We start from the raw sequence: 84,681 nt of genomic DNA on the forward strand, positions 1-84,681 counted from the left end.
TGAAAGTCGACTACCCGAGAGTTGTTGTGCACAGCCAAAGAAGGTGGTCCTGGACAGACTGATCAGCGCCGCTCGCTTGTGTGGGAAGTCAAACTCCTTGAGCTTCTCGAAACCGAGCATTTCGCTGCAACGCAACAAACGTTCATTGTCTGCGCGGGGCTCAGCCATAACGCGCTGGGTGCGAACGTCATCAAGAAACATGTAGTGGAGCAAAGACGGGTACCAGGCCTCCAACCATTGGCGCCCCCTGAAGGCCTCTTCGCCCACCAGCAGGTGGAAGCCACGGTCAAAGTCCGTCGCCTGGCAAAACGGCGCGAGCCTGTCCTCCTTGGCCCAATACACCTCAAAATAGCCAAATGCCTGCGCATCAAAAAAGCCGATGAGAGGAATAACCCGCGAGTCGGCAAGTTGCGTTTCAAGGAACGCCCGGTGATAGTCCAGGTCCCCCTCTTCCTCCCAGAAAAATGAAACCCGGGGGTCATTCATCCAGCGATTGAACTGGACCAGGTCCCTGTCAATATCAGCCACTTTGAAACTCAGGGTTTTACCGAGCCAGGGAATATACCTGGCATAAACGTCACCGGTAGGCTGCTGAGGGCGAACGGGAATGTTGGGCTCTCCCGACTCGGCATAACAAAGTGGGTAACTGTTGATCATGCCCTTGGAGCACCAAGGCAATGACAACTGCCAAAACATCTCAGCCGTTACCAAACACTTTTCATTCTGAAAGAGGGCGATGCCCAATTCGCACAGTTGGGCACTCAATGGATCAGGCAACAGCACCTCAACCCTGTCAAACAGAGGGTTATCAGCAAACCAAGCTTCGAGTGCCGCGAGCACGTGACTTAGAGAGGTTGAATTCTCAATGGCCATGTTGCTGGATGAGCAAGAGGGGTCAATAATTTTAAAATCGCCGTGCGCGCTCTGTAATTCGAAACAGACAGTCCCGGACTCAAGATGCACGGCTATGTCTGAGCGACCCACGATGACATAGGCTGCCGACCCGCTAATCTGGCCAACCCTCGTGATTCGATTGGTATGTTCGTTCGTAAGCATCACAGTCTCTCTCTTATCCCGGCCCCATAAGATCAAGACGTGGTGCGTGCACATAAATTTAAGTGGGCACCGGCCTCATGGAGCGAGCGCGGACAAGCGCTGTTGGCGGTTCATGGCTTCCTGGGCTTTGCCCTGGCCGTCGCTTCGGCCACCAGTGGATCTTCGGGCCAATAGTGTTTTGGGTACCTGCCTTTAAGGTCTTTCTTCACTTCGGCATAGGTACTGCGCCAGAAATTGGCGAGATCCTGGGTCACCTGCACCGGCCTGCGAGCCGGTGACAGCAAGTGCAAGGTCAGTGGCTGTTTTCCCTGGGCAATTGTCGGTGTTTCTGACAGCCCAAAAAGCTCCTGCAGCCGCACTGCAAGAACTGGAGGCTGTTGCGAATAGTCGATGCGAATGCTTGAGCCCGAGGGCACCTGGATGGACTGGGGCGCTTGAGCGTCCAACGCCTGCTTGAGCGGCCAAGGCAGCAGATTCCTGATGATCGAAGACAGGTCCAACTGACTGAAGTGACTGAGCCGGGTAATCTTGCCCAAATAGGGCGTGAGCCACTCTTCGAGCGTATCCAGCAGATTGGCATCGCTGAGGTCGGGCCATTGACTGGTGCCCTGGCCATTCTGGATATCGAACTGACGCAGCAACTCGACCCGCGCCTGCCACTGACGCAACTCAGGGTTCCAGGGCAAGAGTTCAATGCCCTTGCGCCTCACGAGGTTGACCAGCGCGAGCGAACGGGCATGCTCGTCGAGGTTGGGCAGAGCCGTTGTGGAAAGCACCAGCTGCCCCACCTTTCGTTGTCGCTCAGCCTTGAGCACCCCTTCCCTGTCATCCCAATCGATCTCATCGACTGACCTTACCAGCTCGCTTAGCTGATCCTCGAACAGTGCCGAATCCAGGTCGCTCGCCAGGTAAATCCGTTCCTCACGTTGGCCCTGCCGACTGCCCAGGTCCGCCACCACCAGCCACTCATGCTTGGTGAGCGCATCGGGTTCGGCGAAGACGGCAGCGCGCCCGCTGGAAAGACGATACTCCGCTGCGCTTGCACGCCGTTGCAGGCCAATTCGATCAGGGTAGGCGAACGCCAGCAGGCAACCGACCCAGCGTGGATGATCAGGCGCGCTGACCGGGCTGGAGGCACAGCCTCGCAGCAGGGATCGATACTGCCGGGCAGACTGTTTAACGCGCTGGAAGGCGCCGCTGCCACGGCGCGCATTCTGCTCGCCTGACAATGCAATGAGCCGGGTATGAAGATCAGCACCTGCGCCACGCAGAATGTCCTTCTCCCCCAGCAGGGCTGCGATGTTGCAGGCCAGGTCATCCAGGCCCATGGCGTGCCCCTTGATGAGCAAATGAGCGATGCGCGGATGCGCCGGCAGTTCGCTCATGGCCGTCCCGTGTGGCGTCAGCTGCCCCTTATCATCCAGCGCGCCCAGGCGCTTGAGCAGGTCTCTGGCTTGGGCAAAAGGCGCCGCGGGGGGTTGGTCGAGCCAGGTCATTTCATCTGGCTGCATCCCCCACCGGGCCAATTGCAGCGCAAGGCCAGCCAGATCGGCTTGCAGGATTTCGGGGGTGCTGTAACCCGCCATTTGCTCGTGTTGCGACTCTGACCAGAGTCGGTAGCAGACACCCGGTTCCAGGCGCCCGGCTCGCCCCATCCGCTGGGTCGCACTGGCCTTGGAGATACGCTGGGTATCGAGCCGGGTCATGCCACTACGCGGATCAAACTTCGGCACGCGTTCAAGACCGCTGTCCACCACCACCCTGACCCCTTGGATGGTCAAGCTGGTCTCGGCAATGTTGGTTGCCAGCACGATCTTGCGCGAGCCTTGGGGTGCAGGGTCAATGGCAGCACGTTGTGCGTTCAGATCAAGGTCACCGTACAGCGGACAGAGCATGACGTCTGGACGATTGCCCAGTTGCTCCTTAAGGGACTGGGCCACGCGGCGGATCTCGGCCTGACCGGGAAGAAATACCAGGATGCTCCCAGGCTGCTCATGGAGGGCGGCCAGGCAGGTATCAGTGACCCGTGTGTCGAGAGGCTGGCCTGGCTGATAGGGGGTTCCCCAGAGGATGGAGACCGGATACATCCGCCCTTCACTGGTGATCACCGGCGCGTCATTCAAAACCTTAGAGAGCCGAGCGCCTTCCAATGTTGCAGACATCAGCAGCAGCTTGAGTGGCGGCTCATCACGCAGCAGTTCACGCGCACTCACGCACAGGGCCAGCGCAAGATCAGAGTCCAGGTTACGCAGGTGATACTCATCGAAGATGACCAGTCCCACACCGTCCAACGCCGGATCGGCCTGAAGCCGGCGCGCCAGGATCCCTTCGGTGACCACTTCGATCCGGGTGCGAGGGCCCACTCTACTCTCGAGGCGGATGCGGTAGCCGACGGTTTCACCGACTTTTTCACCCAGTTCGCTGGCCAGTCGCTCGGCGGCGGCCCGCGCGGCCAGGCGCCGGGGTTCGAGCATCAGGATGGTCTGCCCGGCGAGCCAGGGCTCGTTCAACACGGCCAAGGGCACACGGGTGGTTTTACCGGCGCCGGGTGGCGCTTCCAGCACAACCTCATGGCGATGCGCCAAGGCGTCACGCAGGGCGGGTAAAACATCATCGATCGGCAACGAATTCATACTGGCTCCAAAGCAGAGCGGCGAGTATAACGGCGAACTGCCGAAAGCCGGCTGTGGTCTCAACAACACCTGCCCCCTCCCACATTCGATCATCGGTGCCTGGCAGATCTGGCTTATAGTCACCCATAAACGTGTTCAGGAGACTTTTCATGCGTATCGCTTCCCGTGTCATCGGCGCTGCATTAGCCGTCACCCTGCTGAGCCAACTCACCGCCTGCGGGTCGATTTTCTATCCCGACCGCCGTGGCCAGATCGACGGCAAGATCGACCCGGCCATTGCCGTACTCGATGCCGTCGGCCTGCTGTTCTACGTCATCCCCGGCTTGATCGCGTTTGGGGTCGATTTCGCCACGGGTGCGATCTACTACGAACCCGGCAAGACCGCCCAGGTCGCACCCGAGAAACTGCACCAAGCCATCGGCGCCGACGGCCAGGTCGACAACGCCAAGCTGCAGAGCATCATCCAGAAGGAAACCGGCCGTACCTTGCCGCTGGACGACCCACGGCTGATCCAGTTCAAGGGCAGCGTGCAGCAACTTGCGTCCCTGGGCCTGCAACCCGCCGCGTAAGGACAGCCCATGACCAGCAGCCCCGAACACGCCAGGCTCCTGCGCCTGGCCACTCGCGCCTCGGTAGGCGTGGCCTGTGTGCTGATCATCACCAAGGCCATCGCCTGGTGGCTCAGCGGTTCGGTGAGCATGCTCGCCGGGCTGACCGATTCGCTGCTCGATGGTGTGACCTCTCTGTTGAACCTGCTGGCGGTGCATTACGCCCTGCGCCCGGCCGATGACGATCACCGGTATGGGCACGGCAAAGCGGAGTCGCTGGCGGGTATGGCCCAAGCGTTGTTTATCGCTGGCAGCGCGGTACTGATCGCGCTCCAGGCGTTTGAACGGCTCAAGCATCCCGAGCCCGTGGGCGCGCCATGGCTGAGCATTGGCGTGATTGTCTTGTCCCTGGCGCTGACCGTGGCCCTGCTGATGCTGCAACACCGCGTGGTGCGCGAGACCGGTTCGAACGCGGTGCGCGCCGACTCGCTGCACTACCGCTCGGACTTGCTGCTCAATGGCAGCATCCTCATCGCACTGGTGTTGGCGGGCTTCGGCTTTCATCAGGTCGATGCGTGGTTTGGCCTGGGCATCGCCGCCTACATCCTGTGGAGTGCGATCCAGATCGCCCGCGAAAGCTTCGCGGTGTTGATGGATGAAGAGTTACCACCGGACGTCAGCCAGCACATGCTGGAACTGGCCCGTGGCGTGCCCGGGGTACTGGGCGCCCACGACTTGCGCACGCGCATCTCCGGCAGCCACTGGTTTGTGCAGTTGCACCTGGAACTGCCGGGGGAACTGACCTTATCGGTGGCCCATGGCATCAGCGACCAAGCCGCCGACGCCATTCACCAGGCCTACCCGCGTGCCGAAGTGCTGGTGCACGCCGACCCACTGGAAGTGGTCACCGGCAACAAGACCTAGTACTGCACCTGATACCCGCGACTGCCCAGGCAGTTGCCCTGGGCCTGGCGGTAGGTTTGCACCACGGCCGGGTCAGGCGCGTAGGTAACGGTGCGCGGGTCGAAGCCACTTTGTTGCACGGCCCAGCGATAACAGTCGTAGCCGTCCTGCTGCACCTGGGCCGGGGACTGGCCGTTGGCGGGATAGGCAACGACGTCATAGCCATTGCCTTGCGGCGCCGGCTGGGGTGATGGCACTTGCGCCGGCGGTTGCACCACCACGTATTGCTGGGTGCTTTGCTCATAGGCGTAGTAGGCACCAGCGGCAAGGAACAATAGTGAGCCACCTACCCACACTTCACGCGCATAGTCCGGCAGGTACTGCACACGAATGCCATAGGGCGGCGTCACCACCACGTAGCGCGGACCTTGGGGGCGATACCAGTAGCCGCCGGAGTAGAAGTAGTCCTGGCCACGGTAAGGCACGCGGTAATTACGCTCAGGGAAGCGGTCCACTACGTAACCGGGACGGTGCTGCGGGCCGGGGCCCCAGCCATTGCCGTGCCCGTCGGGGCGGCCTGGCCAGCGGTTATCACCGGGACGATCGTACCCCGGACGCGAGCCTGGGCCGCCAGCCTCCCAATGCCGGTTGTCATCGTTGCGCCGAGGAATATCGCGGTAATACCCCTGGCGCGGCTCCTGGGTCTGACGCACGGTATCGGGCCGGCCCTGGATCGGCAGGTTATTGGAGGGTTGCGGCTGCGGTGCCGGTCGCCCTGGCTCATTACCTTGAGGGCGACCTTGCCATTGACCCTCATGCTGGCCGCCGCGATCAAAATGCGGGTTTTGTGGGCGTGGCTGATTGTTTTCAGGCCGTTGCCCCGGGCCCGGTGAGTTATCGCGCTCGTCGGCCATTACCTGCGTGCCGACGCTGACCACCAGCAAACCAACACCTGCCATACGCCAGATGCGCTTCATGCTATTCCTCACTGCGGATTAGGGCCTTACAGATGAGACTGGAAAAGCCCCACCCGGTTCGCAGGCAGGTTATCAGTCGCGGGCAGTATTTTCCCAAGGCAAAAGAAAAGGGGTGACCCGTCGGCCACCCCTTGAGAACTTCGTCCATGCTCAACGCTTTTGACGTTGGCTCACCTCACGCCGTCTTGTGGACAGTGTGCAGCCTGGAGGCCGGCTCAACCCTGCTGGGGCGGCGGCCGCAACGGGCCTGATTGGGCTCGCTGCTGTGGACTGTTGTCCAGGCGGTGATTCTGTTGATAAAGATACCCGCCAACGCCCGACGGATGATTGCGAAGATTGCGTCAATAAACAGTGCTTGCGCAATTTTTAACCCTTCATGGATAATTCACCGCAATAGTTACGACAAAGGCCAACCCAATGAGCAAGCTTGACCGATACGACCTGAGTATTTTGGCGGAATTGCAGCGCGACGCGAGGATCTCCAACCAGGAGCTGGCCGAGCGTATCGGCCTGTCGCCGTCGCCCTGCTCACGCCGGGTCAAGCAGCTGGAGGACGACGGCTATATAGCGCGCCAGGTGGCCCTGCTGGATCGCAAGATGCTCGGCCTGAGCCTCACGGCCTACGTATTGATCGGTATGGACCGGCACACGCCGGAGCGTTTCGAGAACTTCGAGGCGGCAATCCGCACCTTGCCCCAGGTGCTGGAATGCAGCTTGGTGACCGGCATGGATGCGGACTATCAGCTAAAGGTCGTGGTGCCGGACATGGATCACTATCAGAAACTGCTGCTGGGCCATCTGACCCGCATCGAAGGCGTGACCAGCGTACGCTCCAGCTTCGTGCTCAACCAGGTATTGAACAGCACCGAACTGCCCCTGACCCACCTGCGCACTTAAGGTCGGTGACGGTCAAAATGTGGGAGGGGGCTTGCCCCCTCCCACATTTGGATTGTGCTTGGACTCAAGTCAATGTTGCGTCTGTGACGCTGCCGTATACTGCTCGCTTGTCTTGCTGGAAGAGCCCCATGAACAACATCGACCCCGCCCTGTTTGAAGAATGGATGATGACCGGCCTGGTCACTATCCTCATTATTTTCATGGGCTTCATCGTCTGGGACCTGGCAAAGAAATCCAAGGCCGGGCGCTTTGGTTCGTTCATCCTGTTCTTCGTGCTGGGCCTGGGCGTGGCCGCGTTCATCATCAAGAGCGTGGTGATCGGCCTGATCGAGTCCGGTGCTCTATAAACGCGCCGGTACCGCCTTCCATTGGCCTTGATCCAGGCCGTCGATAGACCAGTCACCAATGCGCACGCGCACCAGCCGTAACGTCGGCAGGCCCACCGCCGCGGTCATGCGCCGGACCTGGCGGTTACGCCCTTCGCGGATGACCAGCTCCAGCCAGTGAGTCGGCACACTTTTGCGAAAGCGTACCGGCGGATTGCGCGGCCATAACACTGGCTCATCCAGTTGACGGGCCTCGGCGGGCAAGGTCATGCCGTCATTGAGTTCCACGCCATCGCGCAGGCGTTGCAGCTGTTCTTCTGTCGGCTCGCCTTCCACCTGCACCCAATAAGTTTTCGCCAGCTTGTGCTTGGGGTCGGCAATACGTGCCTGCAACTGACCGTCATTGGTCAGTAACAGCAGGCCTTCGCTGTCACGGTCCAGACGCCCCGCCGGGTAGATGCCGGGGATGTCGATAAAGTCCTTGAGGGTCGCACGCCCGCCTTCGTCGCTGAACTGGGTCAGCACGTCGAACGGTTTATTGAACAGGATCAGCTTCGGCTCGGCCGGTGGCGCCTTGGCGACACGACGGGCAGCTGCATGCAAAGGTTTCACGCCAGGACGGCGCGAGTCGGGACGGGTAGGACGGGACATGGCAAAAGGAACATCCAGCGGTCAGGACCGACAATGCTAGTGGCCTGACCGCCAAATGACCATCCCAACCGCTTAACGGAACGGCGGCTCGTCGAAGCTGCGCAGTTTGCGCGAGTGCAACGAATTGAGTTCGGTGCGCAACAGATCGACCGCCTCGATGCCGATTTTCAGGTGCTGGCTGACCGCACGCTCATAAAACGCGTTGGCCGACCCCGGCAGCTTGATCTCGCTGTGCAAGGGTTTGTCCGATACGCATAACAAGGTGCCATAAGGCACACGCAGACGGTAACCCTGGGCGGCGATGGTGCCGCTTTCCATGTCCACGGCCACGGCGCGGGACAGGTTGATCAACGGACGTTCCTGGGCCCAGCGCAGTTCCCAGTTACGGTCGTCGTAGGTCAATACGGTGCCGGTGCGCAGGCGTTTTTTCAGTTCTTCACCTTTTTCGCCAGTGACATTCGCCGCGGCTTGCTGAAGGGCCAACTGCACCTCGGCCAGGGCCGGGATCGGGATGTTCGGCGGCACCACGCGATCGAGAATGCCGTCACGGCGCATATAAGCGTGGGCCAGGACGTAGTCGCCGATGGTCTGGGATTGGCGCAGGCCGCCGCAGTGGCCGATCATCAGCCAGCAATGCGGGCGCAGCACCGCCAGGTGGTCGGTGATGTTCTTGGCATTGGACGGGCCGACGCCGATATTCACCAGGGTCACGCCGTGACCATCGCTGGCTTGCAGGTGGTAGGCCGGCATCTGGTAGCGGTGCCAGACCACGCCTGCGGCAATCGCCGAGGCTTCGCCGTGGTCCATGCTTTTGTCGATCACCACGTTGCCCGGCAACACCATGCGGATAAACCTTGGGTCGCTGCGCAGTTGTTCCAGGCCGTGCAGGATGAATTGGTCAACGTAGCGGTGGTAGTTGGTCAGCAGGATCCACGGCTGTACATGCCGCCAGTCGCTGCCGGTGTAGTGCACCAGGCGGCGCAGGGAAAAATCCACGCGGGCCGCATCGAACAGCGCCAGGGGCAACGGGTCGGTGTTTTCCCAGTCGTAGAGGCCGTCGGCGATGCCATCGGTGGCGGCGGACAGGTCAGTGCTGGGGAAGACCCGCGCCAGGGTCGCGGCGGTCACGCCGGAGCCGGCCAGTTCATCGCCCTGCTCCACCACGTAGGGGTAAGGGATGTTCTGCTGGCTGACGCCCACTTCCACCGTCACGGTGAAATCGTGCATCAGCGGCACCAATTGTTCGAGCAAATATTTACGGAACGCAGCCGGGTGGGTCACGGTGACGCTGTAGGTACCTGGTAACTGGACCTTGGCATACGCCCGGGTGGTCTGTGGGACTTCGCCATGGCAGTGGTAGGTCAGGCGCAGTTCCGGGTAGCGAAACAGCGCGCGCTGTGCGGCGTCGGGCTCGATGCGGTCCTTGAGGTATTGCTTGAGGGCTTGATTGAGCGCACCGGTAGCACGCTCATGCAGGGCCGCCAGCCGGTCCACGGCCTCTTCGGCGGTTTTAACGACAACAAAAGCTTCGGTCACGGTAAGCATCCTGTGTTCTGGACTTGCAGGCCTTTATCTTGCCTGTATCCCGGCCTCACCGAAACACCAGAAGTGGAATGCATTGATAGGTGGGAGCTGGCTTGCCTGCGATAGCGGTCTATCAGCTACATAATTGCTGGCTGGAACATCGCTATCGCAGGCAAGCCAGCTCCCACATTTGGACTGTGTTTATTCAGAGGGATTGCGGGGTTGAGCGGGCGACAATCGCTTGCACATCCAGCCCACGCGGCAAGGTGCCATATACCCGCCCCGACGACTCACCCAACCGGCTGGCGATAAACCCGTCGCTCACCGCCGCATTGCCCGCCTCCAGCAACAACTTGGCCTGCAACGCCAGGGCAATGTCCTCGGTCAGTTGCCGTGCCCGGTACTGGATATCCTGGGTGTCCATGAACGCCGACTTCAACTGCTCGATATGCCGCGCCAACTGCTTGTCGCCGTGGCCATCGCCCAGCTCCACAAACAGCGATTCCAGTACGCCAGGCTCTTTGGACAACGCACGCAGCACGTCCAGGCACTGCACATTGCCGGAACCTTCCCACGTCGAGTTCACCGGCGCCTCACGGTACAGGCGCGGCAGGATGCTGTCCTCCACATAGCCGGCACCGCCCATGCATTCGGCGGCTTCGTTGATCATCGCGGGCGCACGCTTGCAGATCCAATACTTGCCCACCGCCGTGACCAATCGGGCGAACTTGGCTTGCTGCTCATTATCAAGATGATCCAGCGCGCGGCCCATGCGCAGGCTCAAGGCCAGGGCCGCTTCGCTTTCCAGTGCCAGGTCGGCCAAGACGTTTTGCATCAGTGGCTGTTCGCTGAGTACGCGGCCGCCGACCAAACGATGGGCACAGTGATGGCTGGCCTGGGTCAGCGCCTGGCGCATCAAGGCGCTGGAGCCGACCATGCAATCGAAACGGGTCATGGCGACCATTTCGATAATGGTCGGTACGCCACGGCCTTCTTCGCCGACCATCCAGGCCAGGGCGCCGCGAAACTCCACTTCGCTGGAGGCATTGGAGCAGTTGCCGAGTTTGTTCTTCAACCGCTGGATATAGAACTCGTTGCGCGTGTCATCCGGGCGGTGCCGGGGCAGCAGGAAACAGGTCAGGCCCTTGTCGGTCTGGGCCAGAGTCAGGAAGGCATCGCACATAGGCGCCGAGCAGAACCACTTGTGGCCCACCAGTTCGTAGGCCTGGCCGGGACCGCCTGCGCCAACAGGATAGGCGCGGGTGGTGTTGGCGCGCACGTCGGTGCCGCCCTGCTTCTCGGTCATGGCCATGCCGATGGTTGCGCCGGCCTTGTGGGCGATACCGACGTTGCGTGGGTCGTATTGGGTGTTGAGGATCTTCGGCAACCAGAGGTCTGCCAGGTCCGGTTGCAGGCGCAGGGCCGGGACGCAGGCAAAGGTCATTGTCAACGGGCAACCGGTGCCGGCTTCGGCCTGGCTGTGCAGGTAGGTCATCGCCGCACGCGCCACATGGGCGCCGGATTGCGGATGAGCCCAGGGCAGCGACGGCAGGCCATGCTCGACGGCGGTGCGCATCAGCTCGTGATAGGCCGGGTGAAACTCCACCAGGTCGATGCGGTGGCCGTAACGGTCATGACTGCTGAACACTGGTTTGTTTTGGTTCGCCAGGAACCCGGCCGCCATCAACGGCCCGCCGGCCAGCGCACCGTAGGCATCGATACGCGATTGCGCCCAGCCGGCGCCAAAGCGGCGCGACCATTCTTGCAGGGGCAGATCGATGCGGTACAGGTTGGTGCCGTCCAAGGACGGTGGCTGGTTGGTGACGTCGTGGGTTTCAGCAAACTGATGCAGGTTCATGACGGGCCTCCTGAAAAAAGGCCACGTCGATTTCAGGCTGTCTATAGGTGCGAGCAAGCTCGCTCCTAAAAAAGGCACTGCTCGATTGAGGCCGGTTATTTCAGTTAAGCACCGTCCTCACGCTTAAAAAAGTGGCATACCTGCCGAATGCTCGGCACTTTCGCCCTCTGTTACGCACAGCACACGGCGCTCCAGCACTGCCTGTAGAGCGTCGAAACGCACGGGGCTGGCCAGGCGATCGGTCATACCGACGCCGTGGCAACGTTCACGTTCTGGTCCATCGGGCGAGGCAGTCAGGCCGATCACCGGCAACTCACCGCAGCCAGGCAAAGCACGAATCTGACAGCACAACGAGAAACCACCTTCAGGTACGTCCAGCAGTACTGCATCAAAACGCTCACCTTGCAGTGCTGCCAGTGCGGCCGGGCCGTTATCCACGGTTTTGACCCGATAGCCCAGTTTGAGCAGCATGCCACGCACCGCCAACTGGCCTACGCTGTTGTCGTCCACCAGCAGCACCTTGCATTCATGGGGCGAACGTTGGGCGTGGTGCACCGGCGCGCTCTGCTTGGGTTGGGCAGGCGCAAGGCCGACGTCCACTTCCAACTGAAAGCGGCTGCCTTTACGCGGCTCCGAATGATGGGTCAAGCGCCCGCCCAGCAGTTCAATCAACTGCCGGCAAATCGCCAAGCCAATGCCCAGGCCACCGTATTCGCGGGTCGTCGAGCCGTCGAGTTGGAAGAAGCGCTGATACAGCGTGGCCTCGTCTAGAAAGGCAAAACCGATACCGGTGTCGGTCACGATAAAGCTCAGGTGCAATCCGCCATCCGCTTGGGGCACACCGACCACACGCAAGCGCACAACACCTATGTGGGTAAATTTGAACGCATTGTCCAACAGGCAATCCAGGCATTGGAGCAGCTTGCCCGCATCGCCGATAACGCGGTCCGGCAGTTCGTCCGCGACGTCGATGGAAAACTCCAGGCCCTTGGCTTGGGCACTGGCGGTGAACTGCTGGCGCACAGTATCAAGCTCCCCCCGCAGGCTGAACACTTGGGGCTGCGCCACCAGGCGACCGGCCTGCAGTTCGGTCAGGGTGAGGATGCCGTTGACCATGCGCATCATGTCCCGTGCCGAGCCGGCGGCGGTTTGTTGGTACTGCGCCAGATCATCGGGCAGGGGGACGGTCTGCATCAGCTCCAGAGAACCGATCACACCGTTCATCGGCGTACGCAATTCGTGGGTCAGGGTGGCGAGGAATTCATCTTTGAGGCGATTACTGCGGGCCAGTTGCTGGTTGAGCGCCTCAAGCTTCTGGCTGGCGTCGAAGAGGATTTGCGCCTGCTGCTCACGCATGCCGTTGATGCGGTCGGCCAAGGCCAGGGACAGCAGCGCCACTTCAATGGCCGAGCCGATCTGGCTGGCATACATGGTCAGGAACACGTTAGGCAGGTAACCCAGTACCATCAGGGTGTTGACCACACCGCCAAGCAGGAATGCCGACCAGGCGATGATGAAGTAGCGCGCCATACGCTGCCCGCAGTACCAGGCCTTGATGGCGGCGACAAAGATGGTCACGGTAAATACCAGCGCCAGGCCCGTGGCCAGGCGCAGGGCCACGGCGTAGCTGGTCAGCAGCGCCAGCGCCATCACCAACCCACCACAGGCCGCCAGCGCCAGCAGCATCCGGTTGAGCCAGCGACTGTGCTGCGCGGTATGCAAGAAGCTGCGGGCGAACAGACTGCCGAACAACGCCGCCGAACCGATCAGGAACGGCACCGCCGCATTCGCCCACCACGGGTTGTTCGGCCAGAAATACTGCACCGCGACGCCGTTGACCGAGAGCTGGTACAAACCGAACGACGCAATATAGAGGATGTAATAAAGGTAGCTGGTGTCTCGCACGCTCAGGTAGATGAACAGGTTGTAGATCAACATGCCCAGTAACACACCGTAGATCGCCCCAAGCACATACAGGCGCAGCGGCTGCTCTTCCAGGTATGCCGTGCCCGCCCACAGCGTCAAAGGCGCCTGGATCGACCCCTGACTTTGCAAGCGTAAGTAGACGGTTTGCTGCTGGTCGGGCAGGAAGTTGAGCTTGAACAGGTAGTTGCTCTGGCTCACTTCACGGCTGGAAAACGGCAAAGAGCTGCCGGTCCGGGCGGTCAGACGGTAGTGACCGGTGCCGTCGCTCTGGTACAGGTCCAGGCGATTGAGCGGCGGGTAGGCCAGCTCCAGAAACCAGGCGCGTGGTGCACGAGGGTCCTTGGCGGTGTAATGCAGGTTGACCTTGAGCCAGAACACCGAGCGCGAATAACCGGCGTTGAGGGTGGCTTTGTCATGGGTCTTGAACTGTGCGGCGTAGCCGGGGGCGCTGACATCGGCGATGGTGAGGGTATCGGTAGGATCTTCGAGCACTTGCATGACCTGGCCAAGCGGCAGGCTTCGCGTGTCCGGGTTGAACTCGACGGCGCTGGCAAGCATCGGCAGCCCGCACAAGATAAAGATCAGCAAATAGCGCATAAAGCCCCAGCGTGGCCTGTCCGGCTGTGTCAAAAGCCCCCCATTCCTTTTGAGAAGACGTACACCGGCGATACAGTAAGTTGTTTGGATGCACTTTAGCATAGCCATTAAAGGCCATTGGACAGCATTGAAATATTTTTTTGAACGGCTCTAGATCAAGGCTTTCAGCACTTCAGCCGCAGGTTTGAACCGTAGAAAAACGTCGTAACTGCGGACAGACTTCAACCATCGCCAGACGGCCACGCAAAAAGCGTTTGGTGGTAAGCTCGCGCACCATGAATATCTACAGCTCTCGCCCCGTTGTCCTCTGTCTCTCCGGCCACGACCCCAGTGGTGGCGCCGGCCTGCAGGCAGATATCGAAGCCCTGCTCGCCCAGGGCTGCCACGCCGCTGCGGCCGTCACCGCCCTGACCGTGCAGAATACGGTCAATGTCAGTGACTTCCGCGTGCTTGACCGCGAGTGGGTCATGGCCCAGGCCAATGCCGTGCTCAGCGACTCCGAAGTGGCCGCAGTCAAGCTGGGCATGCTCGGCTCCACCGCGATGGTCGACACCGTGGTCGAACTGCTGCAGGCGCACCCGCATCTGCCGGTGGTCTGCGATCCGGTGCTGCGCGCCGGCGGCGGCGGTAGCCTGGGCAAGGATGAGGTCGGCTACGCAATGCGCGAACGACTGTTGCCGCTGTCGTTGATCGCCACGCCCAACCTGCCGGAGGCCCGCATCCTGGCCGAGTTGCCCGACGGCAGCGCGGACGAGTGCGCCGAGAAGCTGTTGCCGTACATCAAGCACCTGCTGATCACCGGTGGCCATGGCGACGAGCATGAAGTGCACAACCGCCTGTACAGCCGCGACGGCACGCGCCGCACCTTTACCTGCCAGCGCTTGCCAGGCAGCTATCACGGCTCGGGCTGCACCTTGGCCAGTGCATTGGCCGGTCGAATCGCCCAGGGCGAAGGCTTGGCCAGCGCTGTGCAATCGGCCCTCAACTACACCTGGCGCACCCTGCGTGACGCCGAACAACTCGGCCAGGGCCAGTACGTGCCGCGTCGGTTGCCGCTGGATTTCTGCTCGTAACCTATCGCCTGTCACAGCAAGGGGCTTGCCCGATGAAACTACGTGGCCTTTACGCCATTACCGACAGCCAGCTCTTGGCCGGCAAGTTCCTCGCCTACGTCGAGGCTGCGCTGGACGGTGGTGTGACCTTGTTGCAATACCGTGACAAAAGCAGCGATGAAGCGCGGCGCCTGCGTGAGGCAGAGAAACTGCACGAACTGTGTTCCCGCTATAAGACCCGACTGATCATCAACGACGACGCCGAGCTGGCGGCGCGCCTGGGCGTTGGCGTGCACTTGGGCCAGACCGACGGCCCACTGACCCCGGCCCGTGCGCTGCTGGGTTCCAAGGCGATCATCGGCGCCACTTGCCACGACCAGATCGAACTGGCCGAACAGGCCGCCAAGGAGGGCGCCAGCTATGTCGCCTTCGGGCGCTTCTTCAATTCCACGACCAAACCCGGCGCACCTGCCGCCACCATTGAAATGCTGGCCCAGGCCCGCACGCGCATGCAGCTGCCGATCTGCGTGATCGGCGGCGTCACCCTGGACAACGCCGAACCGCTGGTGGCCCACGGCGCCGACCTGCTGGCGGTGGTGCACGGCCTGTTCGGTGCCGACAGCACCCAGGACGTCACGCGCCGCGCCCGCGCCTTCAACGACCTTCTTAAATATTCAGCTTAGAGAGCCCGATCATGTCCCGTTCCGAAACCCTGTTTGCCAATGCCCAGAAACACATCCCCGGCGGTGTGAACTCCCCCGTGCGTGCGTTCAAGAGCGTGGGCGGCACGCCATTGTTTTTCAAGCATGCCGAAGGCGCCTACGTCACCGACGAAGATGACAAGCGCTATGTCGACTACGTCGGCTCCTGGGGCCCGATGATCCTCGGCCACAGCCACCCGGACGTATTGGATGCGGTGCGCCAGCAGCTGCAACACGGCCTCTCCTACGGCGCGCCGACCGCCATGGAAACCGAGATGGCCGACCTGGTCTGCGCGATCGTGCCGTCGATGGAAATGGTGCGCATGGTCAGCTCCGGCACCGAGGCCACCATGAGCGCCATCCGCCTGGCCCGGGGGTTCACCGGCCGCGACAACATCATCAAGTTCGAAGGCTGCTACCACGGCCATTCCGACAGCCTGCTGGTGAAAGCCGGCTCCGGCGCGCTGACCCAGGGCGTGCCGAACTCTGCCGGTGTGCCGGCAGCCTTCGCCAAGCACACCCTGACCCTGCCGTTCAACGACATCGCCGCCGTCGAGCAGATGCTCAGCGAAGTCGGCCAGGACGTGGCGTGCATCATCGTCGAACCGGTTGCCGGCAATATGAACTGCGTACCGCCGGCCCCAGGCTTCCTCGAGGGCCTGCGCGAGCAGTGCGACAAGCACGGCGTGGTGCTGATCTTCGACGAAGTGATGACCGGTTTCCGTGTCGCCCTCGGCGGCGCCCAGGCGCACTACGGCGTTACGCCGGACCTGAGCACCTTCGGCAAGATCATCGGTGGCGGCATGCCGGTAGGCTGCTTCGGTGGCAAGCGCGAGATAATGCAGCACATCGCCCCCCTGGGCCCGGTGTACCAGGCCGGCACTTTGTCGGGTAACCCGCTGGCAATGGCCGCCGGCCTGACCACCCTGCGCCTGATCAGCCGTCCGGGCTTCCACGCCGAGCTGACCGACTACACCACCCGCCTGCTCGACGGCCTGCAACAACGCGCCGATGCCGCCGGTATCCCGTTTGTCACCACCCAGGCTGGCGGCATGTTCGGCCTGTACTTCAGCGGTGCCGACGATATCGTCACCTTTGATGACGTGATGGGCAGCGATGCAGACCTGTTCAAGCGCTTCTTCCACCTGATGCTGGAAGGCGGCGTGTACCTGGCGCCGAGTGCCTTCGAAGCCGGCTTCACCTCGATTGCCCATGGCGAAGCCGAGCTGAAACTGACCCTCGATGCTGCCGAACGCGCCTTCGCGGCCCTGAAATAAGTGACCGCACGCTCTGACGTTGCCCCGGGCAGCGTCAGATTTGCTACTTTGCCTACAGATATTTCCTGCATTTTTCGAGAATTATCCTGCAAACCGGCAGATAACTTGCCCAAGCAGCAGAAAAACGAGTAAAGACTTTGTAAGCAGGGGCCTGCTTATTTCATAATGCGCGCTGATTGGACTCCCTCGAGGGTCCGCGTGCCCCGTCAGAGGTAAGTCGATTCCCATGAAACGCACCGGCCGCACCCTGGTTCTGGGCTGCCTGTTGCTCCTTCAGCCGCTGCTGGCACATGCCCAGGCAGGCGGCAACTCGTTGTTAATCCCAGCGATGGGTCGCTGCACCCTCAATACCCAGCCAGACAGCCAGGCCGAAGCGCTGAGCGCGTGCCAGAAACAGGCTGACGAAGGGGATGCACAAGCACAATACGAGTTGGGCGAGTTCTACCACGACAGCAAGAACCCGGCCGTCGACCTCAACAAAGCGTTGAGCTACTTCGAGAAAGCCTCATTGCAGGGTCATGCCCAGGCGCAATTCCAGCTCGGCAACATGTTTTTCAAAGGCGAAGGTGTGCCGGCCAATAACGTGCAGGCCTACATCGTGCTGAAAATGGCTGCGGTCAATGGTGCTGAAGACGCACTGGACACCGCCGATGAAGTCGCCGAGCACATGCAGCGCGATGAACTGGAAGTGGCCACCCAGGTGCTGGGGCAGATTTTCCGCAACTATCTGCAGGAATTGCAGAGTGCTGATGGGCGTTCGCCGTTCTCACCCCTTCCCTGATTTTTTGTAGACCTTACATCGCTATCGCAGGCAAGCCAGCTCCCACATTCGACCGCGTTTCAATGTTGGAATGCAGTCAACTGTGGGAGCTTGCCTGCGATAGGCACTCCTCGGTCTAAAGCCTTACTTCTCGGGCATCGGCATCGGAAACGGCATCACATTGCTGGTGCCCCGCGCTTCGCTGATCTTCGGCGTACCCAGGCGCTCGACTTCATCGATGCGCACAATCGAATGCATGGGCACAAAACTGCGCACCACGCCTTCGAACTGGGCCTTGAGCTTTTCTTCGCCCGGGTCGACGACCAACTGGGTGCGCTCGCCAAAGACGAATTCTTCCACTTCCAGGAAGCCCCACAGATCACTTTGATAGATCTGCTTGGCGTACATTTCGAACACCTGGCCCTGGTTGAGGAAAATCACCTTGTAGATTGGAGCTTCACGTTTGGTCATGGTGGGCGCGGAACACATGGGGATATAAAAGAGGGCGCGAACTATAGCATGGCACCCGATGCACAGCGCTAGGAACCGATGGGCATGCCCCCTATAATGCGCGGTTCTTTACCACCAGTTGACGATTCCCATGGCCAAGAAGCTTTATATCGAAACCCACGGTTGCCAGATGAACGAGTACGACAGCTCGCGCATGGTCGACCTGCTGGGCGAACACCAGGCCCTGGAAGTCACCGCCCGCGCCGAAGATGCCGACGTGATCCTGCTCAATACCTGCTCGATCCGCGAGCGAGCCCAGGACCGTGTGTACTCCCAGCTGGGCCGCTGGCGCGAATTGAAACTGGCCAACCCGGACATGGTGATCGCCGTCGGCGGTTGCGTGGCCAGCCAGGAAGGCGCTGCGATCCGCGATCGCGCGCCGTATGTCGACGTGGTGTTCGGCCCGCAGACCTTGCACCGCCTGCCGGAGATGATCGACGCAGCACGCATCACCAGGCTGCCGCAGGTGGACGTATCGTTCCCCGAAATCGAGAAATTCGACCATTTGCCCGAGCCGCGTATCGACGGCCCAAGCGCTTACGTGTCGGTGATGGAAGGTTGCAGCAAGTACTGCACTTTCTGTGTAGTGCCCTACACCCGCGGTGAAGAAGTCAGCCGGCCATTTGACGACGTACTGTCGGAAATTATCCACCTGGCCGAAAACGGCGTGCGCGAAGTGACCCTGCTGGGCCAGAACGTCAACGGCTACCGCGGCCTGACCCACGACGGGCGCCTGGCCGACCTGGCGGAGCTGATCCGCGTGGTCGCCGCCGTCGACGGCATCGAGCGCATCCGCTACACCACCTCGCACCCGCTGGAGTTTTCCGACAGCCTGATCCAGGCCCACGCCGAAGTGCCAGAGTTGGTCAAGCACCTGCACTTGCCGGTGCAATCGGGCTCGGACCGCATCCTGTCGGCGATGAAGCGCAACCACACCGCACTGGAATACAAATCCAAACTGCGCAAACTGCGCGCCGCCGTACCGGGCATCTGCATCAGTTCGGACTTTATCGTCGGCTTCCCGGGCGAAACCGAGAAAGACTTCCAGCAGACCATGAAGTTGATCGAGGACGTCGGTTTCGACTTCTCCTACTCGTTCGTCTACAGCCAGCGCCCGGGCACACCGGCGGCCGACCTGCTGGACGAAACCCCGGAGGCGTTGAAAAAGGAGCGGCTGAACGCGCTGCAACATCGCCTGAATCAACAGGGTTACGATATCAGCCGACAAATGGTCGGCTCGATTCAGCGCATCCTGGTCACGGATTACTCGAAAAAGGACCCGGGTGAATTGCAGGGCCGTACCGAGAACAACCGGATCGTCAACTTCCGTTGCGACGACCCAACCTTGATCGGCCAGTTTGCCGATGTGCACATTGATGCGGCGCAGCCACACTCGTTGCGTGGCTCGTTGATCAACTGATCTCGCTGACCGGATGAAGATCAAAATGTGGGAGCTGGCTTGCCTGCGATAGCGATGTATCAGTGCCCAATGGGCCAACTGACCCACCGCTATCGCAGGCAAGCCAGCTGCCACAGGGGTTCTTCAGGGTTAGCGAGAGTGGGGCCAAGCTATTTAAGTGCTTTCGCACACCGGCGCCTGGCGTTATTCTCTCTCTCACCTCATCAGCCAAAGGGCGGCTAAAAGCAACCTTGAACGCACCCATAGCAGAACCCCATCGTTTTCTCCTCGAACCTTTTGAGGCTCGCCGTTTCGCCAACCTGTGCGGACAGTTCGACGAGCACCTGCGCCTGATCGAACAACGCCTGAGCATCGAGATCCGCAACCGCGGCAACCAGTTCGAGCTCATTGGTGAACCCCAACACACCACGTCTGCAGAAAACCTGCTGCGTCGCCTCTACCGCGAGACCAAGGGCAGTGAGCTGTCGCCGGAAACGGTGCACCTGTACCTGCAGGAGTCCGCCGTGGAAGACCTGGCCAACAACCCGGTGGCCGAAGCCAGCGTGGCCCTGCGTACCAAAAAAGGCATGATTCGCCCACGCGGCTTGAATCAGCAGAAGTACGTCAAGGAAATCCTCGGCAACGACATCAACTTCGGCATCGGCCCAGCCGGTACCGGCAAGACCTACCTGGCCGTGGCCTGTGCGGTCGATGCCCTGGAGCGCGAGCAGGTGCGACGCATCCTGCTGGTGCGCCCGGCGGTCGAGGCCGGCGAAAAGCTTGGCTTCCTGCCCGGCGACCTGGCCCAGAAAATCGACCCTTACCTGCGCCCGCTCTACGACGCACTCTACGAGATGCTCGGCTTTGAATACGTCGCCAAGCTGATCGAGCGCCAGGTTATCGAGATCGCTCCGCTGGCCTACATGCGTGGCCGTACGCTGAACAACAGCTTCATCATCCTCGACGAAAGCCAGAACACCACGGTCGAGCAGATGAAGATGTTCCTCACCCGCATCGGTTTCGGTTCCACCGCCGTGATCACTGGTGACGTTACCCAGGTCGACCTGCCCAAGGGCACAAAATCCGGGCTGGCGCAGGTGATCGAGGTGCTCAAGGACGTGCCGGGCATCAGCTTTACGCACTTCATGCCCAAGGACGTGGTGCGCCATCCGCTGGTACAGCGCATTGTCGAGGCCTATGAGCGCTTCGACCACAAGGACGACGCTCCGGCCAAGGACGTTCACCGCGATGCTTGAGCTCGACCTGCAGCTGGCCACCGAAGCGCCCGCCCCCAGCGAAGCCCAGTTCCGCGAGTGGTGCGCCCTGGCCCTGCGCCAGCGCAGCGCCGACTCGGAACTGACCATCCGCCTGGTGGACGAGCCCGAAGGCCGCGAGCTGAACCATACCTGGCGCCAGAAAGACTACGCGACCAACGTGCTGTCCTTCCCTGCCGACGTGCCCGACGAGCTGCTGGATATCCCGTTGCTGGGCGACCTGGTGATCTGCGTCGAAGTGGTCGAGCGCGAGGCGAAGGAACAAGGCAAGGAACTTGAGGCCCATTGGGCCCATCTAGTCATCCACGGCTGCTTGCATCTCTTGGGCTACGACCATATAGACGATGACGAAGCCTGGGAAATGGAAGCACTGGAACGAACGTTGCTTGCCGAACTGGGTCATCGCGACCCGTACGCAGACGACGAAAGCTGATCAACACTCAACTGTCATATCAAAGGATTTAGAGTAATCGCTATGAGCGAAGACCGATCGAGCAATGGGCAGAAGTCATGGCTGGGTAAACTGACCCAGGCTTTTGCCCACGAGCCGAAGAACCGCCAGGAGCTGCTGGAGCTGCTGCGCGAGGCCCACCAGAACAAGTTGCTGGACAGCGAAGCGCTGGCCATCGTCGAAGGCGCCATCCAGGTGGCTGACCTGCAAGTACGGGACATCATGGTCCCGCGTTCGCAGATGATCAGCATCAAGGCGACCCAGACCCCACGGGAATTCCTCCCGGCCGTGATCGACTCGGCGCACTCGCGCTACCCGGTGATCGGTGAAAGCCATGACGACGTCATGGGTGTCCTGTTGGCCAAGGACCTGCTGCCGCTGATCCTCAAGGAAAACGGCGACAGCTTCAACATCAAGGACCTGCTGCGTCCAGCCACCTTCGTGCCTGAATCCAAGCGCCTGAATGTGCTGCTGCGCGAATTCCGTGCCAACCACAATCACATGGCCATTGTGATCGACGAATACGGCGGCGTGGCGGGCCTGGTGACCATCGAGGACGTACTGGAACAGATCGTCGGCGACATCGAAGACGAGCACGACGTCGAAGAAGACAGCTACATCAAGCCGCTGCCCAGCGGTGACTTCCTGGTCAAGGCGCTGACGCCGATCGAGAACTTCAACGAATTTTTCGACAGCGAATTCTCCGACGATGAGTTCGACACGGTCGGCGGCCTGGTGATGAGTGCGTTCGGGCATCTGCCCAAGCGTAACGAAACCACCGAGATTGGCGCCTATCGCTTCCGCATCCTGAATGCTGATAGCCGCCGTATCCACTTGATTCGCCTGACACCTATTACCCGCTAAGGAATGACATGCAGCGCCTGAACCGCCCCGGCTGGCCCGGTAACTTGCTGGCCGTGGTGGCCGGCGCCATCACTACCCTGGCGCTGGCGCCGTTCGATATCTGGCCGTTGGCGCTGGTAGCGGTCGGCCTGTTCTATATAGGCCTGCGGGAGCTGACACCCCGCCAGGCCCTGGGTCGTGGCTGGTGCTTCGGCTTCGGTCTGTTTGGCGCCGGTACCAGCTGGATCTACTACAGCATCCACCATTTCGGCGGCGCTTCGGTGCTGCTGGCGGGGTTCCTGATGCTGCTGTTCACCGCCGCCATTGCCTGGTTCTTCGCCCTGCCCGCCTGGTTATGGGCGCGCTGGCTGCGCCGCAATGAGGCGCCATTGGCGGATGCACTGACCTTCGCGGCACTGTGGGTCGGCCAGGAGGCGTTTCGAGGCTGGTTCCTCACTGGCTTCCCTTGGCTGTACTCCGGCTACAGTCAACTCGACGGCCCGTTGACCGGCCTCGCGCCGTTGGGCGGGATGTGGCTGATTTCCTTCGCCCTGGCACTGACTGCCGCGCTGCTGTGCAACCTGCCGCGCCTGTTGGCGAGCAAGCGCAATGCCTTCATCGGCGCAGGCCTGGTGTTGCTGGTAGCCCCCTGGGCCATCGGCCTGGCCCTCAAGCATCACGCCTGGACCTCGCCTTCCGGCGCCCCGTTGAGCGTGGCCGCGATCCAGGGCAATGTCGAACAAAGCATGAAGTGGGACCCCGAGCAGCTCAATGCCCAACTGGCGCTGTACCGCGACATGAGCCTGAGCTCCAAGCGGGTCGACCTGCTGGTATGGCCGGAAACCGCAGTACCTGTACTCAAGGAGTCCGTCGAGGGTTACCTGGGCATGATGGGCAAGTTTGCCGCCGACCGGAATACTGCGTTGATCACCGGCGTGCCGATTCGCCAGGAAGTGCACCACCAGAAGCGCTACTACAATGGCATCACCGTAGTCGGTGAAGGCGACGGCACGTACCTGAAGCAAAAACTGGTGCCGTTTGGCGAGTACGTACCGCTGCAGGACATGCTGCGCGGGCTGATTGCCTTCTTCGACCTGCCGATGTCCGATTTCGCCCGCGGCCCATCCGACCAGGCCATGCTCCAGGCCAAGGGTTATCAGATTGCGCCGTTCATTTGCTATGAAGTGGTGTACCCGGAATTCGCTGCCGGCCTATCGGCCCAGAGCGACCTGCTGCTGACCATCAGCAACGACACCTGGTTCGGGCGCTCCATCGGCCCGTTGCAGCATCTGCAAATGGCACAGATGCGTGCGCTGGAAGCGGGCCGCTGGATGATCCGCGCCACCAACAATGGCGTGACCGGGCTGATCAACCCGTTCGGGCAGATCACCGCACAGATCCCGCAATTCGAGCGTGGCATTCTCTATGGGGAGGTGGTGCCGATGCATAACCTCACGCCTTACCTGCAATGGCGCTCGTGGCCGTTGATTATTGTGTGTGTGCTGCTCTTTGGCTGGGCATTGCTGGCAGCTCGGATGGCCAAAACGGTCTGACCTGTGGGAGCTGGCTTGCCTGCGATAGCGGTGTATCAGTGCCCTAAGCGCTAACTGAGCCACCGCTATCGCAGGCAAGCCAGCTCCCACATTTGATCTCCTGTGTTGCACCTATCGGTAGAACAACCGATACCCCACCTGCCCCACCGCTTCATTGATCAACTGCCCGCTTTGCCACACCGCCTTGACCTCCGGCATCCAGCCACCCAGCGGTCGGCCATGGTCCACACCCAAAAAGCCCACCGGCCCTGGCACCACGGTGAAGCCGGCCTTCTCGAAACTCCACACCGAACGCGGCATGTGCCAGGCCTGGGTCACTACCACTACACGCTTGATGCCTTGAGGCAACAGCATCTCGGCGCTCATCTGGGCGTTTTCCCAGGTGGTGCGGCTGCGCTCTTCTTTCCAGCGCACGGTGACACCGAAGTCATCCTGCATCGACACGGCCATCAACTCGGCCTCACTGGGCGGCGTACCGTAATGCAAACCGCCACTGGTCAGCACTGGCAACCCGGACGCTTTCGCCAATCGTGCGGCATAACGCTCACGCTCCAGGCCAATACCGGTGGGCTGGTCGCTGCCCCAGGCAATGTCCCCACGCTCGCGCCCCGAGCCCAGCACCACAATCGCATCGGCCCGCTGGGCCAGACTGGCCCAGTCTTCCCGGACCAAAGGCGGCTCTGTCTCCAGGGCACGAGCGCCCCATTGCACCATCACCGGCAGGCTGATCAACCACATCCCGCCCAATCCCAGGGCAAAGCACACTCCAGCCAGGCGCGGGCGACTGCGACGAAACCACCAGGCAAGAGCCAGCAACAGCAGGAAAATACCGGGCGGCAACAACAATTGCTTAATGAAATAACGAAAAGGCATCGGGCATCTCCAAAGATGCCCGAAGCCTAGATGCAACAGGGTTGAGCGACAATCTTTACCAGCCTGTTTCGAGAAAATTAACGGATAGCACTGTGTTTCACTTACACCGTACGGACCGGGATTTTTCCGGGTCGCGACCGGCCGCCAGATCCTTCAGCCAGACAACCTTGGCCGAACGAGGAGGCTCTTGGGCTGGCGGGGAGGCCTGCCCATGAGAGGCGCGGTGGTGATTCAACTCCAGGTAGTTCTTGATCAGTTCAAGCTCCGCCTGGCTCAAGCCTCGCAACTCCAGCTCCAGAGGCCGCTCATCACGCAATCGGCCTGCGGTTCTTGCGGCATCCAATGCCCGACCCAAACGGTCGATCAGTCCCTCATACAACTGCGGTTTCGTTAAAGTTCGCTGCGATTCAACCATCCCCTCACCTCATTGAAGAAATACTTGCTCCCCACTAAACAGCGTAGCCCCCGTTGCTGCGCCTGCCCGCTGCCGCGACAGACGGCCCTTGCCGCGCAATCAGGGTTTCCCTCGATAGAGTGGGGTCATGTATGCTACGGCGCTTCCTGTAACTCCACTTCCCGCAGGGTTTGGGCACGGACGCGCCGCTTCTTGGTGTCGAACAACCCGGACAGTGCACCGAAGAGGATTAGGCCACCCCTATCCAGTTCAAAAGTAGCCATGCACGAACAATATCAGCCCCGTGAAATAGAAAATGCCGCCCAAACGTTCTGGGACGAGCAGAAGTCCTTTGAAGTCAGTGAACAGCCAGGCAAGGAGACTTACTACTGCCTGTCGATGTTCCCTTACCCCAGCGGCAAGCTACACATGGGGCACGTGCGTAACTACACCATCGGCGACGTGATTTCCCGCTACCAGCGCATGCTCGGCAAGAATGTCCTGCAACCCATGGGTTGGGACGCCTTCGGCATGCCGGCGGAAAACGCCGCGATGAAAAACAACGTGGCTCCCGCCAAGTGGACCTACGAAAACATCGCCTACATGAAGACCCAGCTGCGCAGCCTGGGCCTGGCGGTGGACTGGTCCCGCGAAGTGACCACCTGCAAGCCGGACTACTACCGCTGGGAACAATGGCTGTTCACTCGCCTGTTCGAAAAAGGCGTGATCTACAAAAAGAGCGGCACCGTGAACTGGGATCCGATCGACCAGACCGTACTGGCCAACGAGCAGGTCATCGACGGTCGCGGCTGGCGCTCCGGCGCGCTGATCGAAAAGCGCGAAATCCCGATGTACTACTTCAAGATCACCGCCTACGCCGATGAACTCTTGTCAAGCCTCGATGACTTGCCGGGCTGGCCTGAACAGGTCAAGACCATGCAACGCAACTGGATCGGCAAATCCAAGGGCATGGAAGTACAGTTCCCGTACAACGTCGATTCCATCGGCGAAGCCGGTGCACTCAAGGTGTTCACCACCCGTCCGGATACCCTGATGGGCGCGACCTACGTCGCCGTGGCCGCCGAACACCCGCTGGCCACCCAGGCTGCACAGAACAACCCCGAGCTGCAGGCGTTCATCGCCGAATGCAAAGGCGGCAGCGTGGCCGAAGCCGACGTCGCCACCCAGGAGAAGAAAGGCCTGCCGACCGGATTGTTCGTCGAGCACCCGCTGACGGGCGACAAACTGCCGGTATGGGTCGCCAACTACGTGCTGATGCACTACGGCGACGGCGCGGTAATGGCGGTGCCGGCCCATGACGAGCGCGACTTCGAATTTGCCACCAAGTACAACCTGCCGATCAAGTCCGTGGTGCGCACCAGCTCGGGCGACACCAACCCGGCCCCCTGGCAGGACGCCTACGGCGAGCACGGCACGCTGATCAATTCCGGCGAGTTCGACGGCCTGGACTTTCAGGGCGCCTTCGACGCTATCGAAGTTGCGCTGATCAAGAAGAACCTCGGCGCCTCGCGCACCCAGTTCCGCCTGCGCGACTGGGGCATCAGCCGCCAGCGCTACTGGGGCTGCCCGATCCCGATCATCCACTGTGAGACCTGCGGTGACGTGCCGGTGCCGGAAGACCAACTGCCGGTCGTGCTGCCTGAAGACGTGGTGCCGGATGGCGCTGGCTCGCCGCTGGCGCGCATGCCGCAGTTCTACGAGTGCAGCTGCCCGAAATGCGGCGCACCGGCCAAGCGTGAAACCGACACCATGGACACCTTCGTCGAGTCCTCGTGGTACTACGCCCGCTACGCCTCGCCGCACTATGAAGGCGGCCTGGTGGAGAAATCCGCAGCCGACCATTGGTTGCCGGTGGACCAGTACATCGGTGGCATCGAACACGCCATTCTCCACCTGCTGTACGCGCGTTTCTTCCACAAGCTGATGCGTGACGAAGGCCTGGTGAGCTCCGATGAGCCGTTCAAGAACCTGCTGACCCAGGGCATGGTGATCGCCGACACTTACTATCGCCGCGAAGCCAATGGCGCCTACACCTGGTTCAACCCGGCGGATGTCGAGCTTGAGCGTGACAGCAAGGCCAAGGTCATCAGCGCCAAGTTGAAAGCCGACGGCCTGCCGGTGGAGATCGGTGGCACCGAGAAGATGGCCAAGTCGAAGAACAACGGCGTTGACCCGCAGTCGATGATCGACCAGTTCGGCGCCGACACCTGCCGCCTGTTCATGATGTTCGCCTCGCCGCCTGACATGAGCGCCGAATGGTCCGACTCCGGGGTCGAAGGCTCGCACCGTTTCCTCAAGCGCGTCTGGCGCCTGGCCCATGCCCATGTCAGCCAGGGCTTGCCGGGCAAGCTGGACGTCGCAGCCTTGAACGACGAGCAAAAAGCCATTCGCCGCAGCACGCACCTGGCCATTCGCCAGGCCAGCCAGGACGTAGGGCAGAACCACAAGTTCAACACCGCCATCGCCCAGGTGATGACGCTGATGAACGTGCTGGAAAAAGCTCCTCAGGCTACAGAACTTGATCGCGCGCTGATCCAGGAAGGCCTGGAAACAGTTACTCTGTTGCTCGCGCCGATCACGCCGCACATCAGCCATGAACTGTGGAGCCGTCTGGGCCACAGCGGCGCCGTCATCGATGCCGCCTGGCCGGTGCAGGATGACAGCGCCCTGGTACAGGACACGCTGCAACTGGTCATCCAGGTCAACGGTAAACTGCGCGGCCAGATCGACATGCCGGCCAGCGCCAGTCGTGAGGACGTGGAAGCCGCCGCACGCATCAACGAAAACGTGCTGCGCTTTACCGAAGGCCTGACGATCCGCAAAGTGATCGTGGTGCCCGGCAAACTGGTCAACATCGTCGCCAGCTAAATCGGATCGGGCGCGGGGCTTGGGCCCTGCGCCGAACTAAACCTTTAGGGCCTCGATACGGCCCACATGGTTTCAAGGGGAGCAACAAAATGATCAAACGCAATCTGCTGGTTATGGGCCTTGCCGTGCTGTTGAGCGCTTGCGGCTTCCAGCTGCGTGGCACCGGTACCAATGAGTTGTCGCTCAAGGAACTCGACGTCAGCGCCCGCAACGCCTATGGCGAGACCGTGACCCAACTGCGCCAGACCCTGGAAAACAGCGGCGTGCGCGTATACAACGGCGCGACCTACAAACTGATCCTGACGGATGAGAAAGAAACCCAGCGCAATATCAGCTACGCCAGTGCCGGCCGTGCGTCCGATGTCGAGTTGAACACTGCGCTCTACTTCGAAGTGCAAGGCCGCGATAACTTACCGCTGATGGGTGACAAGATCCAGGTGCAGAAGGTTGTCAGCCACGACGGCAACAACCTGGTGGGTTCAGACTCCGAGACCCTCCAGGTGCGCAAGGAAATGCGTCGTGAGCTGATCCAGCGCATGATGACTCGCCTGCAAATGCTGACCCCGGAAAAACTCGCCGCCCTGCAGCAAACCGCCGACAACAAGGCCAAGGCTGACGCCGATGCCCTGAAAGCCGCGCAAGAGTATGAAGACAACACGCCGAAACAATCGCCTGTTGAAGTCCCTGTCGAGTAAGCCAGGCGGGGCGCCCCTGGCGCCCCGTTCGACCCGCCTATGAAACTTGCCCCCGCCCAACTCGCCAAGCACCTGCAAGGTGGCCTCGCGCCTGTTTATATTGTCAGCGGCGATGACCCGCTGCTGTGCCAGGAAGCGGCCGACGCGATCCGCACCGCCGCACGCCAGCAAGGCTTCGACGAACGCCAAGTCTTCAGCGCCGACGCCAGTTTCGACTGGGGTACATTGCTGCAGGCCGGCGCCAGCATGTCGTTGTTTGCCGAAAAGCGCCTGCTGGAACTGCGCCTGCCCTCGGGCAAGCCGGGCGACAAAGGTGCGGCGGCGTTGATGGAATACTGCTCGCGCCCTGCCGAAGACACGATCTTGCTGGTCAGCCTGCCCAAGCTTGACGGCAGCGCGCAGAAAACCAAGTGGGGCAAAGCGTTGGTAGAAGGCCCACAGACCCAGTTCATCCAGATCTGGCCAGTGGACAGCAACCAGTTGCCACAGTGGATTCGTCAGCGCTTGTCACAATCGGGGCTGGCAGCGACACAAGATGCCATAGAACTGATCGCCGCCCGGGTCGAGGGCAACCTGCTTGCCGCCGCCCAGGAGATCGAAAAGCTCAAGCTGATGGCCGAAGATGGGCAGATCACTGTCGAAACCGTACAAGGCGCAGTCGCTGACAGCGCTCGCTTTGATGTGTTCGGCCTGGTGGATGCGATCCTCAACGGCGAGCCCGCCCACGCCCTGCGCATGCTCGAAGGCCTGCGTGGCGAAGGGGTGGAACCGCCCGTGATTCTCTGGGCCCTGGCTCGGGAGTTGCGGGTACTGGCGAACATTGCCTTGCAATACGGCCAGGGCACACCGCTGGACAAATGTTTCAGCCAGGCCAGGCCTCCGGTGTGGGATAAGCGCAAACCGCTGATGAGCAAAGCCCTGCAACGGCACTCGGCGCAACGCTGGGCGCAACTGTTGCTCGAAGCCCAGCGCATCGACGCCCAGATCAAGGGCCAGGCCGCCGGCTCGCCGTGGATGAGCCTGAGCCGTCTGTCGCTGTTGATGGCCGGCCAGCGCCTGACGTTGCCTGCCGAATAACCACCTGTACCACACTACAAAACCCTGTGGGAGCTGGCTTGCCTGCGATAGCGGTGGGTCAACAGGCACATAGGGCACTGATGCACCGCCATCGCAGGCAAGCCAGCTCCCACATTGACTGTGCCCATTGTTTATTTGCGACATTTCCTACCTATCGACGGGCTTTACAGCCGGCCCACTTCGGCAGATGATTTGCACCGCTGCAGTCCACCCCCAAGCGAGAGAATCCATCATGAGCAAAAAGCCATCCAAGCATGGCCCCAACAAGGCCAAATCCATCATCGCCCAGCCCTTGTTCCGCAGCCGCCAGGAACGCGCCGGCAAGGGCAAAGGCAGCTACCGCCGCGAAGCCTTCCAGTCTAACAGCTGGGAGGCTTCTTACTTTCTGGCTGCCTGAAGGCAAGCGCCCCTCTGGCATGATAAGGTCTATACCTGATTTGTAACCCCCTGGACCTGTGCATGCCCTCTAGTCTTTCTCGTCGTTGGCACCTTCGCCAATTGATCGCTGCCTCCAGCCTCATTCTGCTCGTCGCCTGCGCGGAAAAACCTACCGCCGCGGATGCGCAACCCCTGCCCAAGCTCCAGACCGCACCGACCATCGCGCCAGCCGTCGTTGCCCCGCTGGCGGTGGACAATCTTGACATCCAACCGACCCAGACCTTCGCCGAATGGCAGGCGGGCTTTCGTGCGCAAGCCCTGCAGGCCGGGATCACAGCTGACGTCTTCGATAACGCCTTTGCCGGCGTCACGCCCGATATGGCGGTGATCCGCGCCGACCGTAGCCAGCCGGAGTTTTCCCGTCCGGTGTGGGAATACATCGATGGCGCCCTGTCGCCGCTGCGCGTGCGTAATGGCCAGGCGTTGCTGGTCAAGTACGCCGATATCCTGCAGCGCATCGAAGAGCGGTATGGCGTTGATCGCCAGGCACTGGTCTCGGTGTGGGGCATGGAAAGCAACTTTGGCCAGTTCCAAGGCAATAATTCGGTGATCCGCTCCTTGGCGACCCTCGCCTACGAAGGCCGTCGCCCGGCCTTTGCGCAGGCGCAGCTGCTGGCGGCATTGCAAATCATCCAGCATGGCGATATCCCGGCGGACCAGATGAAAGGCTCCTGGGCCGGCGCGATGGGCCAGACCCAGTTCATCCCGACTACCTACAACACCCATGCGGTGGATTTCGACGGTGATGGTCGCCGCGATATCTGGAACAGCCCGGGTGACGCCCTCGCTTCCACCGCGCACTACCTGCAAAGCTCCGGCTGGCAGAAAGGCCAGCCGTGGGGGGTTGAGGTGCAGCCACTGCCGTCGGGCTTCGACTACAGCCTGGCCGATGGGGGCGTACGCAAAACTGTTGCGCAATGGCTGCAACTGGGGATCCAACTGCCGCCCGGCGTGAGCCTGCCGGCCAATGTCGATCAGTTGTCCGCCGCGTTGCTGCTGCCGGCCGGCTACCGTGGCCCGGCGTTCCTGGTGCTGGATAACTTCCGTGCGATCCTCAAGTACAACAACTCGTCATCCTATGCGCTGGCGGTTGGCCTGCTGTCAGAGCGGTTTGCTGGCGGCGGGGTGATTCGGGGCAGTTGGCCAAAGGATGAACTGCCGCTGAGCCGTTCGCAGCGTATCGACCTGCAAACGGCGCTCAGCGCAAAGGGTTATGACGCCGGCAACCCGGACGGGATTATCGGCGCCAATACGCGCAAGGCGATTCGGGCGGCGCAGCAAGCGTTGGGCTGGCCGGCGGATGGATATCCGACGGTGAAGTTGCTCGAATCGCTGCAGGGTCAGTAAACCGCGACATCCGCCATCGCAGGCAAGCCAGCTCCCACACTTTGAATGCATTTCAAAATGTGGGAGGGGGCTTGCTCCCGATAGGCCCTGATAAACGACAACTAACTCAGGCCTTGAACACTACATCCTGCTCCAGCACCAGCTGCTGCTCCCCCGCATCCAGGCGCACCAAAGCGCCCATCGGCAACGTCAGGTTCGGATCGCAATGACCACTGCGCCAGCCTGCCAGCACTGGAATGCACAGCGGCTCGAAAGTCTGCTTCAGCAACCTCTCCAGCGCGACGTTATCCACACCCGCCACGTCACCTACCAGCACACCGGCAACCTGGGCCAGCTTGCCCGCCAGGCGCAGGTGAGTCAGCAGGCGGTCGATGCGATAAAGCGGCTCGTTGACGTCCTCGAAAAACAGGATGATGCCTTCGGCGTCTATTTCGTAAGGCGTGCCCATGACCGCCGCGATCATCGACAGGTTTCCGCCCAGCAAACGCCCACAGGCGATTCCAGGCTCGATGGTAGTCAATGGGTAGGCCGCAGGGTGCGCAAGCACGCTGCCGGCGCCCAGTTGGCCACGCAGCAGGCTGAACATTGAGGATTCGGTGGGTTGTTGCTTGCCGCCAAGCAGGTCGGCATTGAGCATAGGCCCGTGGAAGGTGACAAAACCGGCATAACGGTTGATCGCCAGGTGCAAGGCGGTAATGTCGCTGTAGCCCACAAATGGCTTGGGGTTGGCGCGCAGCAGGTCGAAGTCCAGCGCGTCGAGCAGCCGTGGAGTGCCGTAGCCGCCGCGCAGGCAGAGGATGGCATCGACTTCGGGGTTGGCGAAGGCGGCATGTACGTCGCGCAGGCGCACTGCATCGCTGCCGGCCAGGTAGCCGTCGCGTTCGTATACACCGGGATAAATGCGCAGGTCGTAGCCACGGGCACGCATCCATTGCCCGGCTTTTTCAACGTCCAGTGCAGCAGGGCCGGCGGGGGCGATCAGGGCGATGGTGCCTTCAGAACGAAGGGCTGGAACGGCTGGCGTCATCTATAACTCTCCCTAGTCAACGCGAAACTAAATGTGGGAGGGGGCTTGCCCCCGATGGCGGTGTGACAGTCAATTCATGAAGAACTGATACACAGCTATCGGGGGCAAGCCCCCTCCCACATTGGACTTGCGGTGTTGCAAAGGCCTCTATCAGGAAACCAGGCTCGCCTTGACCAGCTTGGCCTGTTCATCCGCGTGATACGAAGACCGCACCAACGGGCCGGACGCCACGTTCTTGAAGCCCATCTTGTAACCTTCCTCGGCGAACCAGGCGAAGGTGTCCGGGTGCACGAAACGCTGCACCGGCAAGTGGCTGCGGGACGGTTGCAGGTACTGGCCCAGGGTCAGCATGTCGATGTCGTGCTCGCGCATGCGCTTCATGACTTCGATCACTTCTTCATCGGTCTCGCCCAGGCCGAGCATCAAGCCGGACTTGGTCGGGATGTGCGGCATCATCTGCTTGAATTTCTGCAGCAGGGTCAGCGACCACTGGTAGTCCGAACCCGGACGCGCAGCCTTGTACAGACGCGGCACGGTTTCCAGGTTGTGGTTGAACACATCCGGTGGCTCGGCGGCGGTGATTTCCAGTGCGACGTCCATACGCCCACGGTAGTCCGGCACCAGGGTTTCGAGCATCACGTTCGGCGACAGCTTGCGGATCTCGCGGATGCAATCGGCAAAGTGCTGGGCACCGCCGTCACGCAGGTCGTCGCGGTCTACCGAGGTGATTACCACATACTTGAGTTTCAGGTCGGCGATGGCGATGGCCAGGCTTTGCGGCTCGTTGACGTCCAGAGGCTTCGGCCGGCCGTGGCCGACGTCGCAGAACGGGCAACGACGGGTGCAGATGTCACCCATGATCATGAAGGTGGCGGTGCCACCGGAGAAGCATTCGCCCAGGTTCGGGCAGGACGCTTCTTCGCACACGCTGTGCAGCTTGTGCTTGCGCAGCAGCGCCTTGATACGGTCGACTTCCGGCGACACCGGGATGCGCACGCGGATCCAGTCAGGTTTCTTCGGCAGTTCGGTGGTCGGGATGATCTTGACCGGGATGCGTGCAACCTTCTCGGCGCCGCGCAGCTTGACGCCGGCTTCCACCTTGGCACGCGGGGCCGGGGCCGGACGCTCGGTGATGTCCAGCGTCGGGATCATGGTTTGCACTGCATCAGTAGTCATAATCAGTCGATTCCGCCCGTGAGGGTCGTCTGCTCAGCATAGTCGAGGTGTCTGACGAGCTGCGCACGCAGCCGGGCACTAACCTCGGCAAATTTAATCGGTGTGGCGTGGTCACTCAGCTGTGTCATCGCCAACCCGGCGTAGCCGCACGGGTTGATGCGCTGGAACGGCGCCAGGTCCATGTCCACGTTCAGGGCCAGGCCATGAAAGGAACAACCATGGCGAATCCGCAAGCCCAGGGAGGCGATCTTCGCGCCATCCACATACACACCGGGGGCATCGGGCTTGGCTGCGGCGCTCACGCCATAACTGGCCAACAGCTCGATCAGGCAAGCCTCCATGCGGCTGACCAGGTCGCGCACGCCAAACCCCAGCTTGCGCACGTCCAGCAATAGATAAGCGACAAGCTGACCGGGCCCATGGTAAGTCACTTGACCCCCTCGGTCGACCTGCACCACCGGAATATCACCCGGAAGTAGCAGATGCTCTGCCTTGCCGGCCTGGCCCTGGGTGAATACCGGTGGGTGTTCCACCAGCCAGATTTCATCCGGGGCCGAGGTGCCGCGCTCGTTGGTAAAGCGTTGCATGGCGTGCCAGACCGGCTCGTAGGCCATCCGGCCGAGCTCGCGAAAGCCCAGGACTTCTGACATCACAGCACCATGTGCACGAAGCCGGTGGCCCGCAGTTCGCTGTTGATGTTGTAGAGCTGGTCCTGATCGGTGGCAACGATGTGCAACTGAATCGTGGTGTACTTGCCGGTGGAGCTCTGACGCTCGTCCACGCGGTTGTCGTTGATCGTCGCATGCTTCCTGACGATCTCGAGAATCCTGTCCTTGCGGCCCACGCCGGTATCGCTGATCACCTTGACGGGATAATCCGTCACCGGGAATTCAATCTTGGGCGCCTTTACTTCTACTTCTTTATCGGTCATGGCGTAACGGCCTCGTAAGCGGTAAGCCGTGGCGACGGGCAAAGCCCCGCGTCGGATCAATGCGGGGCTTTGCAGGTGCACACAATCAGTTGAACAAGCCGTAGAAGAATAGACGGATGCTATCCCATACGCGGCGCAAGATTCCACCTTCGTCGACCGCGTCCAGTGCGATCAGGTCGGCGCTGTGCACCACCTTGTCTTCCAGCTTGACTTCGACTTTACCGATCACGTCACCCTTGGCGATTGGCGCAACCAATTGCGGGTTCATGGTCATGCTGGCAGCAAGCTTTTTCAGCTGGCCCTTAGGCATGGTCAGGGTCAGGTCGTCGGCCAGGCCGGCCTTGACTTGGGAGGTCGCACCTTTCCAGACCGGCGCGGTCGCAAGCTCAGCACCCTTCTGGTAGAAGGTCTGGGTTTCGAAGAAGCGGAAGCCGTAGGTCAGCAGTTTCTGCGTCTCGGCCGCACGGGCCTGCTCGCTGTTGGTGCCGAATACCACGGCGATCAGGCGCTGGCCATCCCGTACGGCGGACGACACCATGCAGTAGCCGGCTTCGTCGGTATGGCCGGTTTTCAGGCCGTCGACGGTCTTGTCGCGCCACAGCAACAGGTTGCGGTTAGGCTGCTTGATGTTGTTCCAGAAGAATTCCTTCTGGGAGTAGATCGCGTAGTGCACCGGGTCAACGCGGATGATGGCGCGCGCCAGGATCGCCATGTCGTGAGCCGACGAATAGTGCTCTGGGTTCGGCAGGCCGGTCGGGTTCATGAAGTGGCTGTTGGTCATGCCCAGGTCGCCGGCTGTCTTGTTCATCATGTCGGCAAAGGCGTCTTCGCTGCCGGCGATGTGCTCGGCCAGGGCGACGCTGGCGTCGTTACCGGACTGGATGATGATGCCGTGCAGCAGGTCACTCACGGTGACTTGCGAACCCACCTTGATGAACATCCGCGAACCGCCGGTACGCCAGGCGTTTTCGCTGACGGTAACCGGGTCGTTTTCGCCGATCTGGCCGCGACGGATTTCAAGGGTCGCGATGTAGGCGGTCATCAGCTTGGTCAGGCTGGCAGGCGGCAGGCGCACGTCACCGCCGTTTTCGACCAGCACGTTGCCACTGGCGGCGTCCATGAGGACCCAGGACTTGGCGGCCAGTTGCGGGGAGGCCGGCACCATTTCAACCGCCCAGGCGGCCGGGGTGATGATCAGCGAGATAAGCAGGCACGTGCGTTTGGCTAAGGTGGTGATGTTCATCCGTCTCTCGAAATTGCTTATGGAAACTTGCCCTCGCGGGCAAAACTATTCAGACAGCCCGCTTCCAGGCTGTCACGTATTCGGTTGCCCGCTCACCCCTTGCCCCTGGGTTTTTATTGTTCACGAGCCAACAACCTGGGCTCGAGCGCGCATGCGCGCCTGAGCCATCAATCCATTACTGCTTATTCTGCGGTGACCACGCTGGGTTGCCCCAGGTTAGCCAGGCGGACGCTGTTCTGCACTTGGGCTACCTCGCTCGGCGAGCCGATCGGGCCCATGCGTACACGGTGCAAGGTTTGCTGGTTACGCACGATGGAGCTGATGAAGACTGGCGCGCTGACCATGCCGCTGAGCTTGGACCTTAACAGTTCTGCCGCATCCGGGTTGGCGAAAGCGCCGACCTGCAGGTACTGCCCGCCCACGGTAGAAGCGCCCGGCGCTGCATGGGGTACCACCACGGTATCCGGGGCATGCTGCGCTGGCGGCGGCGTCCACTGCTCGATCTTGCCGGTCGATGCCGTCACTTGCGGTTGCGGGGTCTGCGGTTCGTTGAGCATCAACGGCGCCGGTTTGCCGCGCTGGGCCCAGTATTGGGCCGGGTCGATACCTTCGACTTTAACCCGTGCGGTGCCGGTTTCGGCATAACCGAGTTTCTTGGCCGCAGCGTAGGACAAGTCGATGATCCGGTCCGAATAGAACGGCCCACGGTCATTGACGCGCAGGATCACCGTGCGGTTGTTGTCCAGGTTGGTCACGCGCACATAGCTGGGCAGCGGCAGGGTCTTGTGGGCCGCGCTCATGCCATACAGGTCATACACTTCGCCATTGGCGGTGTTCTGGCCATGGAACTTGGTGCCGTACCAGGACGCGGTGCCCGATTGCACGTAGGTCTTGGATTCCTGCAGCGGGAAGTAATTCTTGCCCAGCACGGTATAGGGGTTGGCCTTGTAGGGACCGGTGTGCAGGGTCGGCGTGGCATCCGGGATCTTCGACACGTCCACATCCCACCACGGCGCGCCGTCTTTGTGTGCGCGGTTGATGTCCAGGCCCGGCTGGGCGCGGACCACCGCACCGCCGGCCTTCTTGGCAGGCGCACGGTTAGGGCTGGTGGAGCAACTGGCGACCAGCAAGCACAACGCGGTGAACGCCACCAGCTTGAGCGGTTTTTTGAACGGCGATACCCGCATTACTTGTTGCCCCGTGCTTTGACCAGCTCGTCTGACAGCTGATGTACGGCCATGGCGTACATCACACTGCGGTTATAACGCGTGATTGCGTAGAAATTCTTCAGGCCCATCCAGTATTCCGGGCCGTTTGCGCCTTCCAGGCGGAATGCCGTCACCGGCATGTCATCGCGTGGCGCATTCTGACTCGACCAGCCCAGCGCTCGCAACTCCCCGACGGTCTTGACCGGCTCGATACCCTGGGTCAGGCCCTCATCGGCGCGCTCACCGCTGACATCGGCGCGAATCACCACCGGCTCACCGGCTACCCAGCCGTGGCGCTTGAAGTAGCTGGCTACGCTGCCAATGGCATCGTCGGGGTTGCTCCAGATGTTGATATGCCCGTCACCATCGAAATCCACCGCATAGGCGCGAAAGCTGCTCGGCATGAACTGCGGCAAGCCCATCGCACCAGCGTAGGAGCCCTTGAGGGTCAGCGGGTCGACCTGCTCTTCGCGGGCCAGCAACAGGAATTCACGCAGTTCTTTGCGGAAGAACTCGGCGCGGGGCGGGTAATCGAAGCCCAGGGTCGACAGGGCGTCGATCACCCGGTAACTGCCGGTATTGCGCCCGTAGAAGGTTTCAATGCCGATGATCGAGACGATGACCTGGGCCGGTACGCCGTATTCCTGCTCGGCGCGGGCCAGCACCGCCTCGTGCTGGCGCCAGAAGTCGACGCCACGGGCTACGCGGGCGTCGGTGAGGAACATCGGGCGATATTCCTTCCACTGCTTCACACGTTCGGCGGGACGGGAGATGGCGTCGAGAATCGCCTGTTTCTTCTGGGCTTCGCGGAACACGCCCATCAGTTGCTCACCGGCAAAACCGTAGTCGCGGGTCAACTCACCGACAAATTCGGCGACCTGGGGTGAACCATCGTAGTCACCGGCCTGCGCCTCTTGCGTTGCGCCCAGGAGCCCAATCAGGCCCACACAGGTCGCATGCCGAGTCGCCCAGCCGCGCATTACTTGCATTGACATCTTCACCTTATTCAAACCTGTGCGATCCATTTGCGATGCGTATGAATCGACATCAAAACCCCAAACGCTGACATCAATGTCACCAGCGAAGTTCCGCCGTAGCTAATGAATGGCAACGGCACCCCAACCACCGGCAGCAGGCCACTGACCATACCGATGTTGACGAAAACGTAAACAAAAAAAGTCATGGTCAGGCTACCGGCAAGCAATTTGCCGAACAGCGTCTGTGCCTGGGCAGTGATCACCAGGCCACGACCAATCAACAGCAGATAGATCAGCAACAATGCGCAAATGCCCACCAGGCCGAACTCTTCGCCCATCACCGCAATGATGAAGTCGGTGTGGCTCTCGGGCAAGAAGTCCAGGTGGGACTGGGTGCCCAGTAACCAGCCCTTACCAAATACTCCGCCGGAACCGATGGCCGCCTTGGACTGGATGATGTTCCAGCCGGTGCCCAACGGGTCGCTCTCCGGGTCAAGGAAAGTCAGGATCCGTTGTTTCTGGTAGTCGTGCATAAAGAAGAACCACATGGCCACGGCCACGGGGATGGCCGCAGCCAGCACGCTGAGAATCCAGCGCCAGCGCAAGCCGCCCATAAACAGCACGAATGCGCCGCCGGCGAGAATCAGCAACGAGGTGCCGAGGTCCGGCTGGCGCACGATAAGAATGAAAGGCACGCCGATCAGGATCAGGCTGATACCCACATGCTTGAGCTGTGGCGGCAAGGTGCGCTTGGACAGGTACCAGGCAATGGTGGCCGGCATCAGGATCTTCATGAATTCCGACGGCTGGAAGCGGATCACCCCCGGAATGTTGATCCAGCGCGTGGCGCCCATGGCGTTGTGGCCCATGACATCCACCACCACCAGCAGCAGCACGCCGGCGACATAACCCAGGGGCACCCAGCGTGCCATGAAGCGCGGCTCCAGCTGGGCGATCACCACCATCGACAACAGGCCCAGGCCGAACGAGGACGCTTGCTTGATCAGCAGGTCCCAGTTCTTGCCGCTGGCCGAATACAACACGAACAGGCTACCGGCCGCCAGGGTCAGCAGCAGGATCAGCAACGGCCCATCAATGTGCATGCGTTGCAGCAACGTCGCACGGCGACGCATCACGTCCTCGCTGGAGAGGATGCGGTCAAAATTACTCTTCACGGGCCGTAACCTCGGGGCTTGAAGGGGGGCCGCCATATTCGGGCTTGAGCTTGCCATCGTCAGCCAGCAGCCAGGCGTCCATAATCTGGCGCACCACAGGCGCGGCGACGCCGGAGCCGGACTCACCGTTCTCGACCATCACCGCCACCACGATCTTCGGGTCTTCGGCCGGGGCAAAGCCGACAAACAAGGCGTGGTCGCGGTGGCGCTCCTGAACCTTGGAGCGGTCATATTTCTCGCCCTGCTTGATCGCGACCACCTGGGCCGTACCACTTTTGCCGGCAATGCGGTATTGCGCGCCGGCCGCCGCCTTGCGTGCGGTGCCACGGGCGCCGTGCATCACTTGCTGCATGCCATGGTTAACCTTGGCCCAGTCGGACGGGTCGCGCAGCACAATGTCGGGAATCGGGTTTTCATCCACTGGCTTTTCGCCTTCGATGGTCTTGGCCAGGTGCGGACGGTTCCAGATGCCCTTGTTCGCCACCAGTGCCGTGGCCTGGGCCAGTTGCAGCGGCGTGGCCTGCATATAGCCCTGGCCGATCCCGAGGATCAGGGTTTCACCCGGGAACCATGCCTGGCGGCGGGTCGCACGCTTCCACTCACGCGACGGCATCAGGCCGGGAGATTCTTCGAACATGTCCAGGGAGACTTTCTGACCGAGGCCGAACTTGCCCATGTAGGCAGACAGGCGATCAATCCCCAGCTTATGGGCCAGGTCGTAGAAGTAGGTGTCGTTGGAGCGCATGATCGCGGTGTCCAGGTCGACATAGCCGTCACCGGAGCGGTTCCAGTTGCGGTATTTATGGTCGTAATTGGGCAGCATGTAGTAGCCGGGGTCATAGACGCGGCTGGAGGCCGTGACCACGCCGGAGTCCAGGCCGGCAATGGCTACCGCGGGCTTGATGGTCGAACCCGGCGGATACAGGCCGCGCAGCACCCGGTTGAACAGCGGCCGGTCGATGGAATCGCGCAGCTCGGCATAGGCCTTGAAACTGATCCCGGTGACGAACAGGTTAGGGTCGAAACTCGGCTGGCTGACCATCGCCAGCACTTCGCCGGTCTTCGGGTCCAGGGCCACGACCGCACCACGCCGGCCACCCAGGGCCATCTCGGCCGCTTCCTGCAGCTTGATGTCCAGGCTCAGCACGATGTCCTTGCCCGGGATCGGGTCGGTACGCTTGAGCACGCGCAATACACGGCCGCGGGCATTGGTCTCGACTTCTTCGTAACCCACCTGGCCGTGCAATTCTGGCTCGTAAAAACGCTCGATGCCGGTCTTGCCGATATGATGAGTGCCGCTGTAATTGACCGGATCGAGGGTTTTCAGCTCTTTCTCGTTGATCCGCCCCATGTAGCCGACCGAGTGGGCAAAGTGCGCCCCTTGCGGATAGTGGCGCACCAACTGCGCCACCACTTCCACACCTGGCAGGCGGAACTGGTTCACCGCAATGCGGGCGATCTGCTCTTCGGTCAGCTCGAACAGGATCGGCACCGGCTCGAACGGCCGGCGCCCCTGCTTCATGCGTTTCTCGAAGATCACCCGGTCTTCCGGCGTCAGTTGCAGTACCTCGACGATCACATCGAGCACCTGCTGCCAGTCGCCGGAACGCTCGCGGGTCATGCTCAGGCTGAAGCTGGGGCGGTTATCCGCGACCACCACGCCATTGCGGTCGAAGATCAGCCCCCGGGTCGGTGGAATCGGCTGCACATGCACCCGGTTGTTTTCCGACAGCGTGGAGTGATAGTCGTACTGGACCACTTGGAGGAAATACAGCCGCGCAATCAGCACGCCCATCAACGCCACCACGAGGATGGCACCGAACACGACCCGCGCGCGTACCAGACGTGCGTCTTTCTCGTGGTCCTTGATGCGGATCGGCTGGGTCATCGGGGGCGGCGCAGACTATTTGTGGTAAGGGTGCCCGGACAGGACTGTCCAGGCGCGATACAGCTGTTCACCGATCAGGATCCTTACCAACGGGTGCGGCAATGTCAGGGCCGACAGCGACCAACGCTGATCAGCGCGTGCGCAGACTTCCGGCGCCAGCCCTTCCGGGCCACCCACCATGAAATTGACCGTGCGCGAATCCAGGCGCCAGCGGTCCAATTCCACCGCCAACTGCTCGGTACTCCAAGGCTTGCCGTGCACCTCGAGGGTGACGATGCGCTCGTTGGGGCCAACCTTGGCCAGCATGGCTTCGCCTTCCTGACGGATAAAGCGCGCCACGTCGGCGTTCTTGCCCCGGGTATTGAGCGGTATTTCCACCAGCTCAAGCGACAGCTCGGCGGGCAGACGCTTGGCATACTCGTGCCAGCCTTCTTCCACCCACTTGGGCATGCGTGAACCGACAGCGATCAGACGCAGGCGCACAGCCGTTCCTTATTCCTGGTCTTTGTTGAGCTTGTCGAAGTGCGCGTGGCCCACTTCCGGGCTGTGGTGCTTGCCATCGGCGGCACGGCTCTGCTCAGCGCCTTTCCACAGACGTTCCAGATCGTAGAACTGGCGGGCGTTGGAGGTCATCATGTGAACGATCACGTCGTCCATGTCCAGCAGCACCCAGTCGCTGTCGCCCTTGCCTTCTTCACCCAGTGGCTTGACGCCCTGGGCTTTGACGGCTTCGCGAACCTTGTCCAGCATCGCGCCGATCTGGCGGTTGGACGTACCGGTGGCGATGATCATGAAGTCGGTGATGCTTTGCTTGTCGCGTACGTCGAGCACCTGGATGTCCTGGGCTTTAACGTCTTCCAGGGCGGCCACGGCGACTTTCACCAGCTCTTCGCCAGCCAGTTCCGGGCCAACATGGGCTTCAACCGGCAGCGGCGCGCTTTTGAAGGTGCCTTTGCGCTTAACTTTGCTTACGTCTTTGTTCGTCATATAAAACTCGTTTTGCTCGTATGTTCGGGCGCTTGCTGCACAACACGTGCGTTCAAGCGCGCCTTTTCAGTTCGACGCACGGTAAAGCCCGTGCGCATCGATGTAGGCCAGGACCGCGTCAGGCACCAGGAAACGTACCGACTTCCCGCTGGCCAGCAGTTGACGGATCTGGGTGGCGGACACCGCAAGCGGGGTCTGCCAGACGAATGCAATATTCCCGTTCGGCCCGGTCAGGGCCAAGGGGTCACTTACCGACCGCGCGGCCAGCAGGTTGCGCAAGGCATCCGGCGGTTCGCTGTCGGCATCCGGGCGTTGCAAAACCAGGATGTGGCAATGCTGGAGGAGTTCCTCCCAGCGGTGCCAAGAGGGCAGGCCGCAAAATGCGTCCCAGCCCAAAAGCAGAAATAACTGGTCATCCGCGGCCAACTCGGCGCGCATCAATTCCAGGGTGTCGACAGTGTAGGACGGTTTATCGCGCTTGAGTTCGCGATCGTCCACCACCAGCGGCGCTATGCCCTCTACCGCAAGGCGCACCATTTCCAGGCGCTGTTGCGCCGACACTTGCGGCGTATCACGATGCGGCGGCCGGAAATTGGGCAACAGCCGCACCTCGTCCAGCCCAAGGGCATCCGCGACTTCCAGGGCACTGCGCAGGTGGCCGATGTGCACGGGGTCGAAAGTACCACCGAGCAGCCCGATGCGTTTAGCCATCAAGTGCGCACGTGACCGTCACCGAACACCACGTACTTCTCGCTGGTCAAGCCTTCGAGGCCAACCGGGCCGCGCGCGTGGAGCTTGTCGGTGGAGATACCGATCTCCGCCCCCAGGCCGTACTCGAAACCGTCGGCAAACCGCGTCGAGGCGTTGACCATCACCGAAGCGGAATCCACTTCGTTGAGGAAACGCCGGGCATCGCTGAAATGCTCGGACACAATCGCATCGGTGTGCTTGGAGCCGTACTTGTTGATGTGTTCGATGGCCTGGTCCAGGTCATCGACGATACGGATCGACAGGATCGGCGCCGTGTACTCGGTGTACCAGTCCTGCTCGCTCGCCTCGATCACGTCCGCGCCGAGCAACGCCCGGGTACGCTCGCAACCGCGCAGCTCCACGCCCTTGTCGCGGTAAATGGCGGCCAGCGGCGGCAGCACGCGCTCGGCAATGCCGGTGTGCACCAGCAAGGTTTCCATGGTGTTGCACGGGGCGTAGCGGTGGGTCTTGGCGTTGTCGGCGATGCGGATCGCCTTGTCGAGGTCGGCGGCGATGTCGATATAGACGTGGCACACACCGTCCAGGTGCTTGATCACCGGCACCTTGGCATCGCGGCTGACGCGCTCGATCAGGCTCTTGCCACCCCGGGGAACGATCACGTCGACGAATTCCGGCATGGTGATCAGCGCGCCAACGGCGGCGCGGTCGGTGGTTTCCACCACTTGCACCACTTCGGCCGGCAATTCGGCCACGGCCAGGCCTTGCTGGATGCAGGCGGCGATGGCGCGGTTGGAATTGATCGCCTCGGAACCGCCACGCAGGATGGTAGCGTTGCCGGACTTGAGGCACAGGCTCGCGGCGTCGATGGTCACGTTCGGACGCGACTCATAGATGATGCCGATCACGCCCAGGGGCACGCGCATCTTGCCGACCTGGATACCGGATGGCAGGTAGCGCATGTCGCGGATTTCACCGATGGGGTCAGGCAGCTTGGCCACCTGACGCAGGCCTTCGATCATGTCGTCGATACGTGCCGGGGTCAGCGCCAGGCGATCCAGCAGGGCCGGTTCCAGGCCATTGGCACGGCCGCTGGCCAGGTCCAGCTCGTTGGCGGCGGTCAACTCGGAGCGCGAGGCATCCAGAGCATCGGCAGCCGCCAGCAGCGCACAGTTCTTCTGCGCAGTGCTCGCACGGGCGATCAACCGCGAAGCCTGACGGGCAGCGCGACCCAGGCGGGTCATGTAGTCAAGAACGGACTCAGTCATGGTCAGGGAGTCTTGGCAAAGAGGAAAGCGGCAGATTATAGCTGTGACGCAGCACGACTGACAGCGGTGAGGGGCGGATGGTCGAAATGAACTGTAAAAACCTGCGGTTCAGGCGTAATTAAGCTGGGAGTTGTTATTATTCGGTCACATTTAGCCGTAATAACCCTGAACCCCATGTCCGGTTTTACCCCTCTGCTCCCCGCCAGCGCCCTGCCCGACGGCTTCTTCGACCGCGATGCGCAACTGCTTGCGCGAGAATTACTCGGCAAAGTCATTCGCCATCGCGTCGGTGATATCTGGCTTTCGGCGCGAATTATTGAAACCGAAGCCTATTACGTGGCCGAAAAAGGCAGCCACGCCTCCCTTGGTTACACAGAAAAGCGTAAGGCTTTGTTTCTGGACGGTGGGCATATCTATATGTACTACGCCCGTGGCGGCGATTCATTGAACTTCAGCGCCCATGGTCCGGGCAATGCCGTATTGATCAAATCGGCCTACCCATGGGTCGATGAAATCTCCGGCCCGGCCAGCCTGGCCCAGATGCTGCTGAACAACCCGAACGCCGATGGCAGCCCTCGCCCGACGCAAAAACTTTGTGCCGGCCAGACCTTGCTGTGCAAGGCGCTGGGCCTGAAGGTGCCGATGTGGGACGCCAAGCGCTTCGATCAGGAGCTGCTGTATGTCGAGGACGTTGGCCAGGTGCCTGCGCAGATTATCCAGACCACGCGGCTGGGCATCCCCAGCGGGCGCGATGAACACCTGATGTACCGCTTCGTCGATGCTGGCTATGCGCCTTATTGCACGCGGAACCCGCTGCGCCGGGGCCAGGTCGAAGGCCGGGATTATTTTTTGATTTGATGATATCCGCAACACAGCGGCTCCAATGTGGGAGCGGGCTTGCTCGCGAATGCGGCGTGTCAGTGTAGGAATCTGTGTCTGGAACACCGCATTCGCGAGCAAGCCCGCTCCCACCATTGAAGCTTCAGTGTTTTTGAATATGTATGCATGGAGTGGATTGTATGGGCCAATGGCTCGATAGCATCACCGGCTGGCTGACCCTGAACCCGCAATGGCTGGCAGCGGCGGTGTTTATCGTCGCGTGCGTGGAGTGCCTGGCCATCGCCGGGCTGATCGTGCCGGGCACGGTATTGCTGTTCGCGATTGCCGCGCTGGCCGGCAGCGGTGCGCTGTCGTTAAGTGAAACGCTTTTGCTGGGCTTCCTCGGCGGCTTGTTGGGCGATGGGGTTTCCTACTACCTGGGACGACATTTCCACCAGAATATCCGGCGCCTGCCCGGCCTGCGTCATCACCCCGAATGGATGAACGGCGCAGAAACCTACTTCCACAAGTACGGAATCGCCAGCCTGCTGGTCGGACGCTTCATCGGCCCGCTGCGCCCCATGCTGCCAATGGTCGCGGGCATGTGCGATATGCCCTTCCCGCGCTTCGCTGCCGTGAGCATCATTGCCGCAGCGGGCTGGTCGGTGGCTTACCTGATGCCGGGCTGGGCCGCCGGCGCCGCGTTCCGCCTGCCGCTGCCGGAGGGTTTCTGGCCGGAGGCGGCAGTTATCACGGCCTGCCTGGCGGTCCTGCTGGGGCTGAGCTTGAACAGCAGCTGGCGCGGCCATCGTCGCGCCACCTTGTGGATCGGTTGCGCCAGCCTGGTCTTGTTGATTGCGCTGCTTATCGGCTACCCCCACCTCAACGACTTCGACCAGGGCCTGAGCGCACTGGTGCAGGAGCATCGCAGCCCTTGGCTGGACGAGGTCATGGTGCGGGTCACCCAACTGGGTGAGTTCAGGAAGATGTTTGTCGCCAGCGCAGTGTTCACCGGCTTGCTGCTACTGGCACGGCAATGGCGCCACGCTCTGTTTGTCGGCGCCACGCTCGCCGGCGCGGCCGTGATCAACACCGGCACCAAGCTGTTTTTCGCCCGTGGGCGCCCGGAAATCCTCACAGACCCGTTGACCAGCTTCAGCATGCCCAGCGGCCATGCCTCCGGTGCCTTTGCATTCTTCCTGGCGCTTGCGGTGCTGGCCGGCCGTGGCCAACCCACACGTCTACGCCTGACCTGGATGTTGCTGGGTTGTATTCCCGCGGCCTTCATTGCCCTGTCGCGGGTTTACCTGGGCGCCCATTGGCCCACGGATATCCTGGCCGGCACGTTGCTGGCGATGACCGTGTGCGCGTTCAGCCTCACCGTCAGCGAACACCGCAGCCCATTGCCTGCGATGTCGCAAAAAGCCTGGTGGCTGGTGTTGCCCGCCGTGGTGGCCGTGCTCGGCTTTATCGCTTTTACCGGCACGCCCCACGCACTGCTCAGGTACGCCTATTGACCCTTGGCCGGGCCGATCCAGTCCACCGAAGCGCTGCGGCGCTCAACACAACGTTCGCGCCGCTCCAGTAGCATCTCATCGGCAATTTCAGCGGCGCGCTCGGCGATGTACTCCGGGCCCCGCGTTGCATCCTGCTGGAGCAGTTGTGTGGTCACGCTGACAAAGTACGCGTCCCAGGCAACTTGCTCCGATGGTGTCAGACGAATCATGGTCATCCCCGATCAATTAGTGTGATCGGAAAATATTGCAGGCGGCGCAGCTGAGATGGCCGAGCAAACTCTGAAAGCTGCGTCAGATAAATCTGAATCAGGTGAACAGTTCGCCCTGCAGCTCATCCAGCAACATTTGGATCGCATCCAGGCGTTGCTGCGGGTCGTCGAGTTGCAGCAGGTCGACCTTGTCGGCCTCGGTGAACGGCAATAGATATGCCAGCTGATTGCCCAGAGCTTGCTGACCCTCGGCGTGGCCGCCCATGTCCAGGGAGGCGACCATCGGGTGCTCGGCCAGGGCCTGGAGCAACGCGAGCAAGTCGGCGTCCTCCTCTTCAAGCGGCCGGTCCGGCAGCTCTTCCATCCATTGCACATCGGCCACCAGCAGTTGGTCTTTCTGCACGCCGGCATCACGCACACGGAAACGCCGACCGCCTTCGACACGAATCCCCAGCAGGCCGTTTTCCTGTTGCTTGAAGTCGCGAATCAGCGCCTCACAGCCAATCAACGCGTAGCCCTCCGGCGCCATGCCGACTTCCTTGCCGTCGAGGATGCACACCACGCCGAAGCTTTCGCCCTTTTTCATGCAACGGCTGATCATGTCCAGGTAGCGCGCCTCGAACAGTTGCAAATCGAGGGTACAGCCAGGGAACAGCACAGTGTTGAGCGGGAACAGCGCCAGACTCATAAAGGTTTCCTTAAACCTGGGTTAAACAATTACCGATACCGCCAGCGGCAGGAACACTGCCGTGGCCACGCCCATCAGGCTCATCGCCAGCGCCGCGAAGGCGCCACACTCTTCGCTTTCCTGCAGGGCCACCGAGGTGCCGACAGCGTGGGCAGTCATGCCCAGCGCCATGCCGCGCGCTTCGGGGCTGTGTACACCCAGGCGCGTCAGGTACGCCGGGCCGATCATCGCGCCGACCACCCCGGTGATCAGCACAAACACCGCCGCCAAGGCCGCCACGCCACCAATCTGCTCGGCGACCAGCATGGCGATCGGCGACGTCACCGACTTGGGCGCCATGGTCATCAGCACCATATGTTCGGCCCCGAACCACCACCCCAGCCACACACACAAACCAGTGGCCAACACCCCACCTATCACCAGCGTAGTAAAAATCGGCCAGAACAATTGGCGAATCCGTCGCAGGTTGAGATAAAGCGGCACCGCCAGGGCCACTGTTGCAGGCCCGAGCAGGATGCCCATGATCTCGGTGCTCTTGCGGTATTCGGCATAGCTCAGACCACAGGTGAGCAGCACGCCGATCACCAGCAGCATGGACACCAGCACCGGCTGCAGGAAGACCCAGCGGGTTTTCTCGAACCCTGCCAGCACCAGTTGATAGGCGCCCAGGGTGATGCCGATGCCGAACAGCGGGTGGTGAATGACGGCCGTCCAGGCACCCTGCCAGTCAAAGATCACTGCCCTCGCTCCTTGCGCTTGACCATGTGCTGCATCAATACGCCGATAAAGCCCATGGCGATCACCAGCGACAATACCAGCGCACCGACGATGGCCCAGAAGTCGGCGGCGATGTCCTTGGCGTATACCATCACGCCCACGGCCGGGGGCACCAGCAGCAGCGGCAGATAACGCAACAGGCTGCTGGCCGCCAGGCTCAGGGGCTCGCCGACTTCACCGCGCCAGACTAGGAAACCCAGCATCAGCAACAGGCCCACAATCGGCCCCGGCAGCACCGGCAACAGTAAATGATTGATCGCCGTGCCGATCAATTGGAACAGCACCAGCCAGGTCAGGCCACGTAATAGCATTCGCTCTCTCCCCTTCAAAGCTCGCCCGCATTATAAGCATGCCCACTCTATGCCCCGGCATTCGCCAAAAGCATGGTGGGTTGACCGGGCGGGGTGCCCATGATGATCTACATTGGTTCTCTGTAACCCATAAAAACGCCCCCATTCCCGGGCGGATAAAAACGATGAACCCAGGAGAGACGCAATGCCCTATGTACCTGTAGCGCAGCTCAAAGATTATGTCGGCAAGGAACTGGGACGTTCCGAATGGCTCACCATCGACCAGGCGCGTATCAACCTGTTCGCAGAAGCCACCGGCGATCATCAGTTCATCCACGTCGACCCGGCCAAGGCCGCCCAGACCCCATTCGGCAGCACCATCGCCCATGGTTTCCTGTCGCTGTCGCTGATGCCCAAGCTGATGGAAGACATCCTGATCATGCCCGAAGGCTTGAAGATGGCAGTCAACTACGGCCTGGACAGCGTACGTTTTATCCAGCCTGTAAAGGTTGATTCCAAGGTGCGCCTGAACGTCACCCTCACCGATGTCACCGAGAAAAAACCGGGCCAATGGCTGTTCAAGGCCACCGCCACCCTGGAAATCGAAGGCCAGGAGAAGCCCGCCTACATTGCCGAGTCGTTGTCGCTCTGCTTCGTATAAGGCCCGGACTGTGGTGAGGCGATAAACCTTGCCACAGTGTATGTAAATTTATGTATGAATCCTGCGGCTGCGGCATACTCGGCGCTCAATTATCCGGATCCCGCTATGCGCCCACTCGTTCCCCTCGCCTTTGCCCTGTTGCTCACCGCTTGCGGAGACGGCGAATCGCTGTTGCCGCCCGATGCGCGCCTGCCCGATGGCGGCCGCTACCGGGGTGACGTGGTCAACGGCCTGCTGCAAGGCCAGGGCCGCGTGGATTACCCCAATGGCAGTTGGTACGCCGGCCAGTTTGACAAAGGGCAGTGGCACGGCAAGGGCGAATGGCATGGTAGTAATGGCGAAGTCTATAAAGGCGAATTCCAGCAGGGCCTGTTTGATGGCCAGGGCAGCCTGACCACCGCGGGCAGCAGTTACGTCGGAGGTTTCAAAAAGGGTCGACGCAACGGCGAAGGCACCCTCAAAGAGGGGCAAATGACCTATCGCGGCGAATTCAAGGACGACCAGTACGCAGGCCTCGGCCGCCTCGAGCTGGCCGATGGCAGCCAATACCAGGGCCAATTCGCCCACGGCAAGCCCAATGGCGAAGGCCAGCGCAATGACGACAGCGGCAATCAGTTCAGTGGCCGCTTCGTCGATGGCCAACTGGAAGGCAATGGCACCTTCAACAGCGCCGAGGGCGATATCTATGTCGGCCAATTCAAGCAGAACCAGCTCAACGGCAAAGGCCGCTACGAAAACGCCGACGGTGACGTGTGGATCGGCCAGTTCAAGGAAGGCGCCCTCAGCGGCCATGGTGAGTTGATCGGTGTGGATGGCAGCCACTACGTCGGCCAGTTCAGCGATTGGCGCTTTACCGGCGAAGGCCGCCTGAATCTCACCGATGGCAGTTTCTATATCGGCGGCTTCGACAGCGACAACTACCAGGGCCGCGGCACCCTCGTCCTCACCGACGGCACCGTACAGGCCGGCACCTGGGTCAATGGCCTGCGCGTACGCGATGCCGATGGCACGCTGCTGCCCGACCCACTGGAAACCGGTGTACTGGCCCAAGGCCGCTTGCTCGATGACGCCCTGGCCGCCGTGCCGCCGTCCACCCCTGCCGTCGAGCTGTACACCTTGGCGTTGGCGGGCGACGGCAAGCAAAGCGTGTTCCTGCGCGAAGCCGATTACGTCAGCAACATGCTCGCCACCCGCTTCGGCGCGCGCGGGCAGGTGCGCCTGGTCAACCACCGCGACCATATCGCCGACCGCCCGCTGGCCACCCGCGAAAGCCTGCGCCGCGCCGTGCAAACCCTGGCCGAACGTACCGGGCCGGAAGACCTGATATTCATCTACATGACCAGCCATGGCACACACGAACACGAGCTGGTGCTCGACCAACCGCGCATGGAACTGGCCGACCTGCCCGCCGATGAGCTGGCCGCGGTGCTCGCACCGCTGAAAAACCGCGACAAGATTATCGTGATCTCAGCATGCTATTCCGGAGGCTTCATACCGGCACTCAAAGATGAACGCACCCTGATCATGACCGCCTCCCGTGCGGACCGCGTGTCGTTCGGCTGCTCGGAAGAAGCGGACTTCACCTACTTCGGTGATGCCCTTTTCGCACAAGCTTTTAACCAGACAGATGATTTGCAACACGCCTTCAAACTGGCACAACTGCATGTGGCCGAACGCGAGCAGGCGGACAATTTCGAAGCCTCCGAACCGCAGATCTGGGCCCCCAAAGGCGTGATCGCCCGTTGGCAATTATTACGCAAACAGCAGGCACGAAAGGCGCTCGAAAGCGTCTCAATGAATAGCAAGGAAGCCAAAGGCAACTAAGCTGTAACGTGTAACAAGGGGGAAACACTATGTACCTGACACCTCAGCATATCTTGCTCGCTGGCGCCTCCGGCCTTACCGGCGAACACCTGCTCGACCGCCTGCTCAACGAACCCACCGTAACCCGCGTGCTGGCGCCCAGCCGCAAACCACTTGCCGAACATCCACGTCTGGAAAACCCGGTAGGCGACCCGGCAGTGTTCCTGCCCCAACTGAGCGGTCAGGTGGATATCGCCTTCTGCTGTTTGGGCACCACAATCAAGAAGGCCGGCTCCGAAGCGGCGTTTCGGGCGATCGACCTGGACTTGGTGGTGGCCTTCGCCAAGCGCGCGCGGGAGATGGGCGCGCGCCATCTGATCGTGATCAGTGCGATTGGCGCCGATCCGAAGTCCTCGGTGTTCTACAACCGGGTCAAGGGGGAAATGGAGCAGGCGCTCAGAGCTCAAGACTGGCCACAGCTGACCATCGTACGTCCTTCGCTCCTGCTGGGAGAACGACTTGAACCTCGGCTGGCCGAACAGTTGGCCGGGCCGCTGTCACGGCTTATTCCGGGCAAATATCACGGTATCGAAGTCTGCGAACTGGCCCGCGCCATGTGGCGCCTGGCGCTGGAAGAACAGGATGGCGTGCGGGTGGTGGAGTCGGACGAGTTGCGCAAGCTCGGCAAATAAATGTAACCACAAACCCAATGTGGGAGGGGGCTTGCCCCCGATTACGGTATGCCAGTCACCAAATAGTTGACTGGACTACCGCTATCGGGAGCAAGCCCCCTTCCACATTTTTAGTATTGCTGGCGGGATTTGCGTTACAGACCACCGGTGGCGTTGAAGCCGACGCCCAGCACCGTCAACACCGACAATGGCAACAACAGCGTGTCGAACAACGCACTGGCCGGCAGGTCGACATGGGGATAGCTCGGCGCCTCGGCACCAAAGCGGTCCTTGGCACAGCAGCCACCATTGATCGCATACAGATCCAGCCGCGTGCCGGCATACACCACGGGTGCGCCCGGTTGCGCGGCATCCAGCGTGCGCGCCGTGGCGCAGCCGGTGAGTTGCAACGCCATCAAGAGCAGCAGCGCTTTATTCATCGCCGCCCAAATGGTGCTCACCCCAACGCGGCAACATGTCCTGGGGAATGTTCAACAGGTTGAGAATGCGCGCCACCACAAAATCCACCAGATCATCGATGGTCTGCGGCTGGTGATAGAAGCCTGGCGACGCGGGCAGAATGGTCACGCCCATGTTCGACAACTTGAGCATATGCTCCAAGTGAATGCTCGAATATGGCGCTTCGCGCGGCACCAGGATCAATTGGCGGCGCTCCTTCAAGGTTACGTCCGCCGCCCGTTCGATCAGGTTGTTGCAGGCGCCCGTGGCAATCGCCGACAAGGTGCCGGTGGAACACGGCACCACCACCATCGCCGCAGGCGCACCGGAGCCTGAGGCCACCGGCGACATCCAGTCTTCTTTGCCGTAGACCTTGATCTGCCCTGCCGCCGCGCCGGTGTACTCGGTGAGGAACGCCTGCATCATCTGCACCTTGGAGGGCAGGGCGACATCGGTCTCGGTCGCCAGCACCAACTGCGCCGCCTTGGAGATCAGAAAATGCACCTCACGGTCTTCACGCACCAGGCAATCGAGCAAACGCAGGCCATACGGCGCACCGGATGCGCCGGTCATCGCCAGGGTAATGCGTTCCGGCCCGCTCATTTCAACGCCTCGGCCAACTTGCCGTGCAGGCCGCCGAAGCCGCCGTTGCTCATGATCACCACGTGAGTGCCGGGTTGGGCCAAGTGCTTCACATGCTCAATGATGCCTTCCAGCGAATCACAGACTGTCGAGGGCACGGTGCACAGTGCAGCAATCCCGGGCAAATCCCAGCCGAGGTTGGCCGGCGCATACCACACCACCTGGTCGGCATCGTTGACGCTTTCCGGCAGGCCATCGCGATGCGCGCCCAACTTCATGGAATTGGAGCGCGGCTCGACGATCGCAATGATCTGGGCATCACCAACGCGCTTGCGCAGGCCATCCAGGGTGGTGGCAATCGCTGTCGGGTGGTGGGCAAAGTCGTCGTAAATGGTAATCCCCTTCACGTCGGCGACTTTTTCCATACGCCGCTTCACACTCTTGAATGCGCTCAAGGCGGCGATGCCCATGGCCGGCACCACGCCGACATGCCGGGCGGCAGCCAAGGAGACCAAGGCGTTGGCCACGTTATGCTGGCCGGTCATGCCCCAATCGACAATACCTTGGGCTTGGCCTTCGAACAGCACTTCAAACCGCGAACCGTCTTCGCTGAGCAACCTGGCCTGCCACTGCCCACCCGCGCCAGTGGTTTGCACTGGGGTCCAGCAGCCCATGTCGATCACACGCTGCAACGCGGGCTCGGTGGTGGGATGAATGACCAGGCCTTCGCTGGGAATAGTGCGCACCAAGTGGTGGAACTGCCGCTCAATCGCTGGCAAGTCAGGGAAAATATCCGCGTGATCGAACTCAAGGTTATTCAGGATTGCCGTGCGCGGGCGGTAGTGGACGAACTTGGAACGCTTGTCGAAAAAGGCGCTGTCGTATTCATCGGCCTCGATCACAAAAAACGGCGTCTGGCCCAGGCGCGCCGACACCGAGAAGTTCTGCGGCACACCTCCAATCAAGAAGCCCGGGCTCATGCCCGCATGTTCCAGCACCCAGGCCAGCATGCTGCTGGTGGTGGTCTTGCCGTGAGTGCCCGCCACTGCCAGGACCCAACGGCCTTGCAGTACATGGTCGGCCAGCCACTGGGGGCCGGAGACATACGGCAAGCCTTTGTTCAGTACGTATTCGACCGCCGGGTTGCCGCGTGACATGGCGTTACCGATGACGACCAGGTCCGGCACCGGGTCAAATTGCGAAGGGTCGTAACCTTGGGTCAGTTCAATCCCTTGCGCCTGTAGCTGCGTGCTCATGGGGGGATAAACATTGGCATCGGAGCCTGTTACGTGATGACCTAACTCCTTGGCCAGAACCGCCATCGAACCCATGAACGTACCGCAGATACCCAGAATATGAATGTGCATAGTCGACCTCGTAAACATCGAGGCAGGTTAGCGTAGGGTGGGAAAGTTCGCACGCTTTAGCTGAGGGCGAAACGCCCGCCGGTAGGATGCGGCGGGCAAAAGGGTTGCCTTAAACCGTGGCCCCGGTTTTTTTGGCTTCAGTTTCTTTCACGGCAATGATTCGATCAGCTGCGTTTTCCAAAGCGCGGTAACGGCGCTCGATCACGCCCAAGCGGCCCCCCGTGCCTGGGGATGCTTGCGACTCGATGTGAGGTTTGAAAATAATGCCGTTCTCCTCCGCCACTTGCTTCATATGGGTTTCCGAAACGCTCAGTAACTGCTCAAGGTTATCCATGCGTGCTTCACGCGTCCTGGGCCAGGCGTCGCCCATGGCAAGCCGGTCTTCGGTGTTTCCGGACGCCAGCACAATGAGGACATTGGCGAACTCCAGCACCACTTTTTCTACCCGGTCCAGATGGCGCGTGGCCGAAGGCGTTGGCGCATCCGTTGTGGTTGGCACGGCCACTTCTGGTGCAGGCGCGGGATCGGGCTTGGCAACACCGGGCAGGTGCGGTGGCGGCAATGGCGACGGTACATATTGACTCTTGATCGCCTCTCCCGTGGCCACGGACCCGGCATACGCGCCCACGTTGATCGGCGCGCTGACGATGCCATTGACGCCAGCATTGATAAACGCATCCTTGATCGTCTTGCCGGTAGAGGGCGAGGTGGAAATAACGCCCGCCTTGACCAGTCTGTCGGCATCCAACAGTCGCTGGGTGACATCGGCCACACTGACCTTGGGCGGATCCACCGGTTTTATGGTGACAGCCCCACCACTGCCGGTCGCCTGAGGCCCCTTGGCCACCATGCCCTTGAGTTTATCCAAGGCCGACTGGCTTGAGCTGCCAGCGGTCGGGCTGGGGCCAGGGGTATCGGCAGATGTTGTGGGTCTCTTTCCACCCAGTGCGCTCTCCAACCTGGTGGCAGTGGGATTGACCGGAGCAGGCAGTACCCTGGTCGATGGCCCCGGGGACACCGGCGCAGGCGTCGGCACCCTGACCGATGGCGTGGGAGACACAGGTGCCGTGGGCCGGGTGCCTCCTCCAAGCGGGAATCGCCGTCCGAAGAAGGAGATTCCACGCTTGATGCGCACCTTCGGCGCTTGATCAGCCTCCTGCGCGGAAGGCTGCGAGCCATGGTCAGCCTGAGTGTGGTCCAGCGGTTCGCCCCAGCCCACTGTCAAAGGTTGCGGCGCGGGAGTGGGAGTAGCGTCAAGTTGAACAGGGAGTTGTGGCACAGGAGTCGTTATTGGACTTGTAATATTCATGTGTTGTCACTCTGAAAGTTTTAAACAACTGGGTCAAAGGGCACGTCACCCGCGGCCCTTATTACATCAGTGCTTAAAACCACGCGTCACGTTCCGGGGCTACGTGAGTGCGTGGAGCGATAAAAAACCTTAAATCAAGTGGGACACAAAACAAGCAGTGCGCAATAACTGAGTTATTCCGACAACTGCCACGCTCCTTAATGCACGAAGTCCCGTGAAATGCCATGTTTGCGTAACTTGCGGTACAGCGTATTGCGACTGACGCCCAACTGTTCAGCCACATGGCGCATATGCCAGCGCTGCTGCGCCAACGCGTCGAGTAATGCCTGACGCTCGGCGCTTTCCAGCGGCGAGGTGCATGGCGCATCCACCCTGCCCCCCTGCGTCTGCGTCTGGCGAATCAGCGCTGGCAAGTCCTCAAGCCCGACTCGTCCTCCCTCACAGAGCGCCACTACCGTGCGCAACACCGTACGCAACTGCCGTAGGTTGCCGGGCCAGTGGAAGGCCAACAGGGCCTGGCGCGCCGACTCGTCGAGCATCACCTGTTCGGTGCCGGCCTCCTGGGCCAGGAGGAAGTCCAACAGTTGCGACTTGTCAGTGCGTTCGCGTAACGGCGGCAGGGCCACTTCCAAGCCGTTCAAGCGGTAATACAGGTCTTCGCGAAAGCTGCCATCGGCTACACGCTCCAGCAAATTGCGGTGCGTGGCGCTGATGATGCGCACGTTCACAGCTTGGGGTTCGCCGCCGATAGGCACCACCAGGCGATCCTCCAATACCCTTAACAGGCGGGTTTGCAGTGCCAGTGGCATGTCGCCGATTTCGTCGAGAAACAGCGTGCCGCCGTCGGCCTGTTGCAGCTTGCCGCGCATGCCTTCTTTAAGGGCGCCGGTAAAACTGCCGGCGCGATAGCCAAACAACTCGCTCTCGATCAGGTTTTCCGGAATGGCCGCACAGTTCAGCGCGACAAAAGCCTGGTCGCCCCGTTGGCTGGCCTGATGCACGGCCTTGGCGAAGGCCTCTTTACCGCAGCCGGTTTCGCCGTTGATCAGCAAGGGCACGTCGCGCTCGAACACTCGCGAAGCCTTGCGCAGCTCATTTTGCAACGCCGGATCGCCCAGGCAGATACCCAATGGGCGTGGCGCCTGTAGCTTGACCATCGGGGCCGGAGCACTGCGCGGCTGACCTCGCAGCGCTGCAAATAGAGGGCGACCATCGCGGGTACGCAGCGGCCAACTGGCCGTGGCATTCGCGCTGGCCCGCCCCAGCAACTGATCCAGGGAACAGTCGAAAAACGCTTCCACCGACTGGCCCACCAAGCCGCCGCGAAGCTGCCCCAACAGGTTCAGGGCGCTCTGGTTGACCGCACAAATGCGTCCTTCACCATCGAACGCCAGCAAGCCTTCGCTGAATAACCCGACCGACTCGGCCTGCAGGTGGAAACGCAACAGCCAGTGGTGTTCGAAGTGACGCAGGAAGTAGCAACTTTCGATCATCTTGGCCGACAGGTTCACCAGCGCCATGGTGTGGAACTGGCTCTGGCGCGACACGGCTTCGCGGGCCGAGGACACATCCAGCACCGCCAGCAAATCACCATGAGGGTCGAACACCGGGCTCGCCGAACAGGTCAGCCCGGTATGGCGGCCGCGAAAATGTTCATCACGGTGGATCGTCAACGACTGCCGCTCCACCAGGCAGGTGCCGATGCCGTTGGTGCCCTCGCAGGCTTCGCTCCAGTCAGCGCCCAGCCATAGCCCGGCGCGCTCGAAGATCTTGCGTTCGGACGGCGCGGTAACGCAGTTGAGGATCACGCCCCGTGCGTCGGTGAGCAGCACCGCATGGCCGGCGCCGGAGAGCTGCTGATGCAGGCTGTTCATCTCGCTGCCGGCGATGTGCAGCACTTGGCGCAGGCGCTCGCGGCTTTCCAGCAGGCGGCCGTGTTCAAGCACCGTGGGGGCGATGGTCTGCGCAGGGTCGAGGTGATAATCCTCCACGCAACGCAGCCAGGAACGGGCGATGGACGGATCGCTGCCAGGCCCCTGGGACAGCTCCTGTCCGCGGGTGACGGTCAAGACTTGCTGGGCATGGCGACTGAAATGATCGTTATGCATGTTCTTATTATTCTCCCTGCGTGAGAGCGCTCAGCATCCCCCAGCCCTCTGCCCATTGCAATCCCGGGCCGACCCACCGGTCACAGGCTGTACCGTTTATGACACAAACTGTCACACCACCTGTACCGCAAGGGTGACAGCGACGCATGGCGCCAGCGCCCAACCCCTTGATTTGACTGGCCAGCAATGCAGTGGCCCAACCTTTGCTCTACGCTTTATCACGCGCTTGCCGCGCTGTACTCCAATAAACATAAAAGCAGGAGATGCCACCATGCGTTACGCACACCCCGGTACTGAAGGCGCGATCGTTTCGTTCAAGGCCAAGTACGGTAACTACATCGGCGGCGAATTCGTTGCGCCGGTCGATGGCAACTATTTCACCAACACCTCGCCGGTCAACGGCAAGCCTATCGCCGACTTCCCGCGCTCCACGGCCAAAGACATCGACAAAGCCCTGGACGCTGCCCATGCCGCTGCTGACGCCTGGGGCAAGACCTCGGCCCAGGACCGCTCGCTGGTGCTGCTGAAAATCGCCGACCGCATCGAACAGAACCTCGAGCTGCTGGCCATCACCGAAACCTGGGACAACGGCAAGGCCGTGCGCGAAACCCTCAACGCCGATATCCCCCTGGCCGCCGACCACTTCCGCTACTTCGCCGGCTGCATCCGCGCCCAGGAAGGCAGCAGCGCCGAAATCAACGAACACACCGCCGCCTATCACTTCCACGAGCCGCTGGGCGTGGTCGGCCAGATCATCCCGTGGAACTTCCCGCTGCTGATGGCCGCATGGAAACTCGCCCCGGCCCTGGCCGCCGGCAACTGCGTGGTGCTCAAGCCCGCCGAGCAAACGCCCCTGGGCATCAGCGTGCTGATGGAACTGATCGGCGACCTGCTGCCACCGGGCGTGCTCAACGTAGTGCACGGTTTTGGCAAGGAAGCCGGCGAAGCCCTGGCCACCAGCAAGCGCATCGCCAAGATCGCCTTCACCGGCTCAACGCCCGTGGGCTCGCACATCATGCATGCGGCGGCCGAGAACATTATTCCCTCCACGGTTGAGCTGGGCGGCAAGTCGCCGAACATCTTCTTCGCCGACATCATGAAAGCCGAACCTGCATTTATCGAAAAGGCTGCCGAAGGCCTGGTGCTGGCGTTCTTCAACCAGGGCGAAGTGTGCACCTGCCCTTCCCGCGCACTGGTGGAGGAGTCGATCTACGACGACTTCATGAAAGTGGTGATGAAGAAAGTCGAGTCGATCAAGCGTGGCGACCCGCTGGACACCGACACCATGGTCGGCGCCCAGGCGTCCGAGCAGCAGTTCGACAAGATCCTGTCCTACCTGGAAATCGCCAAGGGCGAAGGCGCGCAATTACTCACGGGCGGCAAGGTCGAGAAGCTCACCGGTGACCTGGCCACCGGTTATTACATCCAGCCGACCCTGCTCAAGGGCACCAACGACATGCGCGTGTTCCAGGAAGAAATCTTCGGCCCGGTGGTGAGCATCACCACCTTCAAGGACGAAGCCGAAGCCCTGGCGATTGCCAACGACACCGAGTTCGGCCTGGGCGCCGGCCTGTGGACCCGCGACATCAACCGCGCCTACCGCATGGGCCGGGCGATCAAGGCCGGTCGTGTGTGGACCAACTGCTACCACCTGTACCCGGCGCATGCCGCGTTTGGCGGTTACAAGAAATCTGGTGTGGGCCGTGAGACCCACAAGATGATGTTGGATCACTACCAGCAGACCAAGAACCTGCTGGTGAGCTACGACATTAATCCGTTGGGCTTTTTCTAACTTAGCCTTGTAGCAAGCAACCCGCTCCCAACTTGAAATGCAATCAAGTGTGGGAGCTGGCTTGCCTGCGATAGCGGTGTATCAGCCAAATAAGGGGTAGCTGACAGGTCGCTATCGCAGGCAAGCCAGCTCCCACATTTGATATCACAAGCAATTGCTACCTCATTCGGCACAAAGACGCCGAGTCAAAAACAATAAGAATGAAAGGTACTTCCCCATGCCTAGCGAACCCACTGGCTCTTCCGTCGACTTCGAAAAAGTCGGCACCGAATACTTCCAACAACGCGAATTGAAAAAAGGCGCCGCCGGCTGGGTACTGCTGGTGGGCCTTGGCGTGGCCTATGTGATCTCCGGCGATTACGCCGGCTGGAACTTCGGCCTGGCCCAGGGTGGCTGGGGCGGCATGTTCCTCGCCACCTTGCTGATGGCGACAATGTACCTGTGCATGTGCTTTTCCCTGGCCGAACTGTCGTCCATGATCCCCACCGCCGGCGGTGGCTACGGTTTTGCCCGCAGCGCCTTTGGCCCTTGGGGCGGGTTTCTCACGGGCACCGCGATCCTCATCGAATACGCCATCGCCCCTGCGGCCATCGCGGTGTTTATCGGCGCTTATTGCGAGTCGCTGTTTGGCATTGGCGGCTGGATGATTTACCTGACGTTCTACATCATCTTTATTGGCATCCACATCTTTGGTGTGGGCGAAGCCTTGAAGCTGATGTTCGTGATCACCGCCGTCGCCGCAATTGCCCTGGGCGTATTCCTGGTGTCGATGGTGCCGCACTTCAACGTCGCCAACCTGCTGGACATTCCGGTGACCGAAGCCAAGGGCGCCAGCAGCTTCCTGCCGTTCGGCTACGTCGGCGTGTGGGCGGCGATCCCGTATGCCATCTGGTTTTTCCTCGCGGTGGAAGGCGTTCCATTGGCCGCCGAAGAAACCAAGAACCCGAAACGCGACCTGCCCCGCGGCCTGATCGGCGCCATTGTGGTGCTGACCAGTTTTGCCCTGCTGATTTTGGTGATCGCGCCGGGCGGTGCGGGAACCTACGCGCTGATCAAATCCGGCAACCCGCTGGTTGAAGCACTGGCATTATCCTACGGCGGTTCGACCTGGATGGGCAGCTTCGTCAACCTGGTCGGTTTGGCCGGCCTGATCGCGAGCTTTTTCTCGATCATCTACGCCTATTCGCGGCAGATCTTTGCCTTGTCCCGCGCTGGCTACCTGCCGCGCAAACTGTCCGAGACCAACAAGAGCAAGGCGCCGGTGCTGGCGTTGGTGATTCCTGGAATTATCGGTTTTGGCCTGTCGCTGACCGGCCAGGGTGACTTGCTGATTTTGGTGGCAGTGTTCGGCGCGACGATTTCCTACGTGCTGATGATGGCCGCGCACATCACCCTGCGCATCCGTCGCCCCAAAATGGACCGGCCGTACCGCACGCCGGGCGGCATCTTCACGTCGGGCGTGGCGCTGGTGCTGGCCTGCGTGGCCGTGGTGGCGGGCTTCCTGGTGGATCCACGAGTGGTGATTGGCGCCGCGGTCATCTATGGAGTATTAATTGCTTACTTTGCTTTCTACAGCCGGCATCACTTGGTAGCAGGCACGCCGGAAGAGGAATTCGCGGCGATCCAGGCCGCAGAGGCCGCCTTGCACTAACTGCCGAAAACCTCGACGCGGGCGCGTCCTCTACGTTTGCCCGCGTCATCCAGGAGACACTGTATGGCAAGCTTTTCCCACGCGGTGGGTGCACTCACCTACCGCTTCGACGACCTCAAGGACGTGATGGCCAAGGCCAGCCCCGCCCGCTCCGGGGACTTCCTAGCCGGTGTCGCCGCACAGAACGACGGTGAACGGGTGGCGGCGCAGATGGCGCTGGCGAATATCCCGCTCAAGCACTTCCTGCAGGAGGTGCTGATTCCCTATGAAAGCGATGAAGTCACCCGGCTGATCATCGACACCCACGATAAACAGGCGTTTGCGCCGGTCAGCCACCTCACCGTCGGCGGCCTGCGCGACTGGCTGCTCAGTGATGCAGCCGATGAACACGCCCTGCGTGCATTGGCGCCAGGGCTGACCCCGGAAATGGCCGCTGCCGTGTCCAAGATCATGCGCGTGCAGGACCTGGTGCTGGTGGCGCAGAAGATCCGCGTGGTCACCCAGTTTCGCGGCACCCTGGGATTGCGCGGGCGCTTGTCCACACGTTTGCAGCCCAACCACCCCACCGATGAACCGGCAGGCATCGCCGCGAGCATTCTCGATGGCCTGCTCTACGGCAACGGCGACGCCATGATCGGCATCAACCCGGCCACCGACAGCATCGCCTCGATCTGCGCCATGCTGGAGATGCTCGACGCGATCATCCAGCGCTACGAAATCCCCACCCAAGCCTGCGTGCTGACCCACGTCACCACCTCCATCGAGGCGATCAACCGAGGCGTGCCCCTGGACCTGGTGTTCCAGTCGATTGCCGGCACCGAGGCGGCCAACGCCAGTTTCGGCATCAGCCTGAGCGTGCTGCAGGAAGGTTACGACGCCGGCCTGAGCCTCAAGCGCGGCACCCTGGGGCAGAATCTGATGTACTTCGAAACCGGCCAGGGCAGCGCCTTGTCGGCCAATGCGCATTTTGGCGTCGACCAGCAAACCTGTGAAACCCGCGCCTACGCCGTGGCGCGGCACTTCAAGCCATTTTTGGTGAACACCGTGGTCGGCTTTATCGGCCCGGAGTACCTGTACAACGGCAAGCAGATCATCCGTGCCGGCCTCGAAGACCACTTTTGCGGCAAGCTGCTCGGCGTGCCCATGGGTTGCGATATCTGCTACACCAACCACGCCGAAGCCGACCAGGACGACATGGACACCCTGCTGACCCTGCTGGGCGTGGCCGGTATCAACTTCATCATGGGCATTCCCGGTTCCGACGACATCATGCTCAACTACCAGACCACCTCGTTCCACGACGCCCTGTACGCCCGCCAGACCTTGGGTTTAAAGCCGGCGCCGGAATTTGAACAGTGGCTGGCAAAAATGGGCATCTTCACGCAAGAAGGCGGCAAGGTGCATTTTGGCAACAGCCTGCCACCGGCGTTTCGCCATGCCTTGGCGCAATTGGGATGAAGGAGCCGACCGTGCAACTAGAACTGCCTGACAACCCCTGGCTGGAACTGCGCCGTTTGACCCCGGCGCGCATCGCATTGGGCCGCACTGGCACCAGCATTCCTACCAGCGCCCAGCTGGACTTCCAGTTTGCCCACGCCCAGGCGCGGGATGCGGTGCACCTGCCCTTCGATCACCCCGGGCTCAGCAGCCAATGCGCCGAACGCGGCCGCGACAGTCTGCTGCTGCACAGCGCCGCCACCGACCGGCATATATACCTGCAACGCCCGGACCTTGGGCGGCGCCTGAGTGATGAGTCGGCCCAGGCTTTGCGCGACTACGCCCTGGCGCATCCCGGTGGAGTGGACTTGGCGATTGTGGTGGCCGATGGTCTGTCGGCGCTGGCGGTGCATAAACATACCGCGCCGTTTCTGACACGCCTGGAAGAACAGACCCACGCCGAAGGCTGGTCCTTGTCACCGGTAATTCTGGTGGAACAAGGCCGCGTAGCGGTGGCCGACGAGATCGGTCAACTGCTCGGGGCAAAAATGGTAGTGATCCTTATCGGCGAACGCCCGGGGCTCAGTTCGCCGGACAGCCTGGGCCTGTATTTCACCTACAACCCCAAGGTCGGCCTCACCGACGCCTATCGCAACTGCATCTCCAATGTGCGGCTGGAAGGCTTGAGTTATGGCATGGCGGCCCATCGTCTGCTGTACCTGATGCGCGAGGCGTGTCGCCGACAGTTGTCGGGGGTCAATCTCAAGGACGAGGCCCAGGTTCAGACCCTCGAATCCGACGATCCGGACCTGATGAAGGGCAATTTTCTGCTCAGCCCACCGGATGACCGATAGCGGCACGATTGCGCTTTTTGGCGGCATTAGGCAGCATCAAGCCACGGCCGCTCGCGTGGTCATACCCCATTAGGAAGTTGAGGCCTGGCATGCGGATTACTCAAGCGACCCTGGAACACCTGGACCTGCTGACCCCATTGTTCGTCAAATACCGCGAGTTCTATGGCGCCTTGCCGTTCCCGGACTCATCCCGGGCCTTCCTGGAAAAGCGCCTGCGACGCAAGGAGTCAGTCATCTACCTCGCCCTGGCTGATGATGATGACAAGCGGCTGCTGGGGTTCTGCCAGTTGTATCCGAGCTTTTCCTCGTTGTCGCTCAAACGGGTGTGGATCCTCAACGACATCTATGTAGCCGAGGATGCGCGTCGGCAACTGGTGGCCGACAACCTGATGCGCACCGCCAAGAAAATGGCCAAGGACACCCACGCGGTGCGGCTGCGGGTATCGACCAGCAGCGATAACGACGTGGCGCAGAAGACCTATGAGTCGATTGGTTTTCGCGAAGACACCGAATTCAAAAACTACGTGTTACCGATCAACGAAGACTGAAAACCAGTCAGCCAAACACCGCAATATCCTTGTGGGAGCTGGCTTGCCTGCGATGGCGGAGTGTCAGCGAGCATTTCTCATACTGACCCACCGCTATCGCAGACAAGCCAGCTCCCACTTAGATCCGGCGACTGGCTTGAAGCCCAACCGCTTCACACTTTCACGACACTCCCCGCTACAAAAGCCACACGCTTTTCACCATTCAATCCGTATAATGCCGACCTTTCAGGGCCGTAAGAACCGCGACAACTATTTGTAGCCTTATTGCCCGAGCTTCCGCACAGGCCTGCTGAGCCGGGCTATTCACACAGGTGCCATCCATGGATTTCAACCCGCTCGACCTTATCCTGCATCTCGACGTTTACCTCGACATGCTGGTAACCAATTACGGTCCGTGGATCTACGCCATTCTGTTCCTGGTTATTTTTTGCGAAACCGGCCTGGTGGTCATGCCCTTCCTGCCGGGTGATTCCCTGTTGTTCATCGCCGGCGCCGTAGCGGCCGGTGGCGGCATGGACCCGGTACTGCTGGCCGGCCTGCTGATGCTGGCGGCGATCCTCGGTGACAGCACCAACTACGTCATAGGCCGAACGGTCGGCGAACGCTTGTTCAGCAACCCGAACTCCAGGATCTTCCGTCGCGATTACCTGCAAAAAACCCACGATTTCTACGACAAGCACGGCGGCAAGACCGTAACACTGGCGCGCTTCCTGCCGATCCTGCGCACCTTCGCACCGTTCGTCGCCGGCATCGCCAAAATGCCCTATCCGCGCTTCTTCGGTTTCAGCGTGCTGGGCACCATCCTCTGGGTCGGCGGCCTGGTGACCTTGGGCTACTTCTTCGGCAACGTACCGTTTATCAAGAAAAACCTCTCGCTGCTGGTGGTGTTCATCATCCTGCTGTCCCTGGTGCCGATGATCATTGGCGTGGTGCGCAGCCGCTTTGGCCGTACCTCCTCCGAAGCCAACCCGCACTGACCGCCAATGTGGTCCCTCAGCGCCTGGCGTCGCCGGCGCCTGCTGGCCAAGCACCCGATTGCCGATGACACCTGGCAGCGGGTGCGCCAGCACCTGACCTTCCTCGACGGCATCAGCGTCGAGCAAGACCAGTGGCTGCGCGAAGCCAGCGTGATCTTCCTCGCCGAAAAACACCTCACCGCCTTGCCCGGCGTAGAACTGCACCAGGAACAACGCCTGCTGCTCGCCGCCCAGGCGCAATTGCCGCTGATGAACCTGGGCGACCTCGACTGGTACCAGGGCTTTCATGAAATCGTGCTGTACCCCGACGACTTCCTCAGCCCGCAACGCCATCGCGACGCGAGCGGCGTCGAGCACGAGTGGGACGGTGAACACAGTGGCGAAGCCTGGCAACAAGGCCCGGTGATCCTGGCCTGGCCCGGCGTACTCGCCAGCGGTCAATGGGAAGGCTACAACCTGGTCATCCACGAACTGGCGCACAAGCTGGACATGCTCAACGGCGACGCCAACGGCCTGCCGCCCCTGCACCACGACATGCGCGTGCAGGAATGGGCCAGCGTGATGCAAAGCGCCTTCGATGACCTCAACCGCCAACTCGACGCCAACCCGGACGCCGAGACAGAAATAGACCCCTACGCCGCAGAAAACCCGGCGGAATTCTTCGCCGTCACCAGCGAATATTTCTTCAGCGCCCCGGACTTGCTGGCCGACAGTTATCCACAGGTGTACGCCCAACTCAGCCGCTTTTACCGCCAGGATCCCCTGGCGCGCCTGACTCAACTGCAAGCCCACGACCCGCGCTACCAGCCACACGGCGAATGACCGTACGACGCTTGGCGCATGGCATCGGCGTCAGAATATGCCTATAATCGCCGCCACTTTTAGGCCAATCCGGCCATGTCATATGGCCAACTACGGGGGCAACGCCCAATGAGCTACAGCAAGATTCCGGCTGGCAAAGACCTGCCGAACGACATCTACGTCGCGATCGAAATTCCGGCCAACCACGCGCCGATCAAATACGAAATCGACAAAGACAGCGACTGCCTGTTCGTTGACCGTTTCATGGCCACCCCGATGTTCTACCCGGCCAACTACGGTTTCATCCCCAACACCCTGGCTGACGACGGCGACCCCCTCGACGTGCTGGTCGTGACCCCTTACCCGGTTACCCCAGGCTCGGTCATCCGCGCACGCCCAGTCGGCATCCTGAACATGACCGACGACGGCGGCGGCGATGCCAAAGTCATCGCAGTGCCACACGACAAGCTGTCCCAGCTGTACGTGGACGTGAAGGAATACACCGACCTGCCGCCACTGCTGCTGGAACAGATCAAGCACTTCTTCGAGAACTACAAAGACCTCGAAAAAGGCAAATGGGTGAAGATCGACGGTTGGGGCAACGCAGAAGCCGCCCGCGCCGAGATCATGAAGTCGGTTGCCGCCTACAAAGGCTGATACCCGCGCTTCATTGCCACGGCAAATAAAAAGCCCCGTTAATTCGGGGCTTTTTTATGGGCAAGATTAAACATCAAGTTCAATATTTATTTGATGGCGTTTAACTAAGCGCCACACCTGAAAAATCAAGCCACAACTAAGCCAAATCCTACATATGCAATTCAACGCATAGTTTATTTGATTAGTTTTTCCGGCCAGTAAACTCTGCGTTTATGAATACATCAGGTGATCGTTTAAAAGCGCTACTTCGGGAAGTCCATCTTTCCGCCTCCGACTTCGCCAAGAACCGCGGCGTCACGCCTCAACACGTGAACAACTGGTTCAAGCGCGGGGTCCCCATGGGCCGACTCAACGAGATTGCAGAACTGCTCTGCGTCTCCAGTCGCTGGCTGCACGACGGCCGAGGCCCCAAACATCCGCCTGCCAATTACCTGTTGGAAGGCCCCACTGCAAGGATTGCAACTACCCGCGAAGACACTGGCAAATACCTCACAGGCCCTGCCTGCCGCCCGGAAAAAACCGACGTGGAGATCGCCCTCCACCCCACATTCACCTCAACCGAACGCATCCGCATCTCGCTGCATACCCTCGAAACCCTCAACGTCAAACCCGACCGCGCGGTAGGCGCCTACATGGTCGACAACAGCATGATCGACATCATCCAACAGGGCGCCACCCTCGCCATCGACCGAGGCCGCACCCAAATCATCGACGGCGAAATCTACGCTGTCGAACACGACGGCATGCTCCGCATCAAATACCTCTACAACCGCCCCGGCGGCGGCCTGCGCATGCGCAGCCACAACGCCGCCGAACACCCGGACGAATATCTGAACCACGAAGAACGCTTCGAGCAAAGCTTCAAGATCGTCGGCTGGGTTTTCTGGTGGTCCACCCTCAACAACCGCCGCCCACCCGTGCCGCTGGATGAGCACCTGCTGGGCTGGGAAGGCTCTAAATCGGAACCGGAGGTGGGCAATTGAGGTGAATGTGGGTATCATGCGCCGCACATTTGGCAGGGGGATGGCTTAGCTATCTGCCCTGTCAGGCGATGCGGAGGAGTTCCCGCGGATGCCCCTACTATTCAGCCCGACGCAATGTGGGCTGAGCGATTTGAAGGCTGCTGAGGTTTGTCAAAAACAAGCTGAGGCAGTCCCCGAGAAGCCGGCCACAAGCCGGCTTTTTAATGCCTGTCAATAAATCCCCTGCTGGCCCATTCCCCTTCAAGCTCATTGGCCCTTTCCTTCCTACGCACCACTTCCAGCCTTAAGCGCAAAAAGCCCACCCCCCGCAAAGAAACCTCTTACAATCCCTCTCTCAATTTCCCAACATGCGTCAGATCCGTTAACCACCAATCGAGAGGCGAGCCTGTGATCGAGACAGACAGCACACCCGAACAACTGGTGAACGTCGAAAACCTGTCCATTCGCCTGCAACGCTTTGCTGATGATCGCGACTGGCACCAGTTCCATTCGCCCAAGAATCTACTTTTGGCCCTCACCGGCGAGGTTGGCGAGCTTTGCGAAGTCTTTCAATGGATGAGCGAGACCGACTCGATTGCCGCAGCGAAGCGCCCGGAAACTGCCCAAGCGGTGAAAGATGAGTTGGCTGACGTACTGATGTATCTGGTCCGTTTAGCCAGCGTTTTGGGCGTGGACCTCAACGAAGCTACCCGGGACAAGCTTGCCCTTAACGCTTCGAAGTACCCCGTCGATAAAGCCAGAAGCACCAGCAAAAAATACGACCAACTCTGATACCCCACGCGCTAAGGACTTCTCGTGATCGTTTATGCTGCGACCAAACAGCAATTCCTCAAAGACAACGATAACGACGATATCGAAGAGGTCATTCTCAGGCACTACAAGCAAGCCACGGGAAAAAGAGTCGGGGCATCGGAGATCAAATCCTGGCAGGGCTCGCTGACATACATGGCGAAGGTGCTCCGAGATGAAGGGCTGCCGAATGACGCCGGCTTGGCTATCGAGTTGCATATCCCACAGTCTTCGAAGCGTATTGATTTCTTGCTGACTGGGAAGGATGCGAATCAGGGTAAAAATGCTGTCCTGATCGAGTTGAAGCAATGGAGCAAATCAACTGCGACTTCCAAGGACGCGATAGTCAAAACTGCGCTAGGCGGCGGGCTAGTGGAAACTATTCATCCGTCCTACCAAGTCTGGTCATACGCGGCATTGCTCGAAGGTTTCAACGAAGCCGTCTATGACAAAAGCATCGAAGTTCGGCCCTGCGCTTATCTTCACAACTATGTCAGCGATGGGGTTATAAATTCTGCGCATTACCAGGCATATATCAGCAAAGCTCCACTGTTCCTCAAAGGGCCGGATGAGCTTGAAAAACTGCGTACGTTTCTCAAGACCCATATCCTTCACGGCGATAACAAGGAAATTCTCTACGAGCTTTCCAATGGAAAAATTCGCCCGTCGAAAGCGTTAGCCGATTCACTTAAAGGACTTCTGAAGGGCCAGCCGGAATTCATACTGATCGATGATCAAAAGGCGACGTTTGAATCCGCACTGGCGGCGGCGAGCGCTGCCTCGGAAGCGGCGCCGAAGGTGATTATCATCGAGGGCGGCCCTGGTACGGGTAAAACCGTGCTGGCAATCAACTTGCTCGTAAGGCTTACGAGCCAGGGATTATTGAGCAAGTACGTCTCAAAAAATGCCGCGCCGCGAAAGGTGTATGAGAGCAAACTGGTCGGAACGGTCAAGCGTAGCCACTTCTCCAATCTATTTTCTGGCTCGGGCGCTTTCATTGATACCGAACCCAACACTTTTGATGCGCTCATCGTAGACGAAGCTCACCGTCTTAACGAAAAAAGCGGACTTTACGGCAATTTGGGTGAGAACCAAATCAAGGAGCTGATCGAGTCGGCCAAGTGCTCAATCTTCTTTATCGATGAAGATCAGCGCGTCACGTTGAATGACATTGGCAGCAAGCAAGCCATACGTGCTTTTGCCAAAGCCAAAGGCGCACAGATAGAGGAATATACGCTGTCCTCGCAGTTCCGTTGCAGTGGCTCTGACGGTTATCTGGCTTGGCTCGATGACGTGCTGGAGATACGTGCAACTGCCAATCCGCAGCTCGACAATAGCGAATATGAGTTCAAAATCTTCGACAGCCCTCAAGCCATGCATATGGCTATCGAACAAAAAAACCAAGGGAACAAAGCCCGAGTTGTTGCCGGTTACTGTTGGCCGTGGCGCAGTAAGAAAGATGCTCGAGAATCCGACATCGTCATTGGCAGCGACTACGAACGCCAATGGAACCTTGATCAGGATGGCAGTTTGTGGATTATCGCGGAGAACTCAGTTAATCAGGTCGGGTGTATTCATACATGCCAAGGCCTGGAAGTCGATTATATAGGCGTCATCATCGGGCCCGACCTCATCGTGCGGAATGGGCGCGTTCTTACCTCTGCCCTTGAGCGAGATAAAAACGACAAGTCCATTCGCGGCTGGAAGAAAATGATGAAGGAGCAACCCGATCTGGCAAAGCAGGAAACGGACTTGATCATCAAGAACACCTATCGAACGCTGATGACCAGGGGAATGAAGGGTTGCTACCTCTACTGCACCGACCCAGAAACCGCGCAGTACTTTGCGAGCCGGCTTGACGATCACGCGAACGCTGAATGACCTGCTGGTGCTTGCCTCAATAAGGTTGAGGCAAGCACTCTCACATTACTTGGACTGCAAACAGTCCACAGCCCGGTCCGCCACCATCTTCGCCATCTCCACCAAATGCATCACCGCTCTTTGCGGAGCAGCCAGTGGCTCCCCTAGCACTTGCGACGTTGCCACCGCACATTGCAGCAACTCAGACACCCGCACCCAAGCATCCTCGAAGCTCAGCTCTTCATTAACAGTAAATGGGTTAGGCCCGCGCGAAGAAGGCATATCTGAAACAACGTTTTCCATGGCACAACTCCAATTAAAAAGTGTGTACCAATCGAATCCGGGCGACTAAACCCGATCACTGAATTTGCAGTGACGATCCGCAGCCTAGTCACGAAATTTCGCTGGCGCAAGCGGCTGGAATTCTCTAGGAAATGTCTCGCAAATGAAAGGGATCTAACCTGCTGGCACAACGAATCCGAGAGCACTGCAGGGCTGCTGACTCATATAATTTTCAGCCGTCCTCCATAAAATGGATAGCCATTGCGAGCCAAACTGATATCACAATAGAATCATCTACCTTGTCCTGCAAACTGATGAGCGAGCAGGAATGAAACAACTTCAGCTCATACGTAGGTCAAGGAGACCGACATGCCGGATATCAAGGAACAAAAACTTCTCTATCACCTCACTTCGCTGGAAAACCTGAGCAGTATTTTTCAAACCGGGCTAAAACCGCGAGCGCAGCTTAGGGCGTTCAAAGACGTGGCTGATGCCGAGATTCTAAAAAAACGACAAGGTCTCGCACTGGAGCAGTACGTACCTTTCCACTGGTTTGCCGCAAACCCGTTCGATGGAAGCGTTCAGCGCAGAAGGCCTGACGCCCAATTTGTTGTGATCACGGTTCATCGATACGTGGCAATTAGAAAGCAATGGAAGGTGATTCCCCGCCATCCATTGGCTAACGATGCCATTCAGTTGCTCGATTATGCTGAGGGCTTCGAGGCCATCGATTGGGAGGTCATGAATGCCAGGGACTACCATGACCCTCAATGCAAGAGCATCTGCATGGCTGAGTGCCTATCGCCCGGGGTAGTTTCCCCTAACGATTTCTTCAAGGTTTTTGTTTCTAATGCCGAAGTAGAAGCCCTCTGTGAGTCTAAAATGCGCGAGGCCGGTGTTAATGTACAAATCGGAGTGAATCGGGGAATGTTTCTTAGATGATTTATAACAACCTGAATCCTGAAAAGGCTCTGATCTGGCGGATCGTTCATCGCGACAATCTGTCCTGGATTCTGGACAACGGCCTGCACTGCGCCAGCTCCGAGGTGCAGGCTGCGCAGTATGTAAACATAGGCAATGTTGATTTAATCGAAAAACGCCGCACGCGCTGTGTCCCCATTGCTCCTGCAGGCTTTTTGTCAGACTACGTACCCTTCTATTTCACCCCCTTCTCTGTGATGATGAAAAATATTCACTCCGGGTGGAGCGTTCAGCAGCGTAGCAATGACGAGATCGTAATTCTCGTCTCCAGCTTGCACCGCGTCGCCGAGCTTGGCCTACCGTTCGTCTTCACAAACGCACATGCGTACCCGAATTGGACAGACTATTACAGTGATCTGGCGAATCTCCACGAGATCGATTGGTCTATCCTTCAACGACGCGACTTCAAACGTGACCCCGATGACCCTCGCAAAATGGAGCGTTATCAGGCTGAGGCGCTGATTCATCACCACCTACCGATTACAGGACTCCTTGGCATCATGTGTTACACCGATGCAACGAAAAAACGCATAGAACAGGACGTCGCCACCCGAGGCCTGACGTTGTCCGTTCATGCGCGTCCGGGATGGTATTTCCAATGATCAGATTCACCCAAGGCAACCTTCTGGAAGCCAATACCGAAGCCCTCGTCAACACGGTGAATACCGTAGGCGTGATGGGCAAAGGCATAGCGCTGATGTTCAAAGAGCGCTTTGCAGAGAACTATCGTTTGTACGCGGCAGCCTGTAAGGCTGGCGAGGTAGAAACAGGCAAGGTTCACGTAACCGCAGTCAACGAACTGGAAGGTCCTCGTTGGATCGTTAACTTTCCGACTAAGCGCCACTGGCGATCACCTTCGCAGATGACGTGGATTACCGAAGGTCTGCATGATCTACGCCGCTTTCTGATTGAAAACCATGTGACGTCCGTCGCTGTTCCGCCGTTAGGTGCGGGTAACGGGGGGTTGAAATGGCCTGAGGTCCGTGAGCAGATCGTTGAGGTGTTAAGTGATCTGGATGTCGATGTTCTGGTATTCGAACCGTCCAATCAGTACCTGAATGTCGCCAAACGCAGCGGCGTTGAGAAGCTCACACCTGCTCGCGCACTCATTGCTGAACTGGTGCGGCGGTACTGGGTGCTAGGTATGGAATGCAGCCTGCTGGAGATTCAGAAGCTGGCCTGGTTCCTGGAGCGTGCTATTGAAAAGCGGCCAGGCCTCAAGAACCCGCTGGATCTTAAGTTCGTTGCTCACAAGTACGGGCCGTATGCCAATCGGTTGGAACATCTGCTTAACAATCTGGATGGTAGTTATCTGCATTGCGATAAGCGCATCAGCGATGCGGAAATCAGCGATGTCATCTGGTTTGACCAAAACCGTAAAGCCTTTCTCCAAACCTACCTCAACACAGAGGCCAAAGAGTACTCACAAGCCTTGGAGTGCACCGCCGAATTGATCGACGGATTTGAGTCGCCGTTTGGTATGGAGTTGCTGGCGACAGTCGATTGGTTGCTGAGCCAGAAAAATGTTTCCCCTAGCGTCCCTGCTGTGCGCGAGGCATTGAAACAGTGGGAAGGCGGAGCCGGTGCTGGTGCTCGTAAGAACAAGCTGTTCGACGACCAAGCGCTTGAGATTGCACTTAAACGGCTTACGCACACCCCCTCCAATGCTCAGATGGCTATCTGTTGAGGGTCGGAATGCCCGCTGACGCGGGCATTTAAGCCAATCTGTTGAGGCGCGCCCGGCCAGTCCTGACTGAGAAGCCCAGCAGGCTTTTTCAATCCAGTATCAAATGCGGCAAAAACCGACTCGAATCCTTGGTAATCAAACTGTCGTCCTCCCGCACCCCAATCCCCGCCGCCTGGTCGCCAATCACCCAAGACCCGATCAACGTGTAGCTGTCACCAAACCGTGGCAACGGCGCAAACTCCTGAAGAATAAACGGCGCATCCGTGTAGGGTCCGTCCTCTTTCACGATCAGCCCATCAGCCGTTTGCAGCTCGATGTTCGCCCCCTCCCGCGAGAAGAACGGTTTGCGTACCCAGCCCTTCGGCACGGCTTTACCTGGGTCAGTATCCAGGTGTGACGCGAGCAAATTCGGGTGGCCTTTGTTGAACTCCCACAACAGCGGCAGGATGCCTTTGTTGGAGAGGATGGACTTCCACGCGGGCTCGAAAAACTGGGTGTCGCTCTCGGCAATCGCAGCGCCGAAAGGTTCGTGGAAGATGAACTCCCAGGCGTGCAGTTTGAACAGGTGGGGGATCCAGCGATCTTGTAGGTCGACGAAGCGGCCTTCGTTGGTCAGGCCGATGTCTTCGATGTCGATGTGGCGTGATTCGATGCCGACTTTTTCCGCGACGAGGCGCAGGTAGTCGGTGGTGCCTTTGTCTTCGATCGAGTCTTTCATCGAGGCGAAGTAGAACGGCTGGTTGACCTGCAGTTGGGCGAAGGCCTGGTGCAGTTTGGTGTCGATGCTGTTGAATTGGTCGGCGTGTTTGGGCAGCAGGCCGCGTTCGATGCATTGCTCGAGCCAGCCCCACTGGAATGCCGCGGCCTCGTAGAGGCTGGTGGGGGTGTCGTAGTTGAGTTCGAGCAGTTTGGCGGGGCCGGTGCCGTTGTAGGAGAAGTCCATGCGCCCGTACAAGTGCGGGTGGCCTTCGAGCCATGAGGTGCGGATCATGTCGTAGAAAGGCGCGGGGATGCTCAGGCGTTCGAGCAGTTCTTCGCTGTGGACCACGCGGGCCACGAGGTCCATGCACATGTCATGGATCTCGGTGGTCGGGTCTTCGAGGTCGCGCTCGATTTGCTGGAGCGTGAACTGGTAATACGCGCGCTCGTCCCAGTAGGGTTCGCCGTCGATGGTGTGGAACAGAAAACCGAGGCTGTCGGCGGTCTGTTTCCAGTCATGACGCTCTGCGCAGTGGATCTTCTTCATGCCTGCCTTCCTTAACTGCTCGACCCGCCGCCGCCCCAGCCGCTGCGAGCACTGGCCTTGCTGCCGAAGCCGCCACGGGAGGTGGCCGAGGACACGGAGCTCGATTGGTTGGTGGAGCGCAGCGTATTGGTGTAATTGCTGCTGCCGTACCGGGCCTGGTTGGAGCGGCCGAAGGTGGCCCCATTGGAGACGCGCTGGTTGAGCGTGGAGTTGCCGTAGTTGCCGCGATCATCGCGGTAGCGGTACACCGGCTCGGAGCGGTAGCTGTTGCGGTTGTTGCTCAGCATGTTGCCGATCAACAGGCCGGTCAGCAGGCTAGTGGTGGAGAAGCCTGAGCCACCACTTGCCTGAGCGTTGGCCGCTTGGGCATTGGCGGCGTCGACCTGGGATTGGGTCACCTGGCCTTCGGCGGTCAGTTCAAAGCCGCCGAGCCTTGGGATGAACTTGCCGGTGGAGTCTTGCTGGCACCAGTCGGCGACAAAGTCGGCATCGCAATCGGCCTGGCTGTCGTACACCGGCGCAATGCGGCGATGCTCGGCCATGGCGGTCATGTAGGCGTCCGAGCAGACGTCTACCGGGAGTTTTTCATCGGCACATTGCTGAACCGACTGGAAGTTGTACTTCTTCTGCAAATCGTAGGTTTTTTCCGTTGGCCCGCAGCCGGATATCGCCATGGCGACCGACGCTGCCAGCGACAGCTGGACGTACTTGCTTCGTTTCATCGGGAGCTCCGTGCGCAATCAGTTCGAGGTGGGCGTCATGCACGCGGCATTCAACATGCCGACGCTGATGGCCACGGCGGCCACGTAGATGCCGGCCGCGAGCTCGCCGTTCTTGATGCGCTCAGACGTGCCTTTGAGCACCAGGCTGGTCAGCAGAAATGCCAACAGTTGGACGACGGCTGCAATCACTGCCCAGACCACGAAGTCGACGAGACTGACGGAGTAGGCAATCACGTTGCTGGCCGGAATGGCGAAGCCGACGATGGCACCGCCCAGGGCTACCGCTGCGGATGTGTTGCCTGCCCGGATCAGCTCGAATTCCTTATGCGGGGTGATGCGGGTGTAGATGAATTGGAACAGCGCGAACAGTACCGCAGCCCCCAGGATGTAAAGGACAAAGCCGAACACGGCAGCTTTGTTCAGGGAAATGGAGAGAGCTTCTAGCATGGGATGCTTCCTTTTTTAGAGCGCAGTCAGGTCGGTTGTGTACAGTGAAATGCCCAGCGACGTGCTCAGGCTGATGGTGCCTTCGGCGTCTTCTTCGACGGAAAACAGCAAAAACTCGCGGCGATCGGTCAGGCCGGTGTCGCGTGCGTATAGCATCGAACGGTGCTCAATGCTGTAGGCCGCCTCCGGGCTGACGATTTGTTCGCTCATCGCCACCAATTCGGTCTGGCCGTCTTCGCTGCCCCACTCACGGAAAAACTCGACGCCATCGTGGGTGTAGGTTGGCAGCCCGATCAAGCTCTGTGGGCCCGCCAGCCGGCGCAGTTCCGCTTCACTGCTGACGGTGACGTTACTGAGGTAGTTGAACAGGATCACCGACTCGACCTGCCCGGCGATGTCACCCGTGGTGTGCACCTGCAGCCAATAGTCTTCATCGTTCATGTAATAGCGCGACAGCCAGGTCGACTGCCCGAGGTCAACGGTGCCGTTGGCCCAGATTTCCTGGGAGCCGGGGATCACCACCGAAGTTTTCTCATCGAGCAACAGTTTCAGGCTCGCGTCGAACATCAGGCCTTTGCCCGCTGCCAGGCCCAATGGCCCGTTGACCGGCAATGCTTGGTTGGCCGGCGCTTTCGAGTCAGTAGTGGCGTTTGGAGCTTCGAGCCCCATCAATTGTTTAAACCATCCCATGGGAGATTTCCTTGAGCCGGGTGGAGGCGATATAGAAGAGTTCACCGCCCTCGACGCGGGTGGCGCTCGGCGGGTTGATCGCGGGTTGCTGAGCACCTTTGGCGCGATAGCCGATAAGGGTGGCGTTGTGCTGTTCTTTCAGCCGGGTGTACAGGTCGCCGAACGTGGCCTCAAAGGCCTCGGGCAGTTTCATCAGGTATTGGGTGGCGCCCTGCCCCACACACAGCAGCTCATTGATGACGACTGATGAGCCGGGATCCTGGGAGGCACGCACCAACATTTCAATCGCCATGCTTGAGGTGCATTCCAGGCGAGGTGCGTAGGAGCTGGCAAGTGCGGCGATTTCACTTTCGTTGAAGTGGGCGACCACATGCCCGACGGGGTTCAATTGATTGACCGCCAGCACTGTGGCCAGCGTCAGGTCGTCAGATGGGGTTCGCACCAGCACACGTTCGGCACCGGGAACGCCGGCACGCAGCAGCAACGCGGTGGAGGACAGGCTTTCACCGCGGATGAACGCCGCTTTGCCCGGCATCGGGTTTTCTTCGAGGATGCAGTCGCAAATCACGATCAGATTGTCATTGGAGGTTTCATCTTGCAGCAACAACTCGATGACCCGTTCGCTGGATGCGCCTTCCCAGCCGATCAGCACGGTATGGCCGACCTTACCGGTGAAATCGCCTTTGCCTTTCATGCCTTTTCTCCATGCATCGATGACACTGCTGGTGGTTTTGCCGATGGCGGCCGTGAGCAGCGCAATACCGCCGAGCATGACCCAGGCTGCCACAAAAATGCGCCCCGCCGCGGTCTGCGGTGCGAGATCGCCATAGCCGACGGTCAGTGTGGTGGTCAGATAGAAGTAAACAAACGTCGCGGGGGCGGTGAGGTGTTGCTCGCCCAGGAATACCAGGCCCAGATAAGCCACGCCCAGGTGTACGCCCAAGGCAACGACCAGGCCTGCCCAACCGAAGCGGTGAAAGAGGGACGAAGCGTAGCGGCGCAATAAAAGAAAGATCGACATTTCATCCCTGGTTCCGTGGGTACTGGGTTCCTGACGAGGCGCTCGCCTTGGCATTTGGATGCTTAAGTGCGCTCACTCGGCATTAAACCTGCTGCGCGGTGCAGAGAGAAGTAGCTTGGCGGCAATAAACCCGGCGAGCGCACCGAAGAGATGACCTTCGACGGAAACACCCTGCCGGGGCAGGAAGCCAAGGATCAGGCCGCCATACAGTACCGCCACCACACCGGCGGTTATCAGGTTGCTCCAGCTTCTGTGAAACCAGGCGCGCGCGAGCAGGTAAGCCCATAGCCCGAATACCCAGCCGCTGGCACCGACGTGAATGCCTGAAAAACCGAACAGCCAGACCAACGCGCCACCCAGCACAATCACGATTGCGCTGACAGTAATGAAGCGGTGGAGCCCGTCGAGAATGACCAGGGTGCCCAGGAGCAGAAAGGCAATCAGGTTTGCGCTCAGGTGGGCAAAGGACGCGTGCAGAAACGGTGAGGTGAGGATGCCGACCAGGCCGTGCAGCGTTCGCGGGACCAACCCGAATGCCATCAGGCTGTAACCGGTCGCTACATTGAGCAGTTGCAGCGCGACCATCAAGAGGGCCAGGCCTGCGATTGTCTTGAAACCCTTCAAGGCGTCCATCCTCACCTCGGCATAAAAAAGAAGGGCAGAAATGCCCTCCTCCCTTCGGCGGCGTCGCTTATTCAGCCGACTTTTTCTTCAGACGCTCAAGAATCGCATTGGCACTGCCTTCGTTCGGCGTGATGCCGGCGTCGCGCAGCTTGCGTTCCAGGTCAGTACCCGTCGACGCCTCAGCCAGTTCGTCCTGGGCTTGCAATTCAGCGGCGCGCTGCTGCTGCTTGGCCTGCAAGCGATTCAGCGTACCGACGGCAGTTTCCAGCTTGCCGTTGGCCCCGCCGCTGGCAATGGATGCGCTGACCTGGGCCTTTTGCACGCTGTCGCGAGCCTTGGCCATGTCCACTTGCTGGCGCAGGCTTTTGATCCGGCTCTCGGCCTTGGTGATGTCCTTGCGCATGCTCTCGGCGTAGCCACCGAACTCGGCGGTCTGCTTTTGCTCGACGTCCCGCTCGTTGGTCAGGGTCGAAATGGCTTCGGCGACTTCCAGGGCCAGGTCTTCACGATTGGCCTGGATCGCGGCCATCGCCTTGGTCTCCAGGTCTTTGATCTTGGCGTCGTACTCGCCAACACGGTCAGCGGCCAGTTTGTGCTTGGCCATGATGCTGACCAGCTCACGCTTGGCATTGGCCAGCGCGCTGTCAGCATCGCGAATTTCCTGGTCAAGGATGCGCAGGGCCTGTTGGTCGACGATCGATTCGCCGACTTCATTGGCACCGCCACGCAGCGCGGTGAACAATTTGCTCCAGATGGACTGAGTCATTAGGTTTTCCCGAATAATTAGTTGAAGAAACGTTCGAAGGCTTCGCTGGCGCGCTGCACGTTGTCGACGAGGGTTTTCACCTCGGTCACGATGTTGGTCAGGCTGGAGTCGGAGCTGAGCGCACCGAACATGTTGTAGACCACCTGCCCGTTGGGCATGGACTCGATGCCGATGGAAGACAATGGGAACATCTCCCGGCTGCGCAGCACCGCATCATTGAACTTGGCGACATCATTGATGGACTCGACGTCGACCAGCACGGTGTCCACGATGATCTGTTCGCCCACCACTGCGATGTAAATCGGCAAGCCACCAAAGTCGTTCATTTCCAGCTTGATGCTGGACTCGGAGCCTTGGACGAGAGAAAGCGTAATATCTTTGGACGTCACTTCATCCAGGGCCTGCAGCGCGCTGAAGAGGCGATCGATGTTCCAGTTGGTACCTGCGCTCATGAAATTCTCCGACATGAATGAGCCAGCCAGGATCGGTTGGCGAAGCTGTTTCTCCATCTGCTTGAGCAAGCTTCGGTTTTCGGGAAGCACCCAAGCCTCGTGTTTCACATAACCGGCGGCCGCCAGGCCCGCGCGCATCTGCTTCATGTAAAAGCTCGATGGCTTTTTCGCAGACTGTTTCAAGCGCTCTCCCTGAAGGCTGGCTGAATCGGTATCGGGCCCTGCAGCAGGGCTCGATGGAGAGCTGCTTTTCATCGTACTGACCTCGCTGTGAAAAACTCACGCGTGAGAAAATCTACAGGCAATGTTCGCTGCACTCAATAGCTCACGCGTGAGATTTTTCCGAAGCTTTTCCCGCCCATGGCAAGACCCTATCTTGTGAGCGTTCAGGAATTGTCTCCTATGAGTTGACTGTATTACCTATTTCAGCCGATTTATCCCCCATAACCCACCTATTAATCTGTGCCCATGTTGAACGCAACGCCCAACCAACCTAAACAAAAAAGGATTCAACCATGAGCACTGCAACCTACAACCGTTTGAACAAAGACGACGCCATCGTACTGCTGGTCGACCACCAGACCGGCCTGATCTCCCTGGTGCAGGACTTTTCTCCCAACGAGTTCAAGAACAATGTGCTGGCCCTGGCGGACCTGGCCAAGTTCTTCAACTTGCCGACCATCCTCACCACCAGCTTCGAGCAAGGCCCCAATGGCCCGCTGGTGCCGGAGTTGAAGGAGATGTTCCCGGACGCGCCTTACATCGCCCGCCCCGGCCAGATCAACGCCTGGGACAACGAAGACTTCGTCAAGGCGATCAAGGCCACCGGGCGTAAGCAGATCATCATTGCCGGTGTGGTAACCGATGTGTGCGTGGCGTTCCCGACCTTGTCGGCGCTGGCGGAAGGCTTTGAAGTGTTTGTGGTGACGGATGCGTCTGGCACCTTCAATACCACGGTGCAGCAAGCGGCGTGGAGCCGGATGACCCAGGCCGGGGCGCAGTTGATGAACTGGTTCTCGGTGGCCTGTGAGCTGCATCGCGACTGGCGCAACGACATCGAAGGTCTGGGGAATCTGTTGTCCCAGCGCATTCCCAACTATCGCAACTTGATGAATGGCTATGCGGCGCTGACTGCACAGCAGAAGTAAGCCTGCCGAGTGTGACGCTAAGCCTGCCCTGAAAAGCAGGCTTGCGGTGTTTGAGCCGGACCTACCCCGCCAACTCTCGCTCAATTTGTTCAATGCTGGGCAAGCTGGATTGCAACTCTGCCGGCAAAGACTCCACCAGTTGATATTCCGCCACGCCGATAGGCCGGTTGTTATCGCGCAGTGCATATTCTGCCACCACCTCATTTTTACCCTTGCACAACAACAGGCCAATGGTCGGGCCATCCTGTGGGTGCTTCAGCTCGGCATCCACAGCGGCGAGATAGAAACTCAACTTGCCCAGATGCTCGGGCTTGAATTTGCCCGCCTTGAGTTCGATCACCACGTAGCAACGCAGCTTCAGGTGATAGAACAACAGGTCGACGAAGAACTCATCACCGCCGACCTTGAGCAACACTTGCCGGCCAACGAAGGCAAAGCCTGCGCCCAACTCCAATAAAAAGTCAGTGACATGCTTGATCAAGGCGTTTTCGATATCACGCTCTTGTGCATTCAGGCCCAGGCTGAGGAAGTCAAAGCGGTAGGGGTCCTTGAGGGATTCGCGAGCCAGGTCGGATTGAGCTTTGGGCAGATGACTTTCGAAGTTGCTGACTGCTTTGCCACTGCGCTCCAGCAGGCGATTTTCAATGTGCATCACCAGCGTGTTGCGCGACCAGCTGTGTTTGATCGTTTGGGTGATGTACCAACGACGGGTTTCAGGACCGGGAAGCTTATCGAGCAACACCACGTTGTGACCCCAGGGCAATTGTGCAGCAGCCTGTTGCACAAATTCAGAATCCGGCCACGCCTCGGCGAAAGCACGCATGTACTTGAGATTGCGCGGTGAAAAACCCTTGATGTCGGGAAAGGCCGCCCGCAGATCCTGTGCAAGACGGTCGATCACTTTGCTCCCCCAGCCTTGATCATTCTGACGGGTCAGAATATCGCGGCCGATCTGCCAATAGAGCAGCACCAGTTCACGATTGACCGCGATTGAGGCGCGCTGTTGTGCGTTATGGATACGGCCTTTGAGATCTGTCAGCCAATCGCTGTAGCCCTCGGGAGGCTCGGTCAGCCCGATAGCGGTTTCGCTCATGCCTTTTTACTCTTGTGTTTTCAGCAGGCTAGTCAGGCCATCGTGCCGTCACAAGGGCTCATGAATACTCCAGGAAGGGTCCTGCACACCTTACGGAACGGTCCTGCTGGCACTGGTTGCGGCCCTTGACTCTCCCCTATACGGCACCCCCTACCCTGAATGCTCATTTCAGGAGCCTTCAGCATGAGTCAACGCGTCCTGGTCATTCTCGGCCACCCGTCCACCGATAGTTTTTGTTCAGCCCTCGCACAGACTTATATCCACTCCGCGAAAACCGCAGGCCACGACGTACGCGTCCTACGCCTGGGGGACCTCAGGTTCGACCCCGTCCTTCACCACGGGTATACCCAGGTCCAAGCGCTTGAGCCCGACCTGCTCAGCGCCCAAGCCGACATTCTTTGGGCCGAGCACCTCACATGGGTTTTCCCTGTCTGGTGGGGCGGTATCCCGGCACTGATGAAAGGCTTCATCGACCGAGTTTTCCTACCCGGCTTCGCCTTCAAATACCGCGCAGGCAAGGCATTCCCTGACAAGCTGCTAAAGGGCCGAACCGCGCACTTGCTAGTGACCCTGGACACACCGGCGTGGTATTACCGCTGGGTCTACCGCATGCCGGCCATCCACCAGATGCGTCGCACCACGCTGGCGCTGTGTGGCATCACGCCGAGCAAGACCCTGTTGTTCGGGCCGGTGCTGGGCTCTACGCTGACGCGGCGGGCCAAGTGGCTGAAACAGGCCGGCACATTATTTGAAAAAGGGAGTTTTCATGTACATCGGCAAAGCCGCGCAGTTGTCCGGCACGACCATCAAGGCGATTCGTCACTATGAGGCGATTGGATTGATGCCCGAGCCTCAGCGTCTTGGCGGCTATCGCGTTTATACGGCGCAGAGCGTCGAGCGCCTGACCTTTATCAAGTGTGCCCAGCAGCTGGGATTCAAACTCAAGGAATTGCAGGAGATTTTGCTGGGATACGACGGTAACGCCCTTCCCTGGGAGCGAGCGGACCAAGCCATCGCTAACAAGAAGCACGCGCTGGCCGCGCAAATCGCCGTGTTGCAACGAATGCAGGCGGGCTTGATTGAGTTTGAAACCCAACTGAAAGACGCCCAAGGGCACTGCTCGTCAATCAGCAGCGTCGCCATTTGACGCAGTCTTTGCGCATGAGTTGACGCAGACTTTTGCGAGCCCCCTGTAAGGGCAATCTGATTTTCCAGACCGTTCATCCAGCCGCTTTTCGCTGCGGCAGACTCCGACGCCTTGCCTTCTGTCGAGACGTCATGGATGACCCACGCCACCCACATCGCCGCTATCGAACATGAACTGGATGGTTTCCATCAGAGCCTGGTGGAGTACCGCCAGCAGATGGGCGCCTGGTATTCGCGGGCACTGGATTCGGTCAGCCATGCAGCGGATATGCCGTCATTGCTGGGCATGGACCGGGTGCTGCGGGCTGGGGATTCCCAGCGTTCGGTAAGTCTTAGCGACGCGGACTTTTCCACCGTGGCCCGTTGCCCGGTGGGTGGCGAGCTGAAGATCGAGAGCAAATTCGAATCAGCGTATGACGTGCCGATTGGCGATATTCCGGTCGAGGTGATCGGGCTGGACGACGGCAGCTCCACGCGAGTCATGCTCGATGAGCACGGTAAGGGTTCGCACTACTGCGCCGCCGGTGGGCGCTATCAGGTGCGGGTTCAGGGTGGCGTTTCAGCGCAGCAAGTGGACGCCTTGTTTGCCTCCTATGCCGGGCTGACGGCGGACTTGGAACAGTGGCTTCGGTCGCAGTGGAAAGACTTCAAACCCCACTGGGAACGCTCTACTGCCAGTGCGATTGGCAGCGGCGTGCTGGCAGGCAGTTGGGCGGCGATCCGTGACGTGTGGGACAGCATCAAGCTGGTGCAGGCGATGCTTGAAGACCCGTTGAAGTACGTCGAGCAACTGGGCAGCGAGGCGGCCAAGTTGGCGCAGATCGCCACCGATGCGCCCAAGGTCATGGAGCAGGCGATGCTGCTGGCCAGTGATGAAGCGGCGCTGTACCTGTTACTGCGCACCGCCATGATCTGGCTGGACGCGTTACCGCCCGGTGAAGTCGCTCAGGCAGCCGCCAGTTTTATGGTGTCGCTACTGATTGATCTGGTGATTGGCTCAGTGTTGACCATCGCGCTGCCAGCGGCGGGCGTGGCGTATTTGAGCATGCGCCTGGTCAAGTACGGCAAGCGGATTCTTGCGGCGGCAGTGGGCTTCGTGGAGGGCGTGCTGGCGATTCTCACCAAGTTCATGCAGGCGGTGGACCGCTACAAAGCGGTGGCGGTTCGCGGGGTGGTCGGCGGGCTGAAGCAAGGCACGATGCAGATGCGCTGGAAGGCCCGGCAGAACGCGGTGCTGAAGCAGAAAGAGCGTGTGGATGATGTGCCTGTCGTGGCGTCGAATCCGAAGGGGGATGCGGCGGCACCTGCGGACAAGACGGTCACTCATGGCTGCCCGGTGTCGATGGTCACCGGGGAAGAGTTACTGACCCTTACCGATGGCACGCTGGACGGGATCTTGCCGTTTGAGTGGACGCGGCTGTATCGCACCAGTGCGGTGGAAGTGGATTGTGGGTTGGGGTTTGGCTGGAGTCATGCGCTGGCGCACAGGCTTGCTGTGTCGGGCGATTCGGTGGTGTGGACGGACCATGAGAATCGCCGTACGCAGTTTCCGTTGCCCACCGATTCTCGAGCCGCGATCACCAATAGCCTGGCCGAAGCGGCGATCTACCTGGGCTCGGCGCCTGATGAACTGGTGTTGGCCCAAGCGTCACGGTTCTATCACTTTCGCGACGGGGTGCTGGTCTCGATCAGTGATGCGTATGACAACCGCCTGCGCATTGTGCGTGATCGTTCAGGGCGGATTGAGCGGCTGGATAACGGTGTCGGCCGTTCGTTTTTATTGCGCTATGAGTGTGACCGGATCGTGGCGGTGGACTACCAGGTTCATCGCGCCAAAGACCGTGGACCCTACGTCTGGGAGACCGAGCAGAACCTTGTTTCCTACGCCTATGACGAAGACGGACGACTGGTTTGCGCGACCAATGCCGTCGGTGAAAGCGAGCGTTATCGGTACGACGAGCAGCACGTCATTGTCGAGCGGCAGTTGGCCGGTGGGGCGAGTTTCTTTTGGGCGTGGGAAGGCTCCGGCAAGGCGGCACGCTGTGTCCGGCATTGGGCGAGTTTTTCGCAGATGGACACGCGGTATGCCTGGGGGGATGACGGCCGTGTCACGGTGCATAACGCTGATGGTAGCCAGGAAGTTTACGTCCACGATGATCGGGCGCGCTTGGTACAGCGCATTGATCCGGACGGTGCCCAGTATTTCAAATCCTACGATGAAAAAGGCCGGCTGACCGTCGAGCAAGATCCGCTGGGGGCGGTGACGGCCTATCAGTACGACGAAGCCGGACGCTTGGTGGCGTTGTTTCCGGGGGATGACGAGCCGACGTCCTACGAGCATGACAATGGTTTCGTACGGGTTGTCAGGCGCGGCGAAGCGGTCTGGAAATATGAGCGTAATGACCAGGGCGATGTTACGCGCAGGACTGATCCCGATGGGCAGGTGACGGACTATAGCTACAACAAACGCGGGCAGTTAACCGGAGTTTGGTACCCCGATCACAGTTGTCATCGGTTGGTGTGGAATGAGCGAGGGCAGTTGCTTGAGGAGCAATTGCCCAATGGCGCGATCAAGCGTTATCGCTATGACGATCTTGGACGGGAGATTGCCCGTGAGGATGAACATGGCGCGCAGGCTCTTTATGAATGGGACGCCGTAGGACGTCTGCTGAAACTGACCCAGCCCGGCGGCGCCACTCGGGAATTCAGCTACAACCCCTACGGCAAAATCATCGCCGAGCGCGATGAAC

84 protein-coding genes (1 of these 84 running past the window's edge) are annotated in these 84,681 nt (G+C 60.3%); 42 read left to right on the forward strand and 42 right to left on the reverse strand.

The genetic code is table 11. The features are described 5' to 3' along the window. On the reverse strand, nt 1-1,056 hold the 5' portion of the coding sequence (locus tag TU73_RS14730; RefSeq protein ID WP_162276330.1) for a GNAT family N-acetyltransferase. 6 nt of this gene lie to the left of the window's left edge; 1,056 of the gene's 1,062 nt are visible here — the first part of the coding sequence; its start codon is at nt 1,054-1,056; the stop codon falls past the left edge of the window. Between the two features lie 110 nt (nt 1,057-1,166). Then, complete coding sequence (gene hrpB / locus TU73_RS14735; RefSeq protein ID WP_057012849.1) at nt 1,167-3,689, reverse strand: ATP-dependent helicase HrpB; 2,523 nt, start codon at nt 3,687-3,689, stop codon at nt 1,167-1,169. 149 nt (nt 3,690-3,838) lie between these two features. On the opposite strand from hrpB, the gene TU73_RS14740 reads away from it, so the two are divergent. Further along, nucleotides 3,839-4,258, forward strand: a complete 420-nt coding sequence (locus TU73_RS14740; RefSeq protein WP_057012850.1) for a hypothetical protein — start codon at nt 3,839-3,841, stop codon at nt 4,256-4,258. Between the two features lie 9 nt (nt 4,259-4,267). Next, a complete protein-coding gene (locus TU73_RS14745; RefSeq protein ID WP_057012851.1) occupies nt 4,268-5,161 on the forward strand; it encodes a cation diffusion facilitator family transporter in 894 nt (297 codons plus the stop codon). Here TU73_RS14745 and TU73_RS14750 read toward each other — a convergent pair. Further along, complete coding sequence (locus TU73_RS14750) at nt 5,158-6,117, reverse strand: DUF6515 family protein (RefSeq protein WP_057012852.1); 960 nt, start codon at nt 6,115-6,117, stop codon at nt 5,158-5,160. The genes TU73_RS14745 and TU73_RS14750 overlap by 4 nt on opposite strands. A 417-nt stretch (nt 6,118-6,534) precedes the next feature. Here TU73_RS14750 and TU73_RS14755 point away from each other — a divergent pair, with 417 nt between their 5' ends. Together TU73_RS14755 and TU73_RS14760 are read left to right on the forward strand one after the other, a co-directional pair. Further along, nucleotides 6,535-7,014, forward strand: coding sequence for an Lrp/AsnC family transcriptional regulator (locus tag TU73_RS14755; RefSeq protein WP_003194418.1), 480 nt, complete (start codon nt 6,535-6,537; stop codon nt 7,012-7,014). Between the two features lie 137 nt (nt 7,015-7,151). Next, on the forward strand, nt 7,152-7,361 hold the full coding sequence (locus TU73_RS14760; protein WP_025999909.1) for a DUF2788 domain-containing protein: 210 nt from the start codon (nt 7,152-7,154) through the stop codon (nt 7,359-7,361). Here TU73_RS14760 and TU73_RS14765 read toward each other — a convergent pair. From TU73_RS14765 to TU73_RS14780, 4 genes are all read right to left on the reverse strand, one after another. Beyond that, nucleotides 7,356-7,991: a pseudouridine synthase gene (locus TU73_RS14765; RefSeq protein ID WP_057012853.1), complete on the reverse strand. Its 636-nt coding sequence runs from the start codon at nt 7,989-7,991 to the stop codon at nt 7,356-7,358. The genes TU73_RS14760 and TU73_RS14765 overlap by 6 nt on opposite strands. Before the next feature lie 72 nt (nt 7,992-8,063). Next, nucleotides 8,064-9,536, reverse strand: a complete 1,473-nt coding sequence (gene amn / locus TU73_RS14770) for an AMP nucleosidase (RefSeq protein ID WP_161796505.1) — start codon at nt 9,534-9,536, stop codon at nt 8,064-8,066. Nucleotides 9,537-9,720: 184 nt separating this feature from the next. After that, the gene (locus TU73_RS14775) at nt 9,721-11,373 is read right to left on the reverse strand and encodes an acyl-CoA dehydrogenase family protein (RefSeq protein ID WP_057012854.1); all 1,653 of its coding nucleotides are present in this window, start codon (nt 11,371-11,373) and stop codon (nt 9,721-9,723) included. Between the two features lie 123 nt (nt 11,374-11,496). Beyond that, a complete protein-coding gene (locus TU73_RS14780; protein WP_057012855.1) occupies nt 11,497-13,896 on the reverse strand; it encodes a hybrid sensor histidine kinase/response regulator in 2,400 nt (799 codons plus the stop codon). Between the two features lie 275 nt (nt 13,897-14,171). Here TU73_RS14780 and TU73_RS14785 point away from each other — a divergent pair, with 275 nt between their 5' ends. From TU73_RS14785 to TU73_RS14800, 4 genes are all read left to right on the forward strand, one after another. After that, complete coding sequence (locus TU73_RS14785; protein ID WP_043047956.1) at nt 14,172-14,969, forward strand: hydroxymethylpyrimidine/phosphomethylpyrimidine kinase; 798 nt, start codon at nt 14,172-14,174, stop codon at nt 14,967-14,969. A gap of 32 nt (nt 14,970-15,001) precedes the next feature. Then, nucleotides 15,002-15,631: a thiamine phosphate synthase gene (thiE, locus tag TU73_RS14790; RefSeq protein ID WP_057012856.1), complete on the forward strand. Its 630-nt coding sequence runs from the start codon at nt 15,002-15,004 to the stop codon at nt 15,629-15,631. Between the two features lie 11 nt (nt 15,632-15,642). Next, complete coding sequence (hemL, locus tag TU73_RS14795) at nt 15,643-16,926, forward strand: glutamate-1-semialdehyde 2,1-aminomutase (RefSeq protein WP_057012857.1); 1,284 nt, start codon at nt 15,643-15,645, stop codon at nt 16,924-16,926. A 226-nt stretch (nt 16,927-17,152) separates the two neighbouring features. Beyond that, entirely contained in the window at nt 17,153-17,707 is a 555-nt protein-coding gene (locus TU73_RS14800) for a tetratricopeptide repeat protein (protein WP_005791705.1), read from the forward strand. 123 nt (nt 17,708-17,830) lie between these two features. Here the strand turns inward: TU73_RS14800 and TU73_RS14805 are convergent, their stop codons facing one another. Further along, nucleotides 17,831-18,157, reverse strand: coding sequence for a DUF1820 family protein (locus TU73_RS14805; RefSeq protein WP_003194436.1), 327 nt, complete (start codon nt 18,155-18,157; stop codon nt 17,831-17,833). 130 nt (nt 18,158-18,287) lie between these two features. Between TU73_RS14805 and miaB the strand changes: the two genes are divergently transcribed. The 5 genes from miaB to lnt all read left to right on the forward strand — a co-directional run bounded on the left by miaB (nt 18,288) and on the right by lnt (nt 23,716). Beyond that, nucleotides 18,288-19,616, forward strand: a complete 1,329-nt coding sequence (gene miaB, locus TU73_RS14810) for a tRNA (N6-isopentenyl adenosine(37)-C2)-methylthiotransferase MiaB (protein WP_057012858.1) — start codon at nt 18,288-18,290, stop codon at nt 19,614-19,616. 230 nt (nt 19,617-19,846) lie between these two features. Next, the gene (locus TU73_RS14815) at nt 19,847-20,851 is read left to right on the forward strand and encodes a PhoH family protein (RefSeq protein ID WP_043047963.1); all 1,005 of its coding nucleotides are present in this window, start codon (nt 19,847-19,849) and stop codon (nt 20,849-20,851) included. Then, nucleotides 20,844-21,302, forward strand: a complete 459-nt coding sequence (ybeY, locus tag TU73_RS14820) for an rRNA maturation RNase YbeY (protein WP_057012859.1) — start codon at nt 20,844-20,846, stop codon at nt 21,300-21,302. The genes TU73_RS14815 and ybeY overlap by 8 nt, the downstream gene beginning before the upstream one ends. A 42-nt stretch (nt 21,303-21,344) precedes the next feature. After that, a complete protein-coding gene (locus TU73_RS14825; RefSeq protein ID WP_048724626.1) occupies nt 21,345-22,184 on the forward strand; it encodes a CorC family transporter in 840 nt (279 codons plus the stop codon). Between the two features lie 8 nt (nt 22,185-22,192). Then, on the forward strand, nt 22,193-23,716 hold the full coding sequence (gene lnt, locus TU73_RS14830; RefSeq protein ID WP_057012860.1) for an apolipoprotein N-acyltransferase: 1,524 nt from the start codon (nt 22,193-22,195) through the stop codon (nt 23,714-23,716). Nucleotides 23,717-23,827: 111 nt separating this feature from the next. Here the strand turns inward: lnt and TU73_RS14835 are convergent, their stop codons facing one another. Both TU73_RS14835 and TU73_RS14840 read right to left on the reverse strand, forming a co-directional pair. After that, a complete protein-coding gene (locus TU73_RS14835) occupies nt 23,828-24,589 on the reverse strand; it encodes a YdcF family protein (RefSeq protein WP_057012861.1) in 762 nt (253 codons plus the stop codon). A 97-nt stretch (nt 24,590-24,686) separates the two neighbouring features. Continuing rightward, nucleotides 24,687-25,004: a hypothetical protein gene (locus TU73_RS14840; protein ID WP_057012862.1), complete on the reverse strand. Its 318-nt coding sequence runs from the start codon at nt 25,002-25,004 to the stop codon at nt 24,687-24,689. Between the two features lie 261 nt (nt 25,005-25,265). Here TU73_RS14840 and leuS point away from each other — a divergent pair, with 261 nt between their 5' ends. The 5 genes from leuS (at nt 25,266) to TU73_RS14865 (ending at nt 31,429) form a co-directional block, all read left to right on the forward strand. Beyond that, nucleotides 25,266-27,872: a leucine--tRNA ligase gene (leuS, locus tag TU73_RS14845; protein ID WP_057012863.1), complete on the forward strand. Its 2,607-nt coding sequence runs from the start codon at nt 25,266-25,268 to the stop codon at nt 27,870-27,872. 89 nt (nt 27,873-27,961) lie between these two features. Then, the gene (locus TU73_RS14850; RefSeq protein WP_057012864.1) at nt 27,962-28,567 is read left to right on the forward strand and encodes an LPS-assembly lipoprotein LptE; all 606 of its coding nucleotides are present in this window, start codon (nt 27,962-27,964) and stop codon (nt 28,565-28,567) included. Between the two features lie 39 nt (nt 28,568-28,606). Beyond that, complete coding sequence (gene holA, locus TU73_RS14855) at nt 28,607-29,644, forward strand: DNA polymerase III subunit delta (protein WP_057012865.1); 1,038 nt, start codon at nt 28,607-28,609, stop codon at nt 29,642-29,644. Nucleotides 29,645-29,876: 232 nt separating this feature from the next. After that, nucleotides 29,877-30,041: an alternative ribosome rescue factor ArfA gene (gene arfA / locus TU73_RS14860; protein WP_003176285.1), complete on the forward strand. Its 165-nt coding sequence runs from the start codon at nt 29,877-29,879 to the stop codon at nt 30,039-30,041. A 62-nt stretch (nt 30,042-30,103) separates the two neighbouring features. Further along, nucleotides 30,104-31,429 (forward strand): lytic murein transglycosylase, encoded by a 1,326-nt coding sequence (locus tag TU73_RS14865; RefSeq protein ID WP_057012866.1) that lies wholly within the window; start codon nt 30,104-30,106, stop codon nt 31,427-31,429. Between the two features lie 106 nt (nt 31,430-31,535). Here the strand turns inward: TU73_RS14865 and TU73_RS14870 are convergent, their stop codons facing one another. From TU73_RS14870 to TU73_RS14930, 13 genes are all read right to left on the reverse strand, one after another. After that, the gene (locus TU73_RS14870) at nt 31,536-32,456 is read right to left on the reverse strand and encodes a S66 peptidase family protein (RefSeq protein ID WP_057012867.1); all 921 of its coding nucleotides are present in this window, start codon (nt 32,454-32,456) and stop codon (nt 31,536-31,538) included. Between the two features lie 150 nt (nt 32,457-32,606). Then, nucleotides 32,607-33,608 (reverse strand): lipoyl synthase, encoded by a 1,002-nt coding sequence (lipA, locus tag TU73_RS14875; protein ID WP_162276339.1) that lies wholly within the window; start codon nt 33,606-33,608, stop codon nt 32,607-32,609. A gap of 26 nt (nt 33,609-33,634) precedes the next feature. Further along, nucleotides 33,635-34,282 (reverse strand): lipoyl(octanoyl) transferase LipB, encoded by a 648-nt coding sequence (gene lipB / locus TU73_RS14880; protein WP_057012869.1) that lies wholly within the window; start codon nt 34,280-34,282, stop codon nt 33,635-33,637. Next, the gene (locus tag TU73_RS14885) at nt 34,282-34,563 is read right to left on the reverse strand and encodes a DUF493 domain-containing protein (RefSeq protein ID WP_057012870.1); all 282 of its coding nucleotides are present in this window, start codon (nt 34,561-34,563) and stop codon (nt 34,282-34,284) included. Before TU73_RS14885 ends, lipB begins: the two co-directional genes overlap by 1 nt. A gap of 85 nt (nt 34,564-34,648) precedes the next feature. After that, on the reverse strand, nt 34,649-35,806 hold the full coding sequence (locus TU73_RS14890; RefSeq protein WP_057012871.1) for a D-alanyl-D-alanine carboxypeptidase family protein: 1,158 nt from the start codon (nt 35,804-35,806) through the stop codon (nt 34,649-34,651). A gap of 182 nt (nt 35,807-35,988) precedes the next feature. Beyond that, a complete protein-coding gene (locus TU73_RS14895) occupies nt 35,989-36,993 on the reverse strand; it encodes a septal ring lytic transglycosylase RlpA family protein (RefSeq protein ID WP_043047982.1) in 1,005 nt (334 codons plus the stop codon). Beyond that, nucleotides 36,993-38,003 (reverse strand): lytic murein transglycosylase B, encoded by a 1,011-nt coding sequence (mltB, locus tag TU73_RS14900; protein ID WP_043047984.1) that lies wholly within the window; start codon nt 38,001-38,003, stop codon nt 36,993-36,995. Before mltB ends, TU73_RS14895 begins: the two co-directional genes overlap by 1 nt. 17 nt (nt 38,004-38,020) lie before the next feature. Then, on the reverse strand, nt 38,021-39,124 hold the full coding sequence (rodA, locus tag TU73_RS14905; RefSeq protein ID WP_043047986.1) for a rod shape-determining protein RodA: 1,104 nt from the start codon (nt 39,122-39,124) through the stop codon (nt 38,021-38,023). A gap of 31 nt (nt 39,125-39,155) precedes the next feature. Further along, nucleotides 39,156-41,054 carry a penicillin-binding protein 2 gene (gene mrdA / locus TU73_RS14910; RefSeq protein WP_057012872.1) on the reverse strand — a complete coding sequence of 633 codons (1,899 nt, stop codon included), beginning with the start codon at nt 41,052-41,054 and terminating at the stop codon, nt 39,156-39,158. A 15-nt stretch (nt 41,055-41,069) separates the two neighbouring features. Continuing rightward, nucleotides 41,070-41,537 carry a 23S rRNA (pseudouridine(1915)-N(3))-methyltransferase RlmH gene (gene rlmH / locus TU73_RS14915; RefSeq protein WP_003176297.1) on the reverse strand — a complete coding sequence of 156 codons (468 nt, stop codon included), beginning with the start codon at nt 41,535-41,537 and terminating at the stop codon, nt 41,070-41,072. A 9-nt stretch (nt 41,538-41,546) separates the two neighbouring features. Next, nucleotides 41,547-42,041 (reverse strand): ribosome silencing factor, encoded by a 495-nt coding sequence (rsfS, locus tag TU73_RS14920; RefSeq protein WP_003176298.1) that lies wholly within the window; start codon nt 42,039-42,041, stop codon nt 41,547-41,549. Nucleotides 42,042-42,107: 66 nt separating this feature from the next. Beyond that, complete coding sequence (nadD, locus tag TU73_RS14925) at nt 42,108-42,752, reverse strand: nicotinate-nucleotide adenylyltransferase (RefSeq protein WP_057012873.1); 645 nt, start codon at nt 42,750-42,752, stop codon at nt 42,108-42,110. Beyond that, nucleotides 42,752-44,017 (reverse strand): glutamate-5-semialdehyde dehydrogenase, encoded by a 1,266-nt coding sequence (locus tag TU73_RS14930; protein ID WP_057012874.1) that lies wholly within the window; start codon nt 44,015-44,017, stop codon nt 42,752-42,754. Before TU73_RS14930 ends, nadD begins: the two co-directional genes overlap by 1 nt. 174 nt (nt 44,018-44,191) lie before the next feature. On the opposite strand from TU73_RS14930, the gene TU73_RS14935 reads away from it, so the two are divergent. Together TU73_RS14935 and TU73_RS14940 are read left to right on the forward strand one after the other, a co-directional pair. Beyond that, nucleotides 44,192-44,875 (forward strand): DNA-3-methyladenine glycosylase, encoded by a 684-nt coding sequence (locus TU73_RS14935; RefSeq protein ID WP_057012875.1) that lies wholly within the window; start codon nt 44,192-44,194, stop codon nt 44,873-44,875. Nucleotides 44,876-45,036: 161 nt separating this feature from the next. Next, nucleotides 45,037-46,353: a bifunctional DedA family/phosphatase PAP2 family protein gene (locus tag TU73_RS14940; RefSeq protein WP_057012876.1), complete on the forward strand. Its 1,317-nt coding sequence runs from the start codon at nt 45,037-45,039 to the stop codon at nt 46,351-46,353. Here the strand turns inward: TU73_RS14940 and TU73_RS14945 are convergent. The 4 genes from TU73_RS14945 to TU73_RS14960 all read right to left on the reverse strand — a co-directional run bounded on the left by TU73_RS14945 (nt 46,347) and on the right by TU73_RS14960 (nt 48,338). After that, nucleotides 46,347-46,562, reverse strand: coding sequence for a hypothetical protein (locus TU73_RS14945; protein WP_046072587.1), 216 nt, complete (start codon nt 46,560-46,562; stop codon nt 46,347-46,349). The genes TU73_RS14940 and TU73_RS14945 overlap by 7 nt on opposite strands. A gap of 97 nt (nt 46,563-46,659) precedes the next feature. Then, nucleotides 46,660-47,250 (reverse strand): LON peptidase substrate-binding domain-containing protein, encoded by a 591-nt coding sequence (locus TU73_RS14950; RefSeq protein WP_046069692.1) that lies wholly within the window; start codon nt 47,248-47,250, stop codon nt 46,660-46,662. A gap of 21 nt (nt 47,251-47,271) precedes the next feature. Next, nucleotides 47,272-47,988 carry an LrgB family protein gene (locus tag TU73_RS14955; protein ID WP_046069693.1) on the reverse strand — a complete coding sequence of 239 codons (717 nt, stop codon included), beginning with the start codon at nt 47,986-47,988 and terminating at the stop codon, nt 47,272-47,274. After that, nucleotides 47,985-48,338: a CidA/LrgA family protein gene (locus TU73_RS14960; RefSeq protein WP_057012877.1), complete on the reverse strand. Its 354-nt coding sequence runs from the start codon at nt 48,336-48,338 to the stop codon at nt 47,985-47,987. Before TU73_RS14960 ends, TU73_RS14955 begins: the two co-directional genes overlap by 4 nt. 184 nt (nt 48,339-48,522) lie before the next feature. On the opposite strand from TU73_RS14960, the gene TU73_RS14965 reads away from it, so the two are divergent. The 3 genes from TU73_RS14965 to TU73_RS14975 all read left to right on the forward strand — a co-directional run bounded on the left by TU73_RS14965 (nt 48,523) and on the right by TU73_RS14975 (nt 51,473). Further along, nucleotides 48,523-48,978 (forward strand): MaoC family dehydratase, encoded by a 456-nt coding sequence (locus tag TU73_RS14965; protein WP_057012878.1) that lies wholly within the window; start codon nt 48,523-48,525, stop codon nt 48,976-48,978. A gap of 105 nt (nt 48,979-49,083) precedes the next feature. Further along, nucleotides 49,084-50,802, forward strand: coding sequence for a C13 family peptidase (locus TU73_RS14970; protein ID WP_057012879.1), 1,719 nt, complete (start codon nt 49,084-49,086; stop codon nt 50,800-50,802). A 29-nt stretch (nt 50,803-50,831) separates the two neighbouring features. Continuing rightward, nucleotides 50,832-51,473, forward strand: a complete 642-nt coding sequence (locus TU73_RS14975) for an oxidoreductase (protein ID WP_057012880.1) — start codon at nt 50,832-50,834, stop codon at nt 51,471-51,473. A gap of 134 nt (nt 51,474-51,607) precedes the next feature. Here TU73_RS14975 and TU73_RS14980 read toward each other — a convergent pair whose 3' ends face one another. The 4 genes from TU73_RS14980 to TU73_RS29355 all read right to left on the reverse strand — a co-directional run bounded on the left by TU73_RS14980 (nt 51,608) and on the right by TU73_RS29355 (nt 54,728). After that, nucleotides 51,608-51,892, reverse strand: a complete 285-nt coding sequence (locus TU73_RS14980) for a YceK/YidQ family lipoprotein (protein ID WP_057012881.1) — start codon at nt 51,890-51,892, stop codon at nt 51,608-51,610. Beyond that, nucleotides 51,885-52,514 (reverse strand): flavin prenyltransferase UbiX, encoded by a 630-nt coding sequence (ubiX, locus tag TU73_RS14985; RefSeq protein WP_032895136.1) that lies wholly within the window; start codon nt 52,512-52,514, stop codon nt 51,885-51,887. Before ubiX ends, TU73_RS14980 begins: the two co-directional genes overlap by 8 nt. Continuing rightward, nucleotides 52,511-53,860, reverse strand: coding sequence for a UDP-N-acetylmuramate:L-alanyl-gamma-D-glutamyl-meso-diaminopimelate ligase (mpl, locus tag TU73_RS14990; protein ID WP_057012882.1), 1,350 nt, complete (start codon nt 53,858-53,860; stop codon nt 52,511-52,513). The genes ubiX and mpl overlap by 4 nt, the downstream gene beginning before the upstream one ends. A gap of 109 nt (nt 53,861-53,969) precedes the next feature. Further along, the gene (locus TU73_RS29355) at nt 53,970-54,728 is read right to left on the reverse strand and encodes a hypothetical protein (protein WP_231984762.1); all 759 of its coding nucleotides are present in this window, start codon (nt 54,726-54,728) and stop codon (nt 53,970-53,972) included. A gap of 58 nt (nt 54,729-54,786) precedes the next feature. Here TU73_RS29355 and TU73_RS29360 point away from each other — a divergent pair, with 58 nt between their 5' ends. After that, nucleotides 54,787-55,008 carry a hypothetical protein gene (locus TU73_RS29360; protein ID WP_231984761.1) on the forward strand — a complete coding sequence of 74 codons (222 nt, stop codon included), beginning with the start codon at nt 54,787-54,789 and terminating at the stop codon, nt 55,006-55,008. Nucleotides 55,009-55,366: 358 nt separating this feature from the next. Here TU73_RS29360 and TU73_RS15000 read toward each other — a convergent pair whose 3' ends face one another. Continuing rightward, complete coding sequence (locus tag TU73_RS15000; RefSeq protein WP_057012883.1) at nt 55,367-57,277, reverse strand: sigma-54-dependent Fis family transcriptional regulator; 1,911 nt, start codon at nt 57,275-57,277, stop codon at nt 55,367-55,369. A 271-nt stretch (nt 57,278-57,548) separates the two neighbouring features. Here TU73_RS15000 and exaC point away from each other — a divergent pair, with 271 nt between their 5' ends. From exaC to TU73_RS15055, 11 genes are all read left to right on the forward strand, one after another. Further along, nucleotides 57,549-59,069 carry an acetaldehyde dehydrogenase ExaC gene (exaC, locus tag TU73_RS15005; RefSeq protein ID WP_057012884.1) on the forward strand — a complete coding sequence of 507 codons (1,521 nt, stop codon included), beginning with the start codon at nt 57,549-57,551 and terminating at the stop codon, nt 59,067-59,069. 217 nt (nt 59,070-59,286) lie between these two features. Further along, the gene (eat, locus tag TU73_RS15010; protein ID WP_057012885.1) at nt 59,287-60,720 is read left to right on the forward strand and encodes an ethanolamine permease; all 1,434 of its coding nucleotides are present in this window, start codon (nt 59,287-59,289) and stop codon (nt 60,718-60,720) included. Nucleotides 60,721-60,783: 63 nt separating this feature from the next. Beyond that, complete coding sequence (locus tag TU73_RS15015) at nt 60,784-62,178, forward strand: ethanolamine ammonia-lyase subunit EutB (RefSeq protein WP_057012886.1); 1,395 nt, start codon at nt 60,784-60,786, stop codon at nt 62,176-62,178. Then, nucleotides 62,175-63,011, forward strand: a complete 837-nt coding sequence (gene eutC / locus TU73_RS15020; protein WP_057012887.1) for an ethanolamine ammonia-lyase subunit EutC — start codon at nt 62,175-62,177, stop codon at nt 63,009-63,011. The genes TU73_RS15015 and eutC overlap by 4 nt, the downstream gene beginning before the upstream one ends. Before the next feature lie 89 nt (nt 63,012-63,100). Continuing rightward, nucleotides 63,101-63,559 carry a GNAT family N-acetyltransferase gene (locus TU73_RS15025; protein ID WP_014720105.1) on the forward strand — a complete coding sequence of 153 codons (459 nt, stop codon included), beginning with the start codon at nt 63,101-63,103 and terminating at the stop codon, nt 63,557-63,559. Nucleotides 63,560-63,879: 320 nt separating this feature from the next. Then, nucleotides 63,880-64,536 carry a DedA family protein gene (locus tag TU73_RS15030; RefSeq protein WP_057012888.1) on the forward strand — a complete coding sequence of 219 codons (657 nt, stop codon included), beginning with the start codon at nt 63,880-63,882 and terminating at the stop codon, nt 64,534-64,536. A gap of 6 nt (nt 64,537-64,542) precedes the next feature. Continuing rightward, complete coding sequence (locus tag TU73_RS15035) at nt 64,543-65,358, forward strand: M90 family metallopeptidase (RefSeq protein WP_057012889.1); 816 nt, start codon at nt 64,543-64,545, stop codon at nt 65,356-65,358. A gap of 108 nt (nt 65,359-65,466) precedes the next feature. Then, a complete protein-coding gene (ppa, locus tag TU73_RS15040; RefSeq protein WP_005791810.1) occupies nt 65,467-65,994 on the forward strand; it encodes an inorganic diphosphatase in 528 nt (175 codons plus the stop codon). A 212-nt stretch (nt 65,995-66,206) separates the two neighbouring features. Next, nucleotides 66,207-66,977, forward strand: a complete 771-nt coding sequence (locus TU73_RS15045; protein ID WP_057012890.1) for a LexA family transcriptional regulator — start codon at nt 66,207-66,209, stop codon at nt 66,975-66,977. Between the two features lie 387 nt (nt 66,978-67,364). Further along, entirely contained in the window at nt 67,365-67,748 is a 384-nt protein-coding gene (locus tag TU73_RS15050; protein ID WP_057012891.1) for a nucleotide pyrophosphohydrolase, read from the forward strand. Between the two features lie 24 nt (nt 67,749-67,772). Continuing rightward, nucleotides 67,773-69,647: a DUF2075 domain-containing protein gene (locus TU73_RS15055; RefSeq protein WP_057012892.1), complete on the forward strand. Its 1,875-nt coding sequence runs from the start codon at nt 67,773-67,775 to the stop codon at nt 69,645-69,647. 45 nt (nt 69,648-69,692) lie between these two features. On the opposite strand, the gene TU73_RS15060 is transcribed toward TU73_RS15055, so the two are convergent. Next, entirely contained in the window at nt 69,693-69,929 is a 237-nt protein-coding gene (locus tag TU73_RS15060; protein WP_057012893.1) for a DUF6124 family protein, read from the reverse strand. Between the two features lie 348 nt (nt 69,930-70,277). On the opposite strand from TU73_RS15060, the gene TU73_RS15065 reads away from it, so the two are divergent. The 3 genes from TU73_RS15065 to darG are packed head-to-tail and all read left to right on the forward strand — an operon-like array spanning nt 70,278 to nt 72,576. After that, nucleotides 70,278-70,850, forward strand: coding sequence for a DarT ssDNA thymidine ADP-ribosyltransferase family protein (locus TU73_RS15065; protein ID WP_057012894.1), 573 nt, complete (start codon nt 70,278-70,280; stop codon nt 70,848-70,850). Beyond that, nucleotides 70,847-71,491, forward strand: a complete 645-nt coding sequence (gene darT, locus TU73_RS15070; protein ID WP_057012895.1) for a type II toxin-antitoxin system toxin DNA ADP-ribosyl transferase DarT — start codon at nt 70,847-70,849, stop codon at nt 71,489-71,491. Before TU73_RS15065 ends, darT begins: the two co-directional genes overlap by 4 nt. Further along, a complete protein-coding gene (gene darG / locus TU73_RS15075; RefSeq protein WP_057012896.1) occupies nt 71,488-72,576 on the forward strand; it encodes a type II toxin-antitoxin system antitoxin DNA ADP-ribosyl glycohydrolase DarG in 1,089 nt (362 codons plus the stop codon). Before darT ends, darG begins: the two co-directional genes overlap by 4 nt. 88 nt (nt 72,577-72,664) lie before the next feature. Here darG and TU73_RS15080 read toward each other — a convergent pair whose 3' ends face one another. The 8 genes from TU73_RS15080 to TU73_RS15115 form a co-directional block, all read right to left on the reverse strand. Continuing rightward, nucleotides 72,665-73,822 (reverse strand): glutathionylspermidine synthase family protein, encoded by a 1,158-nt coding sequence (locus tag TU73_RS15080; RefSeq protein ID WP_057012897.1) that lies wholly within the window; start codon nt 73,820-73,822, stop codon nt 72,665-72,667. A gap of 11 nt (nt 73,823-73,833) precedes the next feature. Further along, complete coding sequence (locus tag TU73_RS15085) at nt 73,834-74,544, reverse strand: DUF1190 domain-containing protein (RefSeq protein ID WP_057012898.1); 711 nt, start codon at nt 74,542-74,544, stop codon at nt 73,834-73,836. Between the two features lie 18 nt (nt 74,545-74,562). Then, nucleotides 74,563-74,991, reverse strand: a complete 429-nt coding sequence (locus TU73_RS15090; protein WP_043048033.1) for a DUF350 domain-containing protein — start codon at nt 74,989-74,991, stop codon at nt 74,563-74,565. Nucleotides 74,992-75,006: 15 nt separating this feature from the next. Then, nucleotides 75,007-75,681: a DUF2491 family protein gene (locus TU73_RS15095; RefSeq protein ID WP_057012899.1), complete on the reverse strand. Its 675-nt coding sequence runs from the start codon at nt 75,679-75,681 to the stop codon at nt 75,007-75,009. Beyond that, on the reverse strand, nt 75,668-76,702 hold the full coding sequence (locus TU73_RS15100) for an ion channel (protein WP_057012900.1): 1,035 nt from the start codon (nt 76,700-76,702) through the stop codon (nt 75,668-75,670). Before TU73_RS15100 ends, TU73_RS15095 begins: the two co-directional genes overlap by 14 nt. Before the next feature lie 72 nt (nt 76,703-76,774). After that, complete coding sequence (locus TU73_RS15105; protein WP_057012901.1) at nt 76,775-77,335, reverse strand: rhomboid family intramembrane serine protease; 561 nt, start codon at nt 77,333-77,335, stop codon at nt 76,775-76,777. A gap of 58 nt (nt 77,336-77,393) precedes the next feature. Continuing rightward, on the reverse strand, nt 77,394-78,092 hold the full coding sequence (locus TU73_RS15110) for a PspA/IM30 family protein (protein ID WP_057012902.1): 699 nt from the start codon (nt 78,090-78,092) through the stop codon (nt 77,394-77,396). A gap of 17 nt (nt 78,093-78,109) precedes the next feature. Further along, the gene (locus TU73_RS15115; protein ID WP_043048040.1) at nt 78,110-78,691 is read right to left on the reverse strand and encodes a YjfI family protein; all 582 of its coding nucleotides are present in this window, start codon (nt 78,689-78,691) and stop codon (nt 78,110-78,112) included. A 368-nt stretch (nt 78,692-79,059) separates the two neighbouring features. On the opposite strand from TU73_RS15115, the gene ycaC reads away from it, so the two are divergent. After that, complete coding sequence (gene ycaC / locus TU73_RS15120; protein WP_034117703.1) at nt 79,060-79,692, forward strand: isochorismate family cysteine hydrolase YcaC; 633 nt, start codon at nt 79,060-79,062, stop codon at nt 79,690-79,692. A gap of 61 nt (nt 79,693-79,753) precedes the next feature. Here the strand turns inward: ycaC and TU73_RS15125 are convergent, their stop codons facing one another. Further along, nucleotides 79,754-80,785: a PDDEXK nuclease domain-containing protein gene (locus tag TU73_RS15125; protein ID WP_057012903.1), complete on the reverse strand. Its 1,032-nt coding sequence runs from the start codon at nt 80,783-80,785 to the stop codon at nt 79,754-79,756. Nucleotides 80,786-80,968: 183 nt separating this feature from the next. Here TU73_RS15125 and TU73_RS15130 point away from each other — a divergent pair, with 183 nt between their 5' ends. The 3 genes from TU73_RS15130 to TU73_RS15140 form a co-directional block, all read left to right on the forward strand. Beyond that, nucleotides 80,969-81,613: an NAD(P)H-dependent oxidoreductase gene (locus TU73_RS15130; protein WP_057012904.1), complete on the forward strand. Its 645-nt coding sequence runs from the start codon at nt 80,969-80,971 to the stop codon at nt 81,611-81,613. Further along, nucleotides 81,552-81,932 (forward strand): MerR family transcriptional regulator, encoded by a 381-nt coding sequence (locus TU73_RS15135; RefSeq protein WP_057012905.1) that lies wholly within the window; start codon nt 81,552-81,554, stop codon nt 81,930-81,932. Before TU73_RS15130 ends, TU73_RS15135 begins: the two co-directional genes overlap by 62 nt. Nucleotides 81,933-82,067: 135 nt before the next feature. Further along, nucleotides 82,068-84,681, forward strand: a 2,614-nt coding sequence (locus tag TU73_RS15140; RefSeq protein WP_167347567.1) for a DUF6531 domain-containing protein, incomplete at its 3' end; no start/stop codon positions are given.

This window comes from Pseudomonas libanensis (genome assembly GCF_001439685.1).
GTDB classification, from domain to species: Bacteria; Pseudomonadota; Gammaproteobacteria; order Pseudomonadales; family Pseudomonadaceae; genus Aquipseudomonas; species Aquipseudomonas libanensis.

Coding starts and splice junctions, on each gene's coding strand:
- hrpB (WP_057012849.1), bottom strand. CDS start 3,689: ATGAATTCGTTGCCGATCGATGATGTTTTACCCGCCCTGCGTGACGCC.
- TU73_RS14740 (WP_057012850.1), top strand. CDS start 3,839: ATGCGTATCGCTTCCCGTGTCATCGGCGCTGCATTAGCCGTCACCCTG.
- TU73_RS14745 (WP_057012851.1), top strand. CDS start 4,268: ATGACCAGCAGCCCCGAACACGCCAGGCTCCTGCGCCTGGCCACTCGC.
- TU73_RS14750 (WP_057012852.1), bottom strand. CDS start 6,117: ATGAAGCGCATCTGGCGTATGGCAGGTGTTGGTTTGCTGGTGGTCAGC.
- TU73_RS14755 (WP_003194418.1), top strand. CDS start 6,535: ATGAGCAAGCTTGACCGATACGACCTGAGTATTTTGGCGGAATTGCAG.
- TU73_RS14765 (WP_057012853.1), bottom strand. CDS start 7,991: ATGTCCCGTCCTACCCGTCCCGACTCGCGCCGTCCTGGCGTGAAACCT.
- amn (WP_161796505.1), bottom strand. CDS start 9,536: ATGCTTACCGTGACCGAAGCTTTTGTTGTCGTTAAAACCGCCGAAGAG.
- TU73_RS14775 (WP_057012854.1), bottom strand. CDS start 11,373: ATGAACCTGCATCAGTTTGCTGAAACCCACGACGTCACCAACCAGCCA.
- TU73_RS14780 (WP_057012855.1), bottom strand. CDS start 13,896: ATGCGCTATTTGCTGATCTTTATCTTGTGCGGGCTGCCGATGCTTGCC.
- TU73_RS14785 (WP_043047956.1), top strand. CDS start 14,172: ATGAATATCTACAGCTCTCGCCCCGTTGTCCTCTGTCTCTCCGGCCAC.
- thiE (WP_057012856.1), top strand. CDS start 15,002: ATGAAACTACGTGGCCTTTACGCCATTACCGACAGCCAGCTCTTGGCC.
- hemL (WP_057012857.1), top strand. CDS start 15,643: ATGTCCCGTTCCGAAACCCTGTTTGCCAATGCCCAGAAACACATCCCC.
- TU73_RS14800 (WP_005791705.1), top strand. CDS start 17,153: ATGAAACGCACCGGCCGCACCCTGGTTCTGGGCTGCCTGTTGCTCCTT.
- TU73_RS14805 (WP_003194436.1), bottom strand. CDS start 18,157: ATGACCAAACGTGAAGCTCCAATCTACAAGGTGATTTTCCTCAACCAG.
- miaB (WP_057012858.1), top strand. CDS start 18,288: ATGGCCAAGAAGCTTTATATCGAAACCCACGGTTGCCAGATGAACGAG.
- ybeY (WP_057012859.1), top strand. CDS start 20,844: ATGCTTGAGCTCGACCTGCAGCTGGCCACCGAAGCGCCCGCCCCCAGC.
- TU73_RS14825 (WP_048724626.1), top strand. CDS start 21,345: ATGAGCGAAGACCGATCGAGCAATGGGCAGAAGTCATGGCTGGGTAAA.
- lnt (WP_057012860.1), top strand. CDS start 22,193: ATGCAGCGCCTGAACCGCCCCGGCTGGCCCGGTAACTTGCTGGCCGTG.
- TU73_RS14835 (WP_057012861.1), bottom strand. CDS start 24,589: ATGCCTTTTCGTTATTTCATTAAGCAATTGTTGTTGCCGCCCGGTATT.
- TU73_RS14840 (WP_057012862.1), bottom strand. CDS start 25,004: ATGGTTGAATCGCAGCGAACTTTAACGAAACCGCAGTTGTATGAGGGA.
- leuS (WP_057012863.1), top strand. CDS start 25,266: ATGCACGAACAATATCAGCCCCGTGAAATAGAAAATGCCGCCCAAACG.
- TU73_RS14850 (WP_057012864.1), top strand. CDS start 27,962: ATGATCAAACGCAATCTGCTGGTTATGGGCCTTGCCGTGCTGTTGAGC.
- holA (WP_057012865.1), top strand. CDS start 28,607: ATGAAACTTGCCCCCGCCCAACTCGCCAAGCACCTGCAAGGTGGCCTC.
- arfA (WP_003176285.1), top strand. CDS start 29,877: ATGAGCAAAAAGCCATCCAAGCATGGCCCCAACAAGGCCAAATCCATC.
- TU73_RS14865 (WP_057012866.1), top strand. CDS start 30,104: ATGCCCTCTAGTCTTTCTCGTCGTTGGCACCTTCGCCAATTGATCGCT.
- TU73_RS14870 (WP_057012867.1), bottom strand. CDS start 32,456: ATGACGCCAGCCGTTCCAGCCCTTCGTTCTGAAGGCACCATCGCCCTG.
- lipA (WP_162276339.1), bottom strand. CDS start 33,608: ATGATCCCGACGCTGGACATCACCGAGCGTCCGGCCCCGGCCCCGCGT.
- lipB (WP_057012869.1), bottom strand. CDS start 34,282: ATGTCAGAAGTCCTGGGCTTTCGCGAGCTCGGCCGGATGGCCTACGAG.
- TU73_RS14885 (WP_057012870.1), bottom strand. CDS start 34,563: ATGACCGATAAAGAAGTAGAAGTAAAGGCGCCCAAGATTGAATTCCCG.
- TU73_RS14890 (WP_057012871.1), bottom strand. CDS start 35,806: ATGAACATCACCACCTTAGCCAAACGCACGTGCCTGCTTATCTCGCTG.
- TU73_RS14895 (WP_043047982.1), bottom strand. CDS start 36,993: ATGCGGGTATCGCCGTTCAAAAAACCGCTCAAGCTGGTGGCGTTCACC.
- mltB (WP_043047984.1), bottom strand. CDS start 38,003: ATGCAAGTAATGCGCGGCTGGGCGACTCGGCATGCGACCTGTGTGGGC.
- rodA (WP_043047986.1), bottom strand. CDS start 39,124: ATGCGTCGCCGTGCGACGTTGCTGCAACGCATGCACATTGATGGGCCG.
- mrdA (WP_057012872.1), bottom strand. CDS start 41,054: ATGACCCAGCCGATCCGCATCAAGGACCACGAGAAAGACGCACGTCTG.
- rsfS (WP_003176298.1), bottom strand. CDS start 42,041: ATGACGAACAAAGACGTAAGCAAAGTTAAGCGCAAAGGCACCTTCAAA.
- nadD (WP_057012873.1), bottom strand. CDS start 42,752: ATGGCTAAACGCATCGGGCTGCTCGGTGGTACTTTCGACCCCGTGCAC.
- TU73_RS14930 (WP_057012874.1), bottom strand. CDS start 44,017: ATGACTGAGTCCGTTCTTGACTACATGACCCGCCTGGGTCGCGCTGCC.
- TU73_RS14935 (WP_057012875.1), top strand. CDS start 44,192: ATGTCCGGTTTTACCCCTCTGCTCCCCGCCAGCGCCCTGCCCGACGGC.
- TU73_RS14940 (WP_057012876.1), top strand. CDS start 45,037: ATGGGCCAATGGCTCGATAGCATCACCGGCTGGCTGACCCTGAACCCG.
- TU73_RS14945 (WP_046072587.1), bottom strand. CDS start 46,562: ATGATTCGTCTGACACCATCGGAGCAAGTTGCCTGGGACGCGTACTTT.
- TU73_RS14950 (WP_046069692.1), bottom strand. CDS start 47,250: ATGAGTCTGGCGCTGTTCCCGCTCAACACTGTGCTGTTCCCTGGCTGT.
- TU73_RS14960 (WP_057012877.1), bottom strand. CDS start 48,338: ATGCTATTACGTGGCCTGACCTGGCTGGTGCTGTTCCAATTGATCGGC.
- TU73_RS14965 (WP_057012878.1), top strand. CDS start 48,523: ATGCCCTATGTACCTGTAGCGCAGCTCAAAGATTATGTCGGCAAGGAA.
- TU73_RS14970 (WP_057012879.1), top strand. CDS start 49,084: ATGCGCCCACTCGTTCCCCTCGCCTTTGCCCTGTTGCTCACCGCTTGC.
- TU73_RS14975 (WP_057012880.1), top strand. CDS start 50,832: ATGTACCTGACACCTCAGCATATCTTGCTCGCTGGCGCCTCCGGCCTT.
- TU73_RS14980 (WP_057012881.1), bottom strand. CDS start 51,892: ATGAATAAAGCGCTGCTGCTCTTGATGGCGTTGCAACTCACCGGCTGC.
- ubiX (WP_032895136.1), bottom strand. CDS start 52,514: ATGAGCGGGCCGGAACGCATTACCCTGGCGATGACCGGCGCATCCGGT.
- mpl (WP_057012882.1), bottom strand. CDS start 53,860: ATGCACATTCATATTCTGGGTATCTGCGGTACGTTCATGGGTTCGATG.
- TU73_RS15000 (WP_057012883.1), bottom strand. CDS start 57,277: ATGCATAACGATCATTTCAGTCGCCATGCCCAGCAAGTCTTGACCGTC.
- exaC (WP_057012884.1), top strand. CDS start 57,549: ATGCGTTACGCACACCCCGGTACTGAAGGCGCGATCGTTTCGTTCAAG.
- eat (WP_057012885.1), top strand. CDS start 59,287: ATGCCTAGCGAACCCACTGGCTCTTCCGTCGACTTCGAAAAAGTCGGC.
- TU73_RS15015 (WP_057012886.1), top strand. CDS start 60,784: ATGGCAAGCTTTTCCCACGCGGTGGGTGCACTCACCTACCGCTTCGAC.
- eutC (WP_057012887.1), top strand. CDS start 62,175: ATGAAGGAGCCGACCGTGCAACTAGAACTGCCTGACAACCCCTGGCTG.
- TU73_RS15025 (WP_014720105.1), top strand. CDS start 63,101: ATGCGGATTACTCAAGCGACCCTGGAACACCTGGACCTGCTGACCCCA.
- TU73_RS15030 (WP_057012888.1), top strand. CDS start 63,880: ATGGATTTCAACCCGCTCGACCTTATCCTGCATCTCGACGTTTACCTC.
- TU73_RS15035 (WP_057012889.1), top strand. CDS start 64,543: ATGTGGTCCCTCAGCGCCTGGCGTCGCCGGCGCCTGCTGGCCAAGCAC.
- ppa (WP_005791810.1), top strand. CDS start 65,467: ATGAGCTACAGCAAGATTCCGGCTGGCAAAGACCTGCCGAACGACATC.
- TU73_RS15045 (WP_057012890.1), top strand. CDS start 66,207: ATGAATACATCAGGTGATCGTTTAAAAGCGCTACTTCGGGAAGTCCAT.
- TU73_RS15060 (WP_057012893.1), bottom strand. CDS start 69,929: ATGGAAAACGTTGTTTCAGATATGCCTTCTTCGCGCGGGCCTAACCCA.
- TU73_RS15065 (WP_057012894.1), top strand. CDS start 70,278: ATGCCGGATATCAAGGAACAAAAACTTCTCTATCACCTCACTTCGCTG.
- darT (WP_057012895.1), top strand. CDS start 70,847: ATGATTTATAACAACCTGAATCCTGAAAAGGCTCTGATCTGGCGGATC.
- darG (WP_057012896.1), top strand. CDS start 71,488: ATGATCAGATTCACCCAAGGCAACCTTCTGGAAGCCAATACCGAAGCC.
- TU73_RS15080 (WP_057012897.1), bottom strand. CDS start 73,822: ATGAAGAAGATCCACTGCGCAGAGCGTCATGACTGGAAACAGACCGCC.
- TU73_RS15085 (WP_057012898.1), bottom strand. CDS start 74,544: ATGAAACGAAGCAAGTACGTCCAGCTGTCGCTGGCAGCGTCGGTCGCC.
- TU73_RS15090 (WP_043048033.1), bottom strand. CDS start 74,991: ATGCTAGAAGCTCTCTCCATTTCCCTGAACAAAGCTGCCGTGTTCGGC.
- TU73_RS15095 (WP_057012899.1), bottom strand. CDS start 75,681: ATGGGATGGTTTAAACAATTGATGGGGCTCGAAGCTCCAAACGCCACT.
- TU73_RS15100 (WP_057012900.1), bottom strand. CDS start 76,702: ATGTCGATCTTTCTTTTATTGCGCCGCTACGCTTCGTCCCTCTTTCAC.
- TU73_RS15105 (WP_057012901.1), bottom strand. CDS start 77,335: ATGGACGCCTTGAAGGGTTTCAAGACAATCGCAGGCCTGGCCCTCTTG.
- TU73_RS15110 (WP_057012902.1), bottom strand. CDS start 78,092: ATGACTCAGTCCATCTGGAGCAAATTGTTCACCGCGCTGCGTGGCGGT.
- TU73_RS15115 (WP_043048040.1), bottom strand. CDS start 78,691: ATGAAGCAGATGCGCGCGGGCCTGGCGGCCGCCGGTTATGTGAAACAC.
- ycaC (WP_034117703.1), top strand. CDS start 79,060: ATGAGCACTGCAACCTACAACCGTTTGAACAAAGACGACGCCATCGTA.
- TU73_RS15125 (WP_057012903.1), bottom strand. CDS start 80,785: ATGAGCGAAACCGCTATCGGGCTGACCGAGCCTCCCGAGGGCTACAGC.
- TU73_RS15130 (WP_057012904.1), top strand. CDS start 80,969: ATGAGTCAACGCGTCCTGGTCATTCTCGGCCACCCGTCCACCGATAGT.
- TU73_RS15135 (WP_057012905.1), top strand. CDS start 81,552: ATGTACATCGGCAAAGCCGCGCAGTTGTCCGGCACGACCATCAAGGCG.